The following is a 115,015-nucleotide window of genomic DNA, read 5'->3' on the forward strand; positions in this document are numbered from 1 at the left end:
CCGAGAGCGCTGTCTGCCCTTCGGGGACGGTCCGACTGGGGCTCCTTGACCTCCCCGAGGAGCAGTCCCAGCGCCCGCTTCTGTGGTGTCCCCAGGAACATTCGCACCTTGCCTTGATCGGTCACCCGGCCGGTGGCACTCCCGACGCCCTGGTGTACCTGGTCGATCAGCTGGTGCGGCGGCTGCCTGACCAGCACCTTTATCTGCTCGACGGCGACGGCAGCCTCAGCTGGGCGGCCGCTGCGCCGCAGGTGGGCGCCTACGTCGGGGCACATGAGCTCAAACGGGCGGCCCGTGTGCTTGCGCGCCTGAACGAGCACATTGCCGTCCGACTCTCCGACGGCCAGGACCACGGTAACCGGTCTCGTGCGGGCCCAGCGGTGACAGTTGTCATTTCTGGGTGGGGGCGCTGGGTGGGCTCGCTTCGAACCAGCCGTTGGGCGTGGGCGGAGGGGCTAGCGCATGATCTTGCTCGTGATGGCGCTCCAGCCGGAACCACGCTACTGATCTCGGGTGCACGTGAGTTGACCACGGGGCAAGTGTTTCCCCTCCTGCCGAACCGCTTGTACTTTCCCCTGGGTGCGGGCCACGAGCTGCTCCTGACGTGGCCCAGGCTGCCGCCGCTTGAGGCGCTCCCGGGGCGCTGCCTGGCTCACGGCCCGATCGGCAGGGCGGCGGGCGCCGTCGGACAGGTGGCGCTGGGACGCGACGAGGCTTCGGGCCCCAGCCCCGTCAGCGTGATGCGGCCAGCGCGGTCCCCGTTCAGGGTTTTACCTCTCCCTGCTGTGGTTTCCGGCTCCGACGTCGCCGGTGCTGCTACGCGCGGCCCACCGTTGCGGGTGCCAATCGGTGTTGGTGGAGACGAGCTGGGCGTAGTGTTTCTGGAGCTGTCCATGCGCTCGGTTTTCCTGGTGATTGGCGGCCCGGGTTCAGGCCGCACCACCCTGATCGGGCGAATTGCGGCGGCTGCCCCGATCGGCATGGTCTGTTTACGCCCGGGGCCGGGGGCCAACCCTGACGCCTACTGGAAGGATCTAGGGGGCGCGGGTTCCGTTGGCGTGCCACCAGCCGACTCCGTGCTGCTGGTGGACGACGCCGACCAGCTCTCCGTGGAAGCCCAGCGCTATCTCAACGAATTGTTCACGGCGGGCCACCGCCTCGTCCTTACCGCACTGGCTAGCCCGTCGATCCAGACGAAGGTCCCATTGGCGGCTCATGCCCGGTCGGCCCGGACGGGAATGGTCCTCGCCCCACACCAGCCAACCGACGGCGAGTTTTTCGGCGTTCGACTGGACTGCGACGCCCTGCCCCACCCTGGCCGCGGGTTCCTGATTCATGCTGGCGAGCCGCTTGAGCTGCAGGTTGCGGTTGGGGTCTAGCCCGGTCCAGTCCAGGGGCTCGGTGCCCGGCTATAGCACTGACGCACTGTCAGCGGTGCGTGAGGTGTGGGCAAGGACCGGCTTCGTAAAGAGGAGCAGCACCGCTGCCGCAGCGGGCAGCAGTAAGGCTAGACCCACCCCGATGATGCCAGCCGCCAACGTGGGCACAGCGATCACTATCATGAACAGTTGGAACACCAGGACCGCCGAACGGGTCCAGCGGTACCCAGCGAGGAGCTTGTACCCGACGGCAAGCAGCCAGAACGCCAACACCACCAGGAAAACCATGGTGAAAATGGCCCCACCCAGCGAAGTGGGGGTGCTGTTCAGCAGGCCGAAGAGATACCATCCTGCTGCGGCGAGCAGGCCGAGAGCTTCGAGCAGCAGAATTGCCGCGATGACCACGGCCCCTACCGGCCGGTGACCGCCGGTCACCGGCTCCGGTGCCGGGCGGCTCGTGGTGGGGGTCACTGGCTCAGCGCCCATTCGGTCTGGTTTGGTTCGTCGAGCCGGGCCTGCTGCATCACACCATCCGTTCCGCTTAGTCGCTTGCCTGGACCAGGTACTGCGCGAGAGCGTCCTTCCAGTCTCTCGCCCGAAACCCGGATGACTCCAGTTTAGTCAGATCGAGCACGCTGTTGTCCGGCCGGGGGGCGGCCGTCCGACCCCTGAAGTAGTCAGCGGCTGACACGTCAACGATCAAGCCTGGATCCTTCCCCTCCCGTTCGTAAACGGCGCGGGCGAGGTCCGCCCAGGTGGTGGGAGTTCCTGAGTTAGTCACGTTGTAGGTTCCGAATGACGCTCTGGATTCGAGGAGATGGAGGATCGCCGCTGCCAGGTCGTCGGCAAGAGTGAGGCGCCCTGTTTGATCCTTGACTACGGTAGCGGAAATGTCCCGGGCGGCCAGGGACGCCATGGTCGCGACGAAGTTCTTCCCCTCACCAATCACCCAGCTGGTGCGAATGAGGTAGAAACGACCAGCAGCAGTTTGCACCGCCAGGTCGCCAGCCGCTTTGGACTGGCCGTACACGCCAAGCGGGCTGAGCTGTGCACCCTCTGCATAGGGAGCCTCTGCGCCGTCGAAAACGTAGTCGGTGGAGACATGCACCAAGGTGATCCGATGCGCTGCCGCGATCTCCGCCAACCGCGCTGGCCCGGCGGCGTTGACGGCCCAGGCCTGTCGACGACCGGCTGTGGTCTCCGCGCGGTCAACATCTGTGTACGCGGCAGCGTTAATGATGACCGAGCAGCGGCTCCAGTCCCTGCGGTACGAAGCGTCGTCGGTCAGGTCAAAGGTCTGGCGGGTAGCAAATTCGGCGTCGGGCAGGGCAGTTCGGAGGGCGCGACCAAGTTGACCGTCGGCGCCCAGCACCAGAACGGTGGGCGGCGGCATGGGTGCAACTCTCCCGAGTCCGGGGTGGTCTCGATCCTTTGCTGACACCTCGGCCTCTTCAAGGGGAATCGGCCAGGCAATGTTCAGCGTCTCGTCGGCCAGGTTCACCAGCACATACTGGTCCGTGGCATGGGGGCTCCAATGATCGTTCACCAGATAGCTGTAGACGGTCCCGGGGTCGAGTGTCTGGAACGCATTGCCCACGCCACGCGGTACGAAGACCGCCTGCCCCACATCGAGTTCGGCGGAGAATACCGCACCAAATCCCGCACCCTCCCGGAGGTCGACCCACGCCCCGAACACCCTTCCGGACGCCACGGTGATGTATTTGTCCCACGGTTCGGCGTGGATCCCGCGGGTGGTGCCAACCGCCGAGTTGAAGGAAATATTGTGCTGCACCGGACCGAAATCGGGCAGGCCAATCCTGACCATCTTCTCCCGCTGCCAGTTCTCCTTGAACCAGCCGCGGGCGTCCCCATGCACGGGCAACGAAACGAGTAGGAGACCTGGAATGGGCGTGCTGTCGATCCGCGGATCGCTCATTGGCCTGCGGCCCCGTAAAGGGCCTCCACTGCCTCTTTCCCCGGTGTCCACCACGCCGCATGATCCCTGTACCACTCGACCGTGTCAGCGAGACCCGCCTCAAGATCGACGAACCGGGGAGTCCAGCCCAGCTCGGATCGAATCCTTGATGAATCAATCGCGTACCGACGATCGTGTCCCACCCGATCGCGGACCAGGTCGAAAGCCGTCTCCGGCTGGCCCAGCAGCGTAAGCAGAATCCGCATGATGTCGATATTGCTTCGCTCACCGTCGGCCCCAACGAGATAGGTCTCGCCGATTTCCCCGCGCTCGATGACTGCGAGCACCGCTGACGAATGGTCTTCAGTGTGGATCCAGTCCCGGATGTTCTGCCCATCCCCGTACAACCGGGGGCGCCGCCCGGTCAGGACATTGGTGATCTGTCGTGGGATGAACTTCTCGATGTGTTGGTACGGGCCGTAGTTGTTTGAACAATTACTGATCGTGGCACGCACCCCAAAGGATCTCACCCAGGCCCGCACCAGCAGGTCCGACCCCGCTTTGGTCGACGAGTAGGGGCTGGACGGATTGTAGGCGGTTGTCTCGGTGAACCGGCTGGGGTCATCCAGTTCCAGGTCGCCATACACCTCGTCGGTCGAGACATGATGGAAGCGGGTTCCATGTTTCCGGACTGCTTCCAGCAGCGTGTAGGTGCCAACGATGTTGCTCTGCAGAAAAGGACCCGGGTCTCTTAGTGAGTTGTCATTGTGAGTCTCTGCAGCAAAATGCACTACCAGGTCGTGGTCCCCAACGAACCGATCGACCAGTGAAGCATCGACAATATCCCCCCTGACGATCGACACTCGCTGTGGGTCAAGTCCCTCCAGCGCTGAATGACTGCCCGCGTAGGTCAGCTTGTCAAGAACGGTGACCGAGTCATCGGTCTCCGACAGGAGGTGGCGGACAAAGTTGGACCCTATAAAACCGGCGCCCCCGGTCACCAATGATCTGCGCATAGGGATAATGTATCCGCAAGCCGCGCCGATATCCTAGGAATCGGCGCCAACCCGATCCCGCTGCGGTTACCATACGGTGATGAAGGGAATCATTCTGGCAGGCGGCACAGGATCACGGCTTCACCCCATCACGCTGGGGGTCAGCAAGCAACTGGTCCCCGTCTACGACAAGCCGATGATTTACTACCCACTCTCGACGCTGATCCTCGCCGGAATCCACGACATCCTCGTGGTGACCACCCCCCACGATGCCGAACATTTCAAGAACCTACTCGGCGACGGCTCAAGGTTCGGCATCTCTCTGACCTACGTCCAGCAACCCCGGCCCGACGGACTGGCGCAGGCGTTCATCCTTGGCGCGGATCATGTTGGGTCGGAATCAGTGGCGCTGGTGCTCGGCGACAATATTTTTTACGGTCCGGGCATGGGTACCCAACTCAAGCGGTTCAAAGACATCGACGGCGGCGCGGTCTTCGGCTATTGGGTCGCAAACCCTTCGGCGTATGGCGTCATCGAGTTCGACGACGATCGGCGTGCCGTGTCACTCGAGGAAAAACCCCTACACCCCAAGAGCAACTACGCGGTTCCCGGCCTGTACTTCTACGACAACTCGGTGCTGGACATTGCTGCGTCGCTTCGGCCGTCCGCCCGGGGGGAACTCGAGATCACCGATGTGAACATGGAGTACCTCTCGCGCGGCAAATTGCACGTCGAGATTCTGCCCCGGGGGACCGCCTGGCTGGATACGGGGACCTTCGATTCCCTGACCGACGCATCGGATTTCATCCGTACCGTGCAAAAGCGCCAAGGGTTGTCCATCGGCTGCCCTGAGGAAATTGCCTGGCGGCAAGGATTCCTCTCCGATGAGCAACTGAAGGATTGCGCCGTACCCTACCTGAAGAGCGGCTACGGGCAGTATCTGCTCGGCCTGCTGGAATCCTGACCGAAGGGATCAACCGTCGTCGGTCTTGACACATTGCAGGGCACCCGACATCGTCACAAATAACAGCCGTGCAGCACAAATGACGCTCCAGAAGCTCAACCCTGTGACGCATAACTCACCGCATCGCACAATCTACAGCTTGTTACCTCTTGTTTGCACGCATTTAACGTGACAGCCTTGAGGAAGAAGACATCGGGGGCCGTACGGGCCCCTTTACTATGTGGCCGTTCGTGAATGTTTTCACAATCGCGGCGGGCCGAAGGAGAAAGTGATCATACATGGATTGGCGTAGCCGCGCTGCATGCCTGGACAAAGACCCGGAGCTGTTTTTCCCGGTCGGGAATACCGGGCCTGCCCTTCTTCAGATCGAGGAAGCCAAAAGCGTCTGCCGTCGCTGCCAGGTGGTTGACACCTGCCTTCAGTGGGCAATCGAATCAGGCCAGGACGCCGGGGTGTGGGGCGGTTTGAGCGAAGATGAACGCCGTGCTCTCAAGCGCCGCGCCGCACGCGCACGTCGTGCTTCCTAGCTGAGCCCCCAGGCACCGGGCCCCTCCGGCATCGCCCGGCTCACAGACTAATCCAGCGGATCGCTGCCCCCGGGTGGCGATCCGCTGCTATGAGCGGTTGTCGTGCAGTCCCAACTCGATGGTGACCGCCGTGCCGCCGCCATCGCGGGGAGCCCACTCGATGGTTCCATCCAACTCGCTGGTCACCAGGGTCCTGACGATCTGGAGTCCCAGGCCCTCCTTGTGGTTTCCGGCGGGCAGCCCCACGCCGTCGTCGGCCACAGTCACGTTGAGGATCTCATCGCCGTCGTCACCCATTCGCCGATTGGCGAGGAGCCACACGGTCCCTGTTCGCTCCGACAACCCATGCTCGACGGCGTTGGTCACCAGCTCATTGATGACCAGGGCCAGCGGTGTAGCGAAGTCGCTGGGCAGTTCGCCGAAGGACCCTGCGCGTTCGGTGCGCACCACGTGCGTCGGCGACGCCACTTCTGCCGACAGGCGGAACTGCCGGGCAATGAGCTCGTCAAAATCGACGCTCTGCGACAGGCCCTGCGACAGGGTTTCATGCACGAGAGCTATCGTGCCGACCCGGCGCATAGCCTGCTCCAGGCCCTGCTTGGCTTCGTCGCTCACCATGCGGCGCGACTGCATCCGCAGCAACGCAGCAACAGTCTGCAGGTTGTTCTTCACCCGATGATGGATCTCGCGGATGGTGGCGTCCTTGGACACCAGCTCCATTTCCCTGCGCCGAAGTTCAGAGACGTCACGACACAGCACCAGCGCCCCGAATCGATCCTTTTCATCGCGCAGCGGGATGGCACGCAGGGAAAGACTGACACCCCGGGATTCGATTTCCGTCCGCCAGGGCATCCTGCCGGTGACCACCAGTGGGAGCGTCTCGTCGACCATCCGCCGATCAGTGAGCAACGAGGTAACCACCTCAGCGAGGGATCTCCCCTCCAGCGTTTCAACGTCGCCAAGCCGCCTGAACGCCGACACGCCGTTGGGGCTCGCATACTGGATCACGCCTTCAACATCCAGCCGGATCAATCCATCGCCAACCCGGGGCGCCCCGCGGCGGGAACCCGTCGGGGTAGCGAAATCCGGCCACAGCCCCAGCGTACCCATTCGAAGAAGGTCATGCGCGCACTGGCGATAGGTCAGCTCCAGCCGGGAGGGCATCCGCGAGCTGGACAGATCCATGTGGGACGTGACCACGGCGAGGGTCCGGCCGTTGCGCACCATCGGAACGGCTTCCACACGCATGGCCATTTCGGTGGTCCAGTTCGTGTCCCCCGAGCGCTCCATCTGCTGGCTACCCCACGCCTTGTCGACGAGCGGAAGCAGGTCGGCTCTGATCTGCTCCCCCACAAAGTCGGTATGGAAAACAGTGTGGGAGGTGGACGGCCGGGCGTGGGCCAAGGCCACATAGCCGCCGTCGTCAAGAGGAAACCACAGCGCCAGGTCGGCGAACGCCAGGTCGGCGACCATCTGCCAGTCCCCTACCAGAAGATGCAGCCACTCCGCGTCGCCCGGCCTGAAATGGGCATACTCCCGGATCGGATCGGTGAAAATTGCCACGTGCTTCCCGCCCTACCGTCGCACAATAGACCGGAGGAGCCGGAGTGCAACCGACAGGGATGCCATGTCGTCGCGTTCCAGGCGGTTGACCTCGATGAACATGTGCCGGGCGCGCTCAAGCATTTCTGCGTTTTGCTGCTCCCAGGCGTGCAGCCGGTCCCCCGCCTCGGCACCCACCATGGTGGACGAGGCCTTCATCACCGACACCGTCATATCGGCGATAGTCGAGTACAGGTCATCACGCAGCGCAGCCCGGGCAAGCGCCTGCCACCTGTCCCTGCGCGGGAGGGTGGTGATCCGTTCCAACAGGTTGTCCACTGCGAACCGGTCGTAGACGGCGTAGTAGACCACGGCGATGCGCTCGACAGGTTCGTTGATCTGCTGGGTGATCAACGCGATGTCCAGCAGCCCGAACGACTCAAACTGTTCAGCCCAGTGGCGCGCGATATCGTCGGGCAGACCCCACTCCTCGGCACGGGCAAACCATTGCTGGACACGTTCCCTGTCACTGCCGCGGACGTAGTCCACCAGGTGGGTGCGCAGGGGATCCATCAACGGTTTGAACGTCGCGACGTCCTCAGCCACTGAGGTTCCCTGGCCAACATTGTTGACGAACCAGCGGACTGCCCGGTCCAGGAGCCGGCGCATATCTAGGTGGACCGCTGACCACCGATCGGTGGGGAAACTCGCGGGGAGCTCGCCCAGCGCTGCCACCAGTTCGTCGAGGTCGTAGATTTCCCGTAACGCGACAAACGCCCGGGCAATCACCGGCCCCGTAACCGATGTTTCCTCCATGACCCGGAAGGCGAAGGTGATGCCGCCCATGTTGATCATGTCGTTGGCGATCACCGTCGAGATGATTTCCCGACGCAGCGGGTGGGTGTCGAGCTGGCTGTCGAAGCGTTCGGCCAGTTGCCGCGGGAAATACTCCCTGAGGGTCTTGCCAAACCACGGGTCGTCGGTCAGGTCACTGCTGGTCAGGGCCTTCGTCAGTTCGATCTTGACGTAGGCCGCCAAGACTGACAGTTCAGGCGAGGTAAGTCCCTGGCCGGACTCGACCCGGGCCCGCAGCTCCTCCGTGGTGGGCAGCGCTTCGAGCTCCCGGTTCAGGTCGGCATTGGTCTCGAGCCAGTCCATCAGCCGTTCAAAACTGGGACTCCATTCGAGCACACGGCGACGATCGTTCAGGAGCAGGACGTTCTGGTCGACGTTGTCCTTCAGGACCAGCCGGCCCACCTCGTCAGTCATCGAGTGCAGGAACCCGGCACGTTCCCCGGCGGGCAGCGCCCCGGTTGTGACCATCCGGTCAACGAAGATCTTGATGTTTACCTCGTGGTCGGAACAGTCGACGCCAGCCGAATTGTCGATCGCATCGGTATTGAGGATGACACCGCCAAGGGCTGCCTCGATCCGGCCCAGCTGGGTCATCCCGAGGTTTCCGCCTTCGCCGACCACCTTGGCGCGCAGTTGGTTACCGTTGACCCGGATGGCGTCGTTAGCCTTGTCCCCCACCTCCGCATGGGTCTCCGAAGACGCCTTGACGTAGGTGCCGATGCCACCGTTGTAGAGCAGATCCACCGGCGCGGAAAGGATGGCGCGGAGCAGTTCGGGTGGGCTCAGGGTGGTGACACCCTCGGCGAGGCCAAGGGCCATGCGAACCTGCACTGAGATCGGGACGGTCTTCGCCTGCCGCGGGTAGATTCCGCCGCCCGCACTGATCAGGGAGGCGTCGTAGTCTTCCCAGCTCGATCGTGGCAGGTCGAACAACCGGCGCCGCTCGGCGTAGGACGCCCCCGCCTCGGGGGTCGGATCGAGGAAGATATGCCGGTGGTCGAACGCCGCGACGAGACGAATGTGTTCGGACAACAGCATCCCGTTACCGAAGACGTCGCCGCTCATATCGCCGACGCCCACCACAGTGAAGTCCTCGGACTGCGTGTCGACGCCGAACTCGCTGAAGTGCCGCTTCACCGATTCCCAGGCGCCGCGGGCGGTGATGCCCATCGCCTTGTGGTCGTAGCCCACCGAGCCTCCGGAGGCGAACGCATCCCCCAACCAGAATCCATATTCGGCTGAGAGTTCGTTCGCAATGTCCGAGAATGCTGCCGTGCCCTTGTCGGCGGCCACCACCAGGTAGCTATCATCACCATCGTGACGCACCACCCGGGGCGGCGGAACGACCGTTTCGCCGTCGTCGCCGGTCACCAGATTGTCGGTGATGTCGAGCAGCGCCCTGATAAAGGTGCGATAACTCGCCTGCCCCTCGGCCAACCAGGCAGCACGGTCCACCACGGGATTGGGCAGTTGTTTGGCGAAGAAGCCGCCCTTCGCACCCGTCGGAACGATGACAGCGTTCTTGACCGTCTGCGCCTTGACGAGACCGAGCACTTCGGTTCGGAAATCTTCCCGACGGTCCGACCAGCGGAGCCCTCCACGGGCAACCTTGCCGAACCGCAAGTGGACACCTTCGACCTGCGGTGAGTACACCCAGATTTCGTACTTGGGACGCGGGTGGGGGGCTCCGTCGATGGCTGACGTGTCGAACTTGAAACTCACATGACGCTTGTCCTGGAAGAAGTTGGTCCTGAGCGTCGCGCCGATCAGGTTACCGAAGGTGCGCAGCACCCGATCGGCGTCGAGAGTCGGGACTTCTTCCAGCCCGGCCTCCACTGCTTGCCGTGCACCGTCGGTGCGGGAGACGCGGTCCTCGTCGCCTAGGTCCGGGTCAAACCGTGCCTCGAAAAGCATTACCAGGGCGCGGGCGACCGCGGCGTTAGCCAGCAGCGTGTCGGCGACGAACCCGTAGGAGTTGGTGTTGCCCATCTGCCGCATGTACTTGGCGTAGCTGCGCAGAATCACTACCTGGCGCCACCGCAGGTTCTCACGGAGCACCAACCGGTCGAAGGGATCAGATTCTGAGGACCCGGCCACCGCGGCGGCGAACGATTCCTCCAACAGGCGTCCGGTGCTCACCGGGTCAATACCGGCCGGGTATTTGAGGCCCAGGTCGTAGAGGAAAAACTCCTTGCCATCGGACCGCTCGATCTCGAAGGGTCGTTCGTCAAGCACCTCCAGCCCAAGGTTGTGCAGGAAAGGGAGGATCTGGCTTAGACTTTTGGGCTCGGTCAGGTAGAGCTTCAGTCGGGCGTCCTCTTCCAGGTGCTCGCCAGCACCCTCCGGCACGTAGACGTGCATGACCGGAGCCGTCGGGGAATTCTTTTCGCAGCGCTCAAACCGTTCAATATCCTTGAGCGCATCCTCGACCTCGTAGTCGACCCGGTAGCTGGCGGGAAACGCTTCAGCCCATAGGCCGGATACGGCTTCGGCAGTCTGCCGATCGAATCGGCTGCGCACCACCTCATCGATACCTTCGGACCACGATCGGGCAGCACCGACGAGGCGCTGTTCAAGCTCGGCAGGTTCCACCTGGGCCACCTCCACGCCCCGGGGCAGCCGGATGCGGAAGAACAGTCGCGCGAGAGCCGACTCGCTGATTCTCGCCTCGTAGTCGATCGACTCGGCTTTGAAGGTCTGCCTGAGTTCCTGCTCAATCCGAAGCCGCACCCCGGTGGTGTAGCGGTCGCGGGGAAGAAAGACGAGTGCTGACATGAAGCGGCCGTAAATGTCTGGTCGCAGGAACAGCCGCGTCCGGCGTCGCTCCTGGAGCCGCAGGATGCCCATGGCTGTGGTAATCAGGTCCTGGACCTCGATCTGGAACAGTTCGTCGCGGGGGTAGGTCTCAAGGATGGACAGCAGGTCCTTACCCGAATGCGAGTCGGAGGGGAATCCGCACTGCAGCAGGACGGCGTTGACCTTGTCGCGCACAATGGGGACTCCCCGCACCGAGCCCGTGTAGGCGCTCGTCGCAAACAACCCGATGAACCGCCGCTCCCCGTTGACGTCTCCTTGCGCGTCGAAACGTTTCACGCCAATGTAGTCGAGGTAAGCCGCACGGTGAACCGTCGATCTGGAGTTTGCCTTGGTGATGACGAGGGCACGCTTCTCGCGGGCCTTGGCCTTCCCTGCACTGGTCAGCTGCTGGACCTGGCGACCGCCCACTGGGTGCCGCAACAGGCCAAGGCCGTTTCCGTCAGCAATTCTGAGCACATCCTGGCCGTCGTCGTCGGTCACCAGGTCGTATTCCTTGAACCCGAGGAAGGTGAAATTGCCTGCGTCAAGCCAGGTCAGCAACTCGCGCGCCTGGTCAAGATCCGGGATCTCGGCACTGCCCGGAACCGTGTCTAGGGACGCCGCGATTTCCCTGACCTTGCTGCGCATGGCCGGCCAATCCTCCACGGCGGCGCGGACGTCGCTGAGAATGCTGCTCAGTCCCGCGATGATCTCCTGGCGCCGGGTGTCGTCGAGGATCCGTCCAACCTCGACGGCGATCCAGGACTCGATGTGGGTTGCCACGTCCCCGTCGGCGATGAGATGGGAGATGTTGGGGAGGGCCGCCGTGTCGCCACTTGACACCCCTGCGGTGGACGGCACCCGCCGCAGTTTGTGAAGCGCAGCGCTCTCCCGGTCGCGGGTGGCGATAAAGGTGGGGTGCATGACGAGGCGGATCGCCACCTGATGGCGGACGAGTTCGGCAGTCACCGAGTCCACCAGGAAGGGCATGTCATCGGTGACGATCATGATGACACTGGCATCGGACTGATCGAAGATGTCGACTGCTGCCTCGCCGGACGGGCGGTTTTCGGCGAGCCCGCGATGCCTCAAAGCACGCTCTTCGAGCGCTTCAGCGGTATGTGCCTTGGCGTCCTCTTCAGCGAGATGTTCATAATAGTGACTGATGAACTCACCGGTTGAAGTGTCGGAACTTGACTGGTCCGTCGTGCTGGATCCAGACGACATGAAAACGCCTCCATAAACGAAATTAAAGGCCGCTCCCTTGCGGCCCTTTACCCATGAGCCTAACGCCGTTGCGGGAAAACTTCACTTCGTTGTGGACTGCTCCAACGCGGCCGCGCCGCGATTGTTCAATCGGTACACCGGCCAGTGCCGCGATGGCGGTGCGTAGTGGTGAACGGGGCGCTGTTTCCAGTAGCACTGATCCTCCGAGCAGCGCCGAATCAGCGGCGGTGAAGTCCGCGGGCAGGAAAGCCTCGACTGGCTGGGACGGACCAAACCGGTCCCACGCTTCACGGAGCTGCCGCTCGGGTCCGCGCCCGACCGCCGCCGCCCGTACCTTGTTCAGGACTACCCGTGGTGTGGCTGCTGGAAGGGCTGCCTCAAGGTCGGCGAGCGCTCGGATCAGACGGGGCATTCCGACGGCGTCGGCGGCCCCTACAGCGAAAACCGTGTCTGCCGCGTCCAGACAATACAGGGTTGCAGCGTTCCGGCGCGGGGCTACCGTGTCAAAGCTCAGCTCCTCATCGGCTTCAAGGCAAAATCCACAATCAACGATTGTCATGTCGACGAGTTGGCGGGACAGCTCAAGGACTCGGGTCAGGGCCGCGGGCCGCAGTTCGGTCCACCGGTCGGCTCGGGTCACCCCGGTCAGGACGCCCAGGCGGGAGCCCCTCACCGCGACCCGGGTGATACTGCGGTGGAGCCCAGCTAGGTCGAGGGAACCCTGGTCGGCTAGCCGACAGGCATGAGCCAGTCCGGCCGACTCATCAAGGAGGCCCAGGAACGCCGCGACGCTGGCGCCGTAGGTGTCGGCGTCGATGAGCAGCACCGACCGACCATTGGCTGCAAGTTCAGCGGCGAGATTCACTGCCACGGTGGTCCGTCCCGGCGAGCCAGTCGGCCCCCAGACCGCGGTAATCTCCCCGGCCCCGGGGGACAGCTGACCTGCGTCGCCGGGTTCGGCCGGGTCCACCAATCCAGCGTCGAGCGCCACTGCGGGGTCGGCATATCCGGCCCCTCCCACGGCGGGGTTCAGTGAGAGACGTCGCCGCTCCGCGGCCAACTCCACGGCTGCTTCGACAATTGACGCGAGGGTGGCCGCATCGACGTCGACTACTGTGTAGCGAACGCCGAGCGCGTCGAGACGCTGCCGGTTCTCGTCGTCGTTCACCAGGGCCACCACTGCGACGTCGGCGGTCCTGAACCGTTCGATCAGGGCGGCCGTGAGTTCCCCGGCATCCGCTGAGACGATGGCGGCGCGGGCGAGTCCCGTTTGGCATACCGCAATCACCTCGGCGAGGTCGGCGCACCAGCGAACCACTGTGACAGGCCCCCTCAGCCTTTCCAGCCTCGTGATGCAGTCGCGGGCCGCTTGCCCGCCGGTCACCACGGGAAGGCTCACGCGGAGCCGCCGGGGTTGAGGACAATGGCAATCCTCGCCTCGTTCAGCAGCGCATCCAGGAGTTCGGGTAACCGTTCGTCGCCGACCAGAACGTGGACCAAGGTTGACCCGCTGCCCCCGCCCAACGCCGATTCGGACATCCTGAGTTCGGATATCTCGGCCGCTTCGAGTAGCTGAGTGGGAGGCTCGAAGGTACCATCCTCGCCCTCAAGGGAAACCCAGACATCGACCCGCGAACCGGTGGTGGTGCCGGTGGGCAGGGGGTCGTCCACGGCAAGACCGATCGGTTTGCGGTTCAGCGCATCCGCAGCGCCAAGCGAGGCCCGGGGCACCAGTTCACCCGCCCGCAGCAGATTGATAGCCACCAGATTCTCCGGAATACCTTCAGCGACACGCAGATAGGCCGGTTGGAGGTCGCCGAGCCGGACAGCGACGATGGTGAGGTTTTCGGGTGTAACCCCGCTCCCGATGGGGATCTCTGCCCGGGCCGCATAGACGTCAGTGGTTTGGTCGGCGTTCCCGACGAGCGCCGTCACCGCCGCGATCGATGCAAAGACGAGCAACAACCCCACCAGAAGCCGTGGGTCCTTCCACGAGGGCTTTCTGAGCCGCACCGGTGGCTCGTCTTTCCCCGGGGTGGCAGCCAATGAACTCATGCGGCCTCCTACAGACTCCACGGCCGCCCAACCGTCACGAGCCGTGAATAGTTTTGATGTGGCTCTGCAATTCTCGTTCACCACAGCGCCAAATGACATCCCTGCCAACCAAATGGCCCCTAACCTGTGGATAATTCGGATAAACCCCATCGGATAATGGCAAGATTGGAAGGGATGATCCGGTAGACGAACAGGTTCTGCGGACAGTGGAACGGAAGGCGGAAGAACGTGGCCGATAAACGGTTCCTGACCCTCGCAGATGTCGGCGAGGTACTCAACATTTCGTCGTCGCAGACGTACGCTCTGGTCCGGTCCGGTGAATTGCCGGCGATCCAGATTGGGGGCCGCGGACAGTGGCGGGTGGAGTCGCAGGTCCTCGAGGAGTTCATTGCCCGAGCCTACGAGAAGTCGGCTGCCGCGGTCCGGGATGGGTCCGTCGGCGCCGCACGGGAGACCAGCAGTCCCTAGGATGTTCAGGACCGGGAGAGCACCGCCTCCACACCGGCAAAAGGAATCAGCACCACTCCGGCAACGTTGCGGGGCCGTCGCTGTTCTCCCAACGGCACCGATGCGACCTCGAGGAAGTCTTTTCCGACCCGGTCAACCGTGCCGTCAATCCGGGCGCCGTTGTCAGCCAGTTGGATAGTGAGCAGGGTCCGGTTCCTGCCGAACACACGAAAGACCGACCCCAGCCCGAGCCTGGTCGTCACCACCGAATGGTCGGCGGCCGCCCGGCGCCCCACGCCCTCAATGGCTCTCAGAGCGTCAAGCGGGATGAGAGCCGCACCTAGCCCGATTTCCAGCACCAGCCACTCCGATCCCATCTGGCGCAGACTTCCGGTAAAGGTTGCTCCACTTCGCACCCGGACCCGGAGCGCGGCTCCCTCTTGTCCCCTCAGCCGGTCCAGCAGAGTCACTGCCGCAAGCTCCAGCCGTGATTGCTCGGCGATCCGACTCTCCGCAGCCAGCAGGTCTGCCGCGGCAAACTGCGCCTCGAGGTCTTCGAACAAAGCATCCCATCGCACCGCGCCAGCCTAAACGCGTGCCGACTACCGGTCAAGGTATAGACATCAAAGAGACCCCTGGTCTATAAAGAAACTCTAAAGAGCTTAAAATGCATCAAATGGTCTATATCGCGTCAAACTGAACCTTCGACAATCCGCCCATTGGAGAGGCTATGAACGGCTTACACGCAACATCGTTGGCAGTGTTGATAGGCCTGCTCGGAATCCTGCTCCTCGTATCCGGCCAGTTGATCCTGGCCAGCGCTGGCCCACTCACCGGCTATCAGCGGATGGAGGGACTGCTTGGTTTGGCAGCCTCGGCGGCAGGCATCGCTGTAGTCGGCTGGTGGTCGATTGCCTTGGCGCTAGCCTTCATTAGCGAAGTGCTCGATCGGATGGGCCAGCAACGGGCCGCCCGGTGGATGGGAATCCTCACCCCCGTATTCATGAAACGGCTAGCCGCGGCAGTCGTGGGGCTCCAACTCGTCGGCGGGGTCCCGGCAGCGACGGCCCACGGAATGTCCGGCCACCCGGCCATCGCCGTGTCTCAGCCGGCCCCCGATGACGCCACGGGCGCTTCGGAAGCAAAACCGGATCAGGACCCAACAGCGGTTAGCCCTCAGTGGAAACCTGTCCCGGGTCCTGTTGACGGCAGACCGCTACTCGGCCCCGAAAGCCGGCCCGCCGCCAGCCCTCCCACTGATACAAGTCCAGCGCTGGTGGTGGTGACCCCGGGCGATTCGCTGTGGACTATCGCGGCTCAACACCTTGGGCCGTTTGCCACCGACGTCGAGATCGCTGCGGCGTGGCCTCACTGGCACCGCGAAAACCGCCAGACTATCGGCGACGACCCCCACCTGCTGCTTCCCGGCCAGGTGCTGCGGGTACCTCCCTCTATCCGGTGACGCCGCGAGGATCATCATGACCATCCAAATCCAGCTCCCCCGCCCGACCCCTGTCGCGGACGGCCCAGCTGGGAATCCGCCCACTGAGCAAGCGGCTACTACTGCCCAGGTGCAACGGATTGTCCGCGCGGTGGTGCAAGCGTCGCTGGAGGTGCTCGGAGGATCCCGTCCTCTACAGCAAATGGCTGACTGGTTGGACCCTCCCAGTTATGAACGGCTCCACCTTCGCGCCAACCTCACCCGCAGTCTGAACCGCGGGACGTCGACCAGCAGCCACCCCGACCGTCTGTTGCATCGCAACGTTTCAGTACTCTCAGTCCGGACCTGCCGCGTGAGCGCACAAGTGTACGAGGCTTCTGCAGTGACCTGTGAAAACCATAGAGCCCGCGCCGTCGCTCTCAGATTGGAGCATCGGCGCGGGCACTGGAAGGTCACCGCATTGGAAATTGGCTAGAAACTACTTCTTCTTGCGTTTGGCGGCGGCCCGGGCTTCTGCCCGGCTGCTTCCGTGCGCCTCGGCCGTCCTGGCTGCGGCGGAGCTGCGCTCCACCCGCGTCTCGACCTCGCCCTGGGCATTGGGAGACGAGAAGTTCAGGGTGGCTGGCTTCTCCGGAGCGTCTAGTCCTGCCGCCTTGATGGTGGGGCGCTGCACTAACCCACGCCCATCGACCACCCCTGGAAGTCCGGTAGGTGCCGGGGCCGCCACCTCAACCTCAAGGTTGAACAGGAAACCCACGCTCTCTTCCCTGATCGCCTCCATCATCGCCTGAAAGAGGATAAATCCTTCGCGCTGGTATTCGACCAGCGGGTCTCGCTGGGCCATGGCCCGAAGCCCGATGCCTTCCTTGAGATAGTCCATCTCGTACAGGTGTTCCTGCCACTTGCGGCCAATGACCGAGAGGACGACCCGGCGCTCGAGCTCCCGCATGGTCTGCTCACCGAGGGTCTTCTCGCGGGTCTGATAGGCGAGCTTTGCATCGGAAAGAATCTCGGAGTGCAGGAATTCCCTGGTGACCTTCGATGGACCCCCGGCTTCCTCAAGGACCTCCTCGACGGTCAGGCTAATCGGATACAGCGTCCGGAGGTTGGTCCACAGCTGCTCGTAGTCCCAGTCGTCGCCATGCCCTTGCGCGGTGGCTTCATCAACCATCGCTGTCACCACATCTTCGAGGAAGAAGCTGACCTTTTCATGCAGATCGCCGCCCTCAAGGATGCGGCGTCGATCGCCGTAGATCGCCTCGCGCTGGCGGTTCAGGACGTCGTCGTACTTCAGAACATTTTTGCGCTGCTCCGCGTTCCGGCCCTCTACCTGGCCCTGGGCGCTCTCGATCGCCTTGGACACGAGCTTCGATTCCAGTGCGACGTCGTCGGGCATGGTCGACGAGTTCATGATCCGTTCCGCTGCTCCCGAGTTGAAGAGCCGCATCAAATCGTCGGTCAGGGACAGATAGAAACGTGATCGGCCGGGGTCGCCCTGCCGTCCGGAACGGCCGCGGAGCTGATTATCAATCCGGCGCGACTCGTGCCGTTCGGTCCCGAGGACGTACAGTCCCCCGAGTTCCCTGACCTCGTTGTGCTCGGATTCCACCGAACTCCGGGCGGCGCTCAGGGCATCGGCCCACTGACTCTCGTACTCGTCGGGGTTGTCAGCCGGGCTCAGGCCCCGCTTCTCCAACTCAACGATGGCATTGAACTCGGCGTTGCCACCAAGCATGATGTCGGTGCCGCGACCCGCCATGTTGGTGGCAACCGTGACGGCACCCTTGCGCCCGGCCTGGGCAACGATGGCCGCCTCACGCGAGTGATTCTTGGCGTTAAGTACCTCGTGGCGGATACCAGCCTTGGCCAGTTGCTTAGAGAGATACTCGCTTTTCTCCACGCTGGTGGTACCCACCAGAACCGGCTGGCCGGTTTCGTGACGGTCAACGATGTCCTTCACGACGGCGTCAAACTTGGCAATCTCGTTCTTGTAGATCAGGTCGGACAGGTCGGCACGCACCATGGGCCGGTTCGTGGGGATCGGAACCACGCCGAGCTTGTACGTGGCCATGAACTCTGCGGCCTCGGTCTCGGCGGTACCTGTCATACCCGAGAGCGTGTCGTAGAGCCTGAAGTAGTTCTGCAGGGTGACAGTGGCGAGGGTCTGGTTCTCGGCTTTGATCTCGACCGCTTCTTTTGCCTCGATGGCCTGGTGCATGCCTTCGTTGTAGCGGCGACCGGCCAGGATGCGACCCGTGTGTTCATCGACAATCATGACCTCACCGTTGAGGACCACATAGTCCTTGTCCTTCTTGAACAGTTCCTTGGCCTTGATCGCGTTGTTCAGGAATCCGATCAGCGGGGTGTTGGCTGATTCGTAAAGGTTCTGGATGCCGAGGTAGTCTTCGACCTTCTCGATGCCGTCCTCGAGCACTCCGACCGTGCGCTTCTTCTCGTCGACCTCATAGTCGACGTCGACGGTGAGCTTCTTGACCACCCTGGAAAACTCGGTGTACCACCGGTTGACGTCCCCGGAGGCCTGTCCGGAAATGATCAGCGGGGTGCGCGCCTCATCGATAAGGATGGAGTCCACCTCATCGACAATCGCGAAGTTGTGGCCGCGCTGCACCAATTCGGCTGCGCTCCACGCCATGTTGTCGCGCAGGTAGTCGAACCCGAACTCGTTGTTCGTGCCGTAGGTGACATCGGCGTTGTACTGCTCTCGCCGGACCGCGGGGTCCTGCTTGGAGAGGATGCAACCACAGGTCATTCCCAGAAACCGGAAAACCCGTCCCATCAGTTCGGATTGATACTCGGCCAGGTAATCATTGGTGGTGACGATGTGGACGCCCTTGCCGGACAGGGCATTGAGGAACGCTGGGGCAACGGCTACCAGGGTCTTGCCCTCGCCGGTCTTCATTTCGGCGATGTTGCCGAGGTGCAGGGCAGCGCCACCCATCAGCTGCACGTCGAACTGCCTCAGCTTCAGGGTGCGGCTTGACGCCTCCCTGACGGCGGCGAACGCCTCAGGCAGCAGATCATCAAGAGTGTCCCCGTCAGCGAAACGCTGCTTCAGCTTGTCGGCCTCGCCCCGGAGGTCGTCGTCGCTCATCTCGCGAAACTCGTCTTCGAGGACGTTGATGGCGTCAGCGTAGTTTCGGAGTTTCTTGAGTGTCTTCTTATCGCCGGTGCGGAGGACTCGTTCAAGAAGTGATGGCACTGGTATTTGCTCCCAATCTAAGGTGCGCCGAAATCTGGCGTGTTCAGTCTACGGGAGAGACGTCTTGTCCTGTCTAACCAGCGGCGTTAGCCCCCACTATTGGAGGGAAACTGCCAGCTTCAGGGCCGCAGCCAGATCACCGTATTCTTCGACAACCACAGCGTCGAGGTCCAGCCAGGACGCCATCAGCCGCAACTCGGCCGCCAGCTCGACTGCGGTATCGGCTGGTGCGTCAGGCTCACTGTGGCTGCCGCGCACCAGCAACCTACCGGCGGCGCGATCCGCTTTGAGGTCAACCCGGGCGGCCATCGTGTCGCGCAACAGGAACGGCAGCACGTAATAGCCGTAGCGCCGCTTCGCGGCCGGGGTGTAAATCTCGATCCGATAGTCGAACCCGAACAATTCCGACAGCCTGCGGCGCTCGAAGATCATCGAGTCGAAGGGGCTAAGCAACGCCCTTCCCCCAGCCTTCCGGGGTAGCACCGAGGCCACGTGGCGGAAGGCGGGCCGGTTCCACCCCGTAATGGTGACGGGCTCAAGGGCGCCGCTGGCGACCAGCACCTCGATCGCCTTCGACGTCGGTTTGAGGGACAGGCGGAAATAGTCGGCAAAACACCTGACGGTCCCCACGCCCAGCGCGCGGGCCGACAACTCGGTCAAATGCAGTCGTGCCTCGTCGGGATCCACGTTCATTGATACGGCCGAGGAGTCAGGCAGCACACGCTCAGTCAGCGCGTACCGCCGCTCGAACGACACAGTGCGCTCCGCCGCCGACACCTGTCCCCGTTCGAACATGTCTTCAAGGACGCGTTTGACCGAGTTCCAATTCCAGCCCCAATGGTCTCTGTTCCGGGCTTCCGTGTGACCCACCCGGAGCTGCAGTTGGGGTGCGGTCAGTGGACGGCTAACGGCCAGCACCGCACGGATCCGGGCGCGAAGTGACTCCCTGAGGTCAACGGGTACCGCACTGGCGCCGACCCATCGCCGCTCCTGCAACGGGAGCAGGTAGGGGAACAGGTCCGGTCTGATGAAGCTGGCTTCATGGGCCCAGTACTCGACCATCCGGCGCGGCGGGGTGCTGGCAAGGCGGTCGAGGAGGCCCCGGTCATAGGGTCCTAACCTGGCGAACAACGGAAGATAATGGCTGCGGGCCAGCACGTTGACCGAATCGATCTGTAGCAAGTGAAGGCGATTGAAGGTAAGGCCCAACTGCCGCGCCGTGGCGGGGCCGGTGGGCCTTACCCGAGCCAATCCCTGGGCCTCAAGCGCAATACGCCGGGCCTGGGACAGGGTAAGGACGGTGGTCATCCTTCGACCCTACTGGGGTGCATCCCCAGAACGGGCTACATCGAGGCTGCAGCCTCCCGAGCCCGGTAGGCGAGAAGTTCCTCGCGCGGGTCTTCGGTTCCCTCGGCGCACCGGGCGTCGAGGGTGATGACGCCGTAGGTCCACCCTTGTCGGCGGTAGGCAACCGAGGGAGCGCCGGTTGCCGAATCGACGAAGAGGTAGAAGTCGTGTCCCACCAGTTCCATGTTGTCGACCGCGTCCTCGAGGGCCATCGGTGTGCCGGAGAAGACCTTCCGGCGGATCAGCACTGGCGAGTCGCCCGCTGGAATGTCATTTTCAATCTCATAATTGTCGACGACGCTGCCGCTGGGCTCAGGTGGTGCCTCGGTGGATTGCACTTCGAGGTACAACGGGGCGGTAGTGCTGGCGGGTTCAAGATCAGCTGTGGCTTCGCGGACGGCCGTAGGGGTGTGGCGTCCGTGGTGGACCTTCCGCCGGTCTCTGGCACGGCGGAGTCTCTCAAGAAGCTTGCTATAGGCAAGGTCGAAGGCTGCAAATTTGTCAGCCGCTGACGCTTCAGCCCGGATCACAGGCCCCTTGGCCAGAACAGTGAGTTCGACGGTGAGTGAGCTGTCCGCATTGCGCGCGCTCGGCTCCTTGGTGACTTTCGCTTCTAGCCGCTGCACCTTGTCGCCAAGCTGCTCAATCTTGTCGATTTTTTCCTCGGCGTACTCCCGAAATCGGTCCGAAACTGACAGATTTCGACCACTGATCAAAAACTCCATGGTGTCCTCCAAAATCGCTTAGGTGACACAACAGCGGCCGGGGAGTCGTGCATCCAGCCGCTGTCGACGGATATCCAAGTTCGTCGAGATACCCATACCTCACGTTAGTTCACCCGCCCCTGATATTCATCCTCCAGTGGTTGTTTTTTTCCGCGAGTTTCATTCGGTGCGCGACGGCGGCTCGGTCGCGGCGACCACCGCCGCCCCTGCCACGTGCGCTCCATGGAGCCGCAGGACCCGGGTCACCTCGGCGATCGTGGCCCCGGTGGTCAGCACATCGTCAACGACCAGGCAGACCGCCCCCGGGATTGGGTCCCGCCGGCTCCGCACGGTCATGGTGAACCGGACGTTGGCGCGTCGCTGGGCAAGCCCCAAACCCTTCTGAAGCTGCGGACGACGACGGTGGCCAGCCAGGGCCAGAGCCGCCGACCGGGCGACACCCCGGTACCCCACTAACCGGGCGGGACGGGATCCAGCGGGCAGTTCACCGCGCCGTGCCAGTCCGTCGAGAAGCAGTCCAAGCGGATCGTAGCCGCGCCTGCGCATTGACGATGCCTTGGCCGGCACCGGCACCAGGAGGATCTGGGTAGCTGCGCCGCGCTCCCGTAACTCCGCGACGGCCGTGTGCAGGGCGCCTGCAAGTGCCGTCTGCAGTGGCCGACCCACAGCTGTTCGGTGGTGGTTTTTGTAGGCCAGGAGCAATCGTGCAAGCGACGACCGGTAGTGGCCCGCCGCTGTCACCGGCAGCGGGTCACCGAATCCGGATGCCGGCGCCGTGACCCCGGGCATCAGGGCCTGAGGTAATGCCGGGGCACCCCCTTCAGCACCGAAGGGTTGGACGGTGGCCTTCCGGATTTCCCTCAGGCACCCGGGACACAGCGGTGCCGCAGAGGCCCCGCACACGGCGCAGTCGGCGGGGAACACGAGGGACCAGAAGTCGCGGACGGCGTCGGCGGCTCGCTGCACCGTCGGCCGCAGCCGGGCAGTGTCGAGGTAGTCGGTGACGCCAGCCCACGGCGAAGGGGTTCGGGAACCGTGCATGGCCCGACTCTGCCAGTTCGCCGCGCGGGTACGCGGGCATTCCTGGCGTATGTGGACAACGTCAGCCAGCCGGCTACGGCCAGCCAGCACTCCTGGGCGCCGGGGTGCCGATCAGCCGGGGAACGCCGGATCCTGGACGCCCTCAACCGGCTCGTCCGACCAGGTGTCCCCGACCCTGTTCCTGACCCCCTCGGGCGTCGCGGCGAAGATGGCAGTGGGGCCGGTGCCCGCACTGAGGTGGGTAATGCCGGCGAGCGGCGACAACGCCTCGGCCGTCCCATCGAGGCCGAGAAACTCAGCGGTAACCTCGCCCTCCGCGGAAGTCGCAGCAACAATGACCGTGTCCTCGTTTACCCACTTGGCTGTGGTCACCGGGCCGCCCGCGAAAAGCTCCCGGGGGGTGCCCAGACTCTGTGGCGCTCGGTCATTGTTGCGCACTATACCGGCGAGCAGCACTCGACTGACGCCGTCCTGTTCGGTCACCACCAGCACCCTGGAGCCGTCCCTCGACACTCGCAGTTCCAGCACTTCGGCCTCGGACAGCCACGGGGCGGTCACCGACACGGCATTGTCCTGGGTGCCACCGGGCGGAATGGCAGACACAGTGGAGTCCTGCCCGTCGGAAGGAGTGCTGGCCGTCCAGACCCAATTGTTCGGATCGAAGCTCGGTGCAGTCAGATTCCTGCCAGTCACCGCGAGCAAGATTTCCTGATCTGGCCCGGTGGTGTACAGCCGGGTGCGGTTCCCATTGAGGAAAGCGAAGTCCGATTCGTTCAGGGACATCGCGGGGGCCTGGGGGTCCAGGGCTGCTACCGACGGTACACCGTCGATCGGGACGGTTTGGTCGGTTTGGTAGAGGAACAACTCGTTCCCGGACACCACAATCTGCTCGTTGCCCACGGGCGGGTCACCCACCGGGACGATGAGGTTTGGATGGGGCACTTCGTCACCGAGAAAGACTGGTTGCCCCACCGTCATCTGCACCGAATTGACGGTGTTCAGTCCTGCCAGGTTGACTCGCAACTGCTGCTGCATCTGCTGGCGGATCAGGTCGCTGGTGTCCTGAAGAATGTCAGCTGACAGGTCGACTGTTGCAGTGCCGTTGACGATCGGTACGGACTCGACGCCGAGGGTGGTGCCTTCAGGGAACGCGCTGGTCACCGATCCTTGCAGGTAGGGCGCTGGGCCCTCGAGCATCGCCTCGACGATGTTCGCGGCGATAGCGGCCCGGTTGACGAACCACCTGACGTCCGGTACCCAGTGCTCGAAGGAGCTGCTGTAGAAGTACAGGCTGTAGGTTTCCAGCAACAGGTCCGCCTCGGTCGAGGAGATCATGATGCCGTCAGGAATCGCGGTAATACGCCACTGGCCGTCAGCGTTTTGCACCAGCTCCGCGGTGAGAGTCTCAGTGGTCGTGGCTTCGGCACCTGTCCGGATGCCTTCGGCGTTGATTGTCCCCTCAACCTCAAGCTGAATCTGAAACACTCCCTCAGTGGGAGTTGTCGAGATCTGCGGATCCGAGGTGTAGATGATGATGCGCTCTTCGGGCTGCCACTCCCTCGCGAATTCCTCGGTAAGATAGTCGCGGGCAATTTCGTAGTCCCCCTCGGCCCCCGTCCCGGCCGTGACAAAGGATCGCAGTAGCGACTCCGGCTCTGCGTCCTGGCGGGGTCCCAGCGGATTGAAGATCAGCGGATCAGAGGTGCCGGATCCGACGGTAACGACACCGACCGGTCCCGAGACGGGAATCGACGAACATCCGCTGATAACGAGCAGCAACGGCAAGAGGAGGAACACCAGGGATTGACCCGGTGATCGGCGCTTAACGGGCATCGTGGGGTTCCTTGACCATCGTGTTCGACTGTGCCGACTCAGGGGACGCCGCGACCGCCGGTCGCTCGGGTAGCCCGCCCTTGCGTGGTGGCAGGGGCAGCGGCGACACCTTGAGCACCGACTCGCTCACCTTCGGCAGGGTCAGACGGAAGCAGGCACCTTTGCCGGGAGACCCCCAGGCCTGCAGCCAGGCGCCGTGCAGGCGGGCATCCTCGGTGGCGATCGACAGGCCCAGTCCGCTGCCACCGGTGGTGCGCGCCCGGGCTGGGTCCGCTCGCCAGAACCGGTCGAAAACCCGTGACGCCTCGAGCGGCGTCATACCGATGCCGTAGTCCCGGACGGCGACGGCTACGGCGTCCGGGTTGGAAGCGATATAGATGGTGACCGGCTTCCCTTCACCGTGCTCGAGGGCGTTCACCACCAGATTCCTCAGGATCCTGTCGATCCGGCGGGGATCCCCCTCGACCAGGCATTCAGTCTCGCGTGAAACGATTGACAGCTCGGAACCGCACGCGTCCGCGAGTGGTTGAGCGCCGTCAATGACGTGCCGGACCACCTGGAAAATGTCGACCGACTCGGAATCGAGCACCGCCGCACCAGCGTCGAACCGCGAGATTTCCAGCAGATCAGCGAGGAGCGCCTGGAACCGCTCCACCTGGTTGTAAAGGATCTCCGCTGAGCGACGATTGATGGGATCAAAGTTGGCCCGGGCGTCATGAAGCACTTCGGCTGCCATTCGAACGGTGGTCAGCGGGGTACGAAGCTCATGGGAAACATCTGATACGAAGCGCTGCTGCATCTGCGACAGCCGGGCAAGCTGAGTGATCTGGTCCTGAAGATTCTCGGCCATGTGATTGAAGGACGCGCCCAATCGGGCCACCTCGTCCTCACCCTTAACATCCATCCGTTCCTCCAACTGACCGGATGCCAGCTTCTCGGAAACCACCGCCGCGTGGCTGACCGGCCCCACCACACTGCGGGTCACGAACCACGCGATAGCCCCAACGATCAGCAGCAGCAGGGTGCCGGCGATCCAGATCACCCCGTGGATGTAATCCAGAGTCGATTGCATCGACGACAGGTCATAAATCAGGTAGAGCGCGTACTCGGTCTGGGCTGGCGGCAGCGTCACCTTGGTGCCGAACGCCAGTCCGGGCACCAACTCGCCTGACTCGACGAACGAGGTGGCCGACCAATACTGGTCGTCTCCGGACCGCACGGCGTCAACCATCGCTGGCGGGATTGCGCTTGATTCTTGCAGGCCGTCACTGCCGAACGGAGCCATGTAGATCTCGGTGCTCTGGCCTGGCACAAACGCCAAAATGAAGCGGCGGGGGGCATCGGCGCCCCCACCCTCAAGGCTGGGCAAGGTGTCCCGGACCAGCAGCGCGGTCGAATCACGGTCGGTCGTCGACGCGCTGCTGAAGATCGCCCCCACTTCAGTCAGCCCGTTGCTGGACTCAGCCTTGAACTGTTCGAAGCGTTCCTCGTAGAGACCACTGGCGATCTGATTGGAGAGGAACGCGCCCACGGCAGCGAAGGCTAGGGCGGTGAGTAGCAGGGTGGAGACCACTGTCCGGAATTGCAGCGAACGGCGCCACTGCCGGGCCGTACGCGACAGCATCGTCCGGATCCAGGACCGGACTTGCGACGTCAGGTCGCTGAGCCTGCCCCGAACCCGAGCTGAAGCGCGCTCCAACCTACCCCTGTCCTGCCTTGTATCCGACGCCGCGGACCGTCAGCACAATCTCTGGCGCCTCGGGATCCCGCTCAATTTTCGACCTCAACCTCTGCACATGCACGTTAACGAGCCGGGTGTCGGCTGCGTGCCGGTACCCCCACACCTGTTCGAGCAACAGTTCCCGGGTGAAGACCTGCCACGGTTTGCGTGCCAGAGCCACCAGCAGGTCGAACTCCAGCGGGGTCAGCGAAATACGGTCGCCGGCACGGACTACTGAATGCCCTGCCACGTCGATGGTGACTTCGCCAATTCGCAGGGTCTCGGGCGCCTTCTGGTCGCCCGGGCGGAGCCGTGCCCTGACCCGGGCCACCAGTTCTGCCGGTTTGAACGGCTTGGGCACGTAGTCGTCGGCCCCGGACTCGAGCCCCCGCACAATGTCGGAGGTATCGGATTTTGCCGTCAACATCACGATGGGAAGATCGGACTCGTTGCGGATCTGCCGACACACTTCGATACCGTCGATACCGGGGAGCATCAGATCGAGCAACACCAGATCGGGTTTGGAGCTCCTGAAGATTTCCAGTGCCTGGGAACCGTCTGCACAGAACACGGGATCGAATCCGTCGTTGCGCAGTACGATGCCGATCATCTCGGCCAGTGCTTCGTCGTCGTCTACGACCAGAATGCGTGCCTTCATATCTCCATAGTCTCCCATTGCTGCCGCAATGTTGTACTGCGGCCCGGGCTCCGCGCGCCCTACCACAAACGAGTTCCCCGAAAACCCTCCCGGTAACTATAGTTCTAGGAGATGGGATCACGAGACGATCGAAAGTTACCGGGGGACAGGATGAGCAACAATCCGCACGACGGTGAACCAGCCGATCGGTCGCGGGACGGCGCACCCGGCCCACACACCCAGCCACCCAGCCAGAATGCCCAATGGGGCCAGCCGGCACAGTGGGGACAGCAGCCTCCCCCGGCCCCCCAATGGGGAGCCCAGCCTGGCTGGCAGGGTGTCCCGCACGGGCAGTTCCGCGGCTACCAGGCGCCACCCAAGCCGGGCATCATTCCGCTGCGACCCCTGGGTCTTGGCGAGATACTCGACGGCGCGTTCCAGGCTTGCCGGAAAAACCCGCTGGCAACATTTGGCACGGCAATCCTGTTCCAGGTGCTGATTTCAGTGCTGATCCTGCTCCTGACCGTCGGACTGGTCGGCTCGCTCGCCCAGCTTGACCCGAACAACCCTTCGTTGGATCAAATCACTGGACTCGCCGCATCGGCAATTTCCGTCGGCACAGCGATTATGGTGCTCAGTAGCGTAGGAGTCCTTGTCCTCCAAGGGGTGCTGGTCATCCCGATTGCCCGCGCTGTGCTGAACGAGCGCACCGGTTTTGTGCAACTGTGGAAGCTGGCCGCCCGGCGGATCCTGCCCCTGCTTGGGCTGGGGTTCCTCCTCCTGCTCATGATCGTCGCCGGCCTCGCCATCCTCGTGGTAGTCGCTGGGCTACTCGCCGCGGTGCTCGGCCAGGACGCGATCTGGATCATCGTGCTCGGGTTCCTTGCCTCGCTGGCTCTGATCATCTGGCTCAGCATCAAGTTCGTGCTCGCTCCGGCGGTGCTCATGCTCGAGAGCGCCGGACCGCTCACGTCCCTGCGCCGGTCGTGGACACTTACCACCTGCAACTGGTGGCGGACCTTCGGAATCCTCATTCTGACCAGCATCATCGTGTCGATCATCACCTCGGTGATTTCCACCCCGTTGAGCTTGCTCGCCACCCAGTTCGTGTCCTTCAGCGACTCCCCCGCTGCGCTGGGGGAAGAGCTGATGGCCTCACTTCCCATCCTTCTGGTCGCCCAGCTGATCACCGCGGTCTTCGGCGCCATCGGCTACGCGTTCCAGGCCGGAGTGACCGCCCTGTTGTATGTTGACCTACGGATTCGGCGCGAGGGATTCGACGTCGTCCTGCTCCGCGAACACGAGGAAGCACACGCCGGTCGGTTCACTCCCATCCCGGGCCAGTCAGCCAACCCCGGCGGACAGCAGTTTGGGCACCGCCCCGGCGGTCCACCAGCCCCGCCCGTCCACGGCGCCTGAGCCTGATGCGGCCGCAGCCATGCTGATCCGAGCGATTCCCACCACCGTGCCGTTCGTCAGTCACAGCGCTGTGGTGCCCGACGACGACGAAGCACATCGATGGCTCGTCGACGAACTGGCCGAGGGGCGGTACCAGGAAGCCGGACCCAACTTTCTGGAGCGCATCGCCACGGCCATCCTCGAATGGCTGGGGTCCATCTTCGCCGGGCTCCGGCCTCTGGAGGCCGGTCCCGGCACCCTCGTGCTGGTCCTTGGTGCGGCGGTAGTGGTTGCGGCGGCGGTGTGGCTGATCAAACCCCGCCTCAATGCCAGCCGGACCGTACCGGCGGCGGGAGTGTTCACTGGTACAACCGTGCTCACCGCTGGCGAGCACCGGCAACTCGCTACCGCTGCCGCAGGATCCCAGGAGTGGGACGTTGCTCTCACCGAACGGCTGCGGGCGGTCATCCGGTCCGCCGAGGAGCGGGGAATCATCGACCGCCAGCCTGGCCGTACGGCCGCAGAGACCGGGGTCCAGCTTAGGGCGGCCTTCGGCCCGACGGGCGATGGGACGGCGTGGCTGGCCGACAGGTTCAACGAGGTGCACTATGGCAACCGGTCCACAGACGGCTCCGACTACCTACGGGCCACCGCCATCGACGATGTGCTATCTGGTGCCCGCCCGGCTGCGCACCCGTCGCCACCGGATCTGGTGGCACCCCGCTGATGGCTTCCCAGAATGCCCCAAACATCAGCGCCCAGAATGCCGGCACCGAAGACAGCGGCACCGAAGTGACCGGCGACGGCGGAAGCGCGGGGCAGACGGCCGCGACCCGCCTGCGCCGCACCGGGCCCTGGCTGGCCCTCGGGATCCTGCTGATCGCAGTGGTGCTGGTGGGGTTCCTGGGCCGGTCGGGGCAGGACGGCGGCGTGCTCTCCCCGGTCAACCCCGCGCCAGCGGGAGCCATGGCCCTCGCCGAGGTCCTTGGGGAGCGGGGCGTGGAGGTGATCCGGGCGGAATCCCTTGAGGCCGCCACGGCAGCAACATCGGGAGGCGCCACCCTGCTGCTGCACGACCCCGATTCCTGGCTCGACGCCGATCAGCTGGAATCCCTGGACGGGCTGGCTGACCGGCTGGTACTGATCGAGCCGAACAGCCTCGTGCTGGGCGCGCTGGCACCGGAGATCCGGCAGGCGGGGCTGATTCCCGACGCGGAGGACCTACCGTTACCGGCTGCCTGCGGGGTTGCCGATGCTGTCGCCGCCGGCAGTATCACCGCCGGGGGCTTCGCCTACCGGGCAGACGCCAACTGCTTCCCGCCTGCCACCGCGCTGGGAAGTCCGCCGTCGGGCTCCTATGCTACGACCGCCGACCAGACCGTCGTCGCGCTGGGCAACGGAAGCATCCTCAGCAACGAGACCATCGATCGGGACGGTAACGCCGCCCTTGCCCTCCGCACCCTCGGCATCAGCCCGGTCGTGGTCTGGTATCAGCCGACCGCGGCCGACCTTGCCATCAGCGACTCGCCCGTCGACCCGCTCACTCTGCTTCCCGACTGGGTGAACCCGGTCATGCTGTGGCTCCTGGGCACCGCGTTGCTGGCAGTGCTGTGGCGGGGACGGCGGCTGGGTGCCCTGGTGGCGGAGCCGCTCCCCGTGCTGGTACGCGCCGCGGAGACGGCAGAAGGGCGGGCCCGGCTGTATCAGGATTCGTCGTCAGTTGACCGGGCCGCCGCGAATCTTCGCGCCGCCACGCTCCTCCGGCTCGCCTCCCGGCTTCGCCTGCCAGCCACCAGTTCAGTGCCGGCGGTGGTGGACGCCGCGGCGCGGCACACCACCCGGCCGGCCGCTGACCTGGACAAACTCCTGCGCACCGACGCGCCCACTTCCGACGCCCACCTCGTGCGGTGGAGCCAAGACCTTGCCGCCCTAGAGAAAGAGATCGACGCGAGATGAGCCACCAGTTTCCGACTCACCAAGACTCACCGGTATCAGCCGCTGGCCCGGAACGCCAGGCCCTCCTGAACGTTCGTTCGGAGGTGGCCAAGGTGATTGTGGGTCAGGATGCGGCAGTGACCGGGATGCTGATCGCCTTGCTAGCGAACGGGCATGTCCTGCTGGAGGGTGTCCCCGGGGTGGCGAAAACGTTGCTGGTACGCACCCTCTCCGCCGCCCTGAACCTGGACACCAAGCGGGTCCAGTTCACCCCGGATCTGATGCCGGGCGATGTCACAGGATCTCTCATCTATGAGGCACAGAGCTCGGAGTTCACCTTCAGGGAGGGCCCGGTGTTCACCAATATCCTCCTGGCTGACGAGATCAACCGGACACCGCCCAAAACCCAGGCGTCCCTGCTGGAGGCGATGGAGGAACGGCAGGTGTCGGTCGACGGAGTCTCTCGTGCCCTTCCCGACCCGTTCATTGTCGCTGCCACCCAGAACCCCGTTGAATATGAGGGGACCTATCCCCTGCCGGAGGCCCAACTGGACCGTTTCCTCCTCAAACTCACCCTCTCGGTGCCGGACCGCGACGACGAAATCGAGGTAATCCGCCGGCACAGCACCGGCTTCGACCCACGAAACCTCGCTGCCGCGGGAGTCCGCCCGGTGGCTTCGGCACAGGACCTGGCCGACGCCCGCCGCTCGGTGGCGTCGGTGGCGATCGCCCCCGAGGTGATCGCCTACATTGTCGACGTGGTGCGGGCCACCCGGACCGCGCCGTCTTTCCAGCTGGGTGTTTCCCCGCGCGGCGCCACCGCGCTGCTGAACACCGCCCGGGCGTGGGCCTGGCTTTCCGGGCGCACCTTCGTGACGCCCGATGATGTGAAGGCCCTCACCCTCCCGGCGTTACGCCACCGGGTGTCGATGCGGCCCGAAGCCGAGATGGACGGCGTCGACGTGGATGACGTTCTGCTGGGCATCCTCGCCACCGTCCCCGTCCCCCGCTAGGGCCGTCCTGGATGACCATCACCGGACGGTTCGTGCTTGCGGCGTTGCTCGGAACACTGCCCGTGGCGCTGTATCCCGGCGCGGTCTCAATTATGATCTGGGCTGCCGCCCTCGTGGCCGCCGCCGGGCTGGACCTCGCGCTTGCCGCTTCTCCGCGCAGGGCCGGTTTGAGCCGGACCCTGCCCGACAGCGTCCGGCTCACCGAAACCTGCACCAGCACCCTGACGGTCCGGAACTACTCACGACGCCGGCTGCGGGCCGACGTGCGCGAAGCGTGGCAGCCGTCGGCAGGCGCCATCGACGCGGTCCAGCACGTCTCGGTTCCCGCGGGGGAATCCCGGCAGCTCGTGATCACGCTGCTCCCCGAGCGGCGTGGGCACCTGCGCGTTGAGCACGTGACGCTCCGCAGTTTCGGCCCGCTCGGGCTTGCGGCACGGCAGCTCAGCGTCCCGGCGCCGGGCCTGCTCCGGGTGCTCCCCCCGTTCCATTCCAAGCGACACCTGCCTTCCAAACTTCGCCGGTTGCGCGAGCTCGACGGTCGGGCTGCTGTGCAGATCCGCGGCGCTGGCACCGAGTTCGACTCACTCCGCGACTATGTCCGGGGCGACGACGTGCGCTCCATCGACTGGCGCGCCACAGCCCGCCGCCGGGACACTGTGGTGCGCACCTGGCGTCCCGAACGTGACCGGCGGGTTGTCATCGTGATGGACACCTCACGTACCTCGGCCGCCCGGATCGATGACGAACCCCGGCTGGACACCAGCATGGAAGCGGCCCTGCTGCTCGCCGTCCTGGCGCAACGCGGCGGCGATCGCGTGGATTTCCTGGCCTTCGACCGTCGCCCCCGCGCCCGGGTCGACTCTGCGGCAAAGGGAAACCTGCTCAATTCCCTTGTCAGGGCCATGGCTCCGCTGGACGCCGAACTGATTGAAGCCGACTGGTCGCGGGTGCCCGGCCAGGTGCGTTCCATCTCGTCCCACCGGTCGCTGGTCGTGTTGCTGACGTCGCTCGATTCCGGATCGGTGGAGGAGGGCCTGCTGCCGGTTCTTGCCGGGCTGACCTCTCAGCATGTGGTGGTGGTAGCCTCGGTCAGCGATCCGCGACTGGAGGAGATGCGCGGCGAGCGCCGGTCGGCGGCCGATGTGTACCGGGCGGCGGCGGCCGAACGGGCGCTGCTTGACCGGGCGGCGGTCACAGCACAGCTCCGCCAGCTCGGCGCCGAAGTGGTCGATGCAGCCCCGCATGAGCTCCCGCCGCTGCTTGCTGACATGTATATCCGGCTCAAAGCGGCGGGACGACTCTGATGCTGCCGGTAACACTGGTGGATTACACGCAGACGGCGCGCCGCCTGCCCTGGACGGCACTGCCCACGGCGGTCTGCCAGCACTTCGCGTCGGTGCTCGACGCTTCGGTGGAGTCCGCCGCGGCGGCCGGCGGCGGATTCACCAACGGTTTCGCAGCGGTCCTCTCCGGCGCGGGCCGGACCTTGTTCGCGAAGGCCGCACCCTCGACCGACAGCCACATCTTCGCTGCCTATGTGCGGGAGGCGGAGGTCCTGACGAACCTCCCCACCGGTCTTCCAATCCCGCTGCTGCGCTCCGCAGACCGGCTCACCGTTGAGGGAATCGACTGGCAGTTGCTGAGTTTTAAAGCGGTCAACGGGTACATGCCGGGCCGGCCATGGACAGCCGCTGACCTTGGCGCGGTCCACCACTCGCTGCTCGTGGTGCAATCGGCACTGCGGCACCTTCCTGCCGGCCTGTCCGGCGGGTCAATGGTCGACGAGTTCTTCGGGGACCGGCCAGCCACCGATGTCTTCGGGCAGTTCGCCCGGAACGGCGGGGCTCCCCCCTACCTACCCCGGCTCACCACGGCACAGCTGGGAGACCTACAGGAGGTGGCTTCGCACGGCAGGGAAGCCCTCACCGGTGACTCAGTCCTGCACAACGACCTCCGCGCCGACAACATCATCATTAGCGCCGCCGGCCGGAAACCAGCACGGGCCCTCTTCTGCGACTGGAACTTTCTGTCAACCGGCCCTGCCTGGGCAGACTGGGTGGCGCTGCTGGTGTATCCGCACCACGCGGGGATCGACGTCGACCGCTGGCTGGCGGAGTCGCCGCTGAGCGCTGGAGCCGCCCCCGACCACATCGATGCCTGGCTGGCAACACTCGCCGCCTACATGATCACCAGCGCAGCGCAACCGGAGCTGGCCACCAGTCCCCTACTGCGCACCCACCAAAGATTTACCGCCCGAATCCTGATCGACTGGCTCAGTGAACGACGAAAGTGGGACCTCTAACATGCAGTCCATTTACCAGCGCGCCCTGGGCGCCGACTTCGACCGGCTGCAACCCGAACTCCAGGACTATTTCGGCCTGCACGCTGGCGCAGGCCAGGCCGGCGTGGGCAGCGGCACCTTCGAGGTGGCGGGCTGCCCTGCCTGGTTTGTCCGCCCGTTCTTCAGGCTGGCCGCCGCAGAAAACTCATTCTTCCCCGAGTACGGAACGGACATCCGCTTCCACATTGTCAATTACCCGCACACCGACCCATTCGGCCGGTCGTCGCTGACCGCCCGCCGGGTGCTGCACTTTCCGGGAGTTGACCGTCTTTTCGAGGACACCACCTCGGAAGAGCAAGGGGAACTCCTCGACTACGTGGGGGCGCACCGGATGACACTGACGGACCTCACCTGCTCGGTCACCCCCGGGGGCCGAATGCGCATGGTGTCGACCCGGACCCGCGTCTTCGCCGGCCCGCTGCGCCTGCCGGTCCCTGACATCGTCGGCGCCCAGGCCTACATGGAGCAGTGGTGGGATGACGACGCCGGCCGGTTCCGGATCCAGACCAAGGTAATCCACCGGCAACTGGGCACACTGCTGGTGTACGCCGGAGCGTTTGACTACCATCTGGTCGACTTCGACGGCGTCCTACCCCCCGGGGCTATACCCCTCCGGTGGGAGCGGCGCAGCTAGGCCCCAGCCACCTCCTGGTTCAGCGCGTCGGCCGCCTGGGTCAGGCGGCGCAGGACGTGAGCGGCAGCGGTCGGTGAGACGCCGTCCAGTCCGGCGTCGGGGGTCAGCCGCAGTTGAGCCAACCGGCTCAGGGGCAGACCCAGCATGCGCCACGGCGTCAGCACGGCACCGGCCAGGGCCGACACCCCGGGAACGGCGGCCGGCCTCGGCACAATTCCCGCCCAGAGTTCGCCACCCGCTTCAAGATGCGCGGCCAGCTGTTCCCATTGCGCCATGGACAGCCCCGCCACCGGCAGTGCAGCGGCGGTCACTGTGCTGGTAGCCAGCACGTCCAGGGGTGCGCGGTCGGCGGGAAAGGACACCGCGACGGTCCCCGCCCCGACACCGCGGACGGCGTTGGCTACAGCATCCCAGGCGTCGGCGGTTTCCTGATCGGGCACCGCACGCAGGGTCCGGTAGCCACTCGCGGTGGGTACGCCACCCGCCAGGATGTCGGCAATCTCGGGCTCGTCCAACTGGACCTGCACCAGGGCGCCCGGCGCCACCGAGCCGATCCTGGTGATGAGGTCGGCTGCCCCGGCCGCCAGGGAATCCCTGATCTCACGGCGGGCGCCCACATCGAGCAGCGCACGTTCCCCGCTGTGCAGGTGCAGGTTTGCTGCGAGGGACAGCGGTCCCCGAAAGTGAATCTTCAACGCCGGGGATGGCCCGGATTCAGCGCCAATCAGGTCCCCGAGGACGTTGAGGTCAGTCGAAAGCGCCGACACCGCCCTGCGGTGGTCCTTACCTGCCCGGTCGACCAGACGCCAGCCGTGCGGCTGCAGATCCACCGGCAGCTCCACCAGGATGGCGGCGGTGCGCCCCACGGCGTCGCTCCCCACCCCGCGGTGCGGCAGGGACACCAGATGGGGCAGGTGAGGGTCACCGAGTTCGCCGCGCACCACCCTCGCCGATTCCAGCGGGTCGGTTCCCGGCCAGTCGCCGAGAGCCGTTGCGGTGACCTGTGCGGAGCTAGGCTCCACTGCTGTCCTCGGTTGGCCGCCGGTTCTCGGAGAGCGCCTGATGGTGGCGGATCACCTCGGAGATGATGAAGTTGAGGAACTTCTCGGCGAAGGCCGGGTCAAGGTTCGCTTCCTCGGCCAGCGCACGCAGCCTGGTGATCTGGGCTGACTCACGGTCAGGGTCACCGGCCGGCAACTGGTGCTCAGCCTTCAGTATTCCCACCCGCTGCGTCGCCTTGAATCGCTCCGCCAGAAGGTAGACGAGTGTCGCGTCGATATTGTCGATACTGCTCCGCACCGATAACAGTTCAGCCATCACCTCGGGCTGTACCTGCCCAGCGAGCGAGCTCGCCGCCGGGTTGTAGCCGCTGCTCGATTCAGTCATGCACCCAGTCAAACATCAGGTACAGACCGCCGACTAATCCAGCGTCGACATAATTAGGTGGCAGGCTGAAGTTCAGGGCGTTCCAGTGAACGTGCCGAGTCAAGGGTCGCCTGTCCGAGCACCCGGGTTCCCTGATACAGCACCACCGTCTGGCCTGGTGCGACGCCGCGCATCGGTTCGGTCAGCCGGACCACGAGTTCCGCCTGCCCGTCGCCGTCGTCCTCCAGCCAGGCCACAGCGTCCACCGGATCACCGTGGGCGCGTACCTGCGCCATGCAGTCGAACTGCATGCCGTTCACGACGGCGTCGATCGGCAGCCCCGCCCAGGACACTTTGATGCCGCGGAGTTGGTCCACCGCCAGCATCCGTTCCGGCCCGACGACCACTGTGTTCTCTTTCGGCCGGATCTCCAGGACGAAGCGGGGCTTGCCGTCGTCGGCGGGGGTGCCCAGCTTCAGGCCGCGACGCTGTCCCACGGTGAAGGCGTTGGCGCCCGGATGCGTTCCAACCTGCTCACCGTCGGTGTCGACAATCGCCCCCTCGGTCATGTCGATGCGCTCGGCCAGCCAGCCCCGGGTGTCGCCGTCGGGAATGAAGCAGATGTCATGGCTGTCGGGCTTGTTCGCCACCGACAGGCCCCGGCGTTCCGCTTCGGCACGGACCTCCGCCTTTGACGGGGTCTCCGCCAGCGGGAACAGTGAGTGCTTCAACTGTTCGTGGGTGAGGACGCCGAGCACGTAGGACTGGTCCTTCGCCCAATCCGCTGCGCGATGCAGCTCACGGTTACCGTCACCGTCCTCAATGACCTTCGCGTAGTGGCCGGTGCACACGGCGTCGAAGCCCAGCGCGAGGGCCTTCTCCAGCAGCGCGGCGAACTTGATCCGTTCGTTGCACCGCATGCAGGGGTTGGGGGTGCGGCCGGCGGCGTACTCGGCGATGAAATCGTCCACCACGTCCTCCTTGAACCGCTCGGAGAAATCCCACACGTAGTAGGGGATACCCAGAATATCGCAGGCACGCCAGGCGTCCCGCGAATCCTCGATGGTACAACAGCCCCTGCTGCCGGTGCGCAACGTCCCGGGCATGCGGGACAGCGCGAGATGAACGCCGACGACGTCGTGCCCCGCCTCGACGGCGCGGGCTGCGGCGACGGCGGAGTCCACCCCGCCGCTCATTGCTGCGAGTACCTTCATGAGTGTTCCTTCACGATCGAAAACCTGTTCCAGCTGTCTGGATGCTTGAGGCATGTCCGGCCATCCCGGCCTGCAGCGCCCGGTGGTAGGCCTCAGGCAGTGCTGCTCCGAGAGCTTCAACGTCCTCGGGGGTCGAGGTATGCCCGAGGGAGAAACGTTGGGCCCCCCTGGCCTCCGCTTCGGTCAGACCTATCGCGAGCAGAACGTGGGACGGCCGCGGCACCCCAGCCGTGCAGGCGGAACCGGTGGAGCATTCAACCCCCGCCAGGTCCAGCAGAAACAGCAGCGAATCCCCTTCGCAACCGGGAAAGGTAAAGTGGGCGTTCCCGGGGAGCCTGAGCGTGTGGTGCCCTCGGAGGACCGCCTCCGGCACTGCTGCTTCGACGACGCCGATCAGGCGATCCCGCAGGTCGGCGATGCGTGCGGATTCCCCGGCGAGGGTGCTGGTGACGTCGGCCGCAGCGGCAGCGAAGGCAACGATTCCTGCCGCGTCGAGGGTTCCCGACCGGACATCGCGTTCCTGACCGCCGCCATGCTGCACGGGGGTGAGCGTCACTGCCCTGCCGACGAAGAGTGCGCCGACACCCACCGGCCCGCCGATCTTGTGCCCGCTGACCGCCATGGTGGCGAGGCCCGAGCGGGCAAACGAGACCGGGAGGGACCCGAAGGCCTGGACTGCATCCGAGTGCACAGGGATGCCGTGCCGGGCCGCTGCTGTGGTGACCGCCTCGATGGGCTGAACGGACCCTATCTCGTTGTTGGCCCACATCACGGTGATCAACGCGATAGAGCCGGGGTCGTCGTCGAGCTCGGCCTGCAACGCGTCAAGGGAGAGGATTCCCTCGGCATCGACGGGGAGCCAGGTGACCAGTGCTTCCTCATGTTTGGCGAGCCATTCGACGGTGTCCTGCACCGCCGGGTGCTCGATGGCGGAGCACAGGATTCTCCGTCGACGCGGATCCTCGGTGCGCCGGGCCCAGTACAGACCCTTGACGGCGAGGTTGTCCCCCTCGGTGCCGCCGGAGGTGAAGATCACCTCGGAGGGGTGCGCTCCGGCGGCAGCGGCGAGCGACTCCCTTGAGTCCTCGACCACCCTGCGGGCGCGACGACCGGAGCCGTGCAGCGACGAAGGGTTGCCGTTGCGGCTCAGTTCAGCGGTGAGTGCGGCGAGCGCGGGCGCCGAGAGAGGCGTGGTCGCCGCGTGGTCCAGGTACACGGGCATCAGCCAATTCTAGCGGCTTCGGCCCGACACTTCATTTCCCTGCTCCCACCCCGGGTGATAGGAGGGCCGGCGCGAGTACTCCCCGAGCGTGGGGAACGACGTCGATCTGCAAGGGTGCCGCGCCCACCGGTTTGCCGCCAGCGAAGGCCATCACCCCGGCTACCTCTACCCTGACCGATCGGACCTGCTCGATCCGTACCGCCGGGTGGGACACGTGGGTGCCAGCGAAGAGCCTGGGCAGCATTGCAACCAGCTTGAGGCGGGAGACTGCGGAGACAACCAACAGATCGAGCACGCCGTCGTCGCACGATACGCCGGGGGTAATCATCATTCCACCGCCGTTTGGCGCGGGCGTTCACTATGGCGTCGAATCCTGCTGAACAGGCGCCAGCGAACCACTGGGCTACACCCTGATCCGCGTCACTCCGGATTCTTCCGAGATCTATACGTTGCGGCGGTGCAAGCAATGCCTTGTCGATGATGCTGGCTGCGGCCAGCGGATCCTGCAGCGGCAACCTGAGCATCCGGGCGACGTCGTTTCCGGTGCCGGTGGCCACAATCCCGAGCGGCACCACAGCACCCGCCAGCACGGTCGCGCCCAGCCGGACCATCCCATCACCGCCCACCACAATCAGGGCGTCCACCCCGCCGCTGGACACCGCCGATCAGGCCAGCTTGAGAAGCTGCTGATAGGACGATCCGATCACGACGACGACGTCGTGGCCGCGGGCGCGGAGCTCCGCCACCGCGATGGTTCCCGCCTGCTGCGCGGATCAGGCCCCCGCCGCGGGGTTGATCGCGACCGCCAGTTTCACCGGATCACGGCGCCCAGTGCCTCGGCAATGCTCATGGCCTGCGCGACGTCGATCACCGCGCCACGCAACTGCAGGTTGTCCATCGAAAGCTCCCCCAGTTCGCTGCCGCGCAGGTCGGCATCGCGGAGCCGGGAGCCACCCCACTCGACGTTGGAGAGCCGGCAGTTCCGCAGTGAGGCTTTGGTGAGATTGGCGCCGGTGAAGTCGGTTTCGGTCAGCACCACCTCCGAAAAGTCCGCGGAGGTCAGGTCGGCGCGCACGAACGACACATAGGACCAGTTGCCGGCGCTGACCTTCAACGGCACCAGGGTCGAGTTTACGAAGGTACTGCCGGTCAGCCGGCACCCGATGAACGTTGAATCGAAAAAACTGCAGGACTCAAACCGGCAGCCGTCGAACGCTCCATCAGTGTGGGTGGATACATTGAACTTCACATTCCTGAACACACATTTGCTGAAGGTGGACCCGGTGGTCTGGAGTTCGGTGAAGTCGCAGTCGGTGAACTGCGACCCCGCGTAGTTCTCCCGGTGGAGTACTTTGCCGTACCAATCCTCGCCACTGATCATCATGGTGAAGATGCTACCGAACGCATTGGCCTTCCCCGCCGTTGAAGGTACAGCGGTCATTTGGTCGGTGGCCGGAAAACCGTCTACAGTCTTGCCCTGACGGGCCTCGGCCTGCCCGCCGCACCACCATTCATCAGCACGCTTGCCCGCCGACACTGAAAGGCCCCCATGGCGAACCTGTCCGACCGGACCCACTACGCCGTCCTGGGGTTATCGCCGGGGGCGACGGCCAAACAGGTGAAGGACGCCTATCGCCGAGCTGCTCGGTCAACCCACCCCGATGCAGGCGGAAGCGCAGAATTATTCCATGACGTGGCAGTAGCCTACGAGACCCTGGCCGACCCCGAACGTCGTCGCCGCTATGACCAGGGCCTCGGCGGAAGCGCCGCACAGCGTGTACCGGAAGCCTCCCGCGCCCCCTCCCGCTCGGCAGCCACCCCCGACCGGGCAGCTGATAGCGACGCCTTTGCACGGCAGCCGGTCTATCAGCCGCCGTTTTCCCCGCAAAGCCCACCGGTGATTCCCCTGACCCTGGCTGGCAGCCAGATCCACGGCACAGCCCGGCAACCCGGGTTCTTCGCACGACTTGGCCCCGGCAGTGGTTCACGGTACAACGGCGAGCGTCGCACCGCGGCGCTGCTCGAACACCGCTTCCTGGCAGGCTTCCCGGCGGCCCGGCTCGTCAATGGTCTGCGGTTCGGCGACGACGCTGGGACCGAGGCCGGCCATGCGGTGCTGGCGGGATACCGTTTGGCGGTGATCGATTCCCTTCAGGCCCCACCGGGGAACTACCGTTGGGATGGCAGTGCACTGCGTCACAACGGCAGGATCGCCGGTGACGTGCGCATCATCGAATCGGTCCGGCGGGTCCAGGACCTCTTCCCCGAATGCAACGTCCAGGGCTGGCTCGCGTTACACGGCGGGGATGGCAATCCATTTGAACCAATCGTCGACTACCCGCCGTCACTGGATAAGTCCGCGTTGACCAGCGTTCATGTGGCGAACCCCGGCACCCTGCTTCGCGAGCTCAAAAAATTCCTCGCCGGCGGACCGCAGCCGTACGTGGTGCAGTTACCGGTATTGGACCGGTTACTGCAGTACGCCGGGCGTTAGGATTGACACGTGTTCCGCATCCTCTTCTATACCCCCGAGATCCCCGGCAATACCGGCAACGCTATCCGGCTGGCTGCGGTCACCGGGGCCGAGCTGCATCTGGTGGAACCGCTCGGGTTCAGCTTCGACGACGCGAAGCTCCGCCGCGCCGGGCTCGACTACCACGATCTGGCGGTGCTACGGGTCCATCAGGACCTATCGAGCGCCTGGGCTGCTCTCGCCCCTGCGCGGGTGTTTGCGTTCACCTCGGACGGCGAGGAATCCTACGCCGACATTAGCTACCGGCCCACCGATGTCCTGCTGTTCGGGCCTGAATCGGTGGGCCTCCCCCTGACGGTAAAACAGGACCCACACGTCACCGCACGGGTCCGGTTGCCCATGCTCCCTTCCCGGCGCTCACTGAATCTCGCCAATGCTGCGTCGATTGTGCTGTACGAAGCCTGGCGGCAGCACAGCTTCGAGGGCACCGCCCGCTAATGTCACCCGCACAAGGAGCCTCCATGCCATCACGCCCCGCCGAAGAAGTGTTCGCCCCCGGCGCCGCGGACTTCGAACGTCTGGCTCCCGCGTTGTGGAATCCGATGGGGAACGCCGTCGCCGCGGCGGCCGACATTGCGCTGGGCGACCGTGTCCTCGACGTGTACTGCGGCAGCGGTGCCAGTACCATCCCCGCCGCCCAATCGGTGGGGCCCGATGGAGTGGTCGACGCCCTTGACCCGTCCGCGGTACTGCTAGACCTGGCGCGGGCAAAAGCCGATGCCATGTCGCTGACCACCATTCGGTTCAACACGGCGGAGGTGACCGGGTGGACCGCCGACGCCCCCTACGACGTGGTGCTGTGCTGCTACGGACTGACCCATTTCGCTGACCTGGCTGCGGGCACAGCGGGTCTGGCCCGGCAATTGCGGCCCGGCGGGCGGATCGCCCTCAGCACCTGGGATGCCGGTGCCCACGCCGGCTTCCGGCAACTGCTTGAGGAAGCATGTTCCGCCGAGGCGCCCGGCCGGGGCGCCTCCCGGTTCGAGCGGGAGATGGCCAACATCAGCCGGCTGGCGTCCGCTGACAACCTCGGCGATTGGTTGCTGGGCACCGGGTTCAGCACCGCTGGAGTCGATACCATTCCCCTTGAGGTGCCCCTGGACGGCGAAACCGCATGGTCGGTGGTTCACGGCACAGTGTTCCGCCACCTCCTGCCAGCAGACCCCGCAACCGTCGAACGGATCCGGTGCCGGTTCATCGACCGGATTGGCGACGGGTTTGTCCTCGATGGAGGCTCCCTGGTCGCTGTCGCGGAGACCGCCGACTAGCCGCGCAGCGGGAACATTTTGCTTCCGCTCCCATCCCAAGCGAAGCCTGCTCCGAATGATTAGTGACAGCAAAACATGATCTGTCCGCGTCGCTAAGTCAGCCACCCGGTCGGTGAAGGCCCTGTCCTCGGAACACAAATCAGGACGGTGATAGGGATGACAAGGCATATGGGAGGCACTGACCAGTTGATCCGCGCCGGGCGGTCGCATGCACCGATTCGCAGGCGGGGCGCTTTATGCTTGGAGTATATGGAAACGCCACGAGCCAGCAGAGCTACCCCAGCCGGTTCAGCAGCGAGAGGATTCGCCGTTGAACCCGATGCCGCTGCAACACTGACTGATCTCCTGCTCCGAGTAGCCGCAAAAGATCAGGAAGCGTTTGCCGCGTTTTACGCACAGACGTCCCGACGGGTGTACGGACTGGCGCGGCGGGTCCTGATCGATCCCGAACTCAGCGAGGACACCACCCAGGAGGTTTACCTTCAGGTGTGGAACCTCGCCGACCGCTTCCGCCCCGACATGGGGTCGCCGATGGCCTGGCTGATGACGCTGACCCACCGGCGGGCCGTCGACAAGGTCCGGTCGGAGCAGAGCTCGACAGACCGTGAGGCGCGCTACGGTGCCGCCATGCAGGACATCGATCACGACGACGTCGTCGACACGGTCACCCAGCGACTCGAGGCGGAGACGGTCGTCAAGTGCCTTGACACGCTCACCGAAACCCAGCAGGAATCGGTGAAGCTCGCCTACTACGGCGGCCTGACATACCGCGAGGTTGCCGAGAAGCTCGACGTCGCAATACCAACCATCAAATCGAGGATCCGCGATGGATTACTCCGACTCAAAACCTGTTTGGGGGTGAACTAGATGCAGGACCACACGTTTAATGACTCAGCCAATGATTTTGAGCAGGATCTGGCTGATGGCCGGGCAATTGAGTGGGCCGAAATGTACGCCCTGAATGCGTTGAGCGACACGGAGCAGACCTCGATCGAGAACTACATCTCCGGTGCCAGCCCGGCACAGCAGGAAGCCTTTGACGAACGAGTCCGCGGCGCCCAGGAGACTCTGGCACGCGCCTACGTGATCGATGGCATCGCGCCGCCTCCAGCCCTCCTCGATCGTATTCTGGCCCAGTTACCGGTTGAACTGCTAGCTCCGGGTACCCACGCCGCCGCACACGTCAACAGCAGTGAACCCGCTGCCACGAATGAACTGGCCGAACGACGCGACAAACGGCGCCGGACCACGCCCGTGGGGCGCTGGCTGGTCGCGGCTGCGGCCGCGGTGGTGATCACCGTGGGCGGTGTGAGTGTGGCACAGAACCTTCAGCCCACCTCTGTGGAGCAGGAAGTATTGCGGGCACAGGACCTTCAGTCGACCACCTTCACCATCCCCGCAGGCGGCACCGCCGAGCTGAAACTGTCGCGGGACGAGGACGCCGCAGTGATCACACTCAATGAGGTGCCAGCTCCACCAGCAGGGAAGGTCTACCAAATGTGGCGGGTTCCCACCGACGGTTCCAGCCCGGTATCCGTCAATACCATGACTGGCGACGACGTCGAGGACTCCCTGGTCACCACGGTTGAGGGTCTCGGCTCGGCGATGGGGTTCGCCATCACCGTTGAGCCAGATGGCGGATCCGAACGGCCTACCCTTCCGCTTGTTGCCGAGATCCCCTTCGAAGCCTGATGGCGGCCTGGCTTAGAACCCGGCGATGGTCTGGTCGGAATTGACCGGTACCACCTGGAAAACCTCAGCGCTGCGTCCCGCCGGGAGCCCGCCCCGTGCAGCGTTCTCCTGCAACAACTGACGCACCACCTCATCCATCCGGTCAACGTCAGGATGTTGACTGCTGTGGAAATGCAGGGCGCGGAGCTTGTCGTCGACAGTGTCTGTCATGTCCACGAAGTGGTTCTCGAGGTGGGTGGGACCGGCGTAGAGCCAAAGCCACGCCACTTTGTGACTGGCCAGCCCGGCCGCCTCCAGCTCGGGGAAAGCGAAAGGGTTTTCCGCCGCAGGATACACAGCGCGGGTTACCGCCTCGCCGCAGGCGAGGTGGTCCGGATGGCTCTTCTGGATCCTGTCCCAGTTGCGTTCGGGATGCAAGGACATCACCACGTCGGGGCGGGCCCGCCGAATCACCTCCACCACCCGCTTGACCAGGTCAGCGGATACGGCAAGGAACCCGTCACGCTCACCGAGATAGTGGACGTCCCCTACCCCCACGTGCCGGGCGGCACTCCGCTGCTCACTTCGGCGCAGCTCCACCATCGTGTCGCGTTGCACGGGGTCGAACCCGCCCGCGTCGCCGTCGGTCATAATGCAGTAGTCCACCCGGACTCCTGCCGCCGTCCATTGCGCCACCGTACCGGCGGCACCGAAGTCAATGTCGTCAGGGTGGGCCGCGAAACACAGGACACGGGTGATCCGGTGGTTGTCCGGGCCAAAGCTGATCGGCACGTCGGTTATGACCTTCGCTTGATGATCTCGGCCGTCGCCTGGGGCAGCACCTTGAACAGATCACCCACGATCCCGAAATCGGCGATCTCGAACACCGGCGAGTCGGCGTCCTTATTGATGGCAATAATGACCTTGGCGGTCTGCATGCCAGCCTTCTGCTGGATTGCTCCCGAGATTCCCGCCGAGATGTAGAGCTGCGGCGAGACGGTCTTCCCGGTCTGACCCACCTGCGCCGAGTGTTCAATCCACCCTGCGTCGGTCGCCGCACGGGAGGCTCCGACAGCACCGCCCAGCGCATCGGCCAGGTCCTCGACCGGTCCGAAATCGCCGTCGACCCCCCGCCCGCCGGCCACGATCACTCTCGCCTCGGTAAGCTCGGGCCGTCCACTGGCCGGCTTTGCCGTCCGCCCAGTGATCCGCGCCGTGTGGGCGGGTGTCACGGATTCCACCATGACGACGGCGGGGACGTCGCCCTCCCCCGCCGGTGGGACCTCAACAATGTTGGCCTCAACGATGTTTGCCTTCACCGTGATGAGCGGGGTCCCGGTGGTCACCTTCGCTTCGATCGCGTAGGACCCGGCCAACACCGATTTCGTCACAGTCAGATCCTCACCCACGGAGACGGCGTCGGTGATGACCCCCGACGAGAGCCGGATACCGACGCGGGCGGCGATCTCCTTGGCTTCGACGCTGTTCCCCAGCAACACGGCGACCGGCTCCGCAGCCTGCACCGCTGCGGTAAGGAAAGCGACCTTGCCGGCCACCAGAAACTCCCCGATGTCAGGAGCCGCGGGCCGATAGACGGTGCGGACTCCCCGGGCGCCCAACTCTTGTGCCACGGCGTCCGGCAGGTCACCAACAAACGCCACAACAGCCTCGCCAATGGTTTTGGCGATCGTCAGCAGTTCCCGGTGACTCTTATGCAGGGCTTCACCCGGGTGATCAATCAAAACAAGAACTGTAGCCATTACGCTGGCCCCTTCGCGGTAGTCGAGTACGACATGAGGGTGCTTGCCTAGAGCAGCTTCTGCGCTGCCAGGAAATCAACCAGCTGGATTCCGGCGTCGCCGTCGTCGCTGATGATGGTTCCCTGGCTGCGGGGAGGACGCGGGTCTGCGGCGTGAACGGACGTCCAGGCGCCAGCCAACCCGACGTCGCCCGGGTCCACTCCCACGTCCTGGAGGGACAGGGTGGTCAGGGGCTTCTTCTTGGCGGCCATGATTCCCTTGAAATTGGGGTACCGCGGCTCGTTGATCTGATCAGTAACCGACACCACGGCTGGCAGGGCGGCCTCAACGGTTTCCGAGTAAACGTCCCCGTCCCGACGTGCGGTCAGTGACCAGGTGCCCGCCGCCCGCTGCAGGTCGAGCGATGAGGCGAACGTGACCTGGGGCAGGTCGAGGCGTTCCGCCAGCTGAGCGGGCACCAGGGAGGTTTCACCATCGGTGGATGCCATCCCGGTGATGACCAGGTCGACTGTGCCGAGATGGGCGACGACGGCAGCGAGCGCCCGGGAAGTTCCCGCGGCATCGGATCCCGCGAGGGCATCGTCGCAGAGGTGCACGCCCGCATGCGCCCCGATCTGGAGGGCTTTCTTGACCGCGCTGACCGCGCCGGACGGGCCCATCGTCACTGCGGTGATCCGGTGTCCCGCGGCATCGCCGCCGTGCGCTTCAACCAGTTGCAGTGCTGCCTCGAGAGCATACTCGTCCAATTCGGAGAGAATGCTCTCCTTTCGGTCGGTGGTCCGGTCCTGACCACTGATGTGCCGGTCAAACTGCGCGTCTGGCACATGCTTCACCAGGACCACTATGTCCAGGCCTGCGTGCGATGCGTCGTCCATTACTGCCTTCCTCGTCTTCGGATCTGCCCTAGCCCTAGCTAACCATATCGGCGGCGGCCCGACGGCGGCGGCCCGATACGGAGCAGGGCGGCCTCCCCTCGGGATGACCGCCCTGCTCGACTTCGCTGGTATCGCCGGTTAGCCCTCGGCCTGCTCCACCGTCACGTCAACCGTCTGAGGCTCGCCATCGCGCTGGAATTCGACCGGGACGGTTTCTCCCTCGGCCTGCATCCGCACAGCAGCAGTCAGGCCGCGCGGGTCGCTGATCGGCTGGCCTGCGACGCTGGTGATGATGTCGCCCTGCTGAAGCCCGGCAATCGCGGCCGGCGACCCTTCAGTCACCTCGGCCACCTCGGCGCCAACGGAGAAGGAGGTTTCACCATCGGTGTTTTCGGAGGCGGACGGCGAGACCGATACACCCAGGAATCCATGCGAGGCGCTGCCATCGGCGATAATTTCCTGGGCAACCCGCTCCGCGTAGTTGATCGGGATGGAGAAGCCAACACCAATGTTGCCTGTGCTTTCGGCTGATCCCGCCGAGGCGATCGCAACGTTGACGCCAATGATGCTGCCGTCGGCGTCGACCAGCGCACCGCCCGAGTTGCCTTGGTTAATGGCGGCGTCGGTCTGGATCACGTTCAGGTAGATGGAGCCCTGCGGCTGGGTCGGCGGTGTTTCAGTGCCCTCCGGGGGAAGGAAGTTGAAGCCGTCACCCTCTTCTTCGGCCGGGGCATCGGAGAGTTCCTCGGGGACTGCCGACGACGCAACGCTAATCGTCCGGTTCAGGGTGGAGATGATGCCGTCGGTCACTGTGCCGCTGAGGCCCAGCGGCGCACCGATGGCGATGGCCACGTCGCCGACGTTCAGCGCATCGGAGTCGGCGAGCGTGGCTGGCTGCAGGTCGGGCGCGTCGACCTTGATCACTGCGAGATCCGACAGCGGGTCGGTGCCAACAATCTCGGCGGGGAACACCCTGCCGTCACTGGTACGGATTTCCACTGCGGCGTCGCTCACCTGGCCACCAAGGGTAACAACGTGGGTGTTCGTGAGGATGTGCCCTTCCTTATCGAGAACAATGCCGGACCCCGAACCGCCGGAGCCGGCGCCACTCACGGCGATGGTGACGACACTGGGAGAAGCCTTCACCGCTGCGCCGGTGACCTCGTTGACCGTCTCTGTGTCATTGACCACCACCGACTGAGGCTGGTTCGTCGACGCCGGCACGCCGCCTTGATCTCCCAGTAAACGGTCGACCCCAGCCACCACGGTGCCGCCCAGCAGACCAGCGACCAGCATTCCGCTGACCAGGGTCGCCGTACCCACGCGTTTCTTGTCCCGCTTCGGAGGGAGAGCCGCCGGGGGGAGCGCCGATCCGTAGAATCCGCCGCTGGAGTACGAACCGTCGTCGTAAGCTGCCGAGCCGTTGCGCCCATCGTCCGGACGTGAGGAATCCTGCCAACCATGGGATGGCGGCGTCTGGGGATGGGGTGGGATGTTCCGCTCGAACCCGTTCGTGTTGTCTTCAGTCATCGGAAAGCCTTTCGTCTCGATGCATCGAACTATGCCAAACCATTCTGGACCTTTGACGGATGTTCGCTGAATGAATACTGTGAGCCAACCGGATGCGAGGCTCTGCTCCATCATTCTCCTCGGGTGCGTCGTTTCCAGCAAAAATCAGCTGCCCGCTGCCAGGCATTTCGCTAGGGGCAGATACGGGTAGGTGGACTGCCCCACTACCGCGCCCTAGACTTCAAAATGGGCGTGTGAACGCGTTGGCGGCATTGGCTGCCAGCCGTTACCGCACGTCAACGGGAATTTCGGGGAAACTTCTGAAGGGTATTGAATGCGATCGAGCACCAGGCGCCTTACAGCGGCAGTAGGCGTCAGCGCCGCACTGCTGCTGCCCTTGACCACACTTCCTGGAGCGTACGCCGCGCCCCCAGTTGATTTCGGCGCGGAGAATGTGATCGACGACGCGGGTGTCCTTGACGCGGCCGGCCTGGCCGAGGTCGAGGACGCGATCGCCCAGCTGCAGGATGCCGAGGGTTATCGGCTCCGCGTGATCTTCGTCGACACGTTCACGAACCCGACCGATCCCGACGACTGGGCGGCGGCGACTGCCAGATCGAGCGACCTTGGCGAGGCTGACGTCCTGCTAGCTGTCGCCGTCGAAACCAGGAACGGAACCTTTGGAGCGGTCGGCTCCAGCCCTGTTCGTGACGCATTGCCCCAGGCCTACAATTCCGACATCATTCCCGAACTGGAGGTAGACGACTGGGCGGGCGCGGGTGTTGCCGCCGCTGGCGCCGTCACCGACATCCTGGCCGGCGAGTCGGCTGGCTCCGGGAACGGCAGCGAAAATGGGTCCGCCAGCGGCGGTAGCGGCTTCGGGGCCGTCATCCTGGTGGGCGCCCTGGTGGCACTGGCCGGCATCGGTGGATTCTTCTTCCTGCGATCCCGCGGAAAGAAGTCGCTCACCAGCGGCCCAGCCGAGTCCAAGGACTTCGGTCCGGGCCGCGGACCGGACGGCGAAGTACTCGACCCGCTAGCAGCCCTCAGCGTGGAGGAGCTGCGCAAGAAAGCCGGCAGCCTGCTGATCGCCGCCGACGACGCCATCAAGTCCAGCGAACAGGAAGTAGGGTTCGCCCAGGCTCAGTATGGCGACGCGGCCGTCCAACCCTTCGTTGACGACATCGCGGCAGCGAAACAGCACATGAGCGAATCCTTCAAGCTACAACAGCAGCTCGACGACCACATCCCCGACACCGAGGAACAGCAGCGCACCTGGCTCGGTGACATCATCCGCCGGTGCGAATCGGTCAACGGGTCCCTGCAGGAGCATAAGACTGATTTTGATGCTCTCCGCGAGCTGGAGCGTAACGCCCCTGCCGCTCTCGCGGCCGCTCAGGCCTCAGCCGACGGGGTCAAAACCCGGGTGGCCGACGCGGAGCAGACCTTGCGTCAGCTGCAGCAGAACTACGCCGATTCGGCTACCTCCCAGGTGCAGGACAATGTCGAGCAAGCCAACGAGCGGCTCACATTCGTTGACAGCGCCGCCAAGTCGGCTCAACAGCACCTCAGCGCCGGGGATACCGGGTCGGCGGTGATCGCGGTCCGCGCGGCGGAGGAGAGCGTTCACCAGACGACGGTGCTGCTTGAGGCAATCAGCAAACGGGCCACCGAGTTGGATGCAGCCAAGAAAGAGCTGGACCGTTCGGTAGCTGATACCACCCAGGACCTTGCCCAGGCGCAGGCCATGCTCGGCACGGGCCAGCATCAGGACCTGGCCGGTCCGGTGGCGGCGGCGGACGCGGCGCTCACCACCGTCAGGACCGAATCGGCGAGTGGGAGGGTTGACCCCGTCGCCCTGCTGCAGCGCACCGAAGCAGCGCACGCCCAGCTCGATGCCGCCCTCGGCGGTGTCAGGAACCAGTCTGAGCAGACGCAGCGCGCCCGCGAGGCTCTGCAGCACGCCATCATGGCCGCCCAGTCGAGGATTTCCGGCACGTCCGACTACATCCGGGCGCGTCGCGGCGGTGTCGGCAGTGAGGCCCGTACCCGGCTCGCCGAAGCAGAGCGCAACCTCGAGTACGCGGTGCAGATCCAGTCGGACGACCCGGTGGCAGCGTTGTCCCACGCCCAGCAGGCTACTGCCCTCGCTGAGCAGGCAGCACAGATCGCCCAGCAGGATGTTGACGGCTTCGGTGGCGGCATGGGCGGCTTTGGCGGTGGCGGCATGTTTGGCGGCCGAGGCAACCAGGGCGGCGGGATGGGTGGCGCACTCCTCGGCGGCATCCTCCTCGGCGGCATCCTCAACGGTGGCGGCGGCGGTGGCGGGCTCTTCGGCGGCGGTGGAGGCGACGGAGGCGGCGACATGTTCGGTGGCGGCGGCTTCGGCGGCTTCGGTGGCGGGGGTGGCGGTTTCGGCGACTTCGGCGGCGGCGGCGGCGACTTCTGATCCGCGACACCACCAGTAATTTCCTCACCCGCAGGTGAGGGCAGACCCAGAACATCGGCGAATCGAAAGGCAAACCCATGGTAAAACAGTCAATTTTCGGACGTATCACCCAACTGGCCAAGGCCAACATCAACTCTCTGCTGGATCAGGCGGAGGACCCGCAGAAGATGCTGGACCAGATGGTCCGCGACTACACCAACAGCATCGCTGAAGCTGAAAGTGCAGTCGCCCAGACCATCGGCAACCTGCGGATGCTGCAGGAGGATTACAAGGAAGATCAAGACAACGCCCGTAACTGGGGCAACAAGGCTCTCTCCGCGTCGAAGAAAGCGGACGAGTACCGCAATGCGGGGGACACGGTTGACGCCGAGAAGTTCGACAACCTGGCAAAGGTTGCAATCCAGCGCCAGATGACCTCCGAGAACGAAGCCCGCGGCGCAGAACCGACGATCGGCTCGCAGGAAGAGATCGTTGAGAAGCTGAAGACCGGTCTGAACCAGATGAAGGGCAAGCTGAACGAGCTCACCAGCAAGCGTGACGAGCTCATTGCCCGGTCCCGTACCGCGCAGGCCCAGCAGCAGGTCCACGATGCTGTAAAGAGCATCGACTTCATGGACCCCACCAGCGAGGTCGGGCGGTTCGAGGAAAAGATCCGCCGAGAGGAAGCACGGGTGCTGGGTCAGGCCGAACTTGCCAATTCCAGCCTCGACTCACAGTTTGAAAGCCTCGAGGATCTCGGTGAGCAGACCGAGGTCGAGGCGCGCCTGGCGGCCCTGAAGTCCGGCGGCTCCAGCGGGCGGGCCCCCTCGGCCATCGGGCAGGGAAGCGACACCGACGATTACCAGCCGGGCCAGTAACAACCCGGTTCACAGGCCCTCACGCCGGCGTCACCCTCATCGGGTGGCGCCGGTTTTGTGTAGATTGGCCTTCATGGCACCCACACTTGTATGGCTCCGCGACGACCTTCGGCTCAGCGACAACCCGGCGTTGGCTGCAGCACTCGACGCCGATACCCAGGACCTCATCATCTGCTTCGTGTTCGACGAAGAAAGCGACGGAATCCGCCCGCTCGGTGGCGCCACCCGGTGGTGGCTCCACCATTCGCTCACTTCCTTATCCAACGCCATCGAAGAGCTCGGCGGGCAGCTCGTGCTGCGATCAGGCCCCGGCGAATACGTCATCCGCGGGCTCGTTGCAGAAACCGGAGCGGAGCGGGTGGTATGGAACCGCCGGTACGCCCGCCCCGAGCGGACCATCGACGCCTCGGTCAAATCATGGTGTGCCGACAATGGCGTTGAGGCGACCAGCTATCAAGCGAACCTGCTATTCGAACCCTGGCAGGTCACCACCGGCGCCGGTGGTCCCTACAAGGTGTTTACGCCCTTCTGGCGGGCCTGCCGGGACCAGCCGGAGCCCCGAACCCCGCTGGCTGCTCCTGATCGCCTGACGGGCCCCACCCTACCGTCGGAGGACCTTGGCTCCTGGGGGCTTTTGCCGACAGCACCCGACTGGTCCGGTGGGCTTCAGGACCAGTGGACGCCCGGCGAAGCCGGCGGCGGGGACCGGCTCGACGAATTCCTCGACGGATCGGTGGCCGGGTACGCCGGAAACCGTGACCTACCGGGGGTCGAGGGCACCAGTCGGCTGTCACCCCATCTGCGGTTCGGTGAAATCAGCCCCTTTCAGGTCTGGCACGCATCGAAGTCGGCGACCCCCGGATCAATTGCCCACGACGTTCAGGTCTTTGGCTCGGAGATCGGCTGGCGGGAATTCTGTTGGCAACTGCTCTACCACAACCCCGATCTGGCCACCGAGAACTACCGGCGGGACTTTGACGGATTCACCTGGCAGACACCGACACCGGGTGAACTGGGCGCCTGGCAGCGCGGCCGCACCGGCTATCCCCTCGTCGATGCGGGGATGCGCCAACTCTGGGACACCGGCTGGATGCACAATCGGGTGCGGATGGCGACCGCATCATTCCTCATCAAGAACCTGATGGTGGACTGGCGCGTCGGGGAACAGTGGTTCTGGGACACCCTGGTGGATGCCGACTCAGCCAGCAATCCAGCCAACTGGCAATGGGTCGCCGGATCGGGTGCCGATGCGTCCCCCTACTTCAGGATTTTCAACCCCGTGACGCAAAGCAAGAAGTTCGACAAGGAAGGGGCCTACCTCAAACGCTTTGTTCCCGAACTCAGAGACGCCGGCAACATCCATGAACCGTGGAAGGACGCCGACTCCCCGGCGGGCTACCCCTCCCCCGTGGTCGACCTCGCAGAAACCCGTGAACGTGCGCTCTCCGCCTACCAGGACCTGCGCGGCACGTAGGACACAGCCGGGAAGGGTGCTGGTGCCGACACAAAAAAGATCCCGACCAGTGAGTAACCGGTCGGGATCTTTTCTCGTTGCGGGGACAGGATTTGAACCTGTGACCTCTGGGTTATGAGCCCAGCGAGCTACCGAACTGCTCCACCCCGCGGCGTAAACTCAACGTTACGGCCCCGGGGTGGATAGTGCAAATCGACGGGAATCAAGCGGCTAAATGCTGCCCTATTCTCCGGCTGGTGCGGCCCCTGACTGCCGTTCCTCGGCGTCCAGGGCCCGCGCCAGTGCGTCACTCAGGCGGTCCTGAGCCTCACCATAGGCCGCGAAGTCGCCGTCAGCGAGGGCCTCCTGGCCGTCAACGATGGCGGTGTTGGCGTCCTCAAGGGCGGCCCGGAGATCCGCTGCCGGATCATCGGTGCCACCGGTTGCTGGCTCGGTGGGTGCCGCGGTGGGAGCCTCAGTGGGCTCGCCCTCGGCCGGTTCGCCCTCAACGGGCGGCGCAGCAGGATCCTCTGGTGTCTCACCGACGTTGTCGCTGTCACCGGTGACAGCTCCGGAGTCCCCGCCAAAGACCTGGTCGAGCGCCTCAGCGAGGGTCGGCGCGAAACCAACCTCCTCGCCAAAGCTCACCAGCACCCGCCGGAGGACCGGGAAGGAGGAGTCGCCGGAGGACTGCACGTACACGGGTTGCACGTAGGCCACACCGCCACCAATCGGCAGCGTCAGCAGGTTACCGCTGATCACCTCGGAGGCGCCCTGGCGCAGGAGGTTAAGCTCCTGCGACACGGTGGTGTCCGAGTTGAAGAGGTTGGCTGCCTGTCCTGGACCGACCGCCGAGTCCTGACCGGACGAGTCAAGGAGCCTCAAGGTGCCATAGGTGTCGGCTTTGACGCCGGCCTCGCCGGTGCCGGCGTCGCCGTCGGCAGCAAGGAAACCGTACAGCACGTTCCGGGCCTCCTGCCCCGCGGGAACGAACGGGATGAAGGGGGTGGTCAGCGAGAAGCTTGCTCCGTCCTGCTCAGGCATCTGAAGCGAAAGGTAGTACGGGGGCTGCGGCACGCTGATGTCGCCGTCAAGCGTGGGGTCGTTCGGGACGCTCCAGGCCTCATTGTTGCTGTAGAACGGCTCAGTCTCGGTGACGTGATACCGGGCAAGCAGTTCGCGCTGCACCTTGAAGAGATCCTCCGGGTAGCGGACGTGCGACATCAGATCGGCCGACATCTCACTGAACGGCTGCAGCGACGTCGGGTAGATGTTCTGCCACGCCTTGAGAATCGGGTCTTCCTCATCCCAGGCGTACAGGTCCACCGAGCCGTCGTACGCGTCGACGGTTGCCTTCACCGCGTTACGTATGTAGTTGACCTGCTCCGCGGGAAGCGGAGTGGCGAGTCCCTCGGCAGTCAGGGAATCCTGGGTCGCGGACGCCAGTTCCTGCTGCGTCGAATAGGGGTAGTCGGCGGTGGTCGTGTACCCGTCGATAATCCATTTGACCCGCCCGTCGACAATCGCCGGGTAACTGTTGCCGTCCAGGGTCAGGTACGGGGCAACCTTCTCCACCCGTTCCACCGGATCCCGGTCATAGAAGATCTGGGAGTCACTGTTGACCTGGTCCGACAACAGCAGGTCGGTCGACTGGAACTTCAGCGCATAGACCAACCGGTTGAAGATGTTCCCGACGTCGGGGCCACCGCTGCCCTGGAAGGTGCTGCGCGACTGCTGATCGGACTCTTCGCTCTGCGGTCGGTCGATCTCAATGGGGTTCGAATCCTCGGGGGCTCCCACCACCGAGTACAGCGGAGATGATTCGCCGAAGTAGATCCGGGGTTCGTAGGTACTCTCGTCGCCGAGGGCGCCCGTTGACGGGATCCCCGACTGGATGAACGACGGACGACCATCTGGTTCGGTGGACGAACCGGCGGCGGCAACGATGCCGTAGCCGTGGGTGTACAGGACGTGCTCATTGATCCAGCCTTCCGGCACACCGGCGGTGTTCAGCTCACGGACAGCGATCACCGTGTCCTCGATCTCGCCGTCGATCTCGTACCGGTCGACGTTAAGGGTTTCGGGGAACTGGTAATACTGGCGGAACTGCTGGAGCTGACTGAAGGCGTCGCTGACCAGGTTCGGGTCGAGCAACCTAATGTTCGCCGTGGTTTCGCCGTCCTCATTGAGGGCGCCCGGCGCGGGAATGTCCTCCGGGTTATAGGGGTTCACCTCAACCTCGTCCAGCCCGTAGGCCGCACGGGTCTGATCGATGTTCCGTTCAATGAACGGCTCTTCCCTGCTGAACTCGGAGGGCACCACCTGAAAACGCTGGATCACCCAAGGGTACACGCCGCCGGCGAGGATTGCCGTGATGATCAGCATCGCGGTGCCGATGATGGGGAGCCGCCAGCGCCCGATCACCGCTGAGACGATGAACAGGACAGCGACGATGATCGCTGCGGCGGCGAGAATCGCCTTGGTGGGGATGACCGCATTGACGTCCGTGTACAGGGCCCCATCCCAGCGCCCGCCGGTGCCGGTCAGCGTGGCGTACCGATCCAACCAGTAGTTCACGCCCTGGAGGAGCAGGAACAACGCCGCGAGGACCGCGATGTGGATGCGGGCTGCCTTGGACGTGAAGAGTCCCTTTTCCTCGAGGCGGATGCCGCCGTAGAGGTAGTGGGTCAGGACGCCGGCAATGGTGCTGATGATGACCACGCTGATCAGGAAACCGATCAGGAAGGTCAGGAACGGCAGGGTGAAGACGTAGAAGGCGATGTCCAGGCCGAATTCGGGGTCCGTCTCGCCGAACGGTTCCTGGTTGAAGAACAACAGCACAGGCTGCCACTGGGAGGCGGCAGCGGTCCCGGCGAAGGCTGCGAGGACCACGGGGATGCCGAGCATCAGCAGGCGCCTGATCGGCTCAAGCTGGGCCTGATAGCGGTTCAGGTTGTCCTGGACTGCGTTGTCCGGGGCATAGATCGGGCGGGAACGGTAGGCGAGCCGCAAACTGAAGTACACGCTGAGTCCCATGATGAGGAATGCTGCAGCGAAGAGGACGACGCGGGAAATGTTCTCGGTGACGAACACTTCGAGGAATCCGAGCTGGTTGTACCAGAGGACGTCCGCGTAGACCTGCGAGACGTACACGAAAGCGATGACCAGGACGGCCAGCACCACTAACGTCGGGATCAGCGGGCTACGTCTTTTGGTGCTGGTGGAATTGGTTTGGCTCGGCCTGCTGCCGAACGGCCGGTCTGGTCCGGAAGTCACATTTACCTCATCGTTGGATCCGTTGGATCACGGAAACCGCGATCGCACCGCCCGAATCGGCGGCACGACACGGCAGTTCCATGCCTTTCCATTCTGCCCTGAACACGTCTGGGCAGCCCAATTTCGTTCCGGTCCAAGCCCCCGGAGGCCAGATCGACATCAAACTGTGTCCAAACTCGACGCCGAGGTGCGTTGGGGTGGGCGTATCCTGACTGGCCTAGCCGGCTTCACAGGTCGGCAGGGCGGCAGCGGCGTCGTCGCCCGCGCCGATCGTACGGACAGCGTTCACCGCGTCGTCGAGAGTTTCCACCCGGACCACCTGGAGGCCGTCCGGGACGTGTCCGAGCACTTCGCCGCAATTGGCTGCCGGGGCGAGAAACACTTCGGCTCCCGACTCCCGGGCGCCGGCAAGTTTCTGCCTGATCCCGCCAATCGGTCCCACCTGGCCTGCCGAGTCGATGGTGCCTGTCCCGGCAAAATGTTTGCCGCCGGTGAGTTCGCCATCGGTCAGCAGATCGACGATCCCCAGAGCAAACATGGACCCGGCCGACGGCCCGCCCACGTTGTCCAGGGCGATGGTGATGTCGAAGGGGAAGGTGAAGTTCGCTACCAGTCCCACCCCGAGCTGGAAGTCCCCGCCCGGCGATTCCTTGGGCGTCACCGCTTCGGTGACCTCACCGCCGTCGCGCACCAGCCCGAGATCGACCGGCTCCCCGTTTGCTGCGTTCAAGGAATTCCTGAGGACGCCAATGTTGGTGACCTCGGTCCCGTCCACCGAGCTGATGACGTCGCCCTCTTCGAGGATTCCCGCCGCGGCAGCGTCGTCGACCAGCCCTGCGACCGAAAGTTCCTCCTCGAAGTCAATGTCCAGGTGTGCCAGTGCCGCAGCAATCGCCGACTCCTGCGAAGAGGTCATGGCCACGGCGTTCTGCTCCTGGATATCTTCCTGGGTGACGTCGGGAGGATACCGCAGCTCGCGTGGCACCACCGATTCGGTTGGATTGAGCCACGCCTTGAACACCTCAAAAATGCCGAGTTGGGTCCCCGGCCCACCCGTGACGTACACGGTGGTCAGGTCGAGGTTGCCGGACGTGGGGAAGGTCTGCCGCCCCTGCACCTCGATGAGGGGCTGGGAATCGATCTCGCCAATCGTGTTGAAGGTGGGCCCTGGCGACTCCACCACGTAGGGAGCGGGCAGCAGAACCGCGGCGGCGCCCAGCAGGAGTGCCAGGAAACCAGACACCACCATCACAGTGAAGCGGGGATCCCGTTTCGTCTTGGTGGGCGGCGTCGAAAGGTCGGCGGGGGTGGACTGGGTCAACTGGAAACCTTCTCTTGGTCAGACACTGCGCAGGTGCTGGTGGTGCGTGGCGATGCTGGGTGTTCCGCCCGACCACGCGCCGCTGAGCCTCTCCAGCGTACTTCCTGAGGGAACCCACGGCACCCATCGGTAACGGCCTGGTTGCTTTGCCCTCAGCGAACGGTCCAGCGCGTTAGAGACATCTTCGCTCGACGGCGGGTACCGTGGGAGTGCCAGCACTAGTTGTTCAGCGGCTGTCGGCGCAGCCCACCTATGAGGACTACAGCAGCCAATTCCAGCAGCCAATTCCAGGACCAGTGGTATCAGTGACCTCCAACCCGTCAGATCCGTCGAACGACGACGGCGACACCCCCAAGGACCCCCTCTCCGAGATGCTGGCGCGCCTGATGGGTGGCGGCGCGCAGGGAATGGACCCCCAGGAGCTGGCCAAGGCCGCCGGTCTCCCGTCCGATCCGCAGTCGATGGCGATGATGATGCAGCAGGTCCAGGCAATGTTCGCTGCCCAGAGTGAAGGGCCGGTGAACTGGCAACTCGCCCACGAGCACGCCCGCCGGGTCGCCGCTGCCGACAGCGACCCCTCAGTCACCCCGCAACAACGCCGCGACGTGGATGAGGCGCTGAGACTCGCCGAAATGTGGCTTGACCCGGTCACCGACTTCCCCTCCACCAACACGCTCGGCCGGGCCTGGTCCCGGGCCGAATGGGTCGAGGCAACCATGGACACCTGGAAGCGACTTACCGAGCCGGTGGCGGAGAGCATAGCGAAGGCGCTGTCCGATGCCATCACCGAGCAGCTGCCCGAAGAAATGAAGACCATGATGGGCGGCGCGTCGTCGATGCTGCAGAATCTCGGCGGCGCCATGTTCGGCATGCAGCTGGGCCAGGCGGTGGGAGCCCTGTCGAAGGACGTCGTGAGTTCCACCGACATTGGCCTGCCGTTGGCCGAGGGCCGGATGGCCCTGCTCCCCGCAAACGTGACAGCGTTCGGCGAGGGCCTGGACATCCGCGAGCAGGAAGTCAGGCTGTTCCTCGCTGTCCGGGAAGCAGCTCACACCCGGCTCTTCAGCCAGGTGCCGTGGCTTGCGGGCCACCTGCTGAGTGCTGTTGACAGCTATGCGCGGGGCATCCACATCGATATGTCCAAGATCGAGGAGGTGGCACGCGACATTGATCCCTCCAACCCGGAATCGATGCAGGCGGCACTCTCCGAAGGTGTTTTCATGCCTGGCCGGACCCCCCAGCAGGACGCGGCGCTGATCCGGCTGGAAACAGCACTGGCACTTGTCGAGGGGTGGGTCGACGAGCTGACCGCAGCCGCCACCGCCAATCTGCCGTCGTCGGCGTCGCTGCGGGAAATGGTTCGGCGGCGCCGCGCCACGGGCGGTCCCGCCGAACACGCGTTCGCTTCCCTCGTAGGGTTGGAGCTGCGACCGCGTCGACTACGCGACGCCGCCACCCTGTGGGCTCATCTGCAGGCCGAGCGGGGCATCGCAGGCCGCGACGCCGTATGGGAACACCCCGATCTGCTGCCAACCGCCGAGGACCTCGACGATCCTCAAGGGTTCAGCCAGCGTCGACAGCTCGCCGAGTCCTCGGAGTCCGAGGTCGATGCGGCACTGCAGCGGTTGCTGGACGGCGGGTTCGATGAAGCCCCCGAAACCGATGAGCCGACCGAACCGACTGAGCCGACCCAGTCAGGGGACGACCCGCCCGAGGACGATACTCCACACGACGACACCGACCCAGGAAGCAGTAAACCCCATGGTTGAACAGACAACTTCGCCGCCCACCACCCAACTCGGCCGGACCGGGGTTGAAGTCAGCCGCCTTTGTCTCGGCACGATGATGTTCGGCGACTGGGGCAACAAGGACCACCAGGACTCCATCAGGATCATCCGCCGCGCTATCGATGCCGGGATCAACTTCATCGACAGCGCCGACATTTACGCGTTTGGCGAGTCCGAGGAGATCCTGGGCAAGGCGATCGCTGAGCACGGCCGGCGCGAGGATCTGGTGATCGCGACCAAGTTCTTCAACGGGATGAAGCAGCAGCCGAACTACCGCGGCGGGTCCAGGCAGTGGATTATGCGGGCAGTCGAGGACTCACTGCGGCGGCTGGGCACCGACTACCTTGACCTGTACCAGATGCACCGCCCGGATGAGCACACCGACATCGATGAAACACTCGGAGCCCTCGATGACCTGGTCCGCCAGGGCAAGGTGCGCTACATCGGGTCGTCCACCTTCCAGCCCTCCCAGGTGGTGGAGGCCCAGTGGTCGGCACGGCAGCACCATACGGCGCGCTTCGTGACCGAGCAGCCGCCGTACTCGCTCCTCGCACGCGGGGTCGAGGCGGATCTGCTGCCCACCACCCACCGGCACTCGATGGGCAGCCTGGTTTGGAGTCCGCTCGCGGGCGGGTGGCTGAGCGGCAAGTACCGGAAAGGCCAGGACCTCCCGGCCACGCGGCGCGGGTCGGACAAGGAACCGTTCGATCTGACGGACCCGGCGACCGCAGCCAAGCTAGAGGCAGCCGACCAGTTGGGCGCGCTAGCAGACGACCTCGGGGTTCCGCTGGTCCACCTTGCACTGGCTTTTGTGCTCCGCCATCCGGGAGTTACCAGCGCCATCATCGGGCCTCGCACGATGGAGCAGCTCGAATCACAGCTCGACGCGGCTTCCCTCGAGCTGGACACGGCAACCCTGGACCGGATCGACGAGATCGTCCCTCCCGGTACCAACGTTGACCCCAACGACGCCGGTTTCAGCAACTACTGGCTCGCCGCGGACCGGCGCCGCCGCTAGCCGGCAGTCCGTCCCCTCAACTTTCGCGGCCAGCCAGTCCATGGTTGGCCGCGAAAGCTACCCCGTCAAGGAACGATTTGGCTGATTCGGTCTGCGGGTACGACTCCAGCAGCCGCCAGAACGTCCGGTTGTGCGACGGCTCGATCAGGTGTGCCATCTCGTGCAGAATAACGTAATTCACCACCCAGTCGGGCATGCCCTGCAGCTTGTGCGACAGCCGGATGGTCTTGCGCGACGGCGTCGCCGAGGCCCAGCGGGAGTTTTGGTTGGTGACCCAGCCGATGCTCACCGGCTGCCCCCGTCCCGCCAGGTAATCCTGGGAAAGGGCGGCGGCACGCTGCAGGAGCCCGTCGCCCGGCCCGGCGTCTCCCGGACCGTTCGCTGGGCGGGCCGCCTCCTGGTACTTCGACTGGACTTTGGCGACCATCCGGTGCACCCACTCCCGTTCCTGCGCCGCCGTGAAGTGGGCCGGAATGGAGACCACGACGACGCCGTCGCGCAGGTCGGCGCTGACGGTCCGCCTGCGTTTGGCGGACCGCCTGACCTCGACCGGTGGGTTGGCGCCGAGCTGCCCCGGTGCACCGGGGGACCGCTCACTCATGGCGGGCTCGATCATTTCGGGGCTCTCCCTTCAGCTATTCACTGTCGGCGATGATTGACAGGACCGATTCGCCGTACTTCTCAAGCTTCGACGGACCGATGCCAGCCAGCCCGCCCAGCTTCTCGATAGTGGTGGGTCGTGCTTCAGCGATCGCGACGAGGGTGGCGTCGGTGAACACGACGAACGCGGGCACGTCATTCTCCCGGGCTTGTTCCAAACGCCACGCCCGCAGCGCCTCAAAAGTTGCTTCCTGGTACGTCGCCGGGCAGTCGGCGCAGCGCCCGATCTTGCGCTCGGACCCGGAACCCAACACTTTCCCGCAGACCCGGCAGGTGGATGGAGCCGACACCTTACGGCTCTGTCGGGCCTTCGGGGTTCTGAAGGCCCGATCGCCGTCGGCCGCCGGGCGCAGACCGTCGAGGAACCGGGTCGGCTTGCGGCTGGCCCGCCCCCCAGGGGTGCGCGCTGTTGACCATGACAGTGCAAGATGCTCCCGCGCCCGGGTGATGCCGACATAGAGGAGCCTGCGTTCCTCGTCAACAGCCTCGGGGGTGTCGGCGAACGAGATGGGCATCAGCCCTTCGCTGAGCCCCACCAGGAACACGGCATCCCATTCGAGCCCCTTGGCCGCGTGGAGGGAGGCGAGGGTGACGCCCTGCACTGTCGGTGCGTGCTGGGCTGCGGCCCGCTCCTCAAGTTCTGCCACGAAATCCTGGAGGGTGAATCCGTCGGCTGCCCGGGAGGCGCTTAACTCATCGGCCAGGGCGACCAGAGCGGCGAGGGACTCCCATTTTTCCCGGACGGCACCGGAACTTGCGGGGGCCACCGGCGCGTACCCGAGGCTCGCCAGGATGTCCCGTACCAGCTGGGGGACATCGTCGGATCCGGCGGTCCGGGCCCCGGCCCGCAACTGCAGCAGCGCGTCCCTCACCTCCCGCCGGGTGAAGAATCGTTCACCGCCGCGCAGCTGATACCCAATGCCGGCACTGGCCAGGGCCTGCTCGTAGGCCGCCGACTGCCCATTCGTGCGGTAGAGGATGGCGATCTCGCTGGCCAGCACCCCGTTGTCCAGCAGTTCGGTGATCCGCCGTGCCGCCTCAGCCGCCTCAGCCTCATCGTCGCTGCACTCCGTAAATGACGGTTCCGGGCCGGTGGGGCGCTGCGCGATCAGTTCCAGCGGGGTGGACCAGCTGGTCGAGCCGGGGTGGCGGCCCGCCTCAGCGGTTCGGGCGGCGAGCAGGTTGTTGGCCAGTCGGACCACCTGGGGAGTTGACCGGTAGTCGCGGACCAGGCGGACCACCTGGGCGCCCTCGTAGCGGCCGGTGAAGTCCAGCAGGTGCCGCGAAGTGGCTCCGGTAAACGAATAGATCGTCTGGCTGGCGTCACCCACGACGCATAGTTCGCTCCGATCCCCCAGCCACAGGTCCAGCAACCGCTGCTGCAGCGGTGACACGTCTTGGTATTCATCGACCACGAAGTGGCGGTATTGGGCACGCACGGTCGCAGCGACTTTTTCGTCTTCCTGCAGGATCCCCACAGTGATCAGCAGGACATCCTCGAAGTCGATGACGTTGCGGTCAAGCTTCAGATCCTCGTAGCCGGCGAAGATGCGGGCCACAGTGGTGAGGTCCATTCCGGCGGGTTCCACCCGTCCGGCCGCTGCTGCGGTGTACCCCTCGGGGGTCAACATCGACACTTTGGCCCATTCGATCTCGGCGGCGACATCCCTGATGGCTGCCCGGTCAGTCGACAGGCGCAGCCGCCTCGAAGCCTCAGCGATGAGCTGGGCCTTGTGATCCACGAGGGCTGGAAGCGGTCCTCCCACGGCCTGCGGCCAGAAGTACTGCAATTGCCGCAACGCTGCCGCATGGAAGGTGCGCGCCTGGACGCCCTGGGCCGACAGGTCACGAAGCCGGGTCCGCATCTCGGCGGCGGCACGGGCGGTGAAAGTCACAGCAAGCACCTGCTGTGGTTTGTAGACACCCGTGTGGACGCCGTAGGCGATCCGGTGGGTGATGGCCCTGGTCTTGCCGGTTCCGGCTCCGGCCAGCACGCACAGTGGTCCGGTCAGGGTGGATGCGACAGTGCGCTGTTCGTCGTCGAGGCCTGCCAGGATCCTCTCTTCGAAAGTTGTTTCCATGCCTATGGCCGGCCCTCCGCGGGTGCCACGTCGAGTGGCCCGCCATACCAGTGCTCGATCAGGGCCCGGGACACTGACGCGCCGGTGGGCACCGTGATGTCGCCGTCCCGCACCGCGACGGCGAGCTCAGCCCGGGTGAACCACCTGACGTCCATGATTTCCACGCCGTCGGGGACCTGGTTGGTGTTCACTGCTGTGGCGATGAACCCGAGCATCAGGGACGCAGGGAACGGCCACGGCTGCGATCCGAGGTACTGCGGCGAGTGGACGTTGATTCCCGATTCCTCGGCGACCTCGCGGATCACCGCCGCCTCAAGCGATTCGCCGGGTTCGACGAAACCGGCAAGGGTGGAGAACCTGCCCTCGGGCCACCCGGCCGCGGATCCCAGGAGGAGCCGGTCGTCGTCGTCGACCACTGCGACGATGATGGCCGGGTCGGTCCTGGGGTAATGGTCGGACCCGTCAGCTGGACACCTGCGCACCCAGCCTCCCTCCACAACCTCGGTCAGCGTCCCGCAACGGGGGCAATGAGTGTGCTTGTCGTGCCAGTTGGCGACAGCCGCAGCCTGGACGAAAATGCTGGCGTCCCGCCCCGAAAGAGCTGTCGCCGCGTCGCGGAGGCCCATCCAGGCCCCCTCCTCACCAATCGCCGTGTCCACCTCGTCCAGGATGGCCAGGAAGACATGGCTACCGGCGGGAACGCCGCCAGGCTCCGGATCGTCGGCGAGCGTCTGCCCCAGATAGATGGGTGTTGCCGGACGATCGGCCGTAGCCGGGTCGACGAGCAGCAGGGAGCCGTCGATCACCGGCGACCGTCCGTGGGCGATGAACATCACACGTGTCGTGGGCGCCTCCCACAGCTCGCCGAGGAGCGCTGGGCTAGAGCGCAGGGCTCCTCCCCGGTCCAGCGCCACCCGCGCCATGGGCAGCGATCCGAACGACTGCAGGGCGGGGATCCGGAGGGTTTCACTCATGGTTCTACGGTACGTTCTCGCTCCCCCAAAACACATTTCAGTACCCGTTGATGGGGGGCGGTCGGCAGCTTCTGACGACTCGCCGACCGGCAACGACCCATTCCGGGAAGGACCGCCCTACCGTTGAGGGTGTGAAACGCACTCCCATGGAACTCGCCGCGATTGCCAGCGCCGCCGTACCCGGGCTTACCCCCACGGGGGTGGCGGGCGTCCCTGATGATGCCGCCGACTTCGAATCGGCGCTGCTGGTCGATGATTCGGGGAAGCAGTGGCGGGTACGGTCCCCCCGGCACCCTGATGCGTCGATGAGGCTCGAAACCGAGCTGCAAGCCCTGAAAGCGTTTACACCGGCCATCAGGGCGGAGTTACCGTTCCTGGTGCCTCACATCGCCGGGACGCTGAGGCAAGGCGAGCTGTGCACTTTTGTGTACGCCCACCTCGAAGGCTCCCCCCGCGAACTGGACGACCTTGCCTCTGGCGGCGGACTGGCAACAGAACTGGGCAGGATGCTGGCGGCCATTCATGATTTGCCGCCACTCCTGGTCCACAACGCTGACCTGCCGAGTTACGAGGCGAACGAATTCAGGCAGCGCAAACTGAACGAACTGGATCAGGCTGCCATCACGGGCCGGATCCCCGCACACCTCCTGCGGCGATGGGAGCATGCGCTGGAGGATGTCACCCTCTGGCGGTTCCATCCGACGGTGGTCCACGGAGATCTTCATGAGGACAACCTGCTGATCGCGGCTGGACGGGTCGCTGCCGTCACCGGCTGGACCGATCTCCGGGTAGGCGACCCTGCCGACGACTTCGCCTGGCTGCTGGCCGCCACCAACCCAAGGTTCGCCGAGGACGTGCACCGGGCCTATGTTCTCGCGCGGGCGGAGGCCGCCGACCCGCATCTCATGCGCCGTGCAGCACTGGCCGCCGAGTTTGCCCTGGCGCAGTGGCTGGTGCGGGGCGTGGCGATGGACAATGCCGAGATGATCGCCGAAGCCGAAGACATGATGACTTCCCTCGACCGGGACCTGCAGGTCGAGGAGGCCGCCATGGCCGAGTACCGGTCCGCCCAGGCCGATGCTGACGACGACGCCGGGCGCACGGCGCCCGAGGAGGACGAAGAGCCGGGGACTGACGTTGCCGACGGCGGGGGCAACGTCCCTGAGGAAGCTGTCATCGGCAGAGCCACCGACGACGGGCGTGCCAGTGATGACGTCGAAAGTGACGTCGCAGACGCTGACGACGAACCCGCTGAGGCTGATGAGCAGGACGGCAGGACGGCAGCGACCTCATCATCCCAGCGGTTCTCGGTGTCACCGGTTCCCGCCGACGACACCGAAACCTCCTCGCTGCCCATTATCAAGTCCAGCTGACCGCTGGCCCGGCCGGTCGGCCTGCTCAGTCCTTCCCTGGAGCGGTTGCTTTCCGGATGATCTCCTCCAGCCCAGCCTCCGTGGCCAGATTGTGCGGCCGGATCACTGTGTCGGTGCTGGCGTAGTAGAACGCGGCCTGGACCGAGTCCAGCGGAACATCCTTCAGCCGCGCCCAAGCAAGCCGGTAGACAGCAAGCTGAACAGATCGCACGGCGAGTTTGTCGCGCGACGGCGGTGTGCCGGTCTTCCAGTCGACCAGTTCCCACCTGCCGTCGCCATCCCTGAATACGGCATCGATGCGGCCGCGCACCACCAGGGCACCCACCCTCGTTTCGATCGGTACTTCCAGCTCCACCGGAACACGGTGAGCCCAGACCGACCCCTTGAACGTTTCGATCATGCTCTCAAGATCAAGGGCCTCGTCAATGTGGGAGTCCGCTCCGGGGTTCTCACCTAGATCCAGCATTCCGCTGGTGCCGTAGAACTCCTCAATCCAGGAATGGAAGGCAGTGCCACGGCGTGCCGCCATGCCGGGGCGTCGCGGCACCGGCCGGCGGAGCTGACGGGCCACGGCCGCGGGATCGTCGGAGAGCTCGACGAGGAGGGAGGCCGAGATGTGGGCGGGAAGCACCACCTCCGGGTTCCCTGCGCGCCGGGCATGCCGTGCCAGAGCCAGCCGCGTCTCCTCGTCCCACCGTCCGCCCTGGACGGCGACCCCATCAGGACGCCCGGCGTCGGACCCGATGACGGAACCCGCCGCTGCTGCAAGGACTGCTGCAGCGGCCGACTCGATACCCGTCCGGCGGGAGCGCAGCGGATCTACCGGCCAGGCAGCGCGGGCCTCCACGGCGTTGGCCGGGTTGGTGTCCCCCTCGTTCTCCTCTGGCAGCCAATGCAGGACGGTGTAGCCCGGTTCGTGATGTTCAGTGAGTTTCCTCAGTTCGGTCAGATACGTCGAAGCCGGCGTCGGTTTGGTTCGGCCACCGCCCCAGGCCGATGAAGTGCACACCAGCACGTGTTTCGCCCGGGTGAACGCGACGTAGGCGAGCCGGCGTTCCTCCCGTCCAGCGTGATAGCGGGCCTCCGAAGTGAAAGTCTTCTCGCTGGCAATCCAGGACACCTGATCCGGCTGCTCCCAGTCCCATTGGGGGAGCTCGCCGGCATCTCCGCGCAGGTTCCAGGGAATAGCCGAGTCGCCGCTGCTCCAGCGGGAGTCGGACCCACTCGGGAAAGCGCCTTCGTTGAGCCCGGGGACCACAACAATGTCCCACTCCAGCCCTTTCGCCGCATGCACGGTCAGGAGCTGCACCGCATCGCGACTGGTTTCCAGTGCGGTCACCGGAAGCCCATCCTCTTCGGCATCCGCTGCCTCAAGCCATGCCAGGAACGCAGCAAGATCCACGCGCTCAGCTGTGGAGCTGAACCCGGCGACGGCATCCACAAACGCGTCAAGGTTCCGCCTGGCCTCGTGGATACCCACCAGTGGTTTGGCGGCCACTTCAATGTCAAGAAGGATCCTGCGTTCCACCTCATTGATCAACGTGGTGAGGTCATCACCGACGAAATCCCTGAGCAGTCGCAGCTCATCCCGGAGCCGCGTCAACCGGGTCCGCCCCTCGTCGCTCAGCCCACGGCCGCTCCTGGACACCCAGCCCGTCGGCGGGAGCTGGTCAACTGCCTCTACCAGGCTGCCCGACTCTACCGTGTCAGGCTCTACCGTGTCAGGCTCTACCGTGTCAGGCGGGACTGCAGTCGGGGCAGCCGGACCGGTTTCCGGCGCCCGGCCCCAGCCCAGGTCTGGACCCGACTCTGGACCCGACTCCGAACCGGGCTCCGAACCGGGTTTTGTTCCGTTGCCGGATGCCAACCACGCCCTGCGCTGGGCCAGGTGCCGCGACCAGTCGCCCAGCGCCATGATGTCGGCCGGACCGATCCGCCACCGGGCCCCCGCAACCAGCCGCAACAGGGAATCAGACCGGTCCGGGTCGCCGAGCACTCTCAACACGGCAAGCAGTTCGACAATCTCAGGGGTCCTTAGCAGGCCGCCGAGACCCACGATCTGCACCGGGATGCCCCGCTGCTCAAGTTCTCTGCGAATGGGTTCAAACTGCCGTCTGCCCCGGCACAGCACTGCCACAGTCGGTGTGAGCCGCCTGCCATCCTGCCCCCGCTCGAAGCCGCGCCGCCGATGCTGTTCGACCTGATCCGCCAGGATCGCCGCCTCGCCCGGAACGGTTGCGCCGTCTCTACTGACGGTGGCCTCGCTGAGGAACCGTCCGAGATAGACCTCGCCCACGCCCGCCCGGGGTTTGGGCTCGAGCGGTGGAACGATCAGTTCGGTGGTCCGGAGCCAGCTCGGCGGCCGGTTAAGCTCTCCTGCGACGACGTTGGCTGCAGCAAGGATGCTGGTGCCGTTCCGCCAGGCGATGGACAGATTCGCGACCGGCGAGGGCCGCAGACCGCCCTCAAGCGCGAGGGGAAACGTGGTGCGGAACGTGCCGAGTTGCCCCGCTGATGCGCCCCGGAAGCCGTAAATCGATTGGTGCGGGTCCCCCACCGCGGTTACTGCCCGACCGTCGCCGAAGAGCTTTGAGAACAGCACCATCTGGGCGAAGGAGGTGTCCTGGAATTCGTCGAGGAGGACCACCCGGTATTTCTGGCGCTCCAGCTCAACCGCCTCGGGGACATCGCTGACGATCCTTGCGGCGAGCGCAACGAGATCACCGAAGTCGAGCTGCCGCCGGGAGTGCTTGGCGTCGGAGTAGTGTTCAACCAGCTCCGTGATGGTGACGCGGGTACGCAGTTTGTCCAGCATCTTGGCCACGGCCTGCGCTGGACGGCGCGAGGTCCCTGCGGCGTATTCCAGATTGCTTACCGCCGACAGGTGCTCCCTGAGTACCGCCCGCACTTCCGCCGGGGTCACCAGATGTTCAGCACACTCCCCTGCCATCGTCAGAACCGCCTTCACCAGGGTGGACTTCGCCGCACTGAAGTGCTCCCACTCGCCGTCGTACGCCTCAACGACCGTGCTGGACAGCTGCCACGCCTGGGCCGCCCCCAGCAGCACCGAGTCGCGCTCGACGCCGATCCGCAACCCATAGTCCTGCACAATGGCGTTCGCGTAGGAGTGGTAGGTGGAGACGCTCGGGTCAAGCCTGTCGCCAGCATCGTCCTCGTGTCCTGCGGCCGCCAGCGCCGGGTACAGCGCGGTAAGCTGCTGGCGGATTCGGGCGGAGAGCTCCCCCGCGGCTTTCCTGGTGAACGTCACCCCCAGAATCTGCTCGGGCCGGACCAACGCGTTGGCCACCAGCCAGACCACCCGATCGGCCATGGTCTTGGTCTTACCCGACCCCGCTCCGGCAATCACCAGCAATGGCTCCAGCGGAGCCTCAATGATGGTGACCTGGTCTGGGGTGGGGTATTGGACCGGGGTCGATGGATCCCCGTGCAGGAGTTCGGCGAGCTCGCGGGCGGAGTACCGCGGGGCCGGCGACCCAGCGACCTGGACGGCTCCTGCCGCGCCGGATTCGGAGGTGGTGGTCATTCGGTCACCTGCCGGCCTTCCGGGCACAACGGACAGATTTCCGGGAGCCGGCACCCTGACCCGCCGTGCCCGGAACGCTTCGGATCATGGACAGCGTCGAACTGTGCCGCGGACATCAGACGGGCCGCCTCCTCAATCATCTCCCGCGCCCACCGGTCGTCGGCGGCCAGGGGCGGTTGCTGCTGGACTCCTGCTTCCTTGCGGGTGGTCCCGAGCTGCACCAGCGCGGCTCCGCCCGGTCCCGCGGGCTCCCCGTCGGTCAGGGCCCCCTCGGCCACTGCCACCTGGTAGGAGGCCAGCTGCGGATGTCGATCGAGGTCTGCCAGGGACGGCGAGGATTTGCCGGTCTTGAGGTCGACGATGACCAGCCGGCCTTCGTCGTCAATCTCCAGCCGATCGATCTGTCCCCGCAGCCGCGCCATCCGCAAGCCCTCCCCCGTCGGCACCTCAAGGTCCACCTCGAAGTCAACCTCGGTGCCGAGCAGCGACCGTCCGTCCTGGCGCATGGAAATGACGTATCCGGCCAGCTTTCGGACCATCAGTTCCGCGCGCTGGAAATCACTCAGTCCTTCCCAGTTGTCCTTCATCCCCAACGAAGGCCACCGCCGTTGCAGCTCTTCGACGTACTGGCTTCCGGTGGCGTCAGGGAGGTCCTGGGCAATGCCATGCACGAGCGTACCCAGCGAGCGGGCGAAATCCGTTGTGGGTTCCCCACCCACCGCTGACACAAACCAGTTCAACGGTGACTTCAGGACCGCGTCGACCTTCGAGGGTGATACCGGGATGGGCTGGTCCGGCGGCACCACCGGGGCGCTGGAGGACGGCTCCTGGAGGCCCCACCAGCCGCAGGGGTGGGCCCCCGGCACCTCGGGTGAGTGATTGACCATGGCGCCGAGGTGACGGGTCGCCTCGCGCGCAAGTTCGGGGAACGTGGCTTCCTGCTGGGCGTACTTCCTGAGTTCAGCCACCAACGCCCGGAGCGTCAGGGGCCGTTGCACCTCGGTCCGCACGCGTTCCAGTTGACCCGGCGGCAGGGGATCCACCAGGTCGAGGAACGGTGATGGTTGAGCCTCATCCGATGCGACGGCGCAGCAAATCAGTTCTTCAACCGCACGTGACACTGCTACCGAAAAGCTCCTCAGTTCGTCGAAGCGGATGTCCTGCATCAGGGTCAGTGGGTCACGATGGCGCCGGAAATCTGCGCCGTGGTCCATCAGGGCGGTGAGCTCACCTGACCCCAGCAGCTCCCCACGGAGACGCAGGTTGGGCCAGATCCCCTCCTGGATCCCTGCCACAATGACCACCGGCCATTGACGGCCGGAGGCACTGGCCGGGGTCAGTAACGCCACCGACTCCTGGTGCTGGGCCCGCGGCGCCAGGGTATCCATGGGCAGTTCCTGGCTGGTCAGGTACTCGAGGAACCGGGCAGGCGGCGCCCCCGGTACCTGGTCGACAAACCGCTCGGCGGTCTGGAACAGGGCGACTACCGCGTCGAGATCCCGGTCCGCCCGCACCGATGAGGCTCCCTCGGCGACGGCCACATCGGCCCATTTGGTCGACCACCCCGAGGCTTCCCAGAGCGCCCACAACACCGTCTCGGGGTTGGCCCCCGGCGCCGCCAGCGCCGATGCTCCTGCTGAGATCATCCGGGCTATCCGGCGGGCCGCAGTGCCGCCCCGCAGTCCAGGCCCGGTCAGGGAGGGGTCGGTGAGAGCCTCCACCAGCAGTTCGTCGCTGGTGCGCCCACGTCCGGCGGCCAGTTCCGCCTGCCGGAGACTCTGACGCAGCTGACGCAGCTCAAGCGTTCCCGCGCCTCCCATCCGTGATGACAACAGTGATACGGCCAACCCTGCGTCGAGGGTGTGCTGGCCGAGGACTACCCCGAAGATGTCCAGCAGGGGCTTCACCGCTGGTTCATCCCGGATGGCCCGTTCGGCCACCGGAACATTGACAGCAATTCCCTGACCCGTCAGGTAGCGCTGCAACTCAGCCACCTGGGCGCCAGTGCGCACGATCACCGCGATATCGGCAAGGCTGCGCCCACCGAAAAGCTGTGCTTCAAGAATCCGTTGGGCAACATAGCGCAACTCATGGAAAGACGAGTCCACCAGGTGAGCAGAGACGACGCCGGACTGCGGGACAATGCCCGGTCCGTGCTCCGGTGGTTCAAGCGTCCGGTATACCGGTGCGCCTCCCACAATGGAGATTCGCGACGCAACGTTCTGCCAGGCGTTGGCCAGGGGTCCGGATAAGCGGTACGAGGCAGTGAGGGCCACCGTCAGCAGCTCTGTGGTCACCGCGAGCTCCTGTGCCAGCCTGCCGGTGAGCTCCGGGCGGGCACCCCGGAACCCATGGACCACAGTGTCCGGGCAGGACGCCACCAGCACGTCCCGGTCCCTGCCCAGCAGGGTGAGCAGCGCGTGGACCGCCGCATTGGACTCCTGATAGTCATCCACCAGGATCAACTGCAACCGGGACCGCTCCTGGGCCAGGAACTCCTCATCGAACTCCAGGAGGTGCCGGGCGGCTGTCAGGACTCCCGCCGGGTCGAAGGCCTCCGGCATCCGCAGATCCAGCACATCACGGTATTCCTGGTACAGCCGTGCCCCGGCGGTCCAGTCAGGACGGTCGAAGCGCTTCCCCAGCTCAGCCAGCTCGGCGGGGTGCATTCCGTACTCGCTGACCCGGTCGAAGAGCTCCCGCACTTCCTGCCGAAAACCCCGGGTCCCCAGGGCAAGGCCTAATCCCTCGGGCCAGCCGAGCGGCGCCGCGCCGGGCCGGTTGTGCCCGTCCAGGAGTTCCTTGATGATCAGATCCTGTTCCGCCCCGGAAAGCAGCCGGGGACTGCGGGACAGTTCGGGCAGCCGCCCTTCGATCCGTGCCCTGCGGATCAGGTCGAACGCATAGGATGCCCAGGTCCGCGCCGGCGCGGCACTGAGGCTACGGTTCAGCCGTGTAGTCAGGGCGTCGCGGAGCCGGGCCGCGCCGACCCGTGATGGAGCCAGCACCAGCACGGCGGACGGGTCGAGACCTTCGTGGTTGATCCGCCGCACTGCGGCCTCAATCAACACAGTCGACTTGCCGGTTCCGGGACCGCCCAATACCAGTACCGGCCCGCTGCCGGCCCCAAGCTCAACTACGGTCCGCTGGTCACGGCTGAGCAGCGGAGCGGACGAGGCGGGCCGCCCGATCGTAGGATCGGCTGCAACGACCAATCGCGGTTTCAGACTCATGCCTGAAGCCCATCATGGGGCTCTGACATTCTGCGCGGGAACCCGGAAACCTCAGCCAGCTGCGAGCGGATCGCGTCGAGGACCACCCGCTGCTCAGCCGTGGGGTTCCACCGTGCCGCGCCCATATCGATCGTGTACCCGTCGTCAGGAGAGGTGTCGTTTCTGGTGTGCCCGACGGCGCGCAGGGGTGTCCCCTCAGCTTCGTAAAACGGGGACGCCCGGATGCTGTGACCGGCCGGAGGCAGTCCGCTGGCGCGCACCACCCGCCACCAGGGTGTTCCCTCGCCGGCCCGGGACATGGCCGCGCCGACCTGCCGGGGCCCGGCACATTCGAGCAGTTCGGCAATGTCCCCGTAGGACAGCACTGAGCCGCGGGGGATCACCGCCGCCACCTCATAGACCGCCTCGGCGAAATCCTCACACATGAATTCCAGCCTAGCCGGACGGACCTCCCGCAAAATGTCGGAGCCAACGGATAGCGTCGAAACATGGACAGCTGGCAGAACCACCCCCGCGCGGCCTTCGACCTCGAGACCACCGGCCGGGACCCGTCGGAGGCCCGGATTGTGACCGCCTCACTACTTCTTGTCGACGCCGACGGTTCCGTTCTGGAGCAGCATGAATGGCTCGCCGACCCGGGTATTGATATACCCGCCGAGGCCGCAGCAATCCACGGTGTCAGCACAGAACGTGCCCGGCGCGAGGGCCAACCCGTAGACCGCGTTGTCCGCGAGCTTGCCGCGGTCCTCGGGCGACTGTTCGCGGCGGGAATCCCTGTCCTCGCTTTCAACGCCCGCTATGACTTCACTGTGCTGGCCAGCGAAGGGGCACGGCACTCGGTGCCGGTACCTCATCCCTTCCCCGTCCTCGATCCCTACATTATGGACAAGCAAGCCGATCGCTTTCGGCGTGGAAAACGGACCCTGACAGCTATGTGCGAGCACTACGGGGTGGTCTTCGAGAACGCGCACACCTCGGCGGCCGATGTGCTGGCTACCCTCCAGGTGGCTGCAGTCCTGGCCGCCCGGTTTCCGCACCTGCAGCATCCGGCTGGGGTGCTGCACGCATCGCAGGTGGTGTGGGCGGCACGGCAGGCCGCAAGTTTCCAGGAGTACCTGCGGCGCGAGGACCCGGCCGCAGTGGTTGAAGGTCGCTGGCCCGCCATCGCCTCGTAATCGGACCGTACCGGCGGCTCCGATTCGCAGATTCTTCGATATGTAGGCGGGAAACGCTGCGGTGAAGCCCCGGGCGTGATGCTCGGCACTAAAGTTCAGTCATTTCTTTCATGCGTGTGAAGATAGTTTGGGCGTAGGCCAGTGCGCCCGCGAGCCGTGATGCGTCGAACCATCCGGCCGCCTCCAGCAACCGTGAGGGACCATGATCACCGTTTCCGATCTGCGCAAAACCTATCGCCAGGGCGCCCGCACCATTACGGCGTTGGACGGCGTGAGCCTGACGGTGCCCCGCGGGTCGATCCACGGCATCATCGGCCACTCCGGGGCAGGAAAGTCAACGCTCGTCCGCTGCCTGACCCTGCTGGATCGTCCCAGCTCGGGATCGGTCACCATCGACGGGCGGGAGCTCACCGCCGTCAAGGATTCGGAGATTCGGACAGCGCGTCGCCGGATCGGCATGGTGTTCCAGCATGCCAACCTATTGGATTCCCGCACGGCCGCACAAAACGTCGCACACCCCCTGGAATTGGTGAAGACCCCCAAGGCAGACATCATGTCGACCGTCGCGCGGCTCCTTGACTTGGTGGGACTGGCTGGGTTCGCAGACGCCTATCCGTCGCAGCTGTCGGGCGGCCAGAAACAGCGGGTCGGTATCGCCCGCGCCCTCGCATCGGATCCCGATGTGCTGCTCTGCGATGAACCCACCTCCGCCCTTGACCCCTCAACGACGGACGACATTCTGGATCTGATCCACAACCTCACCGACACACTGGGGTTAACAGTCCTGGTCATCACCCACGAGATGAACGTGGTCAAACGGATCTGCGATTCGGTGTCCCTACTGGAAGACGGGAGGGTCGTCGAAGACGGGCGCCTGCAGCACGTCGCCGCCAAACTCGACGGCAAGCTTTCCCGGGCACTACTGCCGCTGCCCGCCCACATTCCCGGTCCCCTGCCGGCCCTCGAGTTGCTGCTCGCCGGGGACGTCGCATCCGGTCCGGTCCTGTCCGATCTCGGACGCCGCTTTGACCTGAGCATTAATGTCCTGGCCGGCAGCGTCGAGAACCTCGCCGACAGCCGTTTTGGCCGCCTGCGCATCGAGGTGGGGGAACAGGCGCCGGTTGATGACATGGTGCAGTACCTGCAGTCCCGCGGCGTAGCAGCGAAGGTGGCGTGATGGATTTCCTCGACCAGCTGTTCACCAATCCCGGTATCACCCGTGCGTTGCCCGAAGAGTTCGTCGCAACCCTGCAGATGGTTGGCATTTCCGGCTTTTTCACCCTGCTGATCGGCCTGCCGCTGGGAGTGTTCCTTTCCACCAGCGCTCCCGACGGGCTACGACCGATGCCGGTCACCAATAAGGTGATCAGCGGCGTCGTCGTCAATATCACCCGGTCAATCCCCTTTGCCATTCTGATGGTGTCCTTGATCCCCCTGGCCAGGCTCCTCACCGGCACCTCGATCGGGCCGGTCGCGGCGTCGGTGTCCCTGAGCATCGGCGCGATCCCGTTCTTCGCCCGGCTGGTGGAAACCTCCCTCCGCGACGTCGGCTCGGGTAAGGTCGACGCCGCCCTGGTGATGGGCTCCACCCGTTTGCAGGTGGTCACCAAGGTGCTGCTCCGTGAAGCACTCCCCGGTCTGATCGCAGCCTTCACGACGACGCTCGTCACCCTGGTGGGCTACTCCGCCATGGCAGGCATCATCGGCGGCGGCGGGCTGGGCCGGCTCGCCTACAATTACGGTCTGCAACGGTTCGACACCACGGTCATGGTGGTGGTGATCGTCATCATCGTGCTCATCGTGCAGGCCATCCAGCTTGCTGGCGACTGGGCCGCCCGCCGGGTCGACCACCGGTCGGCCGCTACCGCCGGGCGGGGCCGTGGGCTCCGTCGCCGAGCCACCCCACAGGTGGTTGGCAGCTAGCCATCCGCCCGGGCGGACGTCATCCGCACCACAATTTTGCACCCTCCCGAAAGGAAACCTGTTCTATTGCGCAAGCTACTCACCCTCGCCGCCACCGGTGTTGCTGCTTCCCTGGCCCTGAGCGCCTGCGGCGGTTCCACTGCCCCCGCCGTCGTCTCCTCGCTGGATCCGGCGAACCCGGAGACCATCACTGTCGGAGCGAGCCCCCAGCCGCACGCCAGGATCCTCGAGTTCATCGACGAGAACCTCGCCGAGGAGGCCGGGCTCGACCTGGAAATCACCGAGTTCGACGACTACACCACCCCCAACATTGCGCTCAGCGACGGGGATTTGGACGCCAACTATTTCCAGCACCTGCCGTATTTCGAGAGCCAGGTCGAAGGCCAGGGCTACGAGTTCACCCACGGTGAAGGCGTCCACATTGAACCCTATGCAGCGTTCTCCGAGCAGCACCAGGACGTCTCCGACATCCCCGAGGGCGGTCGCATCGCGATCACCAATGACCCCTCCAACCAGGCCCGCGCCCTGACCCTGCTGCAGGACGCCGGACTCCTGGAGAACATCGCCGACGACGCGTCGGTACTCGCCCTGTCTCCGGAGCAGAACCCGATGGGACTGGAATTCATCGAGAACCAGCCGGAACTGCTGCTCAATGACCTGCAGGACCCGAGCGTCGACCTGGCCATCATCAACGGCAACTACATCCTCGATGCGGGCCTGAGCACCACCGACGCCCTGGTCGTTGAGTCCCTGGACGGCAACCCGTACGCGAACTTCCTGGCCTGGAACACCGCTTCCGACGGCGACGCCCGGATCGACAAGCTCGAAGAACTGCTCCATTCCCCCGAGGTGGCCGCCTACATCGAGGAACAGTGGCCCAGCGGAGACGTTGCCCCCGCATCCTAGCGAACCATCCCTCACCCGAAAAGAACCCCGCACCGGAACGAACATCGTCCCGGTGCGGGGTTCTCGTGCGTGGGGCGTCAGCTGGACGGCGTCGCCGCTGCGGCAGCCGCTGCGGCAGCCGGGAGGGCGTCGTAGATCAGGCTCATCGCGGCGTCGTCGTGGGCCGAGGACAGGAACCACGCCTCAAAGACCGATGGCGGCAGGTACACCCCGGAGTCCAGCATGGAGTGGAAGAACGGCGCATAGCGGTAGGTCTCCTGCGCCAGCGCATCGGCGTAATTACTGACCCCCGCCGACGAGGTCCCAAACGCCACGCTGAACAGGTTTCCTGCCCGCTGGATTGAATGGTCGACGCCGGCGCGGTCCAGTTCGGTGGACAACGCAGCCGAGAGCGCCTCGGAGCTGGCATCGATGTGCCGGTACACGTCCGCTGTCGCGTGGGTCAGCTGGGCCACCCCCGCGGCCATTGCGAGCGGGTTCCCGGACAGTGTCCCAGCCTGGTACACCGGGCCCAGCGGTGCGAGGTGGTTCATGACGTCCTTGCGACCGCCGAGAGCCGCGGCGGGCAGCCCGCCGCCGATCACTTTCCCGAACGTCAGCAGGTCGGGCGTCCAGGCTTCCTGGGCATCGGGCGCACCGCCGGTCAGACCCCAATAGCCGCCGGGGCCCACCCGGAAGCCGGTCAGGACCTCGTCGACAATGAGCAGCGCTCCGTGGGCGGCGGCAATCCTGGCCAGGCCCGCGTTGAACCCCGGGCCGGGCATGACCACCCCCATGTTGGCTGGGGCCGCCTCGGTGATGATCGCGGCAATGGCATCGCCGTGATCGGCGAACGCCGCGTCCACAGCAGCAAGGTCGTTATAGGGCAGGACAAGGGTTTCCGCGGCTGTGGCGGCAGTGACCCCGGCGGAGCCCGGCAGCGCCAGCGTCGCCACCCCTGATCCTGCGGCGGCCAGCAAGGAATCCAGGTGCCCGTGATAGCACCCGGCGAACTTCACGATCAGGTTACGTCCGGTGAAGCCCCGGGCCAGCCGGACGGCGGTCATCGTCGCTTCGGTCCCGGTGGAGACCATCCGAAGCCGTTCAACGGCGGGCACCCTCTTCTGGACCAGCTGGGCAAGGTCAGCTTCGGCGGGCGTCGACGCTCCGAAGGACAATCCTTTGTCGGCGGCGCTGTGCACCGCCTCGAGGACCGCCGGGTGGCCGTGCCCCAACAGGGCCGGCCCCCAGGAGCAGACCAGGTCAACATACTCCCGGCCGTCGGCGTCGGTCACGTGGGGGCCCTTGGCCGACACGAGGAAACGGGGGGTGCCGCCCACCGAGCCGAACGCCCTGACCGGCGAATTCACGCCGCCCGGCATCAGCGTCTGCGCCCGTGCGAAAAGGTCATCTGAAACGGTCATCGGTGGTTCTCCTTCAGCCAGCCGGCAAGTTCGGCGGCCCAGTAGGTCAAGATGATGTTCGCCCCGGCTCGTTTGATACCGAGAACTGATTCTTCAATGGCACGACGACGGTCGATCCAGCCGTTGGCCGCAGCGGCCTCGATCATGGCGTACTCCCCCGAGATCTGGTACGCGCCAACCGGGACGGGCGAGAGTGCTGCGACGTCGGCCAGGATGTCGAGGTAGCTCATCGCTGGTTTGACCATCACCATGTCGGCGCCTTCCTCGAGATCCAGTTCGACCTCAAGAAGCGCCTCCCGACGGTTCGCGGCGTCCATCTGGTAGGTGCGCCGGTCGCCGGTCAGCTGGGAGTCGACAGCTTCGCGGAACGGGCCGTAGAACGCTGAAGCGTATTTGGCGGCGTAGGCAAGGACTGCTGTCTCCTGGTGCCCTGCTTCCTCAAGGGCCTGCCGGATGACCGCCACCTGGCCGTCCATCATGCCCGACGGGCCGAGGACGTGGGCCCCGGCGTCAGCCTGGGCCACCGCCATCCCGGCGTACACCGCCAGCGTCGCATCATTGTCGACGGTGCCGTCGGCTGCCAGTACGCCGCAGTGCCCGTGGTCGGTGAACTCGTCAAGACACACGTCACTCATGATCACCAGGTCATCGCCCACCTCGGCCCTGACATCGGCAATCGCCCGGTTCAGGACGCCGTCCGGGTCCAGGCCAGCGCTCCCCGTCGCGTCACGGTGCGCGGGGATCCCGAACAGCATGATCCCGCCGACGCCCAGCTCCACTGCCTCAGCGGCGGCGCGCTTGAGCGACCCGGTGGTGTGCTGCACCACGCCCGGCATCGAGGAAATCGGGTGCGGGCTGGTCAGGCCTTCCCGGATGAAGGCTGGTAGCACCAGTTCGGCGGGGCTGAGCCGGTGCTCAGCGGTCAGGCGTCGCAGCGCGGGGGTGGTCCGCAGTCGGCGGGGCCGGTGTTGGGGGAAACTCATGGTGCTCCTTTTCTCTTGCGCTTAGCCTGTCACGATCGTGGGTGGTCCCGCACCGCCGCGGCGATGGCGTCGGCGATCCCCGCCGGGGTGGGCTCGACGGCGACTGCCCCGCCGGGTATCCCATACTTCGCCGCCTCATCGGCGGTCGTGGCACCGATCATCACCGCGGCCGGTCCGGCCGGAAGAATGCCAGCCCAGGAGACGGGCGCCCCGTCCGACAGCCGGCGCACCGTGCTCGGTGAGGTAAAGACCACGGCGTCGACATCACCAGCATCGACCGCCGCCCAAAAGCCATCCCGATCCAGCTCGGTCACGGTGTCGATTGCCGCGACGGTGTCGGCGCGGCTGGCCCCTCGGGGGCCTGGCGCCGGACGATCCGGCGCAATATCGGGCGTGATCCGCCGGGCCGGATCCGCAGGATAGGCCACAGTCTGGTACGCGGTGACCCGCAGCAGCTCCCAGCCCTGATCGATCAGTGCTCGTCCGAGCGTCTCGGCCGCGAGGTCGGCCTGCGGAAGCAGGATTCGTCCCTCGGGGGTCAGCCGGGCGAAAGTTGCGGCCAGCCCGGCCCCCGAACTTCCCTCGCCCACGCTGCCCGGCACCAGATCGACGCGGATACCCTCGGCGGCCAGCGCCCGGGCCGTGGCTTCGCCCACCGCGGCGATCCGCGTGCCGGGGTGGAGAGCGGCGGTGAGGTCCTCGCCGCGTGCCGCCGAGCGCTGTTTCAGGGCCCGGACTGTAGTGGAGCTGGTCAGCAGGAGCCAGGTAAACCCGCCCTCGCGCAGCAGGTCAAGCGCCGCGTCGAGCGGGGCGTCGTCGTCGGGGGTCACAAAATCTATCAGGGGCAGCAGCTGCACGCTCGCTCCCCGGGAGCGCAACTCCTCAACCACCGGACCCGACCGGTCAGCACCGCGCAGCAGCACCACCCGCACACCATCCAGCGGCGGCAGACCAAGGATCGGGTCTGGGGTCATCCGACGGTGAGCGGTGCGATGGCCGCGGCGCCGGCGTGGAGCAAATCTTCGGCGAGGCCCACGCCCAACGCGTCAGCGCCGTCGGCTGTCAGCTCCCGGCCGGAGCGCGTCAACCGGAGCAACCTGGTTCCGTCGAGGCTGCAGACCACCGCCTGCAGTCCGAGGATTCCGTCGATGACCGTGGCGAGGGCACCGATCGGGGCGCTGCAGCCTGCTTCGAGTCGGCGGAGCACCGCCCGCTCGGCGGTCACTGCAAGCCGCGTGGTGCTGTGGTCGTAGCCTTTCAGAGCAACGGCGAACGTGGATTCCTGGGAGTCACCGGTCCTGCACTCGACGGCGAGCGCCCCCTGGCCGGGAGCGGGCAGCATGACTGCGGGGTCGATAAGCTCGGTGATGACGTTTTCGCGGCCCAACCGGATGAGGCCGGCCGCGGCGAGCACCACCGCGTCGAGGTCACCCGGGCCAGCGTCCGTCAGACCGGCGACCCGGCCCAGCCGCGTGTCCACGTTGCCCCGGATGTCGATGACCTCAAGCCCTGGCCTCGCGGCCCGGAGCTGGGCGGCACGGCGGGGGGATCCCGTTCCCACGGTTGCACCGTCCGGCAGGGTGGCCAGGGTCAGCCCGTCCCGGGCGCACAGCGCGTCCCGGGTGTCGGCTCGCCCCGGGATGGCCGCTATCGTCAGTCCCTCGGCGGGAGTCGTCGGGAGGTCTTTGAGGGAGTGGACGGCGAGGTCGCACCGGTCATCGAGCAGTGCGTCACGCAGCGCCGCAACGAACACGCCGGTCCCACCGATCTGGGTCAGGGACCCCTTGTGGGTGTCCCCCTCGGTGCGGATCCGGACCAACTCGTGAGCGAGTCCGCTGAGTTCGCTGACCCGCTCGGCGACGGTGGTGGTCTGGGTCAGCGCCAGTGCGCTGGCGCGCGTGCCGACCCGCAGCGGCTGGGTCACGACGCCGGGGCTGTCCCCGGCAGTCCAACAGTCGAGTCGGCTGCAGCAACTGTGGGCTTGGGGCCCCGACGGTTGGCGCAGCAGTTGGGGCGGCACACATCGAACCAGGGACCCAGCTGCGTGGCGGAGGGCCGGTCGGCAATGTTGTTGGCTACTGTGCGTTCGCAGACGAGGTCGATCAGACCGGCGACGAACTTCTCGTGGGTGCCGGGGGTGGGCACCCGTTCGGCGAGGACCCCCAGGTCGGCACAGGTCTCAAGGGCCTCGGTATCCAGGTCCCATTTCACTTCCATGTGGTCGCTGACGAACCCCAGGGGAACGATGACGACGCCCCTGGTGCCGGCGGCGGCCAGGTCCTTGATGGCGTCGTTGATGTCCGGTTCCAGCCACGGCACGTGCGGGGCGCCGGACCGTGACTGGTACACCAGGGACCAGTCGACGCCGGCGGATTCCGGCACCCGGTCCAGGACGGCCTGCGCCGTGGCGAGGTGCTGCGCCACGTAGGCGCCTTCGGCGTAGGCGGGGCCGCCGTCTGCTTCGCCGTTAACGCGGGGACCTGCGGCGTCGGCGTCACCGGTGGGAATCGAGTGGGTGGCGAAGAGGACGTGGATCGGCGCCTCGGTCCCGCCGCTGTCGCTCAGCTTCTGGCGCAGGGCCTGCAAACCCTGGGTTACGCCCTCAACAAAGGGCTCGACGAAACCGGGGTGGTCGAAGTACTGCCTGACCTTGTCCACTTCGAGCTTGCCTTCCAGCCCGGTCTCGACCAGGGCCATACCCAAATCTTCCCGGTATTGGCGGCAGCTCGAGTAGCAGGAGTAGGCGCTGGTGGTGACGGTCAGGACGCGGCGGTGGCCGGCGTCGTACGCCTCCTGCAGAGTGTCCGCGATGAAGGGGGCCCAGTTCCGGTTGCCCCAGTACACCGGCAGGCTGATGCCACGGCTGGCCAGCTCGGCTTCCATTGCGGCCTTGAGCGCGCGGTTCTGCGCGTTGATGGGGCTGATGCCACCGTTGGCGCGGTAGTGGTGGGAGACCTCTTCGAGTCGTTCATCGGGGATCCCCCTGCCCCGCGTGACATTCCGCAGGAACGGAATGACGTCTTCCTGGCCTTCGGGTCCGCCGAAGGAGGCGAGGATGATGGCGTCGTAATCCTTGGGCACCATCCGCCCGTTGTCGTCCACACCGTCAAGGGGGTGAAAGGCCTGAGCCGTCATCGGAGCACCTCTGCAATCTCGGCGGTACCAATCCGCCGTCCGGTGTAAAAAGGAATCTCGTCGCGGACGTGCCGCCGGGCCTCGGTCTCCCGCAGGTGACGCATCAGGTCCACCAGGTCGACCAGTTCGGGTGCCTCAAGGGCGAGGATCCATTCCCAGTCGCCGAGGGCGAAGGACGACACCGTGTTCGAGAGGACCTGCGGATACTGGCGGCCCTTCATGCCATGGTCGTAGAGCATTTCGCGTCGCTCTTCGGACGGCAGGATGTACCAGTCGTAGGAGCGGACAAAGGGGTAGACGCAGACCCATTCGGCTGGCGCCACCCCGCGGGAAAAGGCAGGGCTGTGGCTCTTCGAGAACTCGGCGTCGCGGTGGACGCCCATGGCCGACCAGACGATCTCGGTGTTGGCGAATTCCGTCGTCCGGCGGATCTCCCTGACAGCGGCCTGCAGTACCTCCGGCCGGGAACCGTGCAGCCAGACCATCACGTCAGCGTCCTCGCGCATGGCTGACACGTCGTAGCAGCCGCGCAGGGTTGCGCCGTCGGTGTGAAGGGATGCCAGGACGGCGTCGAGGGATCCGGTGGCCGAGGCCTGAGTGACGGCGCTCCGTTTGAACACTGTCCAGAGGGTGAAGAACTGCTCGACGGCGGCGTCGCCTGCGGTGGCAGTTGAAGGATTCTGCGTGTGCTCCGTGCGGGTTTGCTCACTCATGGTACTAGTCTGCCCCGCGGTGAGGAGCAAACCGAAATCTGAAGTTCTACTGCGCGTAGAAAGTAGTGCAAATCACAAACCGGTCGGGTCGCTGGCACGCGGGACGACCCGGTCGGCGAGCGCTGCGGCGCGCACTCTGGCGTCGTCGATGACAGCAACCAGACCGGTTCCCGCCAGCCAGGCGCCAGTGATCTCAAGGGTACGTTCAACGGCCGCGGCCGCCCGCACCCGTGCCACCAGGTCACGATGACCCACCGAGGCGTGCGGGAGCGACCCGTCCCAGCGGACCACGGTCCAGCCCACCACGTCGGCGTCGTCAATGGTGGTCTCCAGCAGCGTCGAGGCGTCGGCGAGCGCGGCCCGGTACAGGCCTGCGTCGTCGGTCACCTCGTCGCCCACCTGTCCGGCCCGACCGTAGGACAGCCGCAGCACATGGCTTCCTGGCCCCGCCTGATCGGCAAGCCAGGCCCACTTCGCTGTGGCATGGGTGAGCGCTTTGGCGCTGACCCCTTCGGCCCCGGCGGCGACCAGGACCCCGGTGCCCCGGGGGTGGGCGTCGAGTTCCGGTACGTCGACGACGAGGGTCACCAATGCCACACCCGGCACGGCCTGTGGGCGGTCGGCCAGGAGACGCGGCAGGGCACCGCCGAGAAGGTCAACCGCCCCGGGACCGTCCACCGCCATCACCAGCGCATCGGTGGTGAGGGACCCGTCAGCCGTGGTGACGGACCAACCGGTTCCCGCCCTGGCAAGGGAGAGCACCTCGCTGTCCGGTCTGAGGTCCGCTTTGCCGGCCCGCAGTTCACCGGTCAGGACGCGGGCGAGCTGTGCCATGCCCCCGCTCAGCCCTCCGACGGCTGAGCCGGCCGGGGCCGCCGCCCGCATGGCACCGACTGCCGCACCCAGCGAGCCGTGCTTTTTCATCATCATGCGAAGACCCGGCGCCACCGAATCAACGTCGAGGTCGTCGGGGTCAGCCGAGAACACCCCGCCGACCACCGGCGCAACCAGGCGATCCAGAACGTCGACGCCCATCCGGGCGCGCACCACCTCGCCGAGGCTGATTCCCTCGTCCTTGTACAGGCTGCCCAGCGGGAGCACCCTGTCCAGCGACGCCCGCAGCGCCCCCGCCCTGCCAATCGCCCGCACGATCTCGGGGTCGAGGACGTCAGCGGGGATGCCAAGGATGCCGCTGCGGGGCAGCGGCATGGCACTGTGCTGGGGGTCCTTGCCAGGCAAACGGATCCAGGCCCCCACCGGGTTGGGGGTAACCAACTGCTCACCGAGACCGAGTTCACGGGCGAGGGCCGGAACCGTGTCCGAGCGGGTCGAATACGACTCGGCCCCGCTGTCCAGCCGGAGCCCCGCCACCTCGTGGTCGGCCACGCAGCCGCCGAACGTCCCCGAACGCTCAAGGACGGTAACCGCCAAGCCGCGTTTGACCAGTTCGCGGGCGGTCGTCAGCCCGGCCATGCCACCGCCGATCACTACCACCGAGGGAGCGGCCGTTGGGCGTGAGGCGCTGCTGCGGTGCGGCATGGTTACGGTGCCACCGAGTGGATGAGCTCAACGATCCGGGTCAGCACTGCGGGGTCCGTTTCCGGCGGCACCCCATGGCCCAGGTTGACCACGTGGCCGGGGGCGTCGGCGCCCGCCCTGAGGACGTCGAGGACGTGGGCTTCGAGCACCTCCCACGGCGCGGAGAGCAGTGCCGGGTCGATGTTGCCCTGCAACGGCACGGTTCCGCCCAGGCGGCGGTTGGCTTCGTCGAGGGGCAGCCGGTAGTCGACTCCCACCACATCAACGCCTACGTCGTGCATCGCCACCAGCAGCTCCGAGGTCCCGGTACCGAAGTGGATCAGGGGGGCACCAAGGCCGCGCACGAAGTCGAGGGCACGGCCCGACGCCGGGGCGACATGAGCGGTGTAGTCGGCCTGGCCAAGGGACCCTGCCCAGGAATCGAACAGCTGGGCGGCGCTGGCGCCGGCCTCCAGCTGTGCCTTCAGGAACTTTCCCGATGCGTCAGCCGCCCAGCGGGTCAGTGCCGCCCAGGTTTCGGGGTCGGCGTGCATCATGGTGCGCGGCCCGAGGTGGTCCCGGGACGGTCTGCCTTCAACCATGTAAGCGGCAAGGGTGAACGGCGCACCGGCGAAGCCGATCAGCGGAGTACTCCCCAGTTCCGCCACCGTCAGCGCAACCGCCTCGCGGATCGGTTCGAGCGCTTCGTCGGTGAGCTCGGGCAGGGCCGCGACGTCGGCGGCGGAGCGGATCGGCGTACCCAGCACGGGGCCGATCCCGGGAACGATGTCGACGTCGACGCCGGCCAGCTTGAGCGGGATCACGATATCGGAGAAGAAGATGGCGGCGTCGACGTCGTGCCTGCGGACCGGCTGAAGGGTGATCTCGGAGGCCATCGCGGGGTCGAGGCAAGAGTCCAGCATGGCCGTCCCCTCCCGCAGCTGACGGTATTCGGGCAGGGACCGGCCGGCCTGGCGCATGAACCACACCGGGCGCCGGCTGGGCCGCTCACCGCGGTAGGCCGAGATCAGCGGCGAGGAGGACGTCCGGCCGTCCACCAGGGGGTGTGTTGCACTCAAAGTCATATCTCGATTGTGCCCACGTTCGGCCGGTTTCGGTTAACCAGCTTTCCGCTGACGCACCCCGACCGCCGGCCTGGCCGCCGCGGGGTGGCGAATCTCACCACCCCGACAGGGCCGCAGACAGGGCTGGAATCGGCTCGAAGCCGGTGAACTTAGGCATACCTATTCCGGTTCAATCACCGGGTTTCGCTATGCTGATAGAGCTGTGGTTTTACTATCTCTGGTTGCAACTCATTCCGATGTGGATCTGGAAACCGTCGCCCGACTCAGCGTCGGCGCCGACCAGGTCGCATCCGCTGTGCTCGCTGATGGGCCGGCCGTCTCAGGGGCAGTCACCCTTGCCACCTGCAACCGTCTCGAAATCTATTGCGATGCCGCCTCCACCGACGATGTGGAGGCCGCACGGTCAGCCGTCATCACCCGGATCAGCGGACTTTCGGGACTGCCGGAAACCTGGGTTTCCTCGGCGTTCACCACCCGCACCGGCGAGGACGTGGCCCGCCACCTTTTCGCCGTCGGCGCCGGCCTCGATTCGGCTGTGGTCGGTGAGCGCGAAATTGCCGGCCAGGTGCGGCGCGCCCTGATCGAATCCCAGGCGAATGGCACCACCAGCGGGCCTCTGGTCCGCTTGTTCCAGGAAGCCTCCCGCACCGCCAAGGAGGTCGGAGCGCAGACCGCCCTGGGCAGCCAGGGCCGGTCCATCGTGTCGGTGGCCCTCGAACTCGCCGCGGACCTGTCACTGACCCGCGAGTTTACTGACAAGTCGGTGGTGGTGTTCGGTACGGGCGCCTACGCGGGTGCCACGATGGCGCTGCTGAAGGAGAAAGGGTGCACCGAGATTTCGGTCTTCTCCTCGTCAGGACGGGCTGAAACTTTCGTGTCAACTCGTGGCGGCGCAGCCCTCACCCCCGAGAATCTTCCGGCCGCTCTGGCCAAGGCTGACATTGTGGTGGGCTGCAGCGGCAGCGACAACCAGGTGGAGGCCGACGACGTCGAGCAGGTTCGCGCTGGGGTGGACAAGCCTTTGATCATCGTCGATCTGGCGCTGAGTCACGATTTCGACCCCGCCGTCGGCTCCCTGGCCAACGTGGAACTGATTACCCTCGAGTCGGTTAGGCTCGCTGCGCCCAGCGAGCAGGCCGCAGCGCTGAGTCAGGCGAGTACCCTGGTGGCAGACGCCGCCCGCACCTTTCAGGAACGGCAGGACTCGCGGGCGATGGACACCGCGATTGTCGCGCTGCGGAAGCACACCCAGCAGGTACTCGAATCGGAGATGCAGAAGGTCAGGGCCCAGCACGGCTGCACCGCCGCCGCTGAAGAGGTCGAATTCGCGCTCCGCCGGATGGTTCGCCAACTCTTGCACGTCCCCACGGTCCGTGCCCGCGAACTGGCCGCAGAGGGCAGGCAGCAGGACTACGCCGCCGCCCTCGAGGCCTTGTACGGCATTGATCTTGAGGTGCAGGGCGAACGCTCGGATGAGGCTGGCTGTCCGGTGCGGCAGGACCCGCCCGCGACCGGCATCGCCTGACAACCCGCTGGCTCATTCCGCGGCTGTCCCGGCGCGCGAGACGATAGAGGCGCGGTCCCTTCCCCTGTCGCGGCTTGGCCCGGTCGTGACAACCCGCACGGCCTGGCGGCGTCGCTGAAAGTAATGTGCAGCACTGGCGGGTGGCCAGGAACAATTGTGCAGCACTGGCGGGTGCGAGTCCCGCCAACCCACCACAGCTGCACACAAGATCCCGACGACGACGCCCGCGCCCGCGCCAACCCACCACAGCTGCGCACAAGATCCCGACCGCGACGCCCACGCCCGGGCCAACCCACCACAGCTGCACACAAGATCCCGACGACGACGCCCACGTGTGGCTCAGAGGTCTAATACACCGGCTTGTCCGGCTCGATGTGCCTGACCCACTCAAGGATTCCGCCGTCAACGTTGAACACCCGTGAGTGACCTGCCGCGCGGAGGTGCCGCACCACCTCGGCAGACCGGCCGCCGGCCTTACAGTGCACATAAACGTCTCGTTCGGTGACGACTTCCTGCTCCCCGGACAGGATCGAATCCTTGGGCATCAGCGTTGCCCCGCCAATGCTGACGATCGCGTACTCCCCCGGCTCCCGCACGTCGATAAGGTCGAAGTCCAGGTCCCCGTTCTTCCGCTGGCGCAGCAACCGTTCGAGCTCGATAACGCTGACCGACGGCACAGGGGCCACCGGGCCGGCGGGCAACCCACAGAACGCCTGATAGTCGATCAACCGGGTTACCGGTGTCGCCTCAGGATCCCTGCGGACCCTAACCTCCCGCCACGTCATCTCCAGCGCGTCAAAGATCAGCACCCGGCCCAGCAGGGACACTCCGGTACCGGTAATCAGCTTGATTGCCTCATTGACCATCACCGAGCCGATCTGGGCGCACAGCACACCCAGAACTCCTCCCTCGGCGCAGGACGGGACAGCACCGGGGGGCGGCGCATCGGGGTAGAGGTCCCGGTAGCTGGGCCCGTACTTGGCCCAGAAGACGCTCACCTGGCCGTCGAACCGGAGGATTGAGCCCCACACGTAGGGCTTTCCCAGGATTTCCGCCGCGTCGCTGACCAGGTAGCGGGTGGCGAAGTTGTCGGTGCCGTCCAGGATCAGATCGTAGTCGGCGAAAATCTCCAGTGCGTTGCTGTTGTCCAGCCGCACCTCATGCCGGCGGACGGTCACCAGCGGATTTAACTCGGCGATGCTCTGTGCCGCCGACTCTGCTTTGGACTGACCGAGGTTCGAGACCCCGTGGATGATCTGCCGCTGCAGGTTCGAGACGTCGACGACGTCGTCGTCGACAATCCCGAGGGTACCCACCCCCGCAGCCGCCAGATACAGCAGGGCCGGTGAGCCCAGCCCTCCGGCGCCGATCACCAGGACCCGCGCGTTCTTCAATCGCTGCTGGGCGGTGAGACCGAACCCGGGGATGATCAGGTGGCGTGAATAGCGCTCAGTTTCCTCACGAGACAGGTCAGCATCGGGGGCAACCAAGGGGTCGAGCGGCGTTGAAGGTGAGCTCATGCATCAAATGTATGCCCGGTGAACTCATCGATGCCATTCGTACCCCCGCCAGGTTACCCGTGGGTAAACTAGAGGCTAATCCGCAGGGATCACTCCTGCGGACAGACAGTCCGTCCCACTAGCCGAAGGCCAGACGAAGCGTGAGCTCAGAAGCACCGACAGGCGGCAGGGCTACGCGCCTCCCCCGGGATGAGCGACGGCGCCAACTGATGAGCGCCGCTCACGAGGTCTTCGTCGCCAACGGGTACCACGGCGCGGCGATGGACGAGATCGCCGAAGTAGCCAAGGTCAGCAAACCGGTCCTGTACCAGCATTTCCCGGGAAAACGCGAGCTCTATCTTGCACTGCTGGAAAACCATCTGGCCGAGCTGACCGCACTCCTGGTCGACGCACTGCAATCCACCACCGACAACAAGCTGCGGGTGCACGCCACCATGCGGGCCTACTTCCAGTTCATCGCGCAGGACAGCCAGGCACACCGGCTCGTCTTTGAATCGGACCTGTTCAACGATCCGGATGTGAGCGGCCGGCTCGAAGAGTTCAACGCGCGTTTCGCCGATGCTATTGCCGGGGTGATCGCCGAAGACACCCACCTGTCCCACCTGGAAGCCACCCTGCTGGGACACGGGCTGGCCGGGATGGCACAGGTCAGTGCGCGGTACTGGCTGGAGACGGACGGCAGCATGGACATCGATGCCGCGAGTGAACTGATTTACCGTTTAGCTTGGCGCGGAATCAGTCGCTTCCCGAAGGAAATCTAGAGTAAGTTCCAGTGAGGACTTCACCCACTTACCGCTACATCAGGAGGAACCGCAGTGGAAATTAAAATTGGTATCCAGAACGTCAACCGCGAGATTGTGCTCGATTCCGAGCAGACCGCCGACGAAGTTGCCGACATTGTGGCAAAGGCAATGAATGGTGGCTCCGAGCTTCGGCTCGCCGACAGCAAGGGACGCCACGTGATCGTCCCTGCGAACGTCCTGGGTTACGTCGAAATCGGTGCCGAGGAATCACGCCGGGTAGGTTTCGGAGCGCTCTGACCTGGTCACTGCGCCAGGCGAGGAAGCATGCTGACGCTGCTGGCCGTCACCGCGGTAGCCCTGATGATTGGTTGCGTCGTGCAGGTCGTGGACCGGACGCACCAGCGGCACAGCATGCTCCTCCTCCCTGGTATCGCCCTTCTCACCGGCCTTGTGGGCTGGGTGATCATGCAATTCACCGGGCTGGGGTACCACCCCGAGTTGTTTTGGCTCAGCTGGTCACTCCCCCTGGTCGCCAGCGCAGTGGTGACCGTCGGAACCGCCTGGTGGCTTGGGCGGCACCGGGAAACTGAAGACGCTGAGGCGCTCCGCCGGGTGACTGATACCTGACGCTAACGGCCCGACCACTGTACGCTCGAGAGATGAGTGTGACACCCCAGCTTGCCCTCGCCCTGGACAACCGTTTCGCTCGGGAGCTCAGCGAGATGGCGGTCCCGTGGCAGGCCGAGGACGCTCCCGACCCGCGCTTACTGGTCCTCAACGACCGGCTGGCCACCGGCTTGGGACTTGATCGTGACCGGCTGCGCAGTGCCGCCGGGCTGGGGCTGTTGACCGGCACTTCTCTTCCCGACGGCGCCACCCCCGTGGCGCAGGCTTACTCGGGGCACCAATTTGGTGGGTTCTCGCCCCGTCTCGGGGATGGCCGGGCGCTACTGCTGGGGGAGCTTACCGATCCCACCGGCCGCGTCCACGACCTTCATCTCAAAGGTTCAGGGCGTACCCCGTTTGCCCGCGGCGGTGACGGCAAGGCAGCCGTAGGCCCGATGCTGCGCGAATACCTCATCAGCGAGGCAATGCATGCGCTCGGCATTCCTACCACCCGCGCCCTGGCGGTGGTGGCGACCGGCCGATCGGTACGCCGCGACACCGAACTTCCCGGTGCGGTGCTCGCCCGGGTGGCAGGCAGTCATCTGCGGGTCGGTAGCTTCCAGTACGCGCGGGCCACTGGCGACGTCGGCCTCCTCCGCCGCCTCGCCGATCACGCGGTGGCCCGCCATTACCCAGACGCCACCCAGTCGGAGCAGCCTTACCTGGCCCTGTTCCGGGGGGTCGTGGCCGCCCAGGCGTCGCTGGTGGCGCAGTGGATGCTCGTCGGATTCGTTCACGGCGTCATGAACACCGACAACATGACCATCTCCGGTGAAACCATCGACTACGGGCCGTGCGCGTTCATGGACGGGTTTGATCCGGCGACCGTCTACAGCTCAATCGACGAGAGCGGTCGGTACGCCTACGCCAACCAACCGGTGGTGGCTGAGTGGAACCTGGCACGTCTGGCCGAGGCGCTCCTCCCCCTGCTTCACGACGAGCAGGACCAGGCACTGGTGCTGGCCACCGAGGCGCTCGGCGGGTTTCGCGGGCAGTACGCAGACGCGTGGTCCGCTGGCATGAAGACCAAACTCGGCCTGTCAGGCCTGCAGGATGATGCAGTGGTCCTGCAGCTCATCGATGATCTCCTCAGCCTGCTCGAAACGGACCGGGCCGACTACACGTCCTTCTTCCGCACGCTCGGTGCCGCGGTGACGGGCGACGCCGGCCCCGTCCATTCCCTCTTCGCCGACCCTCAGGGCGTGACCGAATGGGTGGAACGGTGGCGCGCCCTGAATCCCGACGCCGTCGTCATGACGGGTGCCAACCCCGTGTACATTCCCCGCAACCATCTGGTGGAGGAAGCGCTCACCGCTGCCACCGCCGGGAACCTTGAACCGTTCGAGCGGTTGCTGGACGCCGTAACCTCCCCCTACCAGGAGCGTGCAGGCCTCGAGCGCTACGCCACCGCAGCTCCCGAGGGCTTCGGCGTGTACCGGACCTACTGCGGCACCTGAGCCGACGGTAAAACCAGGGGGTAGGCTGCGCCTGATCAGGCGGTGAGGCCGAGGAGGCCCATCCGCCGGGAATGGTTGCGGGTCAGCTGCGAGAACAACAGCAGCGTCTCCTTCTCCTGATCCTCTTCCGCACCGGCGAAGAGCAGCGCGCCCAGGAAGGCCCGTTCGATCCCGATGCGCTGGGCCTGGGTGAGCGCTTCGCCGACCAACCGCCGCCCCCACAACGCCAGCCGGGACGCCAGCCGCGGATCGTCGGCCAGTGCCGCCCGCAGGCGTTCCTGCAACAGGGGACCCTGCTCATCGGCTGACTGGATCCTGCCGATCAGCTCACGGGTCGGCGCGTCCAGCCGGCCGGCCAGCGCAGTGTAGAAGTCGCCGGAGATTGCACCGATGACGAACGCCTTCATCAGGGACTCGTACCAGTCAGCGGGCCTGGTCCGTTCGTGGAACGAATCGATTGAGGGCTGGAAGGGAGTCATCGCGGTTTCCACGTCCACGCCCAGGGCGGCGAGGTGGGCGCTGACCATTTCGAAGTGTTCAAACTCTTTCACCGCAAGACGTCCGAGCGCCGCCCGGTCATGCAGCGTCGGCGAGAAACGGGCATCGGAGGACAACCGCTCAAACCCTGACAGTTCCCCGTAGGCCATCACCCCGAACAGGTCGACGATGAATTGCGCATAACGCGGGTCTGCGGGCAGCTGGGGCAGCTCACCTGCCGGGAGATCGTCGGAGGCCTGCTCGGGGAGGGAGGACTGCAATGAACTCATGGGGTTAAGGGTACCGGTGCTGAAGGTCACGAATCCGGTCCAGCGCGCCGCCCCATCCGGCGACCGCGCGGCCGGGTGTATTACGGTTGGGGATGTGCCGTACTCGCATCTTGATTTGTCGAACCGAAACTCACAGTTGCAGCTGACCCGTTCCCTGCAGTCGCTGCGCGAGGAACTGGGTCTTGAGGCAGCCTTCCCGCCCGAGGTTCTGGCGGAGGCCAGTCAGGCAATCAGGAACCAGTCCCGTCCAGCAACGGACCTCAGCGAGCTGGGTTTCATCACCATCGACCCACCCGGGTCCACCGATCTGGATCAGGCAGTTCACCTGGAACGGAACGGATCCGGTTATCGGATCTGGTACGCCATCGCCGATGTGCCCGCGTTTGTCACACCGGGCGGCGCGATCGACCGGGAGGCCCGCCGCCGCGGCCAGACCGTCTACGCGCCGGACGGCCGGATCTCCCTGCACCCTGAAATGATTTCCGAGGACGCCGCGAGCCTGCTCCCCGGTGAGGTGCGTCCCGCATACGTCTGGCAATTTGATCTGAACGCTGCCGGGGAGGTCCAGAGCACCGACCTCCGGCGTGCCCTGATCCGCAGCCGCGCCCAGCTGACCTACGACCAAGTGCAGCGCGACATCGATTCGGGTGGGGCACCCGAAAACCTGATCCTGCTCCGCGAAGTGGGGTTGCTGCGCATCGAGCTGGAACGCCTCCGCGGTGGTGCCAGCCTGAACCTTCCCGAACAGGAGATCGCCAACGACGGCGACAGGTACTTCATCCTCACCTCCCCGCCACTACCGGCCGAGGACTGGAACGCTCAGATCTCGCTGATGACGGGGATGGCGGCCGCCCAGCTGATGATCGACGGGAAGATCGGTGTGCTGCGCACCATGCCCCCGCCGGATCCGGAATCGATAGCCCGGTTCCGCCGTCAGGCCCGGGTGCTCGGAACACCCTGGCCGGAGGGCATGGCCTACGGGGAGTTCCTGCGCAGCCTCGACACCACCGAGCCGCGGCAACTATCCCTCATGCACGCGGCGGCGTCACTTTTCAGGGGTGCCGGCTATACAGCGTTCGACGGCGACCTGCCCGCCGCCAGAAGCCAGGCCGCCATCGCCGCTCCCTACGCCCACACCACAGCCCCGCTGCGGCGCCTGGTTGACCGGTTCGTCCTGGTGATCTGCGCTGCGCTGTGCTCCAACACCGAGGTGCCGGCCTGGGCACGCGACGCCCTGCCCGAGCTGAACTCGCTGATGAACTCCTCCAACCAGCTCTCCTCCCGGTTGGAGCGGGGTGCGCTGGACGCCGTCGAGGCAGCACTACTCAGCAATCTGGTAGGCCAGGAGTTCGACGCCGTCGTCATCTCGGGTGCGAAACCGCCCAATGGCAACAATGGCGCCGCTCCCATCCCGGTCGGTACCATCCAGCTGGCCGACCCGGCCGTTGCGGCGCGCTGCGAGGGGGAGCTGGTCGCGGGTGATGAGGTCCGGGTGCGCCTGGTCCGGGCCGATATCGACGCCCGCGTGACCCGCTTCGAGCTGGTCACCGGTCAGGCCACTCCCGGCGTGTCGGGCACCCTCGCCGGGGCAGGGTAGAGTTTACTGCGTAGTAATGGATGCCCGGTCGTACTCATCATTTCTTGATTAGTTACCCCTGACCCGCAAGTACCTACGCGATCTTCAGTTCTTCTTAGCCGGCAGGATTTGCTCGAATCCCCGGCCTGCAGTTGTAAGCCCGCGATCGGCTTCCACTGGACGCCATGCGCCTGTCCCTCCGGGCTGACCACAGGTCAGCCACCCGTTGAGATCCAGCAGCCGTACGGCCTAAATGAACGGTATTTAATTGAACACTGATAACACCCAGGTGACCGACAGCCACCATCTCCACGCTGACAACAGCGACGACGAGATCTTCGTCGAGGAGACACTGGTAACCACCGAGGAGCCTCACAAAGAGGCGGCAGAAACCTTCGCGGACTTCAACGTCCGCCCCGACATCGTCGAGTCTCTCGCCGACGCGGGAATTATCCACCCCTTCCCCATCCAGGCGATGACCTTGTCGATCGCCCTCGGCGGCCACGACATCATCGGCCAGGCTAAAACCGGCACCGGCAAAACCCTCGGCTTCGGCATCCCCGCCTTGCAGCGCGTCGTCGCACCCAAGGACGACGGCTACGACCGTCTACCTATCCCGGGCGCCCCGCAGGCCCTCATCGTGGTGCCCACCCGCGAGCTTGCCGTCCAGGTGGCCGGCGACCTGACCACCGCTGCCAAGAAACGTCATGCTCGCATTGTCACCATTTACGGCGGCCGCGCCTACGAACCGCAGATCGAGGCGCTGAAAAATGGCACCGAAATCGTGGTGGGCACCCCCGGCCGGTTGATCGACCTGTACCGGCAGAAACTGCTCTCCCTCGCCAACGTCAAACTGGTGGTCCTGGACGAGGCCGACGAGATGCTCGATCTGGGGTTCCTCCCCGACGTCGAGACGCTGATCGCGGGAACCCCAGCGGTCCGGCAGACCATGCTGTTCTCGGCGACCATGCCCGGCCCGGTTGTCGCCATGGCACGCCGCTATATGACGCAGCCCACTCACATCCGGGCGGCTGATCCCGAGGACGAGGGGATCACCAAGAAGGACATCCGCCAGGTCATCTACCGCGCACACAACCTCGATAAGGCAGAGGTGGTCGCCCGGATCCTGCAGTCCCGTGGCCGCGGGCGAACCATCATCTTCACCAAGACCAAGCGCACTGCCGCCAAGCTGTCCGAGGAACTGATTGACCGCGGTTTCGCTGCCGGGGCCATCCACGGGGACCTGGGCCAGGGCGCCCGCGAGCAGGCGTTGCGGGCCTTCCGCGGCGACAAGATTGACGTCCTGGTCGCCACCGAAGTGGCTGCCAGGGGCATCGACGTCGAGGACATCACCCACGTGATCAACTACCAGTGCCCCGAGGATGAGAAGGCATATCTGCACCGCGTCGGCCGCACCGGGCGGGCAGGCAAGAAGGGCACCGCCGTCACCTTTGTCGACTGGGACGACATGCCCCGCTGGGGACTGATCAACAAGGCTCTCGGCCTGGATTCCGCCGAGCCCGTTGAAACCTATTCCTCCTCGCCGCACCTCTACGAGGAACTCGACATTCCAGAGGGCACCAAGGGCAGGCTACCCCGCAACAAGCGCACGCTCGCTGGGATCAACGCCGAAACCCTCGAGGATCTCGGCGAGACGGGTAAGAAGCACCGCAGCGCGTCGGAGTCGCAGGGCCAGGGGCGTTCGCGTGGCGGGGAACGCTCGGGTAGCGGCGACCGCTCCGGTGATCGTTCACGCGGCGGCGATCGTTCCCGGTCAGGCGATCAGCGCGGCGGCCAGCCAGCCGGGGACGGCTCGGGCAACCGCCGTCGCCGTTCGGGAGGATCAGCCGAGGGATCCAGCCAGCCGCGCGAGGCAGTAGCCAGTGCGCCGGCGTCGAGCTCCGACGGTGCACCGGCCGCCGACCGTCCACGCCGGAGCCGTTCGCGGACCCGCAGCCGCAACGGCGAGGTAGTGAACAAGCCCGCCAGCGGCACCGAAGGCTAGGCCCGGCATGCCGGGTCCCGATACGGTGCCGCTGTGGCGCCCAGACGGCAGCAACCTGGTGGTACATGCGGACAACGCCGCGTACCTCCCGACGCTGCCGGATAAGTCTTTTACCATGATCTACGTTGACCCGCCCTTCAACACTGGGCGGGCTCAACGGCGCCAGCAAACCTCGATGGTCCGCAACCTGGAGGGGACCGGCGACCGGATCGGGTTCAAGGGTCAGAGCTATTCGACGGTCAAGGGAATGCTGGCGAGCTACGACGACGCCTTCGAGGACTACTGGGATTTCCTGGCCCCACGCCTCGCCGAGGCGTGGCGACTGCTGACCGACGACGGCACCCTGTACGTCCACCTGGACTACCGGGAAGTGCACTACGTCAAGGTTATGCTCGACGCCCTCTTTGGCAGGGACAGTTTCCTCAACGAAATCATCTGGGCCTATGACTATGGCGCGCGGGCGAAGAGCCGGTGGCCAGCGAAACACGACAACATTCTGGTCTATGTGAAGGACCCGGCGAACTACTACTTCGACAGCGCCGGCGTGGATCGGGAACCGTATATGGCGCCGGGGCTGGTCACCCCGGAGAAGGCCGCCCGAGGAAAGCTGCCCACCGACGTCTGGTGGCACACCATCGTCTCGCCTACCGGCCGGGAAAAGACCGGTTACCCCACCCAGAAACCCGAAGGTGTGCTCCGTCGCGCCGTCACTGCGAGCAGCCGCGAAGGCGACTGGGTGCTCGACTTTTTCGCGGGATCAGGAACCATCGGGGCCGTAGCAGCGAAGCTGGGACGGCGCTTCGTCTGCGTCGACCAGAATCCTCAGGCGATCGAAGTGATGACCGTACGGCTGGGCGCATACTGCTGACCTGTTGGCGGCCCGGGACATATCGAAGGCGGCTCAGCGGACCACGGGCGAGCCGCTAGCAAGCAATTCGATCTGTTCCAGGACCGACGGGGATGTGAGGTTCTCCCCGAGCCGGTTCGGTTTTCCTTCACCGTGATAATCGCTGGACCCTGTCATCAGCAGACCGTCCCTGGCCGCGATCCGCCGCAACTCCTGGCGCCCCGGCTCGGGGTTGTCCCGGTGCTCAACCTCAAGGCCCTGCAGCCCGGCGTCGATCATCTGCCCGATGACGTCGTCGCCCACGATCCGCCCGCGCGCCGAGGCCACCGGGTGAGCGAAGACCGCGACGCCCCCTGCCGCGCGGATCAGCTCCACCGCCTGGGCGGGGTGCGGTGCGTAGTGACCCACCCAGTAGGGCGACGCAGCGGTGAGGATGTGGGTGAACGCCTCACTGCGATCGGAAACAATACCGAGCGTCACGAGGGTATCGGCAATATGGGGGCGCCCCACCGTCGCACCCTCGGCAATATGCTCCTGCACATCGGACCAGGTGATGGGATAGTCCGCCCCCAGACGCTCCACCATCCGCTCGGCCCGCGACAGCCTGGCATCCCTTGAGCGCTGGATTTCGGCCACCAGACCGGCATGCAACGGATCGTGCAGGTAGGAGAGCACATGAACACTGATACCGGTCTCCGTCCGGCAGGACACCTCCATCCCGTGGACCAGCGCCACCCCGTGCACCCGCGCCGCATCGGCGGCGTCAGCCCAGCCGGCCGTCGAGTCATGATCCGTCAGGGCGATCACGTCCAGGTCAGCGTTCCGCGCTGCCCTGATGAGCTCGGCAGGACTTTCGGTGCCATCGGAGACGGTTGAGTGGGTGTGTAGGTCGATTCTCACCCATCTAATCTACGCCCGCCCCGTTGTTCCGGCTGACAGCTGTTTGGTTGCCTCCGGTACCAGTGAGATCATGGAGGCGTGAGTACTGCAGAGAACAAGACCCTGTCCCAGACCGCTGTCGCGCCATCCGCTCCCGAGGAGCAGCCCCTCGCAGCGCGGAACGAGAATCGTTCGCAGCGCCCCGATTCGGAGGCATTCAAGGCGTTCATGGCTCAGCAGTGGGCGCCGAGGCACACCGAACTGCCTGCCGAGACCGAGGTGGCGCCGCACGCAGCGAAGCGTCGTCGCACCATCTCGGACCGGTTCCCGGGCCAGCGCCTCGTGATCCCCGCCGGACCGTTCAAGGTCCGCTCCAACGACACCGACTACCGGTTCCGGCCGCACTCCGGCTTCGCCCACCTCACCGGACTCGGGCTCGACCACGAACCGGATGCCGTGCTAATCATGGAACCGGTTGAGGCTGGCCAGGGCGACGACGGCGGCCAGCACCACGCCACCTTGTATTTCAGGGAACTCGCCGGGCATGACAACCCGGAGTTTTACGCGAACGCCCGCTACGGCGAATTCTGGATCGGCTCCCGGCTCTCGCACGCACAGATCAGGGCACTGCTCTCCATCGAGACCGCCGACCTCGCCGAGCTTGAAACGGCAGTGACCAAGGACGCCGGTGTCCCCGAGGTCGGCGGCATGCGGATCCGGCTCCTGCGTGAGGTGGACATGAACGCTGACGCCCTGGTGGACACCTCCCGGATCAACACCGGCGTCGATTTGGAGAAGTCCGACGAACTGGACGGCAAGCTGGCCGAGGCCCTCTCCGAACTGCGCCTGCTCAAGGACGCCTGGGAAGTGGACCAGCTGAAGATCGCCGTCGCTGCGACGGTCAACGGGTTCCACGAAGTGGTCAAGGAACTCCCCCGCGCGATCACTCACCCCCGCGGCGAGCGCGTGGTCGAGGGCGCATTCTTCGCCCGCGCCCGTGAGGAAGGCAACGACCTGGGGTACGACACCATTGCGGCCTCCGGCAACAACGCCACGGTGCTGCACTGGATCCGCAACAGCGGGCAGGTCCACGCCGGGGACCTCCTGCTCCTCGACGCCGGCGTTGAGGCCGACAGCCTGTACACCGCGGACATCACCCGCACCCTCCCGGTCAACGGCAAATACAGTGACGTCCAGCGGAAGATCTACCAGGCAGTCCTGGACGCCGCAGACGCTGGGTTCGCCGCTGCACAGCCGGGATGCAAGTTCAGGGATGTTCACCAGGCAGCCATCACAGTGCTCGCCGAGCGGCTGGACGCGTGGGGTCTCCTCCCGGTCTCCCTTGAGGAGGCGCTGTCCCAGGATGGCCAGCACCACCGCCGCTGGATGCCGCACGGCACCAGCCACCACCTCGGCATGGATGTTCACGACTGCGCCCAGGCCAAGCGAGAACTCTACCTGGACGGCATCCTCACAGCGGGCATGGTCTTCACCATCGAACCCGGCCTGTACTTCAAGGACGAGGACCTGGCGGTCCCAGACGAATTCCGGGGCATTGGTGTCCGGATCGAAGACGACATTCTGATGACCGCTGACGGCCCGGTGAACCTCAGCGCCGCGCTTCCCCGCGAGGCGGACGACGTCGAAGCCTGGATGGCGGGCATCTACAGCCCCACCGGCGAGTAGTCAACGACTACCGCGGTGGGCGTTCCGACCCGACGATTGTGGTGGTTGGGCTAGGTCGTCATTGCTGTGGTCAGGGTGACGAAATCTTCTCGACGACCGGGTCGCTGGTTGAGGGCTTCGGCTAGGCCCTCCCCTGTTGCCGCGCGGGGTTGGTTTCCGTGGGCGATGATGATGTCCCCGGCCTGTGCCCGCCCGACTTCCTGGGCTATGAGGAGCGCCGGATAGGTTGCGCCGGCGTCGGCGTTGATATTGAATCCCGTAGGCGTCTGGCCCAGGGCGAGGCAGATTTGCGCGGCCACCTCATCCAGGTGCGCTGTGCCGGATCTGAAAAAGCGTGGTGCTTTCCCGGTAAGGTCGGTGATCATCGCGGTGTTGACCATGATCTCGTCGTAAATTTCCCCCGGCCCCACGGTCCCGGGTATGCCGTAGGCGCTTTGGCCCGTCACGCTTAGTGGCAGGTGGCGGGTGCCGTGGTTCGCAATTTCGAACAACGGATCGTTTGCCAGTTCCTTGGTCAATGCTGGGTTGTCGGCATGTTGTGCTGTCGCAGGAGGTTCAGGATCGTGTGGTCGGCCAGGTTACCGCCTGGTCCGCCGCAATAATCGAGGGTCAGTGCAATTCCGGTAGCACCTGCGGGTAGGGTGCTGATCACTCCTGGAACGTCTAATCCCCAGTGCCGTGGCACTGTTGCGGTGAATCTTTCGATGATGTCGTCACGGGTCGGCGTAATAAGCCGGGGCTCCAGGGGTGGGGTCGATGACATTGGTTCGGGAGAGGTCGTCGGTGTCGCCGTCAACGTCTCGCTGGCCGTAGGTGGAGTGCTGGAGGCCTGCCCTTGCGGGGCTTCGGCTGACACCCTCGCACATCCGACCACGGTCATTCCGAGACCGGCAAGGATCAGTGCCTACGGCTGGCATCGAATTGCATGTCGCCTCCCTACTCCCCGCAGCACCAGGACCGGGTTGGCCTGGTCGACCTAGGCTCGGTTCGACCCATCCGCGCCCGGCACCTCAGGACCCGGCACCTCAGGACCCGACCCCTCAGAACCGCCCTTTGGGGTTGCCCCGGGCGTTGCGCTGTGATCCGGCTGGTCCACCCGGACCCCATACTGGGGACGCCCGTCCGGGAGGTCGGCGAACTGGCCCCGCCGCGGTCCGATCTGTGGACCCTGCGCCGGGGTGTTGTCGCCCTGCTCGGTGGTGCTTCCCGCGGCTGCCGCGGGGTCGGTGGTGTGAGGCTGTTGGCTATCCCGAATTGGCTGGCCGAGGGGGTCCTGCCAGACCGGCGGGCGTTGGGGCTGCCGACCGGGATTCTGGGGACCTGCTGAGTGCTCGGGACCTCCCGCGGGCGGTCCCGCAAGGGGTGTCGCCGGTGGCTGCCAGCCCTGGGCCGGTCCGCCCGGGTGCTGGGCCTGGCCGTTCATCGGCAGCTGCTGCAGCATGCGGCGGGCCTCATTGACCGATTCCGGCTCGACGATGACGTCGTAGCTGGTCGCGATGACCTGGCTGGTTGACGTGAAGTCACGCTTGCCGCGCTGGAACGCGTAGGTGATGACGCCGAACAGCAACCAGAACACCGCGCCGAGCGCCATTGCCGTCACGATGGGGAGGTACGCGCCGCCGTCGCCGAACAGGGTCAGGATCAGGCCCACGAAGAACCCGAACCAGGCTCCAGTGGCCGCGCTGGCCAGAGCCACCCGGGGGTAGCTGAGCCGTCCGGTGACCCGCTCAACAGTTTTCAGCTCGCTGCCGATGATAGAGACCTTCTGCACCGGGAACTTGCTGTCGGCAAGGTAATCCACTGCCTTCTGAGCATCTAGGTAGGCGCTGTACCGTCCGACCGTCTCGCCTTTGGGCAGGATGCGGCCTTCATCCCGTGACGCCGTTCGACCGAGCACGTTTGACATGATCCCATTCTTGCCCACTTTGGCCAGACTGTGGGGCCGTATCGCTCGCAGTGAACGAGACACTGGACCCAGCCCGCTATCGAGTAACACAGAACCGGCCGTTCCGAAGTAACCTAGGCAGGTGAGCACTAACCCCACTCGCGTCTTCGTGGCGCGCCTGCTTGGACTCGACGTCTTTGACCCCCTGGGCGACCGTCTGGGCCGACTCCGTGATGCAGTGGTCCTCGACCTTGGCCCCACCACGGCCCCCCAGGCAGTGGGTCTGGTTGTCGAGGTACCAGGCAAACGGCGGGTGTTCGTTCCCATGACCCGAGTCACCTCCATCGACTCAACCCAGATCATCTGTACCGGGCTCGTGAACCTCCGGCGCTTTGAGCAGCGCGGCGCCGAGATGCTCGTCGTCGGCGGCCTTTTTGACCGCAAGGTGACGCTCCGCGACGGCAGCGGCGAGGCGGTAGTTGAGGACATTGCCATCGAAATGGATCGTGCCGGTGACTGGCACGTCTCGCAGGTCTTCGTTCGTCGCGGTTCGTCGTCGTCGGCCCTGCGCGGCCTGCGCCGCGGCGAACGCCTCATCGTCAACTGGTTGGACGCCTACCACGGCAGCGCCGCCGAACCGCAGGGTGCAGCCCAGTTCGTGGCCCAGCACGAGGACCTCAAACCGGCCGACTTCGCCGACGCCCTGCACGAGATGAGCGACAAACGCCGAACCGAGATTGCCGGGGCGCTGCAGGACGACCGACTCGCTGACATTCTGCAGGAGCTTCCCGACGACGACCAGGTGCAGATCCTCTCCTCGCTTCACCGCGAGCGTGCCGCCGATGTGCTTGAGGAGATGGACCCGGACGACGCCGCCGACCTGCTCAATGAGCTTCCGGAAGCCCAGAAGGAGGATCTGCTGGCTCTGATGGAACCCGAGGACGCCGACGACGTCCGGCGGCTCCTGCAGTATGACGAGGACACTGCCGGTTCCATGATGACCACGGTCCCCGTCATCCTGCCTCCCGAGGCGACGGTGGCCGAGGCCCTCGCCCACGTCCGGCGCGAGGAGCTCACCCCGGCGCTGGCGTCGTCGATCTTCGTGTGCCGTCCCCCACACGAGACGCCCACCGGCCGGTATCTCGGCGTCGTCCACATCCAGCAGCTGCTGCGGTTCCCGCCGCCGGAACAGCTGGGCAACATTGTGGATACCGATCTGGAACCCGTCGGCGACCAGGCGAACATCAGCGAGGTGGCACGAATTCTGGCCACCTATAACCTCAACTCCCTCCCGGTGGTCAATGCCGAGGGACGCCTGGTCGGTGCTGTGACCGTCGACGACGTCCTCGACCACCTCCTGCCCGATGACTGGCGGGCTGCCAACGACTACCCGGGGCTGACGAAGGGAGCAACCAATGGCTGAGCGGATCAAGACCACTGCGACAGGGCTCGATACTCCCCGCGAGAGCCGTACGCGGTGGCTGCCCCGGCTCCGGCCCAACCCCGACCGGTTTGGCAGCGCCACCGAAAACTTCGCGCGGTTCATGGGCACCCCCCAGTTCCTGTTCTACATGACGGTGTTCGTTGCGCTCTGGCTCGCATGGAACTCATGGGCGCCGGGCGGTTTGCGCTTTGACAGTGCCGCCATCGGCTTCACCCTGCTGACCCTGATGCTGTCGCTCCAGGCCTCCTATGCCGCTCCGCTGCTGCTCCTGGCCCAGAACCGGCAGGACGACCGCGACCGAGTGTCCCTGCGGGAAGACCGACACCGCGCCGAACGGAACCTCTCGGACACCGAGTATCTGACCCGCGAGATCGCCGAGCTACGCATCGCCCTCCGGGAAGTTGCCACCCGCGACTACGTCAGGTCCGAGTTGCGCTCGGTCCTTGAGGAGATCCTCGACACCGCCGAGGACAAGGACACGACGCCCACCCGGAAGGCGCGCCGTAAGGGCGGCGACCCCACCGCCTCCCTTCCAAAACTCCGGCCCAACCGGCCCGACCTCTTGTGACGTTGCGGGAGGACATCCACAAAGCCCTGGCCACAGTGATCGATCCCGAACTGCGCAAACCGATCACCGAGCTGGGCATGGTCGCCGGGACGGAGATCGACGACGGCGCTGTGACAGTCGAGGTGCTGCTGACCATCGCCGGGTGCCCGCTCCGCGACACCATCACCCACGATGTCCATGGTGCAGTGGCGGGCCTCCCCGGGGTCACCTCGGTCACGGTGCGGCTCGGGGTGATGACCCAGGAGCAGCGGGACCGACTTAAAGAACAGCTCAGGGGACCTTCCGGCGCCCGAGGCATACCGTTCAATGACGAAGGGTCGCTCACACGGATCTACGCGGTGGCCAGCGGAAAGGGCGGCGTTGGCAAATCCAGTGTGACAGTCAATCTTGCCGTGGCCATGGCCGCCCAGGGGCTCAGGGTCGGAATCGTCGACGCCGACGTCTACGGCTTCTCGATACCGTCCCTGCTGGGCATCAGCCAGCCGCCGACCCGGGTCGACGAGATGATCCTCCCCCCGGTGGCCTATGACGTCAAGGTCATATCGATCGGCATGTTCATCAGCGGTAACCAACCGGTTGCCTGGCGCGGTCCGATGCTCCACCGTGCGCTTGAACAATTCCTCAGCGACGTCCACTTCGGCGACCTGGACGTCTTGTTCCTCGACCTGCCGCCTGGGACGGGAGACATTGCGATCTCCGTCGCCCAACTCCTGCCCTCCTCGGAGCTGTTGGTCGTCACCACCCCCCAGACCGCGGCCGCCGACGTCGCCGAACGGGCTGGCACCATCGCCAGCCAGACCGGGCAGAAGGTGTCGGGAGTCATCGAGAACATGTCGTGGCTCGAGCTTCCCGGAGGGGAGCGGATGGAGCTATTCGGGGCGGGCGGGGGGTCGGCCCTCGCGGCCCGCCTGACCGAAGCCATGGGGTACCCGGTTCCGCTGCTGGGCAGTATCCCCCTGGAAATCGCTCTGCGCGAGGGCGGGGATAGCGGGGCACCGATTGTGGCGGGGCCCAACGAGTCGGCCGCGGCACGGGAGCTCCGGGGCATCGCAGGAACCCTGGCCCGCCGTCCGCGGGGCCTGGACAACCTCCGGCTGAAGGTCACCCCCAGCTAGCACTCCCGCCGACCCATGATGGTGGAGGCTAGGTGGCTAGGTGGCTTCCAGATCGAACGGCGCCGACTGCCCGACACCCAGATGGGGCGACGTCGCCACCGAGGGCAGCGATCGACCCCGCGCGGGAGAAACTGGCGCTCCGGGCGCTGAAGCTCCGGGCGCACCCCCGCTGACTGGCTTGAACGCCTCCTGGACGTCGTCGATCAAGGCTTCCTTGATGATCCGTCGCGGGTCGTACTGGCGGGGGTCGAGTTTGCGCCAATCCACATCGTCAAGTTCCGGGCCCACCTCCTCGCGCAGCTGTTCCCTGGCGCCGGTGGCCATCCGGCGGAGGTCCTTGACCAGCCGGGCCAGTTGGGCGGCATACTCCGGCAGCCGCTCAGGTCCGAGGACCATGACGGCGATCACAGCCAGCAGCAAGAACTCGAGCCCGTTGATTCCCAACACGGAAAAAGACTACCGTTCCCCGACGGCAGGAGCTATTTGGCTCACTGGCCAGTGGCTGGCTGTGCCAGCTTGCTGAGCCCCCGGAGGATCCTGCTCACCGGATCCTGGGCGGTCGGCTCGGTGGGGTCCAGCCGCGAATGCTCGGCAAGCACCAACTGGCTCACGGCCTGTGGCATCTCGGCTGCCGGCAGACTGGACACGACGGTGTAGGTCACGGATTGCGAGTCAAGCACCACCTGCCACGAGTGGCCCGGATGCACCCAGACCTGGCGTTGCATTCCCCCAATGCGTTCAAAACCGTCGGCGATGACCGTGTTTCCCGTGACCGCGTTGATGGGGGGCGATGCTACGGGTTCGCGCCCGTCGCCCAGTTTGCGCTGTTCGTAGATGGTGACCGAATCTGCGCCGTCGTCGAGCACCATCATCAGCGCCGGGCGGCCGGCGATCGTCATGGCTTCGGCGCTCACCACGGTGAAGCCCAACATCTCCAGATCGGGGCAATACCACCCATCGCCCCTGAGCTCTTCGAGCTGGCTGTCATTGAGGGCTGAAGGGGTGCTGGGGGCCACCGACTGCCACCCGGCCATCAGTGCGCCGTTCCGTCCGCTGCCGGCAAGGACTTCGCTTTCCGACTCAGCACCCAGGGCATACGCACCGGTCAGCGTGGCGAGGGCCACCACTGCCAAGCCCCCAGTGACGGCCATCGGTGTCCGATGCCGCGAGGCGAAACTGGAGTGCCGGCGCTGCTGGCGGCCGACGACGCCGCCCAGGTCCGCGGGACGGGAGGGTGTCCGGTCGGCGGTCGCCATAATCCGATCAAACAGGTCAGCGTCAGGGCAGGGAACCGGCGAATTTTGCAGCTGGCTTCGTACACGACGATTCGACTGCACGGTGTCCCGGCAGGAAGAACAGCGGGCGAGGTGCCTCTCCACCGCCCGACGGCGACCGGGGGGCAATTCCCCGTCGACGAAATCAGCTAGCTGCCGCTTCGGATGTCGCATGACCGCTAACGGGCACCCGCGATCCGGGGCAGCTTCATGCGGGGGCTCTTGGCCGCGGTGAGGGTGGGGTCCCGGTGGGCCAGTTTCTCCCGCAGCATGGTGCGCCCACGGTGGATTCGAGACCGTACAGTTCCCAGCTTGACGCCCAACGCTTCTGCGACCTCGTTATAGGCGAGACCTTCCAGATCACACAAAACCACAGCGGCACGGAAATCAGGGGGAAGCTCTTCGAGTGCTGCCTGAACATCAATGTCGAGATTGTTGAACTCGAAGCTGCGTTCCGGTCCGGGATGGTTGCTGGGGAGGCGGCTTTCGGCTTCGTCGGTCAGGCCATCGAATCTGATCCGGCTCTTGCGGCGCGCCTGATCCAGGAACAGGTTGGTGGTGATGCGGTGCAGCCACCCGTCGAGGGTGCCCGGCTTGAAGTTTGCCAGCGAACGGAACACCCTGACAAAGACTTCCTGGGTGAGATCCTCGGCGTCGAACTTGTTGCCGGTCAGGCGGTAGGCGAGGCGGTACACCTTCGGTGAATGGACAACCACCACTTCCTCCCAGGACGGAGCAACCCAGGGTGTTTCGCCATCGCTTGGTCCGTCGGCCACGGTTGAAGCGGCCACCGTTGAATGCGAAGTGGTCATCTTCCTCTCCTCCCACTGTGAGACGGCTTGTGCCGTCTCCCAAGGTATTCGCGGCCACTGACGCACCGGATGCCTGGAGCTGAAATACTGCCCCACCAAGCTGGGAGATCGCTGGAAAACCAAGGCATGTCGGCAGGGCGAAGCCGGACTGACGGCCGCACAATTTCCCGGTCCGCGTCCGGTAGGGTGCTGGGCCCACACCCGATAGGCTGGGTACGGAAACTGACAGTACGCAAAGATGTGGCTGCGCCGGCGTCACCATCCCGGCGGCCACACGTGACATGAACGAAAAGACTGAGCGGTAGATATATGAGCGCGGACAAACAGAGCAGCTGGTCATACGCCGAGGGACTCCCCGATGAGGATGAAGTGCTCCTGCGTGCACGCGACCGGTCCTACGAGCTTGGCGTCACCCCGGTGAGCACCGGGGTAGCAGCGGCGCTGACCGTCCTGGCTGCGTCGTCGAGGGCCCAGACCGTCGTGGAGATAGGTGCTGGCGCGGGCGTGTCAGGCGTGTGTCTCCTGCGCGGGTTGGGACCGCAGGCGGTTCTCACCACCATCGATTCCGACGTCGACCACCTGCGTGCGGCCCGGGAAGCCTACGCGGAGGCGGGGGTACCGGGAAATCGGACCCGCACGATCTCCGGCCGCGCTGCGGACGTGTTGCCGCGCCTGACGGACGCCGCCTACGACCTCGTCTTCATCGACGCGGACAAGGCAGGCCTCCCCCTGTACGCGAATCAGGCCATCCGGCTCCTGAAACCGGGCGGCATGCTGATGCTCAACGATGCCCTGGACCAGGACCGGGTCGCCGACCCGGCCATCCGTGAGGAATCAACCAACATCCTGCGCCAGGTCGGCCGGATCGTCCGCGACCACGACCAACTGGTGTCGGCGCTGCTTCCCACCGGCCAGGGACTGCTGCTCGCCGTCAAGATGCCGATCGCCCGCTGAGTGAGACCGGGTTGGCCGGCGTCGGGCTTCCGACGTCGGCCACCTGACCGGGGACTCGGACTGGTTGGTGTTGGTCAGCTATTCGGTCACGGTCAGGAGACAGTCCTTGAGCTTGCCGGCTTCCTCCGCGTTGAGTTCAACGACAAGCCGCCCGCCACCGTCGATCGGGACCCGCATGATCAAGCTGCGGCCCTCTTTGGTGACTTCCATCGGCCCATCGCCGGTCCGCGGTTTCATGGCAGCCATAAGGAGTATCCCTTCAAATGTGTGCGCCCGGGATCCCCGGCCGCCCGTCAACGAAAATAAACGTCAGTTGCACGACGGCATGCTGGCCCCCGCGCATTGATCCATCACCATTATCCCGCACAAGGCCGGACTGGGCGAATCGCGATGCGTTGTGGGTCACATCGAGTCCCGTACCCAGCAGTCCCGCAGGTGGTCGTTGACGAACCCCGTTGCCTGCAGCATCGCGTATCCGGTGGTGGGTCCGACAAACCGGAATCCGTAGTCGCGGAGGGCCTTGGCCAGGGCCACCGACTCGGGCACCACCGCCGGCACATCGGCCAACGCCACCGGTACCGGTCCCGACGCCGGGCGGTGCGATTCAAGGATGGCCGCGAGACTCTCCCCTGCCGGCAGGTGCAGGAGGGCACGGGCGTTGCCGATGGTCGCAAGGATTTTCGCCCGGTTGCGGACGATTCCTCCATCCTGGAGGAGCCGCTCGACGTCGTCGTCGTCGAACCCCGCAACCACCAAGGGATCGAAGTGGCTGAAAGCCGCACGGAAGGCCTCCCGCTTGCGCAGGATGGTGATCCAGCTCAGACCCGATTGGAAGGCTTCAAGGCTGAGCCGTTCGAACAGCGCCGCCTCACCGGTGACGGGGCGGCCCCACTCCTCGTCGTGGTACGCCCTGTAGTCCTCGCTCGAGTTGGCCCAGTCGCAGCGCACCAGGCCGTCTTCCCCCCGGACCGCGCCCGCAGCGGTCACGGCTGGTCCTGGTGGGTCAGGTGGGTCTGTTGGGTCTGTTGGAGTTCGGCGATCGTTGCGTCCCGGTCCGCGAGCGCTGCCGCCAACGTCTCCAGCACCTCGTCCACCTGATCCATCCGGTACCCGCGGAGGGCCAGCGCAAAACGGATCTCGCCGACGTCGGCCACCTCCGGGTCGGCGGGCAGCAGCACTGCAGGCAAGGACGGGGTCGGTTCAACCAACCCTCGCAGGGGGGCCCGCGTCGGCCCGGGGTCAGCCGTTCCGTCCCCGGCTGGCCGCCACCCCACGACGGCGAAGGCCACGGCGCCGAGCACCGCTACTGCCACAAACACCAGGAAGATACTCACAGGGTCAATGGTGCCAGAGAGCCGTCACGGTGACCGGTGGGATGCGGTGTCCGCCAGCACCAGACGGACAGCCTCCGCCGGGTCGTCCACCAGGTGCACCAGATCCAGGTCCTTGGCGGCGATCATCCCGTTCGCCAACAGGCTGCCCCGCACCCACTCCCACAGCGGCGCCCAGAACTCGGTGCCGATCAACACAATCGGGAAGGAGGTTACTTTCTGCGTCTGGACCAACGTCATCGCTTCGAACAGTTCGTCGAGAGTGCCGAATCCGCCCGGCAGCACAATGAATCCCTGAGCATATTTGACGAACATCGTTTTCCGCGCGAAAAAGTATCTGAAGTTGATGCCCAAATCCACCCACTCGTTCATCCCCTGTTCGAAGGGCAGCTCGATCCCCAGGCCAACTGACACCCCGCCCGCCTCGCAGGCGCCCTTGTTGGCCGCCTCCATGGCGCCCGGCCCCCCACCGGTGATCACCGCGTAGTTGGCCTCCACCAGGCGGCGGCCCACCTCCTCGCCGATCGAGTAGAACGGCGAATCCCGTGGGGTGCGTGCCGAGCCGAAGACGCTGATCGCTGGACCCAGCTCGGCAAGCGTACCGAATCCCTCGACGAACTCGCTCTGGATGCGGAGCACCCGCCAGGGGTCGGTCTTGGTGAAATGGTTCCCACTCCCGGAGTCCAGCAGGTACCTGTCGGATTGGGGTTCTTTGGTCTGACCGCGGCGCAACTCCACCTGCCCGCGTCGTCGGGACGGCGTGTGGTGTGCGCCGCTGCGTGCTGGTCCGGAAGCGAACTCGTCTGTAGGCATCTTCCGAGCCTATCCGGCCTTCGCAACCCCTCTCGGCCTTGGTTGCTCTTGCGTCACAATTTAGCCATTCGGAGCGGCGATGCCTTGCCAGGATGGATTCGTTCGCTAGATTCGTGTCTATGACCAGTGATTTCAGAGCGAACTCGTCCGCGTCCGCTGCACCATCAGCTGGGACGCCGCTTGTCCAGCTGAAGAACGTCAACAAGCACTTCGGCGACCTCCATGTGTTGCAGAACATCAATCTCGAGGTTGCCCGGGGTGAAGTGGTGGTAGTGATCGGTCCGTCCGGTTCTGGCAAGTCAACCCTCTGCCGCGCCATCAACCGCCTGGAGACTATTGACGACGGCGAGATCCGCATTGACGGCGTCGAACTTCCCGCCGAAGGCAAGGAGCTCGCCAAGCTACGCGCCGACGTCGGGATGGTGTTCCAATCGTTCAACCTGTTTGCCCACAAATCCATCCTGGAGAACGTGACACTGGGCCCGATTAAGGTCAAGGGCATGAAGAGCTCGGCTGCCAAGGACCTCGCCATGTCCCTGTTGAAGCGGGTGGGGGTCGATAACCAGGCTCAGAAGCTGCCGGCTCAACTCTCCGGCGGCCAGCAGCAGCGGGTGGCTATCGCCCGTGCGTTGGCCATGCAGCCGAAGGTGATGTTGTTTGACGAGCCAACCTCGGCGCTTGACCCCGAAATGATCAACGAAGTTCTCGACGCCATGGTCACCCTGGCCAAGGAGGGCATGACCATGATTGTGGTCACCCACGAAATGGGCTTTGCCCGCAAAGCGGCGGACCGCGTGATCTTCATGGCCGACGGGCAGATCGTCGAAGAGGCCACCCCCGAGGAGTTCTTCACCAATCCCCAGAGCGCCCGCGCCAAGGATTTCCTCGGCAAGATCCTCGCGCACTAGCTCCGGTCTCCCACAAATTTTTCAATAAGTCAGACGAACGCAAGGAGAAATCATGCGCAAGACCCGATACGCAGCAGCCGCCATGGCTGCTGTAGCAGCACTCGCGCTGTCCGCCTGTGGCGGCGGCGATGACAGCGGCGATACCGCTTCTGAAGCAGGCTCCGACACCATCCGCATCGGCATCAAGTTCGACCAGCCAGGGCTGGGCTTCGACGAGGGCGGGGAATACTCCGGCTTCGACGTCGACGTCGCCAAGTATGTGGCAGCCGAACTCGGCTACGAAGAGGACCAGATCGAATGGACGGAGGCTCCGTCGGCGAACCGGGAGAACCTCCTGTCCACCGAGGAGGTGGACATGATCTTCGCTACCTACTCCATCACTGACGAGCGCAAAGAGACAGTCGACTTTGCCGGACCCTACTTCGTCGCCGGCCAGGACCTCCTGGTACGCGCCGACGACGACGAGATCACCGGGCCCGAGACCCTCGCCGGCAAGAACCTCTGCTCGGTTGCCGGTTCCACCTCCGCTGCACGCATCAACGAGGAGTTCGGGGCTGACGCCAACCTGGTTGAACAGCCAAGCTACGCCGAGTGTGTCTCCCTGATGGGCGGCGGTCAGATCGACGCCGTCACCACCGACGACATCATCCTGGCCGGCCTCGCCTCCCAGGAAGCCAACGCCGGTCAGTTCAAGGTAGTGGGCAACCCGTTCTCCGAGGAGAACTACGGGGTTGGCCTGACCAAGGGAAGCGACCTGTGTGAAGACATCAACGCTGCCATCGTCAAAATGATCGACGACGGTTCCTGGGAAGCTGCCATCACGGCCAATACCGAAGGTGCTGACTACACGTTCAACGCCGAACTGAACCCACCAGAACCTGCCGCCTGCGCCTAGGCTCTGACTGTTTCATGCCTTGGTGGGGGGGCCCTTGCGGTCGCCCCACCAAGGCATTTCACCACCACGGAAGGGGTGAACCATGGATAACTTCCTATCGCTCTTCGAAACGTACGACGTCGTTGGAGCGTTCTGGGTCAATATCCAGCTGACGTTTTGGGCCGCTATCTGGTCATTCATCCTGGGAACCATCCTCGCGTTGATGCGCATTTCGCCGATAGCGAGCCTTCAGTGGTTCGGCGCCGCGTACGTGAATATCTTCCGGAACACACCACTCACGGTCATCATTGCGTTTGGCATCCTTGGGCTGTGGGGGCAGCTGAATGTTGTCCTCGCCGAAGATTTTCAACTGAACTTCCTTCGCCTTGCCATTCTCGGCCTGAGCATCTACCACGCTGCTTTCGTGTGCGAAGCGATCCGCAGTGGTGTCAACACTGTTCCGCTCGGTCAGGCGGAAGCAGCCCGGGCCATCGGGCTCAGCTTCCTGCCGGCGGCCCGCCTGATCATCCTGCCGCAGGCCCTGCGCGGTGCGGTTGCGCCGCTGGGCAACGTGCTGATCGCCCTGACCAAAAACTCGACTGTCGCATTCGCGGGATCGGTGATCGAGTCGTCGAACCTGATGAAGGAGATGATCGAGTTCCGGGGCGACCTGGTGATCCCCATCTTCTTCGTCTTCGCGTTGGGCTTCGTGATCATTGTGGTACCCATCGGTCTTTTGACGACCTGGTTGTCCAGGAGATTGGCGGTGGCACGATGAGCGCGCAACAGGTCCTCTTCGATGCGCCGGGCCCGAAAGGCAAACGCCGCATCCTCATCGGTAACATTGCCGGCGTCCTGCTGGTGGTCGGTCTGCTCGGTTGGCTGGTGTCAGCCCTCGCCGGTCAAGGACAGTTCGAGGCCGCAAAGTGGACCCCGTTCCTCGAAATGCGGACCTGGGAGTTCTTCATCCTGCCAGGACTGCTCAGCACTCTGAAAGCCGCAGCCGTTGCAGTGGTCACGTCGATCCTCTTCGGCCTGCTATTCGGCGTCGGACGCCTGTCCCACATCGCACCGGTCCGCTGGTTCGCCGGTCTCGTGGTCGAATTCCTGCGTGCGGTACCCGTCCTGCTGATGATGATCTTCCTCTGGTTGGGACTGGCCAGAGTGCCGTTCATCGAGGATCCGATCTTCGTGGCGGTCGTGACCGCTCTCACCCTGTACAACGGGTCGGTGATCGCCGAACTGGTCAGGTCGGGGGTGCACGGGCTGCCCAAGGGCCAGCGCGAAGCGGGCATGGCCATCGGCATGACTCCTGGTCAGTCGCTGCGCAGTATCGAAATCCCGCAAGCGTTGGTGGCGATGCTGCCGGCCATGGTCAGCCAGTTCGTGGTCATCCTGAAGGACTCGGCCCTTGGCTACATCATCGGCTACGCGGAGCTACTCCAGTTCTCGCGCCGCCTGGGTGTGGGCGAAGGAAATCTGCTGCAATCCCTGCTGATCGCGGCCTTGATCTTCATCCTGATCAACTTTGCCCTGTCCTCCGCTGCCAACAAGCTCTCCACCCTGCTGAGCTTCAGGACCGGCCGCAAGGTCAAGAAGGCCGAGGACCCCGAGCTGAACGCTGCGGCTTCGGTCAACTAACACGGCCCGGCGCCGCTGGTGGGTCAGACAGCTGCTGGTGACGACCGCTGCTGGTGCCGACATGAGAAGTGCGGCTACGCCCTTGGGTGTAGCCGCACTTTTCTGTGTGACGTTTGGTTGGACCCGCCGGGTCGTCGGTCGAACCGCCGACTACTCCTACTTCCTTCGGCGTAACCCATGCGTGCTACCGCTCCACTCAATCGCGTCATTGGCCTGCCTGGAGTTCGCGTCGCCGATGTCGATCCTGGTAGCGGTGATGCTAGTGTCCCCTTGTCCCTGCGTCCGATCAGGCGTGCGCAAGGATCAACCAGCCGCGTCCGGGCGCGTAAGGCAGATCCCGCACCTCGGTCCTGGTGAAGCCAGCTTCTAACAGTGAACTGCAGATCGCCTCCTGGGTGCGGAAGCGCAGGGTGGTTGTGGACTCGATGCGTTCACCATCGGCCAAGAAAATGGTCGGAGAATCGAACGTCACGAATTCACCATCGACCTTCGTTACGTGGACCCATTCCTCCACTGGACCCTCTCCGTCGACGTCTACCACCCGTTGGGTGAGTTCTTTGGTCCAGCCGTTCCAGGCTTGGTCAGAGGGAACGCGGCTCTCGAACGCGATCAGCCCCCCAGTGCGCAGGCAGGTGTGGATTGCTCGCAGGGTAGCGATCCACTCGACGTCCTCAAGGAAGACCTGGGCGACGTTGGCGGTCATCGTAGCAAGGTCGTACTGACCATGCTGGGACAAGGCCAAGGCCACATCAAGAATAGTCCCCACGACCCATGTCACTTGGTCCGCTCCGGCTTTGGTGCGGGCGACGTCAACGGACGCTCCGGCGGGGTCGACACCAAGGGCCCACAATCCGCGGTCTGCTAGACCGCAGCAAAAAGTCCCGGTCCCGCATCCGACGTCCAGCACGCTAGTGGCCGCGAACTCATCAACCAGGCTGAAATAGGTGTCCAGGTCACTACGGTCAGGATCGAGGGGGTCATAAACTCGGGCGACCCGTGGGTGATCGAAGATTGCATCAGGCATCAACCAAAGGTACTCCACGCCGCAAGAAGAATCCGTTGCCCAGGCAACCCACATGGTGCAGAGCGAGCCTGCGGAGCAGCAGCGCTGGATTGATAGTGCGATCAACCGCCATTCCTGACGACCAGTCACAACCATGCTCGACATAGGTGATCCCGGGGTGTGCGAGGGTGAGGGAATGGAAACCAGTTCGGGAACACCACCGTGGCCTTTGGTAGATCCGCGGTACGAGGACGTGTTCCTGCGCCGGTTCCGGGATGAAGACACCGAGATGGCTATGGCTCTAGCCCGCGACGAATACGTTCCGACGATCGGGACGCTGCCCGGCCACGCGTCCCAGGAGGAAGCTTTAGCCTGGGTGGAACGTCAGCGGCAGCGCCATAACGAAGGGACAGGATTTTCCTTTTCCATCGCCGACGCCGGGACAGGCCGCTCGGTGGGCCAGATGGGGTTGTGGACGCGAGAACTACACCTGGGGCGTGCGCAGGCGGGCTACGGTGTCATGCCTGGTGAGCGGGGCCGCGGTATCGCCGCGAAAGCTTTGCAGGCGTTGTTGGGTTTCGCGTGGACCATTCCTGGGCTGCACCGGGTGGAACTCCATATCGAGCCATGGAACACCGCCTCGATCCGTAGCGCGGACCGCGCCGAATTCCAGCGGGAAGGTCTCCTACGCGGTTACCAGGAAATAGGGGGAGAACGTCGGGACATGCTCCTTTACACTGCGGTCAGAGCCACGCCGACAGTCTCTGGAATAGCTGCGAATAGCCCTTCGGTTCTGAGATCCGCAACGATTGGTGACATTCCTGGCATTCGCCGGTTCGGTGAGGATATCCGGGCTCAATATGCACCGTTGATTGGCGCCGGAGCCGCAGACGGACAGGTCCAGAATTGGTGGAACGAAGCAAGTATCCGGGCGGCGGTGGCCGAGGGTTTAGTGGTTGTGGCCGAACAAGACGGCAGGCTTACCGGGGTGGGTCAACGTGGTCATAGAGGAGCGGACCACGTGATCTACAAACTCTACGTCCACCCTGAGGATCGCGGCCACGGGCTCGGGCGACGGCTACTCGATGCTCTTATCGAGGAGCTACCCGCAAATGCTCACCGGTTGTACATCGAACACTTCACAGCCAACAAGCGTGCGGCAGCGTTTTACGAACGTGAAGGTTTCACCGTCGAGCGGATCGAGCCAAACCCGACAGGAACCAGCGCCCTCCCCGTAGTGTGGCGCGCCCGCGATCTCGATGCACACCGATGAGCGCTGACCCATTCTCCAATGTTGGCGCGATAGGGCCTTGGTAGTAGACGTCGTCGAAGCTATTGACCCCAGTGCAATTTGGTGGCATGCCGGCTGAGTTTCGCGAATGAGAGAGGCAAGCGGATGTCCATGAGGCGGGCGCCGTCAGGCTGTTGGCGTTCCGCTAGTTTATTGGCTAGGCGGACGGCGTAAACAGTTGAAGAGTCAGCTTGCCTCTGGTCGTTTGGAAGGCCCTTCGGTAGGGTGACAGCATGAGTGTGCCTATGTCATCGGACGAGGTTTCCTTGGTGAAGCGGCCTCGCCGCATCAGCCGGACAGCCGTTCTCGTGCTGGGCGTTGTGGTGATTCCGTTCTTATTGAGCGCCGCCCTGAATAGCTACGGCCCTCTTACTGTGGACAGTGCTCTGAGGATGGCGGCCGCCTCCGTGGCTGGGCAGACGATTGCCGTCCTTAGCGCCTTCACCGCCGTTATCCTCACCGTCCGACGGCGACATTCCGTGTCGGCCATAATCGCGATTGTGCTTATCGCCGCAGTGGTAACGGGTGTCGCGGTCTACGCCATAACCAATGCCGGAGATGTTCTTCTCAAGCGTTTGGATCTTCTTGGTGAGATGGACATGGTAATTAGGTAGACATACATTCGTCCCGGACTCGAGCCCAAAAAGCTCTCCCCCGGCACCCTTCCGATGCATGGCCCGTCGCAGCGCGTCCTCCCGGGAGTGCCGCACCGGCAATCGGTTGTCCGCCGTAACGAAATTCCGCGCCCACGATTGAAAGTTCGTCATGCAGAGGCCTCCCGTCAATGACTCCGTCGCCACGAAAGTGCCGCCCGTCAGCCGATCGGAAGACGGGACTGACGCTCGGCCACAAACGCGGCGAATTCGAGGGCATTCACCTCGGCAACTCACAGTCGACTTACCGGGAAACTGGTCGGTCACTGTCAGCAGTTGGAATCGGCCACACGGTCTAGCCAGGTGAGCACGCTGGACCGGAGGCGTCAACCTGGGCTTCGGTGCCGGACATGTTGCTCCCCCACGTCTACTTTCACGCCCTGCGTCCAGTTTGCTCACCAATCCGACGCCGATCGTCGGTCCCGATCCGATTCCGACGCCGATCCGGACGCCGGACCCCAATCCGGACGCCAGTCCGGACGCCGGTCCCCAATCCTGACCCAGGCC

At 65.3% G+C, this 115,015-nt stretch carries 102 protein-coding genes, 1 tRNA gene and 2 pseudogenes (1 of these 105 running past the window's edge); 47 read left to right on the top strand and 58 right to left on the bottom strand.

Translation table 11 applies throughout. From position 1 onward, the window contains the following. Positions 1-1,379: the end of an FtsK/SpoIIIE domain-containing protein gene (locus tag ACX80O_RS00555; protein ID WP_459332155.1), read on the top strand. 2,581 nt of this gene lie to the left of the window's left edge; the window shows 1,379 of its 3,960 coding nt (coding positions 2,582-3,960); the start codon falls outside the window, past its left edge; it ends in the stop codon at positions 1,377-1,379. Positions 1,380-1,409: 30 nt separating this feature from the next. On the opposite strand, the gene ACX80O_RS00560 is transcribed toward ACX80O_RS00555, so the two are convergent. Genes ACX80O_RS00560 through rfbB form a run of 3 tightly spaced genes read right to left on the bottom strand, consistent with a single transcriptional unit; the run spans position 1,410 to position 4,310 of the window. Continuing rightward, positions 1,410-1,865, bottom strand: coding sequence for a hypothetical protein (locus ACX80O_RS00560; RefSeq protein ID WP_459332156.1), 456 nt, complete (start codon positions 1,863-1,865; stop codon positions 1,410-1,412). A 55-nt stretch (positions 1,866-1,920) separates the two neighbouring features. Next, entirely contained in the window at positions 1,921-3,315 is a 1,395-nt protein-coding gene (gene rfbD / locus ACX80O_RS00565; protein WP_459305560.1) for a dTDP-4-dehydrorhamnose reductase, read from the bottom strand. Further along, on the bottom strand, positions 3,312-4,310 hold the full coding sequence (gene rfbB / locus ACX80O_RS00570; RefSeq protein ID WP_459332157.1) for a dTDP-glucose 4,6-dehydratase: 999 nt from the start codon (positions 4,308-4,310) through the stop codon (positions 3,312-3,314). The genes rfbD and rfbB overlap by 4 nt, the downstream gene beginning before the upstream one ends. A 79-nt stretch (positions 4,311-4,389) precedes the next feature. Here rfbB and rfbA point away from each other — a divergent pair, with 79 nt between their 5' ends. Both rfbA and ACX80O_RS00580 read left to right on the top strand, forming a co-directional pair. Beyond that, on the top strand, positions 4,390-5,253 hold the full coding sequence (rfbA, locus tag ACX80O_RS00575) for a glucose-1-phosphate thymidylyltransferase RfbA (protein WP_459305557.1): 864 nt from the start codon (positions 4,390-4,392) through the stop codon (positions 5,251-5,253). Positions 5,254-5,531: 278 nt separating this feature from the next. Further along, a complete protein-coding gene (locus tag ACX80O_RS00580; RefSeq protein WP_019483052.1) occupies positions 5,532-5,780 on the top strand; it encodes a WhiB family transcriptional regulator in 249 nt (82 codons plus the stop codon). A gap of 87 nt (positions 5,781-5,867) precedes the next feature. Here ACX80O_RS00580 and ACX80O_RS00585 read toward each other — a convergent pair whose 3' ends face one another. Genes ACX80O_RS00585 through ACX80O_RS00600 form a run of 4 tightly spaced genes read right to left on the bottom strand, consistent with a single transcriptional unit; the run spans position 5,868 to position 14,255 of the window. After that, entirely contained in the window at positions 5,868-7,343 is a 1,476-nt protein-coding gene (locus ACX80O_RS00585; RefSeq protein ID WP_459305555.1) for a sensor histidine kinase, read from the bottom strand. 12 nt (positions 7,344-7,355) lie between these two features. Continuing rightward, positions 7,356-12,200, bottom strand: coding sequence for an NAD-glutamate dehydrogenase (locus ACX80O_RS00590; protein ID WP_459332158.1), 4,845 nt, complete (start codon positions 12,198-12,200; stop codon positions 7,356-7,358). A gap of 22 nt (positions 12,201-12,222) precedes the next feature. Continuing rightward, positions 12,223-13,599: a CpaE/TadZ family protein gene (locus ACX80O_RS00595; RefSeq protein ID WP_459332159.1), complete on the bottom strand. Its 1,377-nt coding sequence runs from the start codon at positions 13,597-13,599 to the stop codon at positions 12,223-12,225. Then, entirely contained in the window at positions 13,596-14,255 is a 660-nt protein-coding gene (locus ACX80O_RS00600; protein WP_459332160.1) for a CpaB family protein, read from the bottom strand. The genes ACX80O_RS00595 and ACX80O_RS00600 overlap by 4 nt, the downstream gene beginning before the upstream one ends. A gap of 228 nt (positions 14,256-14,483) precedes the next feature. On the opposite strand from ACX80O_RS00600, the gene ACX80O_RS00605 reads away from it, so the two are divergent. Further along, the gene (locus ACX80O_RS00605; RefSeq protein ID WP_459332161.1) at positions 14,484-14,723 is read left to right on the top strand and encodes a helix-turn-helix domain-containing protein; all 240 of its coding nucleotides are present in this window, start codon (positions 14,484-14,486) and stop codon (positions 14,721-14,723) included. A gap of 5 nt (positions 14,724-14,728) precedes the next feature. Here the strand turns inward: ACX80O_RS00605 and ACX80O_RS00610 are convergent, their stop codons facing one another. Then, positions 14,729-15,280 (bottom strand): hypothetical protein, encoded by a 552-nt coding sequence (locus tag ACX80O_RS00610; RefSeq protein ID WP_459305549.1) that lies wholly within the window; start codon positions 15,278-15,280, stop codon positions 14,729-14,731. A gap of 152 nt (positions 15,281-15,432) precedes the next feature. Here ACX80O_RS00610 and ACX80O_RS00615 point away from each other — a divergent pair, with 152 nt between their 5' ends. Next, positions 15,433-16,164, top strand: coding sequence for a LysM peptidoglycan-binding domain-containing protein (locus ACX80O_RS00615; RefSeq protein ID WP_459332162.1), 732 nt, complete (start codon positions 15,433-15,435; stop codon positions 16,162-16,164). A gap of 16 nt (positions 16,165-16,180) precedes the next feature. Next, the gene (locus ACX80O_RS00620; RefSeq protein ID WP_459332163.1) at positions 16,181-16,618 is read left to right on the top strand and encodes an Rv3235 family protein; all 438 of its coding nucleotides are present in this window, start codon (positions 16,181-16,183) and stop codon (positions 16,616-16,618) included. 3 nt (positions 16,619-16,621) lie between these two features. Here the strand turns inward: ACX80O_RS00620 and secA are convergent, their stop codons facing one another. From secA to mtrA, 7 genes are all read right to left on the bottom strand, one after another. Continuing rightward, complete coding sequence (gene secA, locus ACX80O_RS00625; protein ID WP_459332164.1) at positions 16,622-19,363, bottom strand: preprotein translocase subunit SecA; 2,742 nt, start codon at positions 19,361-19,363, stop codon at positions 16,622-16,624. A 96-nt stretch (positions 19,364-19,459) separates the two neighbouring features. Then, the gene (locus ACX80O_RS00630; RefSeq protein ID WP_459332165.1) at positions 19,460-20,671 is read right to left on the bottom strand and encodes a winged helix-turn-helix domain-containing protein; all 1,212 of its coding nucleotides are present in this window, start codon (positions 20,669-20,671) and stop codon (positions 19,460-19,462) included. A gap of 35 nt (positions 20,672-20,706) precedes the next feature. Next, complete coding sequence (gene hpf / locus ACX80O_RS00635) at positions 20,707-21,435, bottom strand: ribosome hibernation-promoting factor, HPF/YfiA family (RefSeq protein WP_459305542.1); 729 nt, start codon at positions 21,433-21,435, stop codon at positions 20,707-20,709. Between the two features lie 159 nt (positions 21,436-21,594). Further along, a complete protein-coding gene (locus ACX80O_RS00640) occupies positions 21,595-22,476 on the bottom strand; it encodes a ComF family protein (RefSeq protein ID WP_459305540.1) in 882 nt (293 codons plus the stop codon). A gap of 111 nt (positions 22,477-22,587) precedes the next feature. After that, positions 22,588-24,309: an LpqB family beta-propeller domain-containing protein gene (locus tag ACX80O_RS00645; protein WP_459332166.1), complete on the bottom strand. Its 1,722-nt coding sequence runs from the start codon at positions 24,307-24,309 to the stop codon at positions 22,588-22,590. Further along, the gene (gene mtrB, locus ACX80O_RS00650; RefSeq protein ID WP_459332167.1) at positions 24,299-25,933 is read right to left on the bottom strand and encodes an MtrAB system histidine kinase MtrB; all 1,635 of its coding nucleotides are present in this window, start codon (positions 25,931-25,933) and stop codon (positions 24,299-24,301) included. The genes ACX80O_RS00645 and mtrB overlap by 11 nt, the downstream gene beginning before the upstream one ends. A gap of 76 nt (positions 25,934-26,009) precedes the next feature. Next, positions 26,010-26,687, bottom strand: coding sequence for an MtrAB system response regulator MtrA (mtrA, locus tag ACX80O_RS00655; RefSeq protein WP_171584106.1), 678 nt, complete (start codon positions 26,685-26,687; stop codon positions 26,010-26,012). A gap of 150 nt (positions 26,688-26,837) precedes the next feature. Here mtrA and ACX80O_RS00660 point away from each other — a divergent pair, with 150 nt between their 5' ends. The 7 genes from ACX80O_RS00660 to ACX80O_RS00690 are packed head-to-tail and all read left to right on the top strand — an operon-like array spanning position 26,838 to position 33,987. Further along, positions 26,838-28,085, top strand: coding sequence for a DUF7847 domain-containing protein (locus ACX80O_RS00660; RefSeq protein ID WP_459332168.1), 1,248 nt, complete (start codon positions 26,838-26,840; stop codon positions 28,083-28,085). 19 nt (positions 28,086-28,104) lie between these two features. After that, positions 28,105-28,791, top strand: a complete 687-nt coding sequence (locus tag ACX80O_RS00665) for a DUF4129 domain-containing protein (RefSeq protein ID WP_459305533.1) — start codon at positions 28,105-28,107, stop codon at positions 28,789-28,791. Continuing rightward, on the top strand, positions 28,791-30,020 hold the full coding sequence (locus ACX80O_RS00670) for a DUF4350 domain-containing protein (RefSeq protein ID WP_459332169.1): 1,230 nt from the start codon (positions 28,791-28,793) through the stop codon (positions 30,018-30,020). The genes ACX80O_RS00665 and ACX80O_RS00670 overlap by 1 nt, the downstream gene beginning before the upstream one ends. Then, complete coding sequence (locus tag ACX80O_RS00675) at positions 30,017-31,012, top strand: AAA family ATPase (RefSeq protein WP_459305529.1); 996 nt, start codon at positions 30,017-30,019, stop codon at positions 31,010-31,012. Before ACX80O_RS00670 ends, ACX80O_RS00675 begins: the two co-directional genes overlap by 4 nt. A gap of 11 nt (positions 31,013-31,023) precedes the next feature. Beyond that, entirely contained in the window at positions 31,024-32,316 is a 1,293-nt protein-coding gene (locus ACX80O_RS00680) for a DUF58 domain-containing protein (protein WP_459332170.1), read from the top strand. Then, positions 32,316-33,314, top strand: a complete 999-nt coding sequence (locus tag ACX80O_RS00685; RefSeq protein WP_459332171.1) for a phosphotransferase — start codon at positions 32,316-32,318, stop codon at positions 33,312-33,314. The genes ACX80O_RS00680 and ACX80O_RS00685 overlap by 1 nt, the downstream gene beginning before the upstream one ends. A 1-nt stretch (position 33,315) precedes the next feature. Next, positions 33,316-33,987, top strand: coding sequence for a DUF4166 domain-containing protein (locus tag ACX80O_RS00690; RefSeq protein WP_459332172.1), 672 nt, complete (start codon positions 33,316-33,318; stop codon positions 33,985-33,987). Here the strand turns inward: ACX80O_RS00690 and ACX80O_RS00695 are convergent. The 7 genes and pseudogenes from ACX80O_RS00695 to ACX80O_RS00725 all read right to left on the bottom strand — a co-directional run bounded on the left by ACX80O_RS00695 (position 33,984) and on the right by ACX80O_RS00725 (position 39,229). Then, the gene (locus tag ACX80O_RS00695) at positions 33,984-35,009 is read right to left on the bottom strand and encodes a uroporphyrinogen decarboxylase/cobalamine-independent methonine synthase family protein (RefSeq protein ID WP_459332173.1); all 1,026 of its coding nucleotides are present in this window, start codon (positions 35,007-35,009) and stop codon (positions 33,984-33,986) included. The two genes, ACX80O_RS00690 and ACX80O_RS00695, sit on opposite strands and share 4 nt — an antisense overlap. Beyond that, a complete protein-coding gene (locus ACX80O_RS00700) occupies positions 34,999-35,373 on the bottom strand; it encodes a chorismate mutase (RefSeq protein WP_459305522.1) in 375 nt (124 codons plus the stop codon). Before ACX80O_RS00700 ends, ACX80O_RS00695 begins: the two co-directional genes overlap by 11 nt. A 53-nt stretch (positions 35,374-35,426) precedes the next feature. Further along, positions 35,427-36,566, bottom strand: a complete 1,140-nt coding sequence (mnmA, locus tag ACX80O_RS00705; protein WP_459305520.1) for a tRNA 2-thiouridine(34) synthase MnmA — start codon at positions 36,564-36,566, stop codon at positions 35,427-35,429. Positions 36,567-36,576: 10 nt separating this feature from the next. Beyond that, entirely contained in the window at positions 36,577-37,788 is a 1,212-nt protein-coding gene (locus ACX80O_RS00710) for a cysteine desulfurase family protein (RefSeq protein WP_459332174.1), read from the bottom strand. A gap of 31 nt (positions 37,789-37,819) precedes the next feature. Continuing rightward, positions 37,820-38,119, bottom strand: a complete 300-nt coding sequence (locus tag ACX80O_RS00715; RefSeq protein ID WP_459332175.1) for a hypothetical protein — start codon at positions 38,117-38,119, stop codon at positions 37,820-37,822. A 196-nt stretch (positions 38,120-38,315) separates the two neighbouring features. Continuing rightward, positions 38,316-38,399, bottom strand: a pseudogene (locus ACX80O_RS00720) (hypothetical protein); the annotation flags it as partial. A 200-nt stretch (positions 38,400-38,599) separates the two neighbouring features. Next, complete coding sequence (locus ACX80O_RS00725; RefSeq protein ID WP_459332176.1) at positions 38,600-39,229, bottom strand: pentapeptide repeat-containing protein; 630 nt, start codon at positions 39,227-39,229, stop codon at positions 38,600-38,602. Between the two features lie 108 nt (positions 39,230-39,337). Here ACX80O_RS00725 and ACX80O_RS00730 point away from each other — a divergent pair, with 108 nt between their 5' ends. The 5 genes from ACX80O_RS00730 to ACX80O_RS00750 all read left to right on the top strand — a co-directional run bounded on the left by ACX80O_RS00730 (position 39,338) and on the right by ACX80O_RS00750 (position 43,281). Beyond that, positions 39,338-40,282, top strand: coding sequence for a J domain-containing protein (locus ACX80O_RS00730; protein ID WP_459305515.1), 945 nt, complete (start codon positions 39,338-39,340; stop codon positions 40,280-40,282). A gap of 9 nt (positions 40,283-40,291) precedes the next feature. Continuing rightward, on the top strand, positions 40,292-40,759 hold the full coding sequence (locus ACX80O_RS00735; RefSeq protein WP_459305513.1) for a tRNA (cytidine(34)-2'-O)-methyltransferase: 468 nt from the start codon (positions 40,292-40,294) through the stop codon (positions 40,757-40,759). A gap of 23 nt (positions 40,760-40,782) precedes the next feature. After that, positions 40,783-41,589 (top strand): class I SAM-dependent methyltransferase, encoded by an 807-nt coding sequence (locus ACX80O_RS00740; RefSeq protein ID WP_459305511.1) that lies wholly within the window; start codon positions 40,783-40,785, stop codon positions 41,587-41,589. Between the two features lie 249 nt (positions 41,590-41,838). After that, positions 41,839-42,456: an ECF RNA polymerase sigma factor SigK gene (locus ACX80O_RS00745; protein WP_459305510.1), complete on the top strand. Its 618-nt coding sequence runs from the start codon at positions 41,839-41,841 to the stop codon at positions 42,454-42,456. Next, entirely contained in the window at positions 42,457-43,281 is an 825-nt protein-coding gene (locus tag ACX80O_RS00750; protein WP_459332177.1) for an anti-sigma factor, read from the top strand. 12 nt (positions 43,282-43,293) lie between these two features. Here the strand turns inward: ACX80O_RS00750 and ACX80O_RS00755 are convergent, their stop codons facing one another. From ACX80O_RS00755 to ACX80O_RS00770, 4 genes are all read right to left on the bottom strand, one after another. Next, on the bottom strand, positions 43,294-44,052 hold the full coding sequence (locus ACX80O_RS00755) for a PIG-L deacetylase family protein (protein ID WP_459332178.1): 759 nt from the start codon (positions 44,050-44,052) through the stop codon (positions 43,294-43,296). 5 nt (positions 44,053-44,057) lie between these two features. Continuing rightward, positions 44,058-45,020: an electron transfer flavoprotein subunit alpha/FixB family protein gene (locus ACX80O_RS00760; protein WP_459332179.1), complete on the bottom strand. Its 963-nt coding sequence runs from the start codon at positions 45,018-45,020 to the stop codon at positions 44,058-44,060. A 47-nt stretch (positions 45,021-45,067) separates the two neighbouring features. Beyond that, a complete protein-coding gene (locus ACX80O_RS00765; protein WP_459332180.1) occupies positions 45,068-45,895 on the bottom strand; it encodes an electron transfer flavoprotein subunit beta/FixA family protein in 828 nt (275 codons plus the stop codon). A gap of 138 nt (positions 45,896-46,033) precedes the next feature. Continuing rightward, on the bottom strand, positions 46,034-47,425 hold the full coding sequence (locus tag ACX80O_RS00770) for a S1C family serine protease (protein ID WP_459332181.1): 1,392 nt from the start codon (positions 47,423-47,425) through the stop codon (positions 46,034-46,036). Between the two features lie 313 nt (positions 47,426-47,738). Here ACX80O_RS00770 and ACX80O_RS00775 point away from each other — a divergent pair, with 313 nt between their 5' ends. The 3 genes from ACX80O_RS00775 to ACX80O_RS00785 all read left to right on the top strand — a co-directional run bounded on the left by ACX80O_RS00775 (position 47,739) and on the right by ACX80O_RS00785 (position 52,184). Further along, positions 47,739-49,853, top strand: coding sequence for a TPM domain-containing protein (locus tag ACX80O_RS00775; RefSeq protein ID WP_459332182.1), 2,115 nt, complete (start codon positions 47,739-47,741; stop codon positions 49,851-49,853). Between the two features lie 77 nt (positions 49,854-49,930). After that, positions 49,931-50,710 (top strand): PspA/IM30 family protein, encoded by a 780-nt coding sequence (locus ACX80O_RS00780; RefSeq protein WP_459332183.1) that lies wholly within the window; start codon positions 49,931-49,933, stop codon positions 50,708-50,710. 73 nt (positions 50,711-50,783) lie between these two features. Then, a complete protein-coding gene (locus ACX80O_RS00785) occupies positions 50,784-52,184 on the top strand; it encodes a cryptochrome/photolyase family protein (protein ID WP_459332184.1) in 1,401 nt (466 codons plus the stop codon). Between the two features lie 77 nt (positions 52,185-52,261). On the opposite strand, the gene ACX80O_RS00790 is transcribed toward ACX80O_RS00785, so the two are convergent. The 3 genes from ACX80O_RS00790 to ACX80O_RS00800 all read right to left on the bottom strand — a co-directional run bounded on the left by ACX80O_RS00790 (position 52,262) and on the right by ACX80O_RS00800 (position 56,760). Next, positions 52,262-52,335, bottom strand: a tRNA-Met gene (locus ACX80O_RS00790). A gap of 71 nt (positions 52,336-52,406) precedes the next feature. Then, positions 52,407-55,439, bottom strand: a complete 3,033-nt coding sequence (locus ACX80O_RS00795; protein ID WP_459305500.1) for a UPF0182 family membrane protein — start codon at positions 55,437-55,439, stop codon at positions 52,407-52,409. A 217-nt stretch (positions 55,440-55,656) separates the two neighbouring features. After that, positions 55,657-56,760, bottom strand: coding sequence for a YlbL family protein (locus ACX80O_RS00800; protein ID WP_459305499.1), 1,104 nt, complete (start codon positions 56,758-56,760; stop codon positions 55,657-55,659). A 305-nt stretch (positions 56,761-57,065) separates the two neighbouring features. Between ACX80O_RS00800 and ACX80O_RS00805 the strand changes: the two genes are divergently transcribed. Further along, entirely contained in the window at positions 57,066-58,529 is a 1,464-nt protein-coding gene (locus ACX80O_RS00805) for a zinc-dependent metalloprotease (protein WP_459332273.1), read from the top strand. Continuing rightward, positions 58,522-59,565, top strand: coding sequence for an aldo/keto reductase (locus ACX80O_RS00810; RefSeq protein WP_459332185.1), 1,044 nt, complete (start codon positions 58,522-58,524; stop codon positions 59,563-59,565). The genes ACX80O_RS00805 and ACX80O_RS00810 overlap by 8 nt, the downstream gene beginning before the upstream one ends. A gap of 16 nt (positions 59,566-59,581) precedes the next feature. On the opposite strand, the gene ACX80O_RS00815 is transcribed toward ACX80O_RS00810, so the two are convergent. The 3 genes from ACX80O_RS00815 to nudC are packed head-to-tail and all read right to left on the bottom strand — an operon-like array spanning position 59,582 to position 63,280. Beyond that, positions 59,582-60,166 carry a M48 family metallopeptidase gene (locus tag ACX80O_RS00815; RefSeq protein ID WP_459332274.1) on the bottom strand — a complete coding sequence of 195 codons (585 nt, stop codon included), beginning with the start codon at positions 60,164-60,166 and terminating at the stop codon, positions 59,582-59,584. A 34-nt stretch (positions 60,167-60,200) separates the two neighbouring features. Beyond that, entirely contained in the window at positions 60,201-62,306 is a 2,106-nt protein-coding gene (locus ACX80O_RS00820) for an ATP-dependent DNA helicase UvrD2 (protein WP_459332186.1), read from the bottom strand. A gap of 2 nt (positions 62,307-62,308) precedes the next feature. Beyond that, positions 62,309-63,280, bottom strand: a complete 972-nt coding sequence (gene nudC / locus ACX80O_RS00825; RefSeq protein ID WP_459332187.1) for an NAD(+) diphosphatase — start codon at positions 63,278-63,280, stop codon at positions 62,309-62,311. Between the two features lie 131 nt (positions 63,281-63,411). On the opposite strand from nudC, the gene ACX80O_RS00830 reads away from it, so the two are divergent. Continuing rightward, positions 63,412-64,653: a macrolide 2'-phosphotransferase gene (locus ACX80O_RS00830; protein WP_459332188.1), complete on the top strand. Its 1,242-nt coding sequence runs from the start codon at positions 63,412-63,414 to the stop codon at positions 64,651-64,653. A gap of 25 nt (positions 64,654-64,678) precedes the next feature. Here ACX80O_RS00830 and ACX80O_RS00835 read toward each other — a convergent pair whose 3' ends face one another. The 3 genes from ACX80O_RS00835 to ACX80O_RS00845 are packed head-to-tail and all read right to left on the bottom strand — an operon-like array spanning position 64,679 to position 71,855. Beyond that, positions 64,679-68,197 carry an ATP-dependent helicase gene (locus tag ACX80O_RS00835; RefSeq protein WP_459332189.1) on the bottom strand — a complete coding sequence of 1,173 codons (3,519 nt, stop codon included), beginning with the start codon at positions 68,195-68,197 and terminating at the stop codon, positions 64,679-64,681. Then, complete coding sequence (locus ACX80O_RS00840; protein WP_459332190.1) at positions 68,194-71,430, bottom strand: ATP-dependent helicase; 3,237 nt, start codon at positions 71,428-71,430, stop codon at positions 68,194-68,196. Before ACX80O_RS00840 ends, ACX80O_RS00835 begins: the two co-directional genes overlap by 4 nt. After that, entirely contained in the window at positions 71,427-71,855 is a 429-nt protein-coding gene (locus tag ACX80O_RS00845; RefSeq protein ID WP_459332191.1) for an MGMT family protein, read from the bottom strand. The genes ACX80O_RS00840 and ACX80O_RS00845 overlap by 4 nt, the downstream gene beginning before the upstream one ends. A 63-nt stretch (positions 71,856-71,918) precedes the next feature. On the opposite strand from ACX80O_RS00845, the gene ACX80O_RS00850 reads away from it, so the two are divergent. The 4 genes from ACX80O_RS00850 to ACX80O_RS00865 all read left to right on the top strand — a co-directional run bounded on the left by ACX80O_RS00850 (position 71,919) and on the right by ACX80O_RS00865 (position 75,434). Then, positions 71,919-72,605, top strand: coding sequence for a 3'-5' exonuclease (locus tag ACX80O_RS00850; protein ID WP_459305491.1), 687 nt, complete (start codon positions 71,919-71,921; stop codon positions 72,603-72,605). A gap of 202 nt (positions 72,606-72,807) precedes the next feature. Continuing rightward, entirely contained in the window at positions 72,808-73,782 is a 975-nt protein-coding gene (locus ACX80O_RS00855; protein ID WP_459332192.1) for a methionine ABC transporter ATP-binding protein, read from the top strand. After that, entirely contained in the window at positions 73,782-74,528 is a 747-nt protein-coding gene (locus tag ACX80O_RS00860) for a methionine ABC transporter permease (RefSeq protein ID WP_459305489.1), read from the top strand. The genes ACX80O_RS00855 and ACX80O_RS00860 overlap by 1 nt, the downstream gene beginning before the upstream one ends. A 66-nt stretch (positions 74,529-74,594) precedes the next feature. Continuing rightward, the gene (locus tag ACX80O_RS00865; RefSeq protein WP_459332193.1) at positions 74,595-75,434 is read left to right on the top strand and encodes a MetQ/NlpA family ABC transporter substrate-binding protein; all 840 of its coding nucleotides are present in this window, start codon (positions 74,595-74,597) and stop codon (positions 75,432-75,434) included. Positions 75,435-75,511: 77 nt separating this feature from the next. Here the strand turns inward: ACX80O_RS00865 and hemL are convergent, their stop codons facing one another. From hemL to hemE, 8 genes are all read right to left on the bottom strand, one after another. Further along, on the bottom strand, positions 75,512-76,837 hold the full coding sequence (hemL, locus tag ACX80O_RS00870; RefSeq protein WP_459332194.1) for a glutamate-1-semialdehyde 2,1-aminomutase: 1,326 nt from the start codon (positions 76,835-76,837) through the stop codon (positions 75,512-75,514). Continuing rightward, on the bottom strand, positions 76,834-77,820 hold the full coding sequence (gene hemB, locus ACX80O_RS00875; protein ID WP_459305486.1) for a porphobilinogen synthase: 987 nt from the start codon (positions 77,818-77,820) through the stop codon (positions 76,834-76,836). The genes hemL and hemB overlap by 4 nt, the downstream gene beginning before the upstream one ends. 29 nt (positions 77,821-77,849) lie before the next feature. Further along, positions 77,850-78,794 carry a uroporphyrinogen-III synthase gene (locus ACX80O_RS00880; RefSeq protein WP_459332195.1) on the bottom strand — a complete coding sequence of 315 codons (945 nt, stop codon included), beginning with the start codon at positions 78,792-78,794 and terminating at the stop codon, positions 77,850-77,852. Beyond that, entirely contained in the window at positions 78,791-79,744 is a 954-nt protein-coding gene (gene hemC / locus ACX80O_RS00885) for a hydroxymethylbilane synthase (RefSeq protein ID WP_459332196.1), read from the bottom strand. Before hemC ends, ACX80O_RS00880 begins: the two co-directional genes overlap by 4 nt. Continuing rightward, positions 79,741-80,955, bottom strand: a complete 1,215-nt coding sequence (locus tag ACX80O_RS00890) for a ferrochelatase (RefSeq protein WP_459332197.1) — start codon at positions 80,953-80,955, stop codon at positions 79,741-79,743. The genes hemC and ACX80O_RS00890 overlap by 4 nt, the downstream gene beginning before the upstream one ends. Then, positions 80,952-81,668 (bottom strand): hydrogen peroxide-dependent heme synthase, encoded by a 717-nt coding sequence (gene hemQ / locus ACX80O_RS00895; RefSeq protein ID WP_459332198.1) that lies wholly within the window; start codon positions 81,666-81,668, stop codon positions 80,952-80,954. Before hemQ ends, ACX80O_RS00890 begins: the two co-directional genes overlap by 4 nt. A 72-nt stretch (positions 81,669-81,740) precedes the next feature. Next, positions 81,741-83,207 (bottom strand): protoporphyrinogen oxidase, encoded by a 1,467-nt coding sequence (gene hemG, locus ACX80O_RS00900; protein WP_459332199.1) that lies wholly within the window; start codon positions 83,205-83,207, stop codon positions 81,741-81,743. 2 nt (positions 83,208-83,209) lie between these two features. Continuing rightward, positions 83,210-84,271 carry a uroporphyrinogen decarboxylase gene (gene hemE, locus ACX80O_RS00905; RefSeq protein ID WP_459305480.1) on the bottom strand — a complete coding sequence of 354 codons (1,062 nt, stop codon included), beginning with the start codon at positions 84,269-84,271 and terminating at the stop codon, positions 83,210-83,212. A gap of 202 nt (positions 84,272-84,473) precedes the next feature. Here hemE and ACX80O_RS00910 point away from each other — a divergent pair, with 202 nt between their 5' ends. After that, positions 84,474-85,796, top strand: a complete 1,323-nt coding sequence (locus tag ACX80O_RS00910; protein WP_459332200.1) for a glutamyl-tRNA reductase — start codon at positions 84,474-84,476, stop codon at positions 85,794-85,796. A gap of 347 nt (positions 85,797-86,143) precedes the next feature. Here ACX80O_RS00910 and moeB read toward each other — a convergent pair whose 3' ends face one another. Then, positions 86,144-87,316, bottom strand: a complete 1,173-nt coding sequence (moeB, locus tag ACX80O_RS00915) for a molybdopterin-synthase adenylyltransferase MoeB (protein WP_459332201.1) — start codon at positions 87,314-87,316, stop codon at positions 86,144-86,146. A gap of 140 nt (positions 87,317-87,456) precedes the next feature. Between moeB and ACX80O_RS00920 the strand changes: the two genes are divergently transcribed. Genes ACX80O_RS00920 through ACX80O_RS00935 form a run of 4 tightly spaced genes read left to right on the top strand, consistent with a single transcriptional unit; the run spans position 87,457 to position 90,182 of the window. Continuing rightward, entirely contained in the window at positions 87,457-88,077 is a 621-nt protein-coding gene (locus tag ACX80O_RS00920) for a TetR/AcrR family transcriptional regulator (RefSeq protein WP_459305477.1), read from the top strand. 54 nt (positions 88,078-88,131) lie between these two features. Continuing rightward, complete coding sequence (locus ACX80O_RS00925) at positions 88,132-88,356, top strand: DUF3107 domain-containing protein (RefSeq protein ID WP_459305476.1); 225 nt, start codon at positions 88,132-88,134, stop codon at positions 88,354-88,356. 27 nt (positions 88,357-88,383) lie between these two features. Continuing rightward, positions 88,384-88,686: a hypothetical protein gene (locus tag ACX80O_RS00930; protein ID WP_459332202.1), complete on the top strand. Its 303-nt coding sequence runs from the start codon at positions 88,384-88,386 to the stop codon at positions 88,684-88,686. Between the two features lie 32 nt (positions 88,687-88,718). Further along, positions 88,719-90,182, top strand: coding sequence for a protein adenylyltransferase SelO (locus tag ACX80O_RS00935; RefSeq protein ID WP_459305474.1), 1,464 nt, complete (start codon positions 88,719-88,721; stop codon positions 90,180-90,182). 35 nt (positions 90,183-90,217) lie between these two features. Here ACX80O_RS00935 and ACX80O_RS00940 read toward each other — a convergent pair whose 3' ends face one another. Continuing rightward, positions 90,218-90,949 (bottom strand): ferritin-like fold-containing protein, encoded by a 732-nt coding sequence (locus tag ACX80O_RS00940; protein ID WP_459332203.1) that lies wholly within the window; start codon positions 90,947-90,949, stop codon positions 90,218-90,220. Between the two features lie 94 nt (positions 90,950-91,043). Between ACX80O_RS00940 and ACX80O_RS00945 the strand changes: the two genes are divergently transcribed. From ACX80O_RS00945 to ACX80O_RS00955, 3 genes are all read left to right on the top strand, one after another. Then, complete coding sequence (locus ACX80O_RS00945; RefSeq protein ID WP_459305716.1) at positions 91,044-92,546, top strand: RNB domain-containing ribonuclease; 1,503 nt, start codon at positions 91,044-91,046, stop codon at positions 92,544-92,546. A gap of 247 nt (positions 92,547-92,793) precedes the next feature. Further along, complete coding sequence (locus tag ACX80O_RS00950) at positions 92,794-94,530, top strand: DEAD/DEAH box helicase (protein ID WP_459332204.1); 1,737 nt, start codon at positions 92,794-92,796, stop codon at positions 94,528-94,530. Between the two features lie 7 nt (positions 94,531-94,537). Continuing rightward, entirely contained in the window at positions 94,538-95,398 is an 861-nt protein-coding gene (locus tag ACX80O_RS00955; protein WP_459305471.1) for a DNA-methyltransferase, read from the top strand. A 33-nt stretch (positions 95,399-95,431) separates the two neighbouring features. Here ACX80O_RS00955 and ACX80O_RS00960 read toward each other — a convergent pair whose 3' ends face one another. Beyond that, positions 95,432-96,277, bottom strand: a complete 846-nt coding sequence (locus ACX80O_RS00960) for a PHP domain-containing protein (protein ID WP_459332205.1) — start codon at positions 96,275-96,277, stop codon at positions 95,432-95,434. A gap of 102 nt (positions 96,278-96,379) precedes the next feature. Here ACX80O_RS00960 and ACX80O_RS00965 point away from each other — a divergent pair, with 102 nt between their 5' ends. Beyond that, positions 96,380-97,942, top strand: coding sequence for an aminopeptidase P family protein (locus ACX80O_RS00965; RefSeq protein WP_459332275.1), 1,563 nt, complete (start codon positions 96,380-96,382; stop codon positions 97,940-97,942). Positions 97,943-97,992: 50 nt separating this feature from the next. On the opposite strand, the gene ACX80O_RS00970 is transcribed toward ACX80O_RS00965, so the two are convergent. The 3 genes from ACX80O_RS00970 to ACX80O_RS00980 all read right to left on the bottom strand — a co-directional run bounded on the left by ACX80O_RS00970 (position 97,993) and on the right by ACX80O_RS00980 (position 99,848). Continuing rightward, a complete protein-coding gene (locus ACX80O_RS00970; RefSeq protein ID WP_459332206.1) occupies positions 97,993-98,460 on the bottom strand; it encodes a polysaccharide deacetylase family protein in 468 nt (155 codons plus the stop codon). After that, a complete protein-coding gene (locus tag ACX80O_RS00975) occupies positions 98,457-98,705 on the bottom strand; it encodes a hypothetical protein (protein WP_459332207.1) in 249 nt (82 codons plus the stop codon). Before ACX80O_RS00975 ends, ACX80O_RS00970 begins: the two co-directional genes overlap by 4 nt. A gap of 213 nt (positions 98,706-98,918) precedes the next feature. Next, positions 98,919-99,848: a YflT domain-containing protein gene (locus tag ACX80O_RS00980; protein WP_459332208.1), complete on the bottom strand. Its 930-nt coding sequence runs from the start codon at positions 99,846-99,848 to the stop codon at positions 98,919-98,921. A gap of 121 nt (positions 99,849-99,969) precedes the next feature. On the opposite strand from ACX80O_RS00980, the gene ACX80O_RS00985 reads away from it, so the two are divergent. Genes ACX80O_RS00985 through ACX80O_RS00995 form a run of 3 tightly spaced genes read left to right on the top strand, consistent with a single transcriptional unit; the run spans position 99,970 to position 102,954 of the window. Then, positions 99,970-101,250 (top strand): magnesium transporter MgtE N-terminal domain-containing protein, encoded by a 1,281-nt coding sequence (locus ACX80O_RS00985; RefSeq protein ID WP_459305466.1) that lies wholly within the window; start codon positions 99,970-99,972, stop codon positions 101,248-101,250. Further along, positions 101,243-101,839 carry a DUF1003 domain-containing protein gene (locus ACX80O_RS00990; RefSeq protein ID WP_459332209.1) on the top strand — a complete coding sequence of 199 codons (597 nt, stop codon included), beginning with the start codon at positions 101,243-101,245 and terminating at the stop codon, positions 101,837-101,839. The genes ACX80O_RS00985 and ACX80O_RS00990 overlap by 8 nt, the downstream gene beginning before the upstream one ends. Further along, positions 101,836-102,954: an Mrp/NBP35 family ATP-binding protein gene (locus ACX80O_RS00995; RefSeq protein WP_459305464.1), complete on the top strand. Its 1,119-nt coding sequence runs from the start codon at positions 101,836-101,838 to the stop codon at positions 102,952-102,954. The genes ACX80O_RS00990 and ACX80O_RS00995 overlap by 4 nt, the downstream gene beginning before the upstream one ends. Before the next feature lie 36 nt (positions 102,955-102,990). On the opposite strand, the gene ACX80O_RS01000 is transcribed toward ACX80O_RS00995, so the two are convergent. From ACX80O_RS01000 to sigE, 4 genes and pseudogenes are all read right to left on the bottom strand, one after another. After that, on the bottom strand, positions 102,991-103,401 hold the full coding sequence (locus ACX80O_RS01000; RefSeq protein ID WP_459332210.1) for a Sec-independent protein translocase subunit TatB: 411 nt from the start codon (positions 103,399-103,401) through the stop codon (positions 102,991-102,993). Between the two features lie 41 nt (positions 103,402-103,442). Next, on the bottom strand, positions 103,443-104,210 hold the full coding sequence (locus ACX80O_RS01005; RefSeq protein ID WP_459332276.1) for a hypothetical protein: 768 nt from the start codon (positions 104,208-104,210) through the stop codon (positions 103,443-103,445). 99 nt (positions 104,211-104,309) lie between these two features. After that, positions 104,310-104,402 (bottom strand): annotated as a pseudogene (locus ACX80O_RS01010) (zf-HC2 domain-containing protein); the annotation flags it as partial. 5 nt (positions 104,403-104,407) lie between these two features. Beyond that, positions 104,408-105,040, bottom strand: coding sequence for an RNA polymerase sigma factor SigE (gene sigE / locus ACX80O_RS01015; RefSeq protein WP_459305462.1), 633 nt, complete (start codon positions 105,038-105,040; stop codon positions 104,408-104,410). Positions 105,041-105,349: 309 nt separating this feature from the next. Between sigE and ACX80O_RS01020 the strand changes: the two genes are divergently transcribed. Next, on the top strand, positions 105,350-105,994 hold the full coding sequence (locus tag ACX80O_RS01020; RefSeq protein ID WP_459332211.1) for an O-methyltransferase: 645 nt from the start codon (positions 105,350-105,352) through the stop codon (positions 105,992-105,994). Positions 105,995-106,072: 78 nt separating this feature from the next. Here ACX80O_RS01020 and ACX80O_RS01025 read toward each other — a convergent pair whose 3' ends face one another. The 4 genes from ACX80O_RS01025 to ACX80O_RS01040 all read right to left on the bottom strand — a co-directional run bounded on the left by ACX80O_RS01025 (position 106,073) and on the right by ACX80O_RS01040 (position 108,138). Beyond that, positions 106,073-106,240, bottom strand: a complete 168-nt coding sequence (locus ACX80O_RS01025; protein WP_167993928.1) for a DUF3117 domain-containing protein — start codon at positions 106,238-106,240, stop codon at positions 106,073-106,075. A gap of 156 nt (positions 106,241-106,396) precedes the next feature. Further along, a complete protein-coding gene (locus ACX80O_RS01030; protein WP_459332212.1) occupies positions 106,397-106,981 on the bottom strand; it encodes a DNA-3-methyladenine glycosylase I in 585 nt (194 codons plus the stop codon). Continuing rightward, positions 106,978-107,328, bottom strand: coding sequence for a DivIVA domain-containing protein (locus tag ACX80O_RS01035; RefSeq protein WP_459332213.1), 351 nt, complete (start codon positions 107,326-107,328; stop codon positions 106,978-106,980). The genes ACX80O_RS01030 and ACX80O_RS01035 overlap by 4 nt, the downstream gene beginning before the upstream one ends. A gap of 24 nt (positions 107,329-107,352) precedes the next feature. Next, entirely contained in the window at positions 107,353-108,138 is a 786-nt protein-coding gene (locus tag ACX80O_RS01040) for an LOG family protein (RefSeq protein WP_459305458.1), read from the bottom strand. Positions 108,139-108,257: 119 nt separating this feature from the next. Here ACX80O_RS01040 and ACX80O_RS01045 point away from each other — a divergent pair, with 119 nt between their 5' ends. The 4 genes from ACX80O_RS01045 to ACX80O_RS01060 all read left to right on the top strand — a co-directional run bounded on the left by ACX80O_RS01045 (position 108,258) and on the right by ACX80O_RS01060 (position 111,561). After that, entirely contained in the window at positions 108,258-109,046 is a 789-nt protein-coding gene (locus tag ACX80O_RS01045) for an amino acid ABC transporter ATP-binding protein (RefSeq protein WP_459305457.1), read from the top strand. Between the two features lie 52 nt (positions 109,047-109,098). Then, positions 109,099-109,941: a glutamate ABC transporter substrate-binding protein gene (locus ACX80O_RS01050; RefSeq protein WP_459332214.1), complete on the top strand. Its 843-nt coding sequence runs from the start codon at positions 109,099-109,101 to the stop codon at positions 109,939-109,941. Positions 109,942-110,023: 82 nt separating this feature from the next. Then, positions 110,024-110,698, top strand: a complete 675-nt coding sequence (locus ACX80O_RS01055) for an amino acid ABC transporter permease (protein WP_459305455.1) — start codon at positions 110,024-110,026, stop codon at positions 110,696-110,698. Then, positions 110,695-111,561, top strand: coding sequence for an amino acid ABC transporter permease (locus ACX80O_RS01060; protein WP_459332215.1), 867 nt, complete (start codon positions 110,695-110,697; stop codon positions 111,559-111,561). Before ACX80O_RS01055 ends, ACX80O_RS01060 begins: the two co-directional genes overlap by 4 nt. Before the next feature lie 286 nt (positions 111,562-111,847). Here the strand turns inward: ACX80O_RS01060 and ACX80O_RS01065 are convergent, their stop codons facing one another. Continuing rightward, the gene (locus tag ACX80O_RS01065; RefSeq protein ID WP_459332216.1) at positions 111,848-112,585 is read right to left on the bottom strand and encodes a class I SAM-dependent methyltransferase; all 738 of its coding nucleotides are present in this window, start codon (positions 112,583-112,585) and stop codon (positions 111,848-111,850) included. Positions 112,586-112,760: 175 nt separating this feature from the next. Here ACX80O_RS01065 and ACX80O_RS01070 point away from each other — a divergent pair, with 175 nt between their 5' ends. Both ACX80O_RS01070 and ACX80O_RS01075 read left to right on the top strand, forming a co-directional pair. Then, positions 112,761-113,837: a GNAT family N-acetyltransferase gene (locus tag ACX80O_RS01070; protein ID WP_459332217.1), complete on the top strand. Its 1,077-nt coding sequence runs from the start codon at positions 112,761-112,763 to the stop codon at positions 113,835-113,837. 251 nt (positions 113,838-114,088) lie between these two features. Beyond that, a complete protein-coding gene (locus ACX80O_RS01075) occupies positions 114,089-114,469 on the top strand; it encodes a hypothetical protein (protein WP_459332218.1) in 381 nt (126 codons plus the stop codon). Positions 114,470-115,015 lie beyond the last annotated feature (546 nt).

The sequence above is a fragment of the Arthrobacter glycogeni genome, from assembly GCF_054511155.1.

Coding starts and splice junctions, on each gene's coding strand:
- ACX80O_RS00560 (WP_459332156.1), bottom strand. CDS start 1,865: ATGGGCGCTGAGCCAGTGACCCCCACCACGAGCCGCCCGGCACCGGAG.
- rfbD (WP_459305560.1), bottom strand. CDS start 3,315: ATGAGCGATCCGCGGATCGACAGCACGCCCATTCCAGGTCTCCTACTC.
- rfbB (WP_459332157.1), bottom strand. CDS start 4,310: ATGCGCAGATCATTGGTGACCGGGGGCGCCGGTTTTATAGGGTCCAAC.
- rfbA (WP_459305557.1), top strand. CDS start 4,390: ATGAAGGGAATCATTCTGGCAGGCGGCACAGGATCACGGCTTCACCCC.
- ACX80O_RS00580 (WP_019483052.1), top strand. CDS start 5,532: ATGGATTGGCGTAGCCGCGCTGCATGCCTGGACAAAGACCCGGAGCTG.
- ACX80O_RS00590 (WP_459332158.1), bottom strand. CDS start 12,200: ATGTCGTCTGGATCCAGCACGACGGACCAGTCAAGTTCCGACACTTCA.
- ACX80O_RS00600 (WP_459332160.1), bottom strand. CDS start 14,255: ATGAGTTCATTGGCTGCCACCCCGGGGAAAGACGAGCCACCGGTGCGG.
- ACX80O_RS00615 (WP_459332162.1), top strand. CDS start 15,433: ATGAACGGCTTACACGCAACATCGTTGGCAGTGTTGATAGGCCTGCTC.
- ACX80O_RS00620 (WP_459332163.1), top strand. CDS start 16,181: ATGACCATCCAAATCCAGCTCCCCCGCCCGACCCCTGTCGCGGACGGC.
- ACX80O_RS00630 (WP_459332165.1), bottom strand. CDS start 20,671: ATGACCACCGTCCTTACCCTGTCCCAGGCCCGGCGTATTGCGCTTGAG.
- hpf (WP_459305542.1), bottom strand. CDS start 21,435: ATGGAGTTTTTGATCAGTGGTCGAAATCTGTCAGTTTCGGACCGATTT.
- ACX80O_RS00640 (WP_459305540.1), bottom strand. CDS start 22,476: ATGCACGGTTCCCGAACCCCTTCGCCGTGGGCTGGCGTCACCGACTAC.
- ACX80O_RS00645 (WP_459332166.1), bottom strand. CDS start 24,309: ATGCCCGTTAAGCGCCGATCACCGGGTCAATCCCTGGTGTTCCTCCTC.
- mtrB (WP_459332167.1), bottom strand. CDS start 25,933: ATGCTGTCGCGTACGGCCCGGCAGTGGCGCCGTTCGCTGCAATTCCGG.
- mtrA (WP_171584106.1), bottom strand. CDS start 26,687: ATGAAGGCACGCATTCTGGTCGTAGACGACGACGAAGCACTGGCCGAG.
- ACX80O_RS00660 (WP_459332168.1), top strand. CDS start 26,838: ATGAGCAACAATCCGCACGACGGTGAACCAGCCGATCGGTCGCGGGAC.
- ACX80O_RS00665 (WP_459305533.1), top strand. CDS start 28,105: ATGCTGATCCGAGCGATTCCCACCACCGTGCCGTTCGTCAGTCACAGC.
- ACX80O_RS00670 (WP_459332169.1), top strand. CDS start 28,791: ATGGCTTCCCAGAATGCCCCAAACATCAGCGCCCAGAATGCCGGCACC.
- ACX80O_RS00675 (WP_459305529.1), top strand. CDS start 30,017: ATGAGCCACCAGTTTCCGACTCACCAAGACTCACCGGTATCAGCCGCT.
- ACX80O_RS00680 (WP_459332170.1), top strand. CDS start 31,024: ATGACCATCACCGGACGGTTCGTGCTTGCGGCGTTGCTCGGAACACTG.
- ACX80O_RS00685 (WP_459332171.1), top strand. CDS start 32,316: ATGCTGCCGGTAACACTGGTGGATTACACGCAGACGGCGCGCCGCCTG.
- ACX80O_RS00690 (WP_459332172.1), top strand. CDS start 33,316: ATGCAGTCCATTTACCAGCGCGCCCTGGGCGCCGACTTCGACCGGCTG.
- ACX80O_RS00700 (WP_459305522.1), bottom strand. CDS start 35,373: ATGACTGAATCGAGCAGCGGCTACAACCCGGCGGCGAGCTCGCTCGCT.
- mnmA (WP_459305520.1), bottom strand. CDS start 36,566: ATGAAGGTACTCGCAGCAATGAGCGGCGGGGTGGACTCCGCCGTCGCC.
- ACX80O_RS00710 (WP_459332174.1), bottom strand. CDS start 37,788: ATGCCCGTGTACCTGGACCACGCGGCGACCACGCCTCTCTCGGCGCCC.
- ACX80O_RS00715 (WP_459332175.1), bottom strand. CDS start 38,119: ATGATGATTACCCCCGGCGTATCGTGCGACGACGGCGTGCTCGATCTG.
- ACX80O_RS00725 (WP_459332176.1), bottom strand. CDS start 39,229: ATGACCGCTGTACCTTCAACGGCGGGGAAGGCCAATGCGTTCGGTAGC.
- ACX80O_RS00730 (WP_459305515.1), top strand. CDS start 39,338: ATGGCGAACCTGTCCGACCGGACCCACTACGCCGTCCTGGGGTTATCG.
- ACX80O_RS00740 (WP_459305511.1), top strand. CDS start 40,783: ATGCCATCACGCCCCGCCGAAGAAGTGTTCGCCCCCGGCGCCGCGGAC.
- ACX80O_RS00745 (WP_459305510.1), top strand. CDS start 41,839: ATGGAAACGCCACGAGCCAGCAGAGCTACCCCAGCCGGTTCAGCAGCG.
- ACX80O_RS00750 (WP_459332177.1), top strand. CDS start 42,457: ATGCAGGACCACACGTTTAATGACTCAGCCAATGATTTTGAGCAGGAT.
- ACX80O_RS00760 (WP_459332179.1), bottom strand. CDS start 45,020: ATGGCTACAGTTCTTGTTTTGATTGATCACCCGGGTGAAGCCCTGCAT.
- ACX80O_RS00765 (WP_459332180.1), bottom strand. CDS start 45,895: ATGGACGACGCATCGCACGCAGGCCTGGACATAGTGGTCCTGGTGAAG.
- ACX80O_RS00770 (WP_459332181.1), bottom strand. CDS start 47,425: ATGACTGAAGACAACACGAACGGGTTCGAGCGGAACATCCCACCCCAT.
- ACX80O_RS00775 (WP_459332182.1), top strand. CDS start 47,739: ATGCGATCGAGCACCAGGCGCCTTACAGCGGCAGTAGGCGTCAGCGCC.
- ACX80O_RS00780 (WP_459332183.1), top strand. CDS start 49,931: ATGGTAAAACAGTCAATTTTCGGACGTATCACCCAACTGGCCAAGGCC.
- ACX80O_RS00785 (WP_459332184.1), top strand. CDS start 50,784: ATGGCACCCACACTTGTATGGCTCCGCGACGACCTTCGGCTCAGCGAC.
- ACX80O_RS00810 (WP_459332185.1), top strand. CDS start 58,522: ATGGTTGAACAGACAACTTCGCCGCCCACCACCCAACTCGGCCGGACC.
- ACX80O_RS00815 (WP_459332274.1), bottom strand. CDS start 60,166: ATGAGTGAGCGGTCCCCCGGTGCACCGGGGCAGCTCGGCGCCAACCCA.
- ACX80O_RS00820 (WP_459332186.1), bottom strand. CDS start 62,306: ATGGAAACAACTTTCGAAGAGAGGATCCTGGCAGGCCTCGACGACGAA.
- nudC (WP_459332187.1), bottom strand. CDS start 63,280: ATGAGTGAAACCCTCCGGATCCCCGCCCTGCAGTCGTTCGGATCGCTG.
- ACX80O_RS00835 (WP_459332189.1), bottom strand. CDS start 68,197: ATGACCACCACCTCCGAATCCGGCGCGGCAGGAGCCGTCCAGGTCGCT.
- ACX80O_RS00840 (WP_459332190.1), bottom strand. CDS start 71,430: ATGAGTCTGAAACCGCGATTGGTCGTTGCAGCCGATCCTACGATCGGG.
- ACX80O_RS00845 (WP_459332191.1), bottom strand. CDS start 71,855: ATGTGTGAGGATTTCGCCGAGGCGGTCTATGAGGTGGCGGCGGTGATC.
- ACX80O_RS00850 (WP_459305491.1), top strand. CDS start 71,919: ATGGACAGCTGGCAGAACCACCCCCGCGCGGCCTTCGACCTCGAGACC.
- ACX80O_RS00855 (WP_459332192.1), top strand. CDS start 72,808: ATGATCACCGTTTCCGATCTGCGCAAAACCTATCGCCAGGGCGCCCGC.
- ACX80O_RS00860 (WP_459305489.1), top strand. CDS start 73,782: ATGGATTTCCTCGACCAGCTGTTCACCAATCCCGGTATCACCCGTGCG.
- hemL (WP_459332194.1), bottom strand. CDS start 76,837: ATGACCGTTTCAGATGACCTTTTCGCACGGGCGCAGACGCTGATGCCG.
- hemB (WP_459305486.1), bottom strand. CDS start 77,820: ATGAGTTTCCCCCAACACCGGCCCCGCCGACTGCGGACCACCCCCGCG.
- ACX80O_RS00880 (WP_459332195.1), bottom strand. CDS start 78,794: ATGACCCCAGACCCGATCCTTGGTCTGCCGCCGCTGGATGGTGTGCGG.
- ACX80O_RS00890 (WP_459332197.1), bottom strand. CDS start 80,955: ATGACGGCTCAGGCCTTTCACCCCCTTGACGGTGTGGACGACAACGGG.
- hemQ (WP_459332198.1), bottom strand. CDS start 81,668: ATGAGTGAGCAAACCCGCACGGAGCACACGCAGAATCCTTCAACTGCC.
- hemG (WP_459332199.1), bottom strand. CDS start 83,207: ATGCCGCACCGCAGCAGCGCCTCACGCCCAACGGCCGCTCCCTCGGTG.
- hemE (WP_459305480.1), bottom strand. CDS start 84,271: ATGACTTTGAGTGCAACACACCCCCTGGTGGACGGCCGGACGTCCTCC.
- moeB (WP_459332201.1), bottom strand. CDS start 87,316: ATGAGCTCACCTTCAACGCCGCTCGACCCCTTGGTTGCCCCCGATGCT.
- ACX80O_RS00930 (WP_459332202.1), top strand. CDS start 88,384: ATGCTGACGCTGCTGGCCGTCACCGCGGTAGCCCTGATGATTGGTTGC.
- ACX80O_RS00935 (WP_459305474.1), top strand. CDS start 88,719: ATGAGTGTGACACCCCAGCTTGCCCTCGCCCTGGACAACCGTTTCGCT.
- ACX80O_RS00940 (WP_459332203.1), bottom strand. CDS start 90,949: ATGAGTTCATTGCAGTCCTCCCTCCCCGAGCAGGCCTCCGACGATCTC.
- ACX80O_RS00955 (WP_459305471.1), top strand. CDS start 94,538: ATGCCGGGTCCCGATACGGTGCCGCTGTGGCGCCCAGACGGCAGCAAC.
- ACX80O_RS00975 (WP_459332207.1), bottom strand. CDS start 98,705: ATGTCATCGACCCCACCCCTGGAGCCCCGGCTTATTACGCCGACCCGT.
- ACX80O_RS00980 (WP_459332208.1), bottom strand. CDS start 99,848: ATGTCAAACGTGCTCGGTCGAACGGCGTCACGGGATGAAGGCCGCATC.
- ACX80O_RS00990 (WP_459332209.1), top strand. CDS start 101,243: ATGGCTGAGCGGATCAAGACCACTGCGACAGGGCTCGATACTCCCCGC.
- ACX80O_RS01005 (WP_459332276.1), bottom strand. CDS start 104,210: ATGGCGACCGCCGACCGGACACCCTCCCGTCCCGCGGACCTGGGCGGC.
- sigE (WP_459305462.1), bottom strand. CDS start 105,040: ATGACCACTTCGCATTCAACGGTGGCCGCTTCAACCGTGGCCGACGGA.
- ACX80O_RS01020 (WP_459332211.1), top strand. CDS start 105,350: ATGAGCGCGGACAAACAGAGCAGCTGGTCATACGCCGAGGGACTCCCC.
- ACX80O_RS01025 (WP_167993928.1), bottom strand. CDS start 106,240: ATGGCTGCCATGAAACCGCGGACCGGCGATGGGCCGATGGAAGTCACC.
- ACX80O_RS01040 (WP_459305458.1), bottom strand. CDS start 108,138: ATGCCTACAGACGAGTTCGCTTCCGGACCAGCACGCAGCGGCGCACAC.
- ACX80O_RS01045 (WP_459305457.1), top strand. CDS start 108,258: ATGACCAGTGATTTCAGAGCGAACTCGTCCGCGTCCGCTGCACCATCA.
- ACX80O_RS01050 (WP_459332214.1), top strand. CDS start 109,099: ATGCGCAAGACCCGATACGCAGCAGCCGCCATGGCTGCTGTAGCAGCA.
- ACX80O_RS01055 (WP_459305455.1), top strand. CDS start 110,024: ATGGATAACTTCCTATCGCTCTTCGAAACGTACGACGTCGTTGGAGCG.
- ACX80O_RS01060 (WP_459332215.1), top strand. CDS start 110,695: ATGAGCGCGCAACAGGTCCTCTTCGATGCGCCGGGCCCGAAAGGCAAA.
- ACX80O_RS01065 (WP_459332216.1), bottom strand. CDS start 112,585: ATGCCTGATGCAATCTTCGATCACCCACGGGTCGCCCGAGTTTATGAC.
- ACX80O_RS01070 (WP_459332217.1), top strand. CDS start 112,761: ATGGAAACCAGTTCGGGAACACCACCGTGGCCTTTGGTAGATCCGCGG.
- ACX80O_RS01075 (WP_459332218.1), top strand. CDS start 114,089: ATGAGTGTGCCTATGTCATCGGACGAGGTTTCCTTGGTGAAGCGGCCT.